Raw genomic sequence first — 115343 nt, 5'->3', positions numbered from 1 at the left:
TGATCGTTTTCGGCCAGCAAGTGATAGAACGGTTGGCCTTTTTCCGGGCGAATATCCTCGGGAATGGCTTCGTACCATTCGTCCGTATTGGAAAATTCCGGATCCACATCAAAAACAACGCCTCGAAAGGGGTACTTTCGGTGACGGACAACCTGTCCAAGATGATATCTAGCGCGTGTTTTCAACATAACTTGCAGCCCCTACCTCCCAAAGTTAGACCTTTCAAGGGGTCTTTGTCCAACTTTTGCCGCAATTTGCAAGGAAACAGTCTGTGAACCTTACAGTGACAGTCCTAGAAATCGTTTCGCCTGTGTTTCTTTTGGCGGCCATTGGCTTTGTCTGGGTTAAAGCAGGTTTCGAGTACAGGATCGAGTTCGTCACGCGCCTGGCCATGACAATGGCGGTTCCTTGCCTGGTCTTCACATCATTAATGAAAACCGAGGTTGATCTGTCGACCCTTGGAACCCTGACAATGGCTGCTTTCGCGTCTTACATGGCTGTCGGAGTGGTTGGTGCGGTTCTTTTGGCAGTGTTCGGATTGGGCCAGAGAACTTATCTGGCACCCTTCATATTTGGAAATACCGGAAACCTCGGACTGCCACTTACTCTGTTTGCATTTGGTCAAGAAGGGCTTGAGCGTGGAGTCGTTTTGCTGGCAACGACCTCAATTCTTTCCTTTACAGTTGGCATCTGGCTGGTGGCCGGACGCGGGTCTTTCTTTAAGATCATCAAAGAGCCAATGATTGGTGCAACACTCCTTGGGGCGCTGTTTTTATGGCGCGGATGGGAAACACCAACGTTTCTGACCAATACACTTGATCTGATTGGGCAAATGGCGATTCCTTTGATGCTGATCACTTTGGGGGTTGCGGTGGCGCGACTAACGCCGGGACGCGTTGGCGTTGCAATCTTACTGTCTCTTCTCAAGCTGGGTGTTTGTGTCGCTGTGGCCTGGGGGATCGGGCGCGCCTTTGCGCTGGATGACATTTCTTTTGGCGTTCTGGTGCTTCAGATTGCGACCCCGGTTGCCGTAACCGCCTATCTGTTGGCCGAAAAATTTGGCGCCGACAGCAGCTCGGTCGCGGGATTTGTCGTGGTTTCCACCCTGATTTCCGTTGCCGGTCTGCCGCTTTTGCTGACCCTCCTGCTTTAGGCCTCTCGAATGTGATTTCCCTCAGCGTCCCCAATGCGCTAGACTATCCACAAAACAAGAAAATATGAGCGAGAGGCAGATGAGCAGATTCTTTCGCGCGGTTTTGATTATTGCACTGGTCGCATCCTGCGGTGGTGGCGGATACAATACCCCCCCTCGCAATCTGAATGATGCCTGTTCAATTTTGAAACAGCGCCCGCAGTTTATAAAAGCGTTCAAGGCCACCAAACGTAAGTGGGGTGTTCCGGTACATGTGCAGATGGCGATCCTGTATCAGGAAAGCAAATTCGACGCGGATGCGCGCACGCCCTACAAATACGTTTTGGGTGTTTTGCCCATGGGCCGCCAAAGCAGCGCCTATGGGTATGCACAGGCACTGGATGCGACCTGGGACCAGTATCGCAAAGAAACCAGAAGCCGGGGTGCTAAGCGCGACAACATTCGTGATGCCACCGATTTCATGGGCTGGTACATGACCGAAACCAAAGAACGCAACGGCATCGCCTTGTCTGATGCCCGTAATCAGTATCTTGCCTATCACGAAGGCCACACGGGTTACGCGCGCGGCACCTATAAGCGCAAATCATGGTTGATGCGGGTCTCACAAGAGGTTGCGGATCGGGCTGACATGTACAAGTGGCAGGTCGAGAAATGCGCGCGGATCAGATGACCTGATCCTGCGCTGATTATTGTGTGCGTTGCAGATACAGCTCGATGTTGAACAGCGCGTTTTTGAGAGGCACCCCTGTTTCCATCTCGCCCAATATCACCGTTGTCTGCCCACCGGATCCGTCATTGATGATCCACTGGCGCAACTCGGTTGGCTCGGCCGTAAACATCAGTTGAATGTTGCCATATTCCGGGTGTTCAGGATCCTGCGCCGTGACCATTGTGGCCGTGCCATCATAGTCATGCCCGACAACCATGTTGGCCTTGGCAAGGTTCACGTTACGCGCGAGGATCACTGACAATGGCGTGCGTTTTAACGGGTAAGTTTCGGGCGGTTGGTTTGACCGGCCATCAAAGATCGCAACCGTATTGGCGCTGGCCAGAACCATCGCTTTTTCGGGCGGATCATATTCAAACCGCACACGGCCTGGACGTTTGATGTACACGCGCCCGGTAGAGACCGAGCCGTCATCATTGATCTGAGTAAACGCAGATTTGGCGGTTTTCATATCATTGAGATAGGCCGACAAAGCATTCAACGAAAGCTTGTCCGCCATGGCGGGCATCGACATCGCCACAAAGATGGCGGGCGCGGTCAGAAAACGTAATACTCTCATAGCTTAAACCTAATTGTTCACAGACCGGGTTTCACCCCGGTCCTGTTCACATTTTTGCGCGTCGGCCCGTTGTCGCTCAAATACGCTATTGCTCAGGAACAAGGATTTCCCGCTTGCCGACATGGTTGGCCGCACTGACCAGCCCCTGATCCTCCATCTGCTCCACCAGACGCGCGGCCTTGTTATAGCCGATCGCAAGCTTTCGCTGGATATAGGACGTGGAGCATTTGCGGTCTTTGATGACAATCGCAACGGCCGTATCATACAGCGCATCTTCGCCATCCGTGTTTCCACCAAGACCCAATACCGCATCTATGCTGCCTGCGTTTTCATCGGCAGGACCTTCGACCACACCGCTGACGTAATCAGGTGTCCCGAAGCTCTTAAGGTGATTGACGATTTCTTCGACTTCTTCATCGCTCACAAACGGTCCATGGCAACGGGTGATTTTGGCACCACCAGCCATGTACAACATGTCGCCCATGCCCAAGAGTTGCTCTGCACCCATTTCACCCAAAATGGTCCGACTGTCGATTTTCGACGTGACCTGGAAAGAAATCCGGGTGGGGAAGTTGGCCTTAATCGTGCCCGTGATAACGTCCACCGAAGGACGTTGCGTCGCCATGATGATGTGGATACCGGAAGCCCGCGCCATTTGGGCAAGACGTTGAATGCAGGCTTCGATTTCTTTGCCTGCGACCATCATCAAGTCGGCCATCTCATCGACGATCACCACAATGTAGGGCATTTTTTCCGGCGCAAATTCTTCGGTTTCAAACACCGGTTCACCGGTGTCATCATCAAAGCCGGTCTGAACCGTGCGGGAGAACATTTCGTTTTTGGACTGAGCGTCTTTTACGCGACCATTGTAGCCATCAATGTTGCGCACGCCCATTTTGGACATCTTGCGATAGCGTTCTTCCATCTCGCCCACGACCCATTTCAGCGCGACAACTGCCTTTTTGGGATCGGTCACAACAGGCGACAAAAGATGCGGGATTCCGTCATAGACGGACAGTTCGAGCATTTTGGGATCGATCATAATCATCCGGCATTCGTCTGGCGTCAGGCGATACAACAGCGACAGGATCATGGTGTTGATGGCCACCGATTTACCTGACCCGGTGGTCCCGGCGATCAGCAAGTGGGGCATCTTGGCAAGGTTCGCAACGATGGGGTCACCGCCAATATCTTTGCCCAATGCCAGCGGCAGTTTCATATTCGTATCGCCAAAGTCGCGTGCGCCCAGAATTTCGCGCAAGACAACTTTTTCGCGGTTTTCATTGGGCAGTTCGATCCCGATCACAGAGCGCCCCGGCACGGTAGAAACCCGCGCGGACAAAGCTGCCATGGACCGGGCAATATCATCTGCAAGGCCAATCACACGACTGGCCTTAAGACCCGGCGCAGGCTCAAGTTCGTACATGGTGACCACGGGGCCCGGACGAACCGAAACAATCTCACCTTTGACACCATAGTCGTCCAGAACCACCTCAAGCATACGGGCGTTTTCTTCCAGTGCGTCATCGCTCAGGTGGTGGCGCTGAATGTCCATTGGATTGGCCAAAAGACCCAAAGGTGGCAATTCAAATTCGGTTTTGTTGTCCTCAAAGGCCAAAGACGGTTGCGCTTCGGCTTTGGCACGCACGGATGGCTGAACGGCCTTGTTCTGACGCGGCTGTACCACTTTGCGCGGTTGCGCCGTCGGAATGGTCGGCGTTGCAGCAGCGGCTTGGGGCTGAAGCGGCAAGGCATCGTCTTCAGAAACGTCCACGAGATCCTCAGTCTGGCCCGATCTCGCGACAGGCGCCGAGGTAAGAGGTGGCTCGGGCGGAAGCCCATCAAAAGGTGAGGCATCAAGAATAAGAGGCTCCGGGCCGCGACCACGGCCACGGGTCAATGGTGCAAGCTCCTCAATCGGCTCGGCTTCTACATTCAAAGCGTCCTGTTTGCGGCTCCGGACAATATCCGCGATTTTCTCACGAATGCGGTCTTCTCCCGGTACATCTTCCAGCTCATCAACAAAGAAGTTTTCGACAAGCTCGGGTTCGGGCATCGGGTCAACCCGTTTGATCAATGCGGGCATGCGAGCCAGCAATCCGGTTTTGGCAACAGGCTGTTCTTCGCGAGCATCTGTCTGCAAAGCTGGTTCGGCTTTAAGCACAACTTCGTCGTACCCAGCCTGCGCTGCTGCAGCCATTTCGACTTCGGCTTGTGCTTTGCGTTCCTGACGACGGGACTGCGCATTTTGTGCAGCAAGCGCGGCCCCTCCTACGCCTTTGCCCAAGACATTCATGATACCGGCATAGGTCAGGATCACGCCCACGACCAAAAACCGGAACACTTTTTTCAGTTCGGGGCGGGTACATCCCAACACAAACAGAGACAGCCCGACAAATACCAGCCCAACCAGAAACGAAATGATCTTGAGACCCGTTGCAGCACCAATCGGCAGGATCGTCAAAACGGCACCCAGAATGGTATCGCCAAACAACCCCCCAAGACCAAAGCTATTGGTCCAGCTGCCACCGGGCAGCAGAGTCGAGGCATAGATTGAGGCCAAGGCCACCATTATCGGAGCAAAAATCACCCGGCTCAGACCACGCTCTTCGCCAACATGCAGGACAAAACGAACGCCCCAAGTGATCAGGATCAGCGGCAAAGCCCAACTTCCCCAGCCCACGATCATGAACAGCGGCGCAGCAATTGACGCTCCGATCCGGCCCATGAGGTTCTGAACCGGCGCATCAGTCGCCGAAATCCAGCTTGGGTCACTGGGATTGTAAGACACAATCATCAATGCGGCCATGCAGCCAAGAACGATCAGGGCAATGCCGATCAATTCCTTACCGCGTTTTTCAATCGCGGCTTGCGTGGTGCTGTCCAAGAGCGGGTCTCGGCCCCGTGCCTGATATGCCATACTCGTTCCCTCGTTTTTATCCGTAGAGACAGTCGCGCAGCGTGATAAGCGCGCTCTGTACCTCGGTTTTTGGGGCCACTAATGCGACCCGAATAAATTTCTTGCCGGGATTTCCGGCCTTTGTATCGCGGCTAAGATAGGCACCGGGCAGAACCCGAACCCCTGTCTCGGTCCACAGTTTCAGTGCGGCGGCTTCGCCATCTTCAACGGGAAGCCACAAAAAGAACCCGGCGTCTGGACTGGTGTATCCCGCAACATCCCGAAACACGTCATCCGCCACATCAAACTTTTCCGCATAGAGCCGACGGTTTTCGACCACATGAGCCTCGTCCGCCCAGACCTTCTCGGCGGCACGCTGCAGGGGCATCGGCAAAGGTGAGCCGGAGTATGCGCGCAATTGGCGGATACGCCGCATGCATTCTGGCCCAGCCGCCACAAAACCGGATCGCAACCCCGGAAGGTTGCTACGTTTGGAAAGCGAATGAAACACCACCACACGCTCTGGATCAGCGCCCATTTCACCGGCCACCTCGAGGGCGCCCACCGGCGGTGTGGTTCGGTAAATCTCGGAATAGCATTCATCGGCGAAAATCTTGAAGTCGTGCTTGTCCGCCAAAGCAATCAGATCACGCCAGTACGCGCGACTTGCCACGGCCCCCTGCGGATTGGCAGGCGAGCAGATATAGGCGATTGCCACGCGATCCAGCACATCTTTGGGCAGGCCTGCATAGTTCGGCAAAAATCCGGTTTCCGCCTCGGCGTTCACGAACACCGGCTCGGCCCCGACGGACACAGCAGCAACCGCGTAAACCTGATAAAACGGGTTTGGTGTCAAAATAACAGGTTGTTTGCCGCCTTTGGTTTCCGGACACAGCGCCATGGCCGCATTGTAAAGCCCTTCGCGGGTACCATTCAGTGCCATGATTTGATCCACGGGCATGGTCACGCCGTATCGACGCGTAATCCAGCCCGAAATGGCTTGGAGCAATTCAAGCGTGCCTTCGTTCGACGGATATCTGTTAAACTCTTGAGAATATTCAGCAATCACATCTGAAACCCACGCCGGAAAGGCGTGTTTGGGCTCACCAATGGTCATATGCACAACATCACCACCGGGCTGATGGTGATCCAACAGCGCGCGCAAACGCGGAAACGCATAGGCCGGAAGGTTCGAAAACCGCTCGGGAAACATATTCAACTGCCTCAAGGTACGGGATCATTGCGCCCCGTTTGACCCCAAATTACCCAAGAGCCGCCCGTTCGTCCAGAAAAATGGCGTCTAATCCAGCAGTTGTGGCATTTGAGTCAGCCTATTTATGTGCGCAACACGGCTTCAACCGCAGCAGCAACGCGCAACAACCGCTCTTCACCCATCGGCGCGCCCAACATCATCAGCCCGCAACTGGGCACTCCGGTTGGCAATGACATCCCGCACACACCCATCAAATTGCCAATTCGCGTGTTGCGCAGCGCCAACAGGTTTTCGGTGACATAGTAGTCCTGATCGGTCATCAGCCGGTCGGCATCAGGTGGCAGAATCGGAGATGTCGGAAGCAGCACAGCGTCATAGCCGGCGACCCGCGCATGCCATTTGGCGCGAAACACGTCGAGATCTTTCCATGCTGCAACATATGTGGGGCCATCGAACGTTGCCCCGGCTCTGAACCGATCCAAAACCTGATCGAACATCAAGTCAGAGTTGGCCTCGATCACATCGCGCCATTGGCCATATGCCTCGGCTGTGAACAGCGGGCCAGACAATGCCAAAGCACCCGAAACCTCTGGCGCTTCGAGGATTTCAATCTCGGCGCCCATATCGCGAAGGCGTGTTACCGCGAGCTCGAACCCTGCCATGGGAGCTTCGCGCACATCCTCCAAGGCTTCGGTTACAAGAACGGCGAACCGCTTGCCCTGAAGGCTGGCACCTTTGAGGTCCGGCGTGCTTGCGCCTTCCAGTACCCCCAACATCAACGCCGCATCTTCGACCGTTCGACACAATGGCCCTACCGTGTCGAATTTTTCGCAAAGCGGGACCACGCCTTTGGCTGAAACACGACCCGCAGTGGTTTTTAATCCAACAAGATCATTCCAAGCGGACGGAATGCGCACCGACCCACCCGTGTCGGACCCCACACCCACCGCAGCCAATCCAAAAGCAACCGACGCCGCAGCCCCGGAAGAGGACCCACCGGGAACAGCCTTGGGATCATTGATACAAGGTGGTGTTGCTGTCATTGGATTGAGACCCAGCCCCGAAAAGGCCAGTTCCGACATGTGGGTTTTTCCAAGACACACGAGCCCCAACGCCGTTGCATTCTGCATAACCTCGGCGTCGCCCGCCGGAACGCGATCTTTGAGCAGCCGCGAGCCTGCTTCTGTGGCCACACCGGCACTATCAAACAGATCTTTCCAGCTGATCGGCACGCCATCGAGAGGCGACAACCGATATCCGGCCCGCGCCCGTTCTGCAGCTGCTTCGGCCTCGGCCAGAGCGCGATCATAGGTCACCACCGAATAAATCCGGTCCTTTGCATCATGGCTGTCGATCGCCCCAAGAAAGGCTTGTGTCAATGCAACAGGATCAATCGCTCCTTCACCAATGCCGCGCCCCAGGTCTGCCGCGCTTTTTTCCAGCCAGTCGAACATGATGACTCCCCCGATCATATTTCTCAAAAATAACGGTAGCGGCCTTGGGTAGCATGGACAATCCCACAGACGCACGCATATTGAGACTTATGAAATACGACTGCGATATCCTGATTGCCGGAGGCGGCCTGAATGGCCCCGCACTTGCGCTGGGGCTGGCACAGGCAGGGTTTTCCGTGACTATGGTTGACGCCCGCCCTGAAACCGCGCGCGCCGAAGATAATTTTGACGGTCGCGGCTATGCCCTGGCGCTGGCGTCAAAACGCCTGTTGAACGCGCTTGGTGTTTGGCAAAGGGTTGCGGCGGATGCCCAGCCTATGAAGGAAATCAAGGTGTCGGATGGGCGTGCAGGCGAAGGACCGTCCCCGTTTTTTCTGCATTTCGATCACACTGAGATCGAAGAAGGCCCGATGGGGTTCATGCTGGAGGATCGTTTCCTGTACCGAGCCTTTTTGAACGCGCTGGCCGAAGAAGAGCGGATCAACAAGGTAACAGAAGACAGCGTTGTCGCGCAGGACGTAGACACCGCTGGTGTCACGGTCACTTTGGCTTCGGGTAAAATTTTGCGATGTCGTTTGCTTGTTGGCTGTGATGGGCGCCAAAGCGGTGTTGCAAAACGCGCTGGCATCAAGCGCACCGGCTGGGAATACGGCCAAACCGCGTTGGTCTGTGCCATCGCGCATGAAAGGCCCCACAACGGGATTGCGCATCAGTTTTTCATGCCCCCCGGACCTCTGGCGATATTGCCGTTGCCGGGCAACATGTCGTCCATCGTCTGGAGCGAAACTGACGAAAATGCCGAACGTGTCAATGCGTTGTCGGATGATGACTATATTGCAATGCTGCGCCCCCGGTTTGGAGATTTCCTTGGCGAAATCGAACTGGCAGGTGGTCGGTTCAGTTATCCGCTGAACTTGACCGTCGCGAATGAATTCGTCGCTGATCACGTGGCTTTGGTTGGGGATGCAGCACACGGGATGCACCCGATTGCAGGCCAGGGATTGAATGCCGGATTGCGCGACGTCGGTGCTTTGGTTCAAATTCTCAGCGAAGCCCAGCGCCGAGGTGAAGATATCGCCGCCATCAATGTGCTTGAGCGCTATCAGGAATGGCGCCGCTTTGACACACACACACTCGTGGCCGCGACGGACATTACCAACAAACTGTTTTCAAACGACAACCCTCTGCTCCGGCTTGGGCGTGACATCGGAATGGGGTTGGTGAATGCGTCGCCGGCCTTGCGCCGCACCTTCATGCGCGAAGCCGCCGGGCTGACGGGCGAGCTACCCGAACTCATGCGTTAAAGCGGTCTTTGGATTGGCCGTTAGCTGATGTCGCGGGCTTCATCGACCAGCATGACCGGAATTCCATTGCGGATCGGAAACGCCAACTTAGCGCCTGTAGAAATCAATTCCTGCGCTTCGGCATCGTATTTCAGGACGCTCCGTGTCTGAGGGCAAATCAGCGCCTCAAGCATACGGCGGTCAAACTGGGAAACAGTGTCAGTCATTGTAATTTGTCCTCTTTAACGCCGCCCAGCAGCGCAAATTCGATCAACGTGATAAGCGTTTCCCGACGGGTTGCCAAGCTTGGCGCCTCCAAAAGCGCCTGTTTGTCTTCGTTAGAAAGATCCAGAAGCATCGACAAGGAATTCACCAGCAATTCGTCTTCTGCCTGCTTGAGCGTGTCCCAATCCGTCGAAAGATTCATAGAGGCAAAATATCTCTCCAGCAGCTCCATGAACTGAGGGCGATTGTAGGACTTGTCATGTTCTGCAAGCCCCAAATCACGGTCAAATCCCTCCCAACTGACCTCGCAACGGCGATAGGGTTGAAATCCATCCACTTCTTTCAATACGCGAAACCGCGAGATCCCCGTCAAAGTGATCATATAGCGATGATCTTCGGTTTCAGAAAACTGCGTCACCCGCCCGGCACAGCCAATCGCATGGAGCCCGGTTCCCGAGCGACCCGGTACTTCGTTGGGCTGCACCATGCCAATCAAACGGCCCGGTATTTTTAACGCATCATCAAGCATAGCAAGGTAACGCGGCTCAAAAATATGAAGCGGCAAACGGGAGCGAGGCAGTAAAAGCGCTCCGGGCAAAGGAAACACGGCCACCGTTTGGGGGAGATCGACAGCTTTGAACATGACTAAAAGACTAGCGTGAATTTGCTATCAAGCAAATATCATCGAACTCAGCTTGCGGCGACCATTCAACACAATCGGGTCATTGGGCTTCAAAGCTTCAAAGATTGTGAACAGCTGTGTCTTGGCCGCACCGTCGTTCCATTCGCGATCGCGGCGGAACAATTCCAGCAATTGGTCAACCGCGGCTTCGGCCTCGCCAGCTGCATGCATTGCCTGTGCCAGTTCAAAGCGCGCCTGATGATTGGCCGGATCAGCGTCCACGGCGGCGTTCAACTCAGCCAGCGGGCCTGCATTCTCGGCCTGGCGGGCGAGTTCCAGTTGCGCACGTGCCGCCTCAACTTCGGGCGCGTCCGACAAATCGGCCGGAACACCGTTCAACACGGCTTCGGCCTGCTCCAATGCCCCCATTGCAATATTGGCCCGGGCCAAGCCAGCAAACGAGGCGACATTTTCCTGATCCTGTTCAAGGATGGCAGCAAAGGTTTCGCCAGCAGATTGCGCATCGCCAGCCGCCAGCATTTCTTCTGCTGCCTCGACCGCTTCTTCCAGCCCGCCGCCAGCGGCTTCGCCACCGGATGCCTCTATAACTTTTTGGACAAAGGCGTCGATCTCACTGGGCGGTAATGCCCCCTGAAACCCATCAATCGGCTGGCCCTTCCAAAACGCATAGACCGTTGGAATGGATTGCACCTGCAACTGGCCTGCGATGGCCTGATTTTCATCGACATTGACTTTGGCCATCTTCACCGCACCACCGGCAGCAGTCACAGCCGCCTCGAGTGCGGGCCCAAGGGTTTTGCAGGGGCCACACCACGGCGCCCAGAAATCCACAATCACCGGCACGTTTTGCGAGGCGTCCACCACCTCATCCATAAAGGTCGCCTCGCTGACGTCTTTGATCAGATCACCGGCAGGGGCGCTACCTTGTCCAAGTTCCAGCATGGTTCGTATCCTCAAAAAATCTGTTGGGCCTTATATGACGATCTTCGTCACAGTTTCAAAGGGCCAAAACCAGATTTCAGCCCTGGGGCGTGTCCTCTGGTGCATCACAAGCCAGCCCAAACCGCTGACCATTGAATGTATGCGTGCAACAGGGGCAGGCAGGGCGCATCGTTTCGGCCTCCAAAGTCGCGTCCACTTTGGACAATTGCCCGGCGTCATCCACAAAAAGACCACTATAGTATGAGGACTCACCGGCGCGAATGATCGGCTCCGCTTCCAATTCTGAGTGCGCCACAATATGCCAGATCGGCGCCTCTTCGGGCAGACGCGTCAAAGCCTCTGAGAACACCTCATCCCAAGGCTTGCCGACCCGCGACAACAGAAACTTGTACAAAGGTGTGTAATCAAGACCATGACGCAATCCCTGCCGCATACCCTGTCCTGCTTCACCGTCTCGCATCTGCAATCGACCGCACCCGTGATGCACCCCATGGGTGCGGGTGTTCACTTTTCGATACAGAGGCTTTTTGCGATCAGGTCGCATCAAAGATCGAATGATGCGAACACCGGCGCATGGTCACTGGGTTTTTCCCATCCACGCGCGGCGCGCAACACACGGCTGCCGTGACCTGCGTTGGAAATATCGGGCGTCGCCCAAACGTGATCCAATCGCCGCCCTTTATCGGCAACATCCCAATCGCGCGCACGGTATGACCACCAACTGTACAGCTTGCCCTCGGGCACATCCTGCCGGGTAATATCCACCCAGCCTCCGGACTCTTGCGTTTCTGCCAGTTTTTCGACTTCGATCGGTGTGTGTGACACCACTTTCAAAAGCTTTTTGTGATCCCAGACATCATCTTCACGAGGGGCAATATTCAAATCGCCCACAAGGATGGATTTCTCGGGCTTTTCGGCATGGAACCAATCGCGCATCTCGGTCAGGTAATCGAGCTTTTGGCCAAATTTCTCGTTCACTTCACGGTCAGGCTTATCGCCCCCGGCAGGCACATAGAAATTGTGCACGGTCACGCCGTTCTCTAACCGTCCCGCAATGTGGCGCGCATGGTTCAATGAGGCGAAATCTTCGCTGGCGGCTTCGACCATTGGAATCTTTGACAGGATTGCGACGCCGTTGTACCCCTTTTGACCGCGCGCCACCATGTGCGTGTAGCCAAGGGCCGCAAAGCCTTCGGTAGGAATCTTTTCAACCGGGCTTTTACACTCTTGCAAGCACAAGACGTCCGGCGCTTCTTCTTCAAGCAATTTCAACACGATAGGTTCGCGCAAGCGAACTGAATTGATATTCCACGTGGCAAGGGTAAAGGACATTGGCGCGCTCCAGAGTCAAACAGATACCCACCACCCTAACCGCTCGTGGCGCAGGGTGCCACGGACAAAATCCGCGGCTTCCAAATGGATGAAAACATCCCCGCCGGAGGCTCCGACAGCCCGGTAGATTACCCGATCAAACCTTCTTTGCGGAACATCGCCTTAACGTCCGCTTCGGGACGTGCGCCATAGTGGCTGATCACTTCGGTAGCAGCGATACAGCCCATGCGTCCGGACACGTCCAGAGATTGGCCTGTGGCCACCCCATAAAGGAACCCGGCGGCAAATTGATCACCCGCGCCAGTGGCATCCACCGGCACCACCTCGTTGACCGGCACTACGGCTTCTTCTTCGCCGCGTAGCAGAACCACGTCGTGACCCGACCGGGTACAGACCACCATGCCTGCATCTTCGGACGCCTGCTCAAGAGCCGCGGACAAATCTGTCTGATACAGAGACTGCCATTCGTGTTCGTTACCGATCACAAAATCGAGTTCTTTCACAAGGCGGCGGAAATCGTCCCGGTGACGTTCCACACAGAACGGATCTGACAGCGCAATACCGGCCATGCCGCCACCCTGACGACACAGGCGCGCCGCTGTTTCAAAGGCTTCTTTGCCCTTGGGCTTGTCGTAGAGATACCCCTCAAGGAACAACAGCTGCGCGTCCCCGGCCACATCATCCGCAACGTCTTCGGGGCCAAGTTCAGCAGAAATTCCCAGATAGGTGTTCATCGACCGTTCGCCGTCTGGCGACACAAAAATCATTGAACGTGAGGTCGGCAATTCCCCCCCTGCTACGGGTGGGTTCACAAAGTCGGTGCCATCAGCCTGCATTTCGGCGGCATAAAACTTGCCCAGCGCATCATCATGCACACGTCCGATAAAGCCTGTCTTCAATCCCAGAGACCCCAAACCGGCAACTGTGTTGGCCACAGATCCGCCCGGAGCCTGCGTGCGGTTGGTCATGCCCGCATAAAGCATCTCGCCTCGTTCTTTTTCGACCAATTGCATGACACCCTTCTGGATGCCCATCAGGTCCAGAAATGAATCATCCGACTGGGAAATCACATCCACAATAGCGTTGCCGATGCCGACAATCTGATAGGTCTTGCTCATAAGTTTTTGTCCTCAAACATACAAAGGTCCCGGATCAGGCAATTGCCGCACATGGGCTTGCGCGCCTTACAGACATAGCGTCCGTGCAGGATCATCCAGTGATGGGCGTGGTGTTGAAAATCCACAGGAATATTGTCTTCGATGGCGCGTTCGACCGCAACCACGTCTTTGCCAGGGCACACGCCCGAGCGATTGCCAAAACGATAGATATGCGTGTCCACAGCTTGCGCCGGATAGGACCACCACATGTTCAAAACAACATTGGCGGTCTTACGACCCACGCCGGGCAGGCTTTCCAAAGCGGCACGAGAATTTGGCACTTCGCCACCATATTCTTCAGCAAGTATTCTGGAGAGCTTGATGACGTTCTTGGCCTTGTTGCGATAAAGGCCGATGGTTTTGATGTGCTCGATCAATGCTTCTTCGCCCAGATCAAGCATCTTTTGCGGCGTATCGGCAATTTTGAACAGCTTTTCGGTGGCGCGGTTCACCCCGACGTCCGTCGCCTGTGCAGACAGGGCCACAGCCACCACCAGCGTATAGGCGTTCACGTGATTCAGCTCGCCTTTGGGTTCGGCCTCGGCCGCCTGAAAACGCGTGAAAATCTCGCGAATGGTATGATAGTCAAGTTGCTTGGCCATGGCGCTTTATCCCCGCTTCACGAACGATCTGCAAGTCAGTCAAAGGTGTTCGATTGTTTCGCGCGTAAAGGCAGCATAACCGTCTTGCTCATGCAACAAATCCTGTTGAATGAGGCGATTGAGTTCAGGCAGCTGATAGAACGGAACCGAGGGAAACACATGATGCTCGGTGTGGTAGGGCATGTTCCACGCAAGAAACCGCACAACTGCATTGGTATAGGTGGTGCGCGAGTTGTCCAGCATGTTGGCCACCTGCGGGCAACGCCCATGCTCAGCCATCAAATAGAGCCGCAGAAATGGTTGCCCCAACAGCAGCGGAACGATCCAGACCCACAATAGCACCGGGGTCCAGATCAGACTTATCAGAGCCAAAACGTAGATCGCCAGAACCCAACGTGCTTCCCGTTCGATGCGGGGTTTGGCACGTTCCGGCAGGTAGCCTGCATCAGCCCGGCCCGCCGCATTCACAAGAACCTGTCGCAACATAGAGCCCCAATACGGCACCCCCGATACGTGCCAAAGAAATGGACCCCACGCGTCATAGTGGCTTTGATCTCCCGCCAATTCCGGGTCTTTGTCCGCAATGTTCGTAAAACGATGGTGTGCCAGATGGAAATAGCGAAACCATTCAAACGGCAGAACGATCAGCAATCCGCAACTGCGCCCGACCCATTCGTTTAGTGTCTCGTTGGCAAAGGGCGTTTTGTGGGTCGCTTCATGCTCAAGAGTAAACAAGAAAACAATCGTCACCCCCTGCACAACCAACATGACCCACCACAATGGCCAACCTGCGGCAATCCACATTCCAATGACCAGTATCACCGCGACATGGCCCAGCAGGTGGCGCAAGCCCCGCCTGTCGCTACGTTTGGTCAGGCGTTCGGTCTGTTCTGCGCTCAGAGTTTTCAAAAAGGTTTTGTGGTCCATCCGCTCAGTAACCCCAGAACCAGAGAACAGGTCAAAACGTTTCTACACGCGATCATTTTAAACTGTATTGGACGGTTTCCCGTGACCACCCATCCACGAGGCATTTTGTTCGAATGTACACGGTGGTTATGCCTTCGGGAATGCTCATACCTGAAAGTGACCGGGTAAACGGCTGTTCGGTTTCATGCGGATGGGCCAACAGGCGTGTGCCAAGCACGTCTCCGGTCTCAGTTTCAACCTGCCAGCCATCTGCGTAGTGCTCCCAGCCTGTATCCGGATGCGAAACGGTCACGTCAAATCGCCACCCAGACCCGGATTGCGCGGCCTGAACAGCTTCAACGACAGGAGGTTCGGCCAAAGCGGGGGTGGCAGCAAACAAAAGAACGAAACAATATCTCATGGTGCCAGCCTAGCATTTACAGAGATGTATCAAAATCACAGATTCGTCAGAACATTTCCTGAAATTGCGCAACTTCCGGGTCGCCGAGAAGGCCAACGCGACGTAGTTATAGATCAAGCACAAAGGAGAACGCCCATGACTGACATGACCGAAGGCTATCATTATCACGTCATGCGCCGCGCAATCGAATTGATCGATGGCAGCGACGACGCTTTGTCTCTTGAAGAATTGGCGGCTGCCATGGGTATGAGCCCGGCCCATTTTCAACGCTTGTTTACCAAGTGGACCGGTGTTTCACCCAAGAAATTGCAACAATACCTGACCCTCGGCCATGCCAAAGCCTTGCTGCGGGACCACTTTACGACTCTGGACACATCAAACGCCGTGGGCCTGTCTGGGTCGGGTCGCCTGCATGATCTGTTTCTGCGGTGGGAGGCCATGAGCCCTGGCGAATACGCCCGCCGCGGAGAGGGGTTGGAGATTTTCTGGGGCTGGTTCGACAGCCCCTATGGCTTGGCATTGGTCATGGGCACAGAAAAGGGCATCTGCGGCATTGGCTTTGCTGCGGAAACCGGCACAGAAGACGCCATGGAAGACCTTGTGTCGCGCTGGCCCAAAGCCCGTTTTGTCGAAGACCCCATGTTTCTGCGACCTTGGGTTCTAGCGGCTTTTGACGAACAAAGCGGTGATCTTGGAAAAACACCGGTCTACATGATGGGCTCCCCCCTTCAAATCAAAGTCTGGGAAGCCTTGATGCGTATCCCGTCAGGGCAGGTTTCGACCTATTCGGAAATTGCCCAATCCATCGGCATGCCGCGCGCGGTCCGAGCTGTGGGCACCGCCGTGGGGCGAAACCCGGTCAGCTGGCTAATTCCCTGCCATCGGGCTCTTCGGAAATCGGGTGCATTAGGGGGCTATCACTGGGGCTTGCCGGTCAAACGGGCGCTCTTGGCCCGCGAGGCCGCCCGCTCAGAGAGTGAAACACCGGAAAAAAGGCCGGAATTCGCCGAAAAATCCGGTTGAAGCGTTTGGGTCTTGGCCGCGAATACCTTATATTGTCTCACAAGGTCGAAAAAAGGCCACGAAGAACCAGAGGCAGCAGTTATGAGACGTTTTACAATTCCCCTAGTCATTTTGTCCGTGGCGACACTTGGTGCGTGTACCGATCCCGCCTATGTCACAGGCGATCAAGAAGCCCGTGACGAATATCGCAATACCAAAGGCGGAGCGATCATTGGCGGCCTTGTCGGCGCGGGTGTCGGTAAAGCCACTGGCGGCAACGTTCTGGCAGGCGCTGCGATTGGCGCAGGTGTCGGTGCAATCATTGGCCATGACCTCGACCAACAGGCCCAGGAGATACGGGACGATGTTGGCAACAATGGCGTGACCGTCGAAAATGCCGGTGACCGGCTGATCGTGACCTTGCCGCAGGATCTTGTTTTCGAATCCGATAGCTATGTTGTGCGCCCTGATCTGGTGAACGACATTGGCGCGGTTGCCGACAGCCTGAAAAAATACCCCGATTCAGTGGTGCAGGTGATTGGCCACACTGACAGCAGCGGCTCTGCCGAACACAATCAGACATTGTCCGAGCGCCGCGCCAATGCCGTGGCCGACAAGCTCATGGATGCCGGTATTGCATTCGAGCGGATTGAAACCGTTGGCAAAGGTGAAAACGAACCTGTCGCGTCGAACCTGAACGAAGAAGGCAAGGCCAAGAACCGCCGCGTCGAAATCGTTATTTTGCCGAACGCTTAGGCCTTCATGTCTGATCTATGCAACTCTATGCAACGCCGCGCAGGGTCTGTGCGGCGTTTCGCATTGTCCCAGCGATCTGAGGGGCTAGGGTCCTCCTAAGCACAAGGAGACGTCGATGGTGAACTATACTCTTTTGGGATTGTCGGGCTCATTGCGTCAGACATCAGCCAACAGCAAACTGCTGCTTGAAGCCGCCCGCCTTTCGGGGGGACAATTCGTGCAGGCGGACTTGAGACTGCCCCTTTACGACAATGATATTGAAGACGCCCATGGTTTGCCTGACGAGGTTCAAAAGCTTGTGCGCCAGGTTTCTCAGGCAGATGCTGTGGCTATTTCCACTCCGGAATACAATTCTGGTGTCTCCGGGGTGCTGAAAAACGCACTTGATTGGATCAGCCGGGCAGACGTCAAACCCTGGACAGACAAACCGGTTGTGTTGATGTCCGCTGCTGCGGGCAGGTCTGGAGGCGCACGCGCGCTGACAATGCTACGTTCGTGCATGGTGCCATTTCGCGCGCAGGTGATTTCGGGCCCCGAGGTGGCTGTGGCAGATTGCAACAATCAGTTTGATGAGAGCGGCCGACTGTCTCCGCGCTACGAAAAGTCTCTTGCCGAATTGATGAAGGGTCTCGCCAGCGAAGCCGCCCGTTAATGGTGGTTACTGATTTCCAGCAAGTTGCCATCCGGATCACGCAAATAGATCGACATAATCGGCCCGGTGGCGCCTGTGCGCCTGACTGGTCCGTCTTCAATCGCCACATTGCAGGCGCTCAGATGTGCCTGCCAATCCGCGACTGGAACATCGCTTAGAAAACAAAGGTCTGCTGAGCCGGGCATGACGCACGCCGCCTTTGGTTCAAATTCGCCCCCTGAAGGGTGCAGGTTGATCTTTTGTGATCCAAAACTCAGTGCCCATCGCACACTCCCGTCCACAGGTTCGAATTTCTCGGGCATCATGCCCAAAACCTTGCCATAAAAAGCAATTGTTTCATCTACATTTGTAACCGTCAGAACAAGATGATCCAGCGTTGATAGTTTGGGTGTCATATGGACTTGCTCCGGGGTTTAGCCGGCCCTAGTTTTGGCCACATGCAAGATGCCCTTTCAGACAGCCACAGTCAAAGTGATGCAATGGATCCAGCGCGCGCAACAGCTTGTCTGACGACTCTGTCCCTACCTGCGACCGTTGCCAGCGGCGATCCCTTGCCGCCATTTTTTCATCAACTTTATTTTTGGGAGGCTCAGCCACCCGCCGATCTGGGCCGCGACGGACACCCAAAGGTTGGCGGTGGGATCCCAGACATGGACCTGCCACGCCGCATGTGGGCGGGTGGGCAACTGGAATTCCACGAGCAATTGCGCGCAGGCATCACGGCAAGCAAGACCACAACTGTGGTTTCCGCGGCGCACAAAGACGGACGTTCAGGTCCGCTTGGTTTCGTAAAACTGCGGCATGATTTTACGCAAGGCGGCAATCTTTGCGTCACCGAATTTCAGGACCTTGTCTATCGCGAAGACCCGGATCCGAAGGCCCTAAAACCTGTCGTACCCCAAGCCCGAACAAACGAAATCTGCTCAGAAACCCACTGCTTCAACAGTACACTCTTGTTTCGTTATTCGGCGCTTACATTCAATGGTCACCGCATTCATTATGACATCGACTATGCCAAAGACGTCGAAGGCTACGGCGGCCTTGTCGTGCATGGGCCATTGCTGGCCCAACTACTGATGTTGAAGGCTGAGCGTGAACTTGGCAGCCTAAAACGGTTTTCGTTTCGCGCCACATCACCGCTGATGCATTTTGAAGAAGCCAAATTGTGCTGGGGCGGCGATGGCACACTTTGGGTCCGCGGCCCGGATGGCCGTCAAAACATGATCGCCGATGCCAGCTAGGCCCGCGTTTTACTTTTTTCCCAAAGACTCCCGCCGGAGGCATCCCATATTCACAGCGACGCCCCCGGTTTGAAATCTTCGGGAATGCCATCAACACCGTCCAACAGCAGTTCAGCCATGACTTGCCCCACTTTGGGCGCCATCCCAAAGCCAATTTTGAACCCGCCGTTGGCGATAAATTCGCCATCCCGCGTTGGGTGATCTCCAAGCATCGGCGCGCGGCTTTTGGCGCGAGGACGTACACCAGCCCAACGTTCGATCACTTTGGCATCTTTCAGCACAGGGACCACAGCATAGGCGCGCTCCAGAACCGCGTCCAACTGGGCGTCGGTCGAGGTGGGATCGTCAAATTCCCGTTCGCTGGTAGACCCGATAGCCACGGTGCCATCAGCATGAGGCACCACATGCACCGTATCAGCAAACAGTTGCGGCAGGTCCGCGCGATCCAATTGAAGCAATGCCGATTGCCCTTTGACGCCATTGCCAACCATGCGGCCCATTTCTTGGGACAAATCCAGCAGCCCCTGCCAACCCGTGGCCCAGACGATTTTGCCTTCCGCTGCGCCCTCATGCACAATTTCACCGCCCCGGGCCAGGACCGCTGCTGTCAATGCAGCCCCGGCACCGCGCGGACTCATCCTCGCAGTTAACGTGTCTTGGATCAGATACCCTGTAGGCGTCACAGGCACCCATTCACCAGCTTCATCCGCACTAATCACCTGCCACAGGGCTTTCCCGCGCCATAGATCTTTGGCAGTTTCCGAGCGAGCCTGTGCCAATTCCAAACCACGATCATTCATCACCGGCTGCAAACGGCCCGTGCGCGCATACCCCGGGGAGACTCCTCCGGTCGCTTCAACGTCAGCCCAAAACTCTTTGGCCATAATGAGGCTTTGAAACTGGAACTCTTTCTTGTCGTTCCAATTTTCCGGGGTGTGTGGAGCAAGCGCGCCCACCAAACCGCCAGACGACCCTGCGCCTACGCCGCCCGGATCGACCACCCGAACTTTGGCACCCTTGGCAGCGCAGGCCCACGCCACGGCCAGACCAAAGGCCCCTGCCCCCATCACTGTTACATCCACCATTGCCAAATCACCCGCCTTGCACCAATGCTCGTTCCAATAAGTTTCTAAGGCATCCCGACATGAGCGACCAGCACGCAAATCTGGAGTGGCGCGACGGCGTTGTACCGGTGTCGACCCAGTTCGATGACCCGTATTTCAGCCTTGAAAACGGGCTGGCTGAAACGCATCATGTGTTCCTGCAAGGCAACGACCTGCCCCAGCGTTTTGTTCCCGGTTTCCACATTGCCGAGTTAGGGTTCGGCACGGGGCTTAACCTGTTGACCACATGGGCTGCATGGGACGCCAGCGGCCAGACCGGACCTTTGAAATTCACCAGTTTTGAGGCCTTTCCAATGCACGCTCAGGAAATGGAACGTGCATTAGAGGCCTTTCCAGCTCTTGCCGCTTATGCGGCGCGCCTTGTGAAAGCATGGGACGAAGACAATACGTTGGCGACCCTTGACGGGATTACGGCCGAAGTTGTGATCGGAGATGCACGCGAAACACTGAAGGCCAAAACCTTTTTTGCAGATGCGTGGTTTCTGGATGGGTTTTCGCCAGCCAAGAACCCAGAACTCTGGAACGCCGATTTGATGCAAGCCGTCGGGGATCACACCAAGCCGGGCGGCACAGCCGCGACCTATACAGCCGCAGGCTTTGTACGCCGCAATCTGACGGAAGCAGGCTTTGAAGTAACCCGTGTTCCCGGATACGGGCGCAAACGTCACATGACCGTGGCAGGGAGGCTTTCATGAGTGATAACAACACCCGCCTTGGCATCCTGTTGATGTGCAGCGCGACCTTCGTGTTTGCCGCTCAGGACGGTCTGTCGCGCCATCTGGCAAGCGAATACAGTGTCTATCTGATCGTCATGATCCGATATTGGTTTTTTGCCGCCTTCGTGGTGGCCTTGTCTGCGCGCCGACCCGGTGGTTTACGCAAGGCCATCGCGACCAAGCACCTGTTCCTGCAGTGTTTTCGCGGTGTATTGCTGGCGATGGAAATTGTTGTGACGGTGGTTGCCTTCACCTTGCTTGGCCTTACGGAAACGCATGCAATCTTTATCTGTTATCCGTTGATTATTGCAGCCTTATCCGGCCCTATTCTGGGCGAGACCGTCGGCTGGCGGAGGTGGAGTGCGATTGGCGTGGGGATGGTCGGTGTCCTTATCGTTCTGAAACCAAGTGCGGGCGTTTTTTCACCCGCAGCAGTCATTCCATTGGTCGGCGCGTTGATGTTCGCAGTCTACGGCCTGCTGACCCGATATGTGGCGCGCGATGATGGATCAGCTGTCAGTTTCTTTTACACCGGCACCGTCGGCATGGTGGTGATGACCGCCATTGGGATTTGGTATTGGGAACCGATCAGCAGTGCCAACTGGATCTGGATGGGTATGCTTTGCTTTACAGGCGTGTTGGGGCACTGGTTGTTGATCAAAACATATGACCACGCCGAGGCCAGCGCGGTGCAACCCTTTGCCTATCTTCAACTGCCTTTTGCCGCCGGATTCGGCATGTTGTTGTTTGGGGAAACCCTGCGCACAAACGTAGCCATTGGGGCCGCGATCGTCGTTTGCGCGGGTCTGTTCACACTGTGGAGAGAACGTCGCCGCGCCTGATCATCGGGTTGGTTTCACCGAGCTTCCAACCAATTCTTTGCTAAACGGGATCGGCAATGCCTTTTTGCCCAATCGCGCGCGGTACACCGGCAGGCTTTCTGAGACACGCATCACATAGTTCCGGGTCTCGTTGAAGGGGATGTGTTCGATCCAGTCGACAATATCCATGCCCCCGCGTCGTGGATCTCCACGGTCTTTCATCCAGCGCACAGGGCGCCCCGGACCGGCATTGTATCCGGCAGAAACCATAATCACATTGCCATCAAACTGATCGCCAAGCCCCGCCAGATAAGCCGAACCCAGTTTGATATTGTATTCAGGTTTCCCGGTGAGCCACGCATGGCTGTAAACCTCACCAATGGCAGCAGCGACCTGCCTTGCGGTGGCGGGCATCACTTGCATCAGGCCGCGCGCACCAGCACCAGAAACAACCACTGGGTCAAACTCGCTTTCACGACGGGCAATCGCCAATGACATTTCAGTTGGGACAGGCAGTTTGGTGTCAATCATCGGGTGCAAGGGGTAATATGGCCCCGGCAACACGATCCCGCGTCGGACCATCTTTTTACCAAGCATCACCGCGATGTGCGGCGCGCCGAGGTCCTGCACCATGGTGCCCATCTGGCCCAATGTCTGGCGATCCTGGGTTTCCGATTGATGGACCCAGAACCGTTCGGCCAAAGACAATTCACCAGCCTGCAACAGCAGCAAAGCCGCGTGATGCACCGATGACTTGGTGAAACTCGCTGCGCGCCAATCGGGGAATTTTTCGCTTCCACTCAGGGCTGCATCAACCGGCAGCCCTGCCTTTTCCGCCGCCAAAAGTCCGTAGAAACTTGTCTGATGCGCACCGCCTTCGGTATAAGCGCGTTTTGCGGCTTCGGTGTCGCCCATTGCTTCATGAGCGCGACCTCGCCAATAGCCGCCGCGACCCAAAGAAATCGGTGTTTCGACCGGCGCTTCGAACCGTTTGAAATGGCCCAATGCGACGCCCGGCTTGTTCAGGAACCGCAACGCCACATAGCCCGCGATCCATTCGCAATCAGAGTAGGCATAACCGTCCTCCGGTGTCAGGCCGTGATGGGCCGCGATCTTGTACGCGGTGTCATAGTTGCCTGCACGCATTTGCTTGCGCGCCAGATCGCGACGACGAAGCGACCAGTCTTTGGCCTGACCAAGGTCACCCGAGATGCTGCGTGCCAGCAGAATTTCAATGGCACCGTCATCACGCCCTTTGCGTGCGCGCCACACGAACCGCTCATACGCCATTCCGGGATCAGATTGCAGCGCTGGCGGTACAGCCGCGATCAGCCCATCCACCCCTTTGGACCGCGCCCGCAACCCCAGACGGGCGTCAGCCAACCTGTCCCAGCCCTCATTGACCAAGGGTTTCATGCGTTTGGTGTTGCTCTCCCAGTTTTTCCACAACACCATGTCCATACGCGCCGTGTGGTGGGGTTTGAGCAACTTTCCATAGCGGTCAAGAAATCTCTGATGGGTCTGCGGTCCAATTGCCATGGTCTTCCACGCATTCACCGCAAGTGCCTGCGCCTGCTCTGGTTGGCCCAGCTTTTCCAAAGCGCGCGCCTGAATCAGCACCCCCTGAGGGCCTTGTGCATCTCCGTAGGCAAAGAATGCACTGATCTGGCGACGGGTGGCATCGCCAAAAGCCTGTTCGGATTGTTTTCGCAGATACGGCAAGCCGGGCCAGTCCGGGCGACGTTCAAGAAAGGTCAAAACTTCGGATGCGGACCCGAGGCCCGAACGCAATCGATGCCATTCCACAATGTCGCGAGCCACACGCCCTTCGCCGCGCACCTCGGCAGCGGCCGAGTCCCAGTTCTTCGAGCGCACCGCTTCCATGGCACGCGACACAGGCGTTTCAGCCTGTGCCAATCCGGCACTAATTACGAAAAACCCAGTAAGAACGGTCAAGATGGCACGCAACATGTCTTGCAATTTCCAATGCGACAAAGGATAGAAACCCACAGTAGTGGCGTGCGAGCCTGCCGACAATTCACAAACTTGGCAAGGCGACGAACCCGGTAGGGTTTTGCACGTAAATCTGCTGAAACGGGCGTTTCGCCCAGCTACGCAATGAAAAGGAGCGTGTTATGTTTACTGGGTCTCTACCCGCACTCGTCACGCCGTTCACGAACGGCGAGCTGGATTTAGAAACGCTTAAGAAGCTGGTCGAGTGGCATATCGGCGAAGGTTCGAACGGCTTTGTACCGGTTGGCACCACTGGCGAAAGCCCAACACTGACTCATACAGAACATGACGCAGTTGTGGAAACCGTTGTGAAAACAGCCGCGGGCCGCGTGCCTGTGATTGCCGGTGCAGGGTCCAACAATACGTTGGAGTCAATTCGCCTGGCTCAGGCCGCGGAAAAGGCAGGCGCCGATGCGGTTCTCGTGGTCACACCCTATTATAACAAACCGACGCAGCGCGGGTTGATTGCCCATTTCACCGCGATCCACGATTGCTGCAATCTGCCAATCATTATCTACAATATTCCGGGCCGTTCGGTTGTGGACATGTCTCCTGAAACCATGGGCGAGCTGGCAAAACTTCCGCGCATTGCTGGCGTCAAGGATGCCACCGGTGATCTGAGCCGCGTCCCTCAGCAGCGCATCACCTGTGGCGCGGACTTTGTGCAACTGTCTGGTGAAGACGCGACCGCACTAGGTTTCAATGCCCACGGTGGCGTTGGCTGTATCTCGGTCACAGCAAATGTCGCGCCCAGACTTTGCGCCGAGTTTCAGGCAGCCACACTTGATGGCAACTACGCCAAAGCACTGGAATATCTGGATCGTCTGATGCCTTTGCACATGGCGATTTTTGCAGAGCCTGGTCTGGTTGGCGCGAAATATGCGATGTCAAAACTGGACCTTTGCAACGAAGAGGTGCGCTTGCCTTTGACAGGCCTTAGCGATGACGTCAAAGCGCAGATTGATGCGGCGATGGCATCAGCTGGCTTGCTCTGATCTACACGGCTATTCAATGCAAAAGCCCCGGTCCAAACCGGGGCTTTTTATTTGTGTCAGCACTAGACGCAGATTATTAGCTCAAGATCAGGATCGCCGCGGCGATGGCGGCCCCGATACAAGCCCCCCCAAGTCCGGTTGACAAAACCAACGCCCAATTCCGGCGGGTGACTTCTTCGACGGGTGTTGCCTGACGGATCAACGCGCCCTCGACCAACCCCGGAAGTCTGGGGCCAAACCGCGCCAGTACACGGGCGGTTCTCATCAGATCACGGCCAAGCGCTTTGGGGCCAATGCTTTGTTTGATGTAATCTTCCACCACTGGCTGCGCGACATCCCAGATGTTGACCTCGGGATCAAGCGAGCGGGCCACGCCTTCGACGACGACCATGGTGCGCTGCAACAAGATCAACTCGGTCCGGGTTTCCATTCCAAAGCGTTCAGTCACTTCGAACAGATAGCTTAGCAAACGTCCCATCGAAATGCGTGTCGCATCCATGCCAAAAATCGGCTCTCCGACCGCCCGCAGAGCTCGGGCAAACTCGTCTACATCCTGATTGGCCGGGACATACCCCGCTTCAAAATGAACTTCGGCGACACGTTGGTAATCACGTTTGATAAAGCCAAACAGAATTTCGGCATAAACCCGGCGGGTGTATTCGTCGATATGCCCCATGATGCCAAAGTCGTAGGCAATGATGTCGCCATTCGCCGCGACCTTGAGGTTGCCCTGATGCATGTCAGCGTGGAAATACCCGTCGCGCAGAGCGTGGCTCAGAAACAGCGCCAACACCCGGTTGCCCAAAGCGTGGCGATCGTGTCCGGCGGCATCCAAGGCGTCATTGTCGCCCAAAGGCTCACCTTCGGCCCAGCCCAAGGTCATAACCCGACGGCCGGAAAACTCCCAACGAACTGTGGGAACCTGAAAGCCCTGATCTTTCGCCGTGTTGGCGGCAAATTCACTGGCTGAAGCCGCTTCAAGCCGCAAGTCCAGCTCTCCGGTGACCACTCCGTCGAAATGTTCGATGACATCTCGGGGGCGCAATCGGCGCGACGCCGGGGACAAGAATTCGATGGTATCGGCAGCAAAATAGAAGGCATCAACATCCTTGCGGAATGCCTTTTCGATGCCGGGGCGCAGAACTTTGACGGCAACTTCTTCGCCGGTTTCTGCAATGCACGCCTTGTGGACTTGAGCGATTGACGCCGCAGCCACCGGTTCGGAAAATTCCGAGAAAACATCGGCGACCGGGTGACCCAGTTCATCCTCGACAGAACGCTTGGCCACTTCCAACGAGAACGGCGGCAGCTTATCCTGCAACACACGCAATTCGGTGGCCAGATCAGGCCCGACAACATCCGGTCGCGTTGACAACACCTGTCCGAACTTGATGTAGGCAGGCCCCAGCGCGTTCAGGGCGCGGACCACCGGCGGCATCGTGGGATCACCCTTAATGCCAAGCCAGCGAAACGGCCAGACAACTGTGCGTGCAACAATGCGCAGCGCATGCGGCGCGTCCATCGCATCCATCACCACACTCATGGCGCCGGTCCGCTCCATCGTGGCACCGGTTCGGATCAGTCGCCAGATGTTATGCGGGCCTCTCAAATCTTCCACCCTGAATGAAGCGCCGCAATCCCCAATGACAAGTTGCGGTACTTAGCATTCTCAAACCCAGCGGTCTTCACCATGTCCAGAAACGTGTCCTGGTCCGGGAATTTGCGGATCGATTCGACAAGATACTGATAGCTGTCGCGGTCACCCGCAATCATCTGGCCCATACGAGGAATGATGTTGAACGAATAAAGGTCATAGGCCTTTTGCATCATGTCGTTGGGAATTTGGCTGAATTCCAGCACCATCAGACGACCGCCCGGTTTCAGCACGCGGTAAGCTTCGTTCAGCGCCTCTTGGGGGCGGGTCACGTTACGGATACCAAACGAAATGGTGTAAACATCAAAGGTGTTGTCCTCAAACGGCAACGCCATCGCATCGCCAACAACCCAGTTGAGGCTTTCCACCATCGCCGAGGCCTCAGCACGTTTGCGCCCCTCAACCAACATTGGTTCCGTGAGGTCTAGTACAGTGGCATGCCCATGCCCTGCGCGATCCAGAAAGCGGAAAGAAATGTCGCCGGTGCCGCCAGCCACATCCAGTAAACGCTGGCCGGGGCGTGGTGCCAGCCAGTCCATCATTGCGTCTTTCCAGACACGGTGGATGCCCATGCTCATCACATCATTCATCACGTCATATTTCGACGCGACCGAATTGAATACGCCCTGCACTTTGCCAGCCTTTTCAGCCTCGGGAACGGTGGTAAATCCGAAATGGGTGGTATTTTGATTGCTATCGCTCATGGCTCTGACCGCAAATTAAACTGGGCTCTTCTTATAGGGCCGTCGGGCAGCATACAATGCGCTGAATTTGTTCCTGTCACTCAGAGTTATGGTTCATTGAGATGCCGCAACAGGCTATTCTTTTGAGCCCGCCCAAACCGAAAGCCAGATCATGCCTGAACTTCCCGAAGTTGAAACCGTACGACGTGGCCTTTTGCCTTCTATGGAACACGCCCGATTTTCTGATGTGGCGGTGAATCGCCCCAATTTGCGCTGGCCGTTTCCCGAACGTATGGCAGAGCGCCTGACCGGCGCGCGGGTGAACGCACTTCGGCGGCGGTCAAAGTACATTCTGGTGGAATTGGATACCGATGAAACGCTGTTGATCCATCTTGGTATGTCTGGGCGCATGACCGTATCAGGTGATCCTTTGGGGCAGTTCGTGCACACCCATCCACAGGCCGAAAAACATGACCACGTGGTGTTCGATATGGATAACGGAGCACGTGTGACATTCAACGACCCGCGCCGGTTTGGGGCGATGGACCTTTTGACAACGGCCACGGTCGACGCGCATCCGTTGCTGGCGAAACTTGGCCCGGAACCTTTGGGCAACGGTTTTGACGAAGACTATCTTGTGAAATCTCTGGAGAATCGAAACACCCCGGTCAAATCCGCGCTTCTGGACCAGCGAATTGTCGCGGGATTGGGCAACATTTATGTCTGTGAAGCCCTGTACCGGGCAGGCATATCGCCACGTCGCAAAGCGGGAAAGATTGCTGCGGAACGCACTGCGAGCCTGGTGCCAATCATCCGCCGGGTGCTGTCTGACGCGATTGATGCGGGGGGATCTTCGCTCAAGGATTTCCGCCAAGCTGATGGAGAACTTGGATATTTTCAACATAGTTTCGATGTGTACGGTCGGGAAGGCGAGGCCTGTCATACATCCGGATGTGATGGGGTGATTGCGCGAATCACTCAATCGGGACGCTCATCCTTCTATTGTCCGCAATGCCAAAGATAGCTTGATCCGCCCCTGAACAATGGTAAGAAATCGTTCCTGACCGGAACAAGAGAAAGCACCACTCATGGCTTTTGAGACGATCATCGTCGAAATCGAGGACCACGTGGCCCTCGTCAAACTGAACCGCCCCGATGCACTGAACGCGCTGAACCAACAGCTTTTGGGAGAGCTGATGCAGGCTCTGGAAGAAGCCGATGCCAATGACAAGGTGCGCTGCATCTTGCTGACAGGCTCGGAAAAAGCTTTTGCCGCCGGGGCAGACATCAAGGAAATGTCGTCGATGAGTTTTGTCGACGTCAACGCATCCAATCTGTTTGCCGCATTTGGGGATGGCATTCAGCGGATCCGCAAACCCGTGATTGCAGCCGTTTCTGGCTATGCGTTGGGGGGCGGTTGCGAACTGGCAATGGCCTGCGACTTTATCATTGCGTCAGACACCGCCAAATTCGGCCAGCCTGAAATCAATCTGGGTGTTATTGCCGGTATGGGCGGCAGCCAACGTTTGACGCGTGCCGTGGGCAAATCCAAATCGATGGATATGAACCTGACCGGACGCTTTATGGATGCCGAAGAGGCCGAGCGCGCCGGACTTGTCAGCCGCGTCGTGCCAGCCAAAAAGATGATGGAAGAGGCGATGGGCGCAGCCCTGAAGATTGTCGAGAAATCGCTGATCACGGCGCGCACAGCCAAAGAGGCCGTGAACCGCAGCTTTGAAAGCACCCTGACCGAAGGTCTGTTGTTTGAACGCCGCGTGTTCCACGCCCTGTTCGCGACCGAGGACCAAAAAGAGGGCATGGCCGCGTTTATGGAAAAGCGTCAGGCCCAGTTCCGCGACAAGTAACTTTGGCTCGACACATTTCAGAATCGGGGCGGCATATAGGCCGCCCCTTTTTTCTTTGGTGGTTTTTGGGTTGCATCCCTTCCAAAAATCATTAGTAAGCGCCCTCAATACATGCGCGTGCAGCCCGCTCTGGCTTGAATCGATTCCCTAAACGGGACGGTCCCTTTCGGGCAGTGGCACGTGTGATAACTGAACGAAGTATAATTCAAGGACCTGAGATTCATGGCAAACTCACCTCAAGCGAAGAAACGCGCCCGTCAGAACGAAGCCCGCTTTGCAGTCAACAAAGCCCGTCGTTCGCGCATCCGTACGCAACTGCGCAAAGTTGAAGAAGCTATCGCTTCTGGCGACAAAGATGCCGCAACGGCAGCTTTGCGCACAGCTCAGCCTGAGCTGATGCGCGGTGTGACCAAGGGCGTTTACCACAAGAACACAGCGTCGCGCAAAATGTCGCGCCTGTCGGCACGTGTGAAGGCTCTGGGCTAAGCCCAAACCTACAAGCTATTGAAGAGAAAGGCGTCACCAGCGGTGGCGCCTTTGTCGTTTTCGGTGCCAATTTCGAGCCCGAGAGATTCTTTTTTACAAAACCCCGAGTCAAGTTCGAAGATCGGTTGCCCGGGGCGCATCGGTGTTGCTAGTTTCAATCCAGCGATTCACATCGCCCGTCGGGGGGACAGACACCAGCGTTATATGACTTTCGGGTCGTATTTCACAGAGAATGCCGCAGGGATTTCTGCGGACGTCTACTGTGTCTGGCCGATGAAGCTTTTTGGCTTTCGGTCTGTCCTTCAAACTGCGCAACCAGCGCGCCATTGAACTAAAAGTCTGTCAAAGCAGGGGCTTTGATTGACGGGGCATTTTACGTTCAGAGGCACTGCAAAGTTGGAAAAACGCAGGGTCCGATGGGTTGCGATTTGAAAAGCGACTCATGAATTTTGGGCACTGTTAAGCCCGTAGATGCACGGCACGAAGGTTAGAAACGGGGACACATGATACAAGAACAATGGGGCACGTTGAAACAGGATCTGCTAAAGACTGTTGGGCAGAATAATTTCAAGACCTGGATTGAGCCTCTGGAATTTGCGGACTTGACCGAAGGTGCTGTGACCTTTCATGTCCCGACCAATTTTTTCGGCAACTATGTCTCTCAAAATTTTGGCGACCTGATTCTGCACAAACTAACGTCCAACGGGCAACGCGTTCAGCGCGTGCACTTCAAGGTATCGGCGAATTCTTTGGACCGTCCTGCACCGCGCCCTGTCGCCGAGAAAACGGATTTTGTCTCTCCGTCCGTCACCAAAGACAGCCTTCCAGGCGCCCCGCTGGATGCGCGTTTCACATTTGACAGCTTCGTTGTCGGTAAACCCAACGAATTGGCCAATGCAGCCGCACGTCGTGTTGCCGAAGGTGGTCCAGTGACCTTTAATCCGTTATTTCTTTACGGCGGCGTTGGCCTTGGCAAAACCCACCTGATGCATGCGATTGCCTGGGACCTGCAACAGCGCCGGCCGGACCTGAACGTGGTGTATCTGTCGGCAGAACAATTCATGTACCGTTTTGTACAAGCCTTGCGTGATCGCAAAATGATGGATTTCAAACAACTGTTCCGCTCGGTCGATGTACTGATGGTAGACGACGTGCAATTCATTGCCGGCAAGGACAGCACGCAGGAAGAGTTCTTTCACACCTTCAATGCTCTGGTCGATCAGAACAAACAGATCATTATTTCTGCAGACCGAGCACCGGGAGAGATCAAAGATCTTGAAGATCGGATCAAATCCCGCCTGCAGTGTGGCCTTGTGGTTGATCTGCACCCAACGGACTATGAATTGCGCCTTGGCATTCTTCAGACCAAAGTTGAGCAATACCGCGAACAATATCCGGGATTGCAGCTCGCTGATGGGGTGCTTGAATTTCTGGCCCACCGCATTTCCACCAATGTGCGTGTGCTTGAGGGCGCATTGACAAGATTGTTTGCCTTTGCGTCGCTGGTGGGCCGTGAAATCACAATGGAACTGACTCAGGACTGCCTGTCTGACGTTCTTCGGGCCTCCGAGCGCAAAATCACTGTTGAAGAAATCCAACGCCGGGTCGCGGAACACTACAACATCCGTCTGAGCGACATGATTGGCCCCAAGCGGGTGCGCACCTTGGCTCGCCCTCGTCAGGTGGCGATGTATCTGAGCAAACAACTGACCAGCCGCAGCCTGCCCGAAATTGGCCGTCGGTTTGGTGGCCGCGACCATACGACCGTGATGCATGGCGTAAGACGCATCGAAGAGTTGCGTGTTCAGGATGGTCAGATCGCAGAGGACCTCGAGTTGTTGCGCCGCGCACTCGAAGCTTGATCAAAATATATAGAAAAAAAGTGGCCGTGCCTTTGGGTGCGGCCTTTTCTTTTGTTATCGCCCACGGATGGCACAAATCATCGCGCTTGACGTGCATCCGGGTTGACGCCCCATTGGTTTAGGTCGACAAAAGCAAAAAGGCTTGCGCCGAAGGGGGAAACCGATAGTGTGCCCCTCCCGGCAGACGGAGGAAATTGGTATGAAGATCAGTATTGAACGCGGTAATCTGCTCAAAGCAGTCTCGCAGGCACAATCCGTTGTCGAACGCCGTAACACTATTCCAATCCTTGCCAATGTGCTGATCGAAGCCGAAGGCGACACGGTTCAGTTCCGCGCCACAGACCTTGATATCGAAGTGGTCGACAAAACCCCGGCAATGGTTGAACGCGCCGGCGCCACAACAGTATCCGCCACGACCCTGCACGAAATTGTTCGTAAGCTACCGGATGGTGCACTGGTTACGCTGACAGACGACGGCGCTTCGGGTCGCCTGACCGTCGAAGCTGGCCGGTCAAACTTTTCACTGGCCACGCTGCCGCGCGAAGATTTTCCGGTGATGGCATCTTCCGAATACCAATCGAATTTCTCGGCCCCGGCTGCCATGCTGCGCCGCCTGTTTGACAAATCCAAGTTTGCCATTTCGACCGAAGAAACCCGCTATTATCTGAATGGCGTCTATATGCATGTGTCAGACGGCGAAGGCGGCAAGGTTTTACGTTGCGTGGCAACCGATGGCCACCGTCTGGCCCGTATTGATGCTGACCTTCCACAAGATGCTGCGGATATGCCCGGCGTCATTGTGCCCCGTAAAACGGTTGGCGAACTGCGCAAATTGCTAGACGACGACGAGATGCAGATCGCGGTTTCGGTATCTGAAACCAAAGTGCGCTTTGCCACACCCGAGATCACTCTGACATCCAAAGTGATCGATGGCACGTTCCCGGATTACACACGCGTTATTCCGCAAGGCAACACCCGCAAGCTGGAAGTCGATGCGTCGGAGTTTGCGCAAGCCGTGGACCGTGTCGCCACCGTGTCTTCTGAGCGTTCTCGCGCGGTGAAGCTGCAGTTGGACGAAGACAAGCTTGTACTGTCCGTAAACGCTCCAGACAGCGGTGCGGCGGAAGAAGAGCTGGTAGTTGCCTATAATGACGAGCGCCTTGAGATCGGATTTAACGCCAAGTACCTCCTGGAGATCGCCAGTCAGGTTGACCGCGAAAACGCTGTCTTCATGTTTAACTCGGCAGGTGACCCGACCCTGATGCGCGAAGGCAATGACACCAGCGCCGTTTATGTTGTCATGCCGATGCGGGTGTGATCGGCTAACGCCGATGCCCGCAGTGCGAGTGTTCTTTCAAGAAAGAAGATAGCGGCATGACCGCGCTTTATCTGAACAAACTCTCGCTGTCCCATTTTCGTTCCCACAAAAAGGGCGCCATCGACTGCGATGCGCGTCCCGTAGCGATTTATGGGCCCAATGGCGCGGGCAAGACCAACATTCTTGAAGCCGTATCTCTGATGTCACCTGGACGCGGTCTAAGGCGGTCAAGTGCCGAGGCCATGACACGTCGCCCCGAGGCTCTGGGGTGGAAAGTTTCAGGTCATTTGCAATCGCTCGGACAGTTGCACGAGATTGAGATCTGGTCAGAGGGTGGCAATGCGCGGCAACTAAAGCTCGATGGTAAATCTGCGCCACAAACCGCGCTTGGTCGCGTTGCGCGGGTGTTATGGTTGATCCCTGCCATGGATCGTTTGTGGATCGAAGGCGCCGACGGCCGACGACGTTTTCTGGATCGCATGGCATTGTCTTTCTTTCCGGGTCACGCCGAAGCATCTCTGACCTATGAAAAGTCGATGCGAGAACGAAACCGGCTGCTGAAAGATCAGGTGCGGGATGCTGCCTGGTATGGCGCGCTTGAGGCTCAGATGGCCGACGCAGGTGCAATCATTCATGCCAACCGGGTTTCGGCGCTTTCGAATTTGGATGTGGCGCAAGCCAATGCGGAAACCGCCTTCCCAATCGCTGAACTGACCCTCACGCAGGCCGAAGGCACCCTACCTTCTGCGGCGGCTGACCTGCGGGAGGCCTTTTCAGAAAGCCGCCCACGTGACCTGATGGCGGGCCGCACGCTGGTGGGACCCCATCGCAGTGATCTGGACGCTGTCTATGCGGCCAAGGGTGTTCCCGCCAAAGATTGCTCCACCGGAGAGCAAAAGGCGTTGCTGATCTCGCTGATCCTTGCCAATGGTCGTGCCTTATCTGACGGTTTTGGCGCACCTCCGATCCTTTTGCTAGATGAGGTCGCCGCCCATCTTGATGCGGGCCGCCGGGCTGCGCTTTATGAAGAGATTTGCGCGCTTGGCGCCCAAGCCTGGATGACCGGAACCGGGCCGGAATTATTCTCGGATCTTGGCGCACGTGCGCAATATCTGGAGGTAACGGATATGAATGGCCTCTCTCAGATCGAAGGTCGTGATTCTTAAGGGTCAATCAACGAACCCATCTTGAAAAATCTTACGTCTATTGCGTGACATTCCCGGTCTGACCCCCTATTTTAGGTGGACTGATAAAGGGAAATATCACATGTCCGACGAGGCGCAGAACACACCGGAATACGGCGCGGATTCCATCAAGGTTCTCAAAGGCTTAGAAGCTGTCCGCAAACGCCCCGGCATGTACATCGGGGATACTGATGATGGGTCGGGCCTGCACCACATGGTCTATGAGGTCGTGGACAACGGCATTGACGAGGCGCTGGCGAAGCACGCGGACCATGTAAAGGTCAAAATCCACGCCGATAGCTCAGTCTCGGTTTATGATAACGGGCGTGGGATTCCGGTTGGGATTCACGAGGAAGAGGGCGTTTCAGCCGCCGAAGTTATCATGACCCAGCTGCATGCGGGCGGCAAGTTCGACTCAAATTCCTACAAGGTGTCGGGGGGTCTGCACGGTGTTGGCGTATCGGTTGTGAATGCGCTTTCGGACTGGCTTGAACTGCGCATCTGGCGCGAAGGCAAAGAGCATATTGCCCGGTTTGAACATGGCGATACCGTCAAACATCTTGAAGTGGTTGGCGAGGCAGAAACCACCGGCACCGAAGTGCGGTTTATGGCGTCGCTTGATACGTTTTCAAACCGGGATTTTGTGTTTGAGACCCTGGAAAAACGTCTGCGCGAGCTGGCCTTTTTGAATTCGGGTGTGCGGATTATCCTCGAAGACCTGCGCCCGGCAGAGCCGCTCAAAACCGAGTTATTCTACGAAGGTGGCGTCAAAGAATTTGTCAAATATGTTGACCGTCACAAGACAGCGATGATGCCCGAGCCGATCTATGTCATTGGCGAAAAGGACGACATCGGCGTTGAGGTGGCGATGTGGTGGAACGACAGCTATCACGAAAACGTCCTGCCGTTTACCAACAACATCCCGCAACGCGATGGTGGCACCCATATGGCGGGGTTTCGTGGCGCGCTGACCCGCACCATTAACAATTATGCCCAATCAACCGGTATTGCCCGCAAGGAAAAGGTCAGCTTTACCGGAGATGACGCGCGCGAAGGTCTGACCTGTGTGCTGTCGGTCAAAGTGCCCGACCCCAAGTTCAGCTCGCAAACCAAAGACAAGCTGGTCAGCTCGGAAGTGCGCCCGGCGGTTGAGGGACTGGTCAATGAAAAGCTGGCTGAGTGGTTCGAAGAGAACCCCGCCGAAGCCAAAATCATTGTCGGCAAAATCATCGAGGCCGCTCACGCCCGTGAAGCCGCCCGCAAAGCCCGCGACCTGACCCGCCGCAAGACCGCGATGGACGTGAATTTTCTGGCGGGCAAGCTGAAGGATTGTTCGGAGAAAGACCCGTCCAAAACCGAAGTCTTCCTGGTGGAGGGGGATTCTGCGGGTGGATCAGCGCAGACAGGACGTGACCGCCAAACACAGGCCATTCTGCCGCTCAAAGGTAAGATTTTGAACGTCGAACGCGCCCGGTTTGATCGTATGCTGGGAAGTCAGGAAATTGGCAATCTGGTTATGGCGCTTGGCACCGGCATTGGCCGCGACGAGTTCAACCTCGACAAACTGCGCTACCACAAGATTGTCATTATGACCGATGCTGATGTCGATGGTGCCCACATCCGAACTTTGTTGCTGACGTTCTTCTACCGGCAGATGCCTGAGTTGATTGAAAACGGGCATTTGTATATCGCCCAGCCACCGCTTTACAAAGTGTCGCGCGGCAAATCCGAAGTTTACCTCAAGGATCAGGCCGCCATGGACGACTATTTGGTCGACCAGGGGATCGATGGTGCCGTTCTGCGACTGGGCAATGGATTTGATATCAATGGTCAGGACCTTTTGCGTGTAGTGTCCGAAGCCCGTCAGTTGAAACGTGTTTTAGATGCATTTCCGACCCATTATCCACGCCATATTCTGGAACAGGCCGCGATCGCAGGGGCCTTTGTTCCCGGCGCCGTAGACGCCGACCTGCAAGGCGTGGCCGACAAAGTTGCTACGCGGCTTGATCTGATTGCCTTGGAGTACGAGCGCGGTTGGCAAGGGCGGATTACGCAGGACCATGGCATCAAATTGGCCCGCATCTTGCGTGGCGTCGAAGAGGTGCGCACGTTGGATGGTCCGATGCTGCGATCTGGTGAAGCACGTAAGACCGGCAGCTTTACCGAAAGCTTGCAGGAGATTTACAACACGCCTGCGACATTGATGCGCAAAGACCGTAGCCAGATGATTTATGGCCCACTGGATTTGCTGCATGCGATCCTGTCCGAAGGTGAAAAGGGCCTATCCCTGCAGCGCTACAAGGGCTTGGGTGAAATGAACCCGGACCAACTCTGGGAGACAACACTTGATCCGGATGCCCGCACACTGTTGCAGGTTAAGGTCGAGGATATGGCCGAGGCAGACGACCTGTTCACCAAATTGATGGGCGATGTGGTGGAACCACGTCGCGAGTTCATTCAGAAAAATGCGCTGAGTGTTGAAAATCTGGATTTCTGATTCCTTGTAGGAATGCGCATAGCGCTTCGCGAAACCCAAAAATTTTCGCATAATGCCCAAAGTGCTTCGTATAAGCACTTTGGGCATTATGAAGTCTGATATGAAATGCTGAATTTTTCTTTCAATCTATCAACTGTTGAGCGCCACTTTGGGATCTTGGGTTGCAAACCGAATTTTGATTCCCGATGTAGGTTCAGGCACAATTTTGCACTCTGACATGAACGCCTGGAGAACGAGGGTCTGTGGCAAACCCAGATTAGTGGAAATTGCAAACGCAGCACTCGCGAGTATGGGCGGATTGTGGTGAAAAACTCCAGTTTTGTCGAAAATCGGTGAAAGAAATGCTTTTTGAGAGGCGGTCGAAAATTTTGCCCAGGGGGTCGGCCAAAACTTCAGCTGTGCAGCGTGGGCGACTGTCACGGTTACTCCGGGCAAGAGGCATCAACGATATTAGCGCGACGGAAATTGGCAGAAAAAGCTGAAACGATTACTGATCGGGTAAAACAAGATCAGAGTAACCAAACAGACTGGAAGAGCCGCCTGTGTGCAGAAAGAGGATCCGTTGATCCGAAGTAAATGTTCCGCTCTTTATCGCGTCAATGAGCCAGGCCATTGCTTTCGATGTGTAGACCGGGTCGATCAAAATCCATTCCACCTGGGCCAACATACGTAAGGCCTCGAGGCCTGCCGGTGTCGGTAACCCGTAGGCTTCGCCAATAAAGCTGTCTGAGATTGCCAAGGACAATGGAGAAGATAGAGTGTCAGGTGAAAACAATTCGGCGGTTTGGTGAACAAGGCTCTGAACAATTGGTGCCATCGCGGCAGCGTCATACTTCACGGAAACGCCATGGATGGGCAGATTGACCCCAAGTGCCGAAAATCCAACGATCAAAACCGCCTGCGTACCGCCGCTGCCAGTGGCGTGTACTAGGCATCAAACTCGATACCTTCCTGCGTCGCTTGGCTGGCAATTTCTGCTGCAGCACTGACATAGCCCAGTGCACCTTGGGCGCTCGATCCGCCCAATGGCATAATATAGGTGCAATCTGCATATCGCTGCTGTGCAACAAACGCAGGCCGCATAATCAAACAAACCAGATGAGCCAAACTCTCTCTTAGTTTACGTAGCCATTGGTTCCAAAAACCCTGACGACGGACAGTTTGATGATCTTGTCGGTAGTATTCAACATTGTGGTTTCCTCGTTTTGTGGTTGGTGTGCATCACCATCAAAACGGACAACCATCATCTCCTTCAAGAGATGTGCCGTCCCCATTTCAGCTTGCTGGGAAGGGGACGGTGTCAGATCACATTGAGACTAATTCAAGTTTACCGTTGCTTCTAAGATCGCAAGATGTTGATCAATGCCCCTACGTCGTGGTTTCCAAACCCCTTCTTGATGGCCTTATCGAAGAGCTTGCGCATGAATTCGGATATCTCCGGGCTGTATCCTGCCTCGACTGCAAATTCCGTCATGTAGTCAGAAGTGCCCGCCCAAACCTCCACGGTGGCTTCCGCCGTCTCAAGGTCGCCAGATGCAATCTTTTTCAAACTCTTAATCAAGGCATCACTGTCTTGATCCGCGTCCTTCGTAATGTTTTTGTAAAACTGGTCCAAAGGTATGTTGGCCGCTTCGCAAATCGCGGCACCGTTAAGTGTTCCGATGATCCGGCCAAGACTTGCGGACAAAGTCGCCAAATTTAGCGCGGAAGCTTTGCTCGGGTCGCTGCCGAGATACTCGATTTCAGGTGCAAACGCGCGTAACAGCGGAGCCGCTGTAACCAGGGCTTTCTCGTCGCCGGAAACAAGTATGCGAGCCGCATCGCTGCCAATATCGGATGGGTAGGCAATAATCTCACCGTCAAGGTAGAAGATGCCCTGTTGTAGCGCCCAGTCATGCGTTGCCTTGGCGGTTCGTGGCGTGGCGGTCGTCAATTGAACCAAAACGCGTCCTTCCAGAGCTTCGGCGCAACCCACTTGTCTCAGAATTTCGTCAGCGGCTTCGTAGTCGTAGACACAAACCACTATGACGGGGCTCGTCAGAATGGCCTCCTTTGGGCCAGCCGCAACGATCAGTCCCAGTTCCTGAAGCGGCTTGGCTTTGTCGGCTGTTCTGTTCCAAACGACTGTATCAAAGCCAGCTTTTGCGGCCGTCTTCGCCAGAACCAAGCCCATGTTCCCTAACCCTATAAAGGCAATGTCGGCCATTGGCTTCTCCCCTTTTCTTGAATGAGGCTATTGCAGCCGAAGGCCATTGAAAATGGCCTGGCTGAAGTTAATGCTGTTACTTTTGAATCTTGTGGCCCTCCTATTGGGCAGGCGTTAAGGCCATCTTGCCTCCACCACATTGAAAAATGTCACGACAAAAAACAGCGCGCTTCATTTCTGAATACATGCTCAGGGTGTTTGCCTAAAGAACTGAGGTACCTGCCCGCAGGCACTTCTTCGCATCACGATGAATTTCTTCAACGATATCAGATACGGGCATGACTTCGCGAACCAAAGACACGCCTTGACCTGACCAGAGCGACATCGCCTCCACATTGCCGACAGTTTGGGGTTGCGGTGTGTAGCTTTGGTAGCGCTCAACTGGCTCACCTGCGGAATCTTGACCAATCATTTCTTTTTCATTTGGTCTTTCACCAGGAGCGGGGCTTCCAGCTTCTGCCCAGGTTCTTGATGTCGAGTTGATCAGTGTACGGTGAGGTGCATCTGGCCAATCAACATCGTATAGATCGTGGGCCCATTGGGTATCGGCCTCGGATGCCTGCAGGATACGGGATCGGTATTCTTTATGGATCGTCGCCTCGGGGCTCGCCAATAGACGTGTTCCAATCCAAACACCTGATGCTCCAAGCATCAATGCGGCAGCCATTCCACGCCCGTCTGAAATCCCGCCTGCGGCCACGACTGGGAGATCAACCGCATCAGCCACTGCCGGAATGAGTGCCATAGTCGAAACCTGCCCCCACACATGTCCACCTGCCTCCCAGCCTTGAGCTACGATGACATCCGCACCAGCATCTGCAGCAATTCTGGCCTCGTTCGCATTTCCGACGCTTGCTAAAACAACCAGGCCTCCAGCTTTTGCGCGTGCTATGGCTTTCGGTTCCACTCCCCAGAAAAGAGAAACGCCATGAACGCCTTTATTAATGCAGGTTTCCAACTGTTTTTCGTAAGGAAATGACATATTCAGAATAACAGCGAAGTTCCTGTCGGTCAGTTCTCTCAGTTCGTCAATTTTTGCACCTACATCTTCTTCGGGTATTTCCCACAGCGGCACGACCCCATAGCCCCCGGCATTGCAAACTGCAGCCACAAGTTCGGGGCCAACGGCTCCAGCCATCGGTGCGGATAAGATGGGTTTTTCAGTTTCCAAAACTTCCAAAAGGCGAGGTTTCACAGGTCATCTCCAATTAAATTGGCTGGCTACGTGTTATAGTGTTACGCATCCAAATTGTCAGTGTTTGCTTTGAGGCCCGCCTTTGTAGGCTCACGCAGCAACTACTCAGTCTTCTGGTTTCCAATCTGGCTGGGTCTTGAATGAAACGACATCCTTACCAAGCCGGTCCCAGTGCGGTTTATCTTGCTCAAAAATCACGACTTGGACTTCCAGTCCGGTCGTATCATCCATTGTACCAAGCGTCAGCGTCAGATGATCAGGCGTCCTGGTATTCGTTCCATAGATGTGACTTCCGCAGTTCGAACAAAACCCTTTTGTGACTTTCGAACCCTTGCTGGACGAATAGCTAAACTCGTTTGGGTCCCCACTTAAGGAGACGGCGTTCGACCTGAACATGACTCCTACAGAATGGCCAGTTCCGCTAAGTCGACGGCACTCTTCACAATGACATTGTGCAACAACGACTGGCAGTCCATCGGCGACGTATGACACCTCGCCACACAAGCACTTTCCAGTATACGATTTGTTCATTCGCAAGAGACTACTGGACCACGCAGTTCTCGCAACGCCAAAGTTAACTTCTGTTTCAGGCAAAAAGGCCGGAAGCTGAAAATCGCAAAAATAAAGAAGAAGATGTGATTTAAAAAAAATGCCAATTTCTTAACTGAAATCGTGAAATTCGATCTGCAAAATGCTAAAGATTTGTCACTCCGACAACATCTTCTTATTAAAAAGGGGGGTAAGAAGTGGGTTCGTTTGGAAAAAATAAAAACATGTTTATTCAAATAGTTGCGACGAATTCTTTGGAGTTCTGTTTCTGATTTTTTCCTTTAACTTGGGCGATGTTCGCGAACGGGTTCGCGGAGTCCTACATTCCAAAAGAAATCCGACAACAGATTTGTGCGATAACGCCGACAAAGTTCACTCTGCCGGTCTTTGCGCCTCTGAGGTCCCTGTTTACAGATGCATAAGATAGGATTGATGCCCCTCGACAACTTTCACGCCGTCTTGGTTGTGAATGCTGATATCCACTGTCAGCACGCCGGTCGTTGTGTTTTTCTTTAACTCGGACACGACAAAGCTCGGGTACAGGGTATCACCGCAGTAAACAGGGGCCAGAAACTTAGAGGATTGCTCCAAAAACCCGATCAGCGCTTCGCCCATTTCATGTGCCAGAGGGCTTGCTCCAATCGCAGCTTGAATCAAGGTCTGATAGCCATGGGCCATCAAGTCACGATGCCCCAGACGTTGAAGATAGGCGCGGTCGTAGTGAATGGGGTGGTTGTCACCACTGGCGGCCTGAAACGCTGCAAAAACACCTTCTGTCATGGTGCGCGATGGGGCGCGAAACACTTCTCCAACTCGAAATTCGTGGAATTTCCGTGTGGCATGGGTTTGATGATCTACGGGGCTAAATGTCATGCCCAATTGAGACACGGCCAGCCCGTTGCTGTCAATTCGACAGAAGTGCAATTAAGGGTCTTGCGCTTGTTCTCATCATTGGCTAAACCCGCGCCACTCGGGTCGTTAGCTCAGTTGGTAGAGCGCTTCGTTTACACCGAAGATGTCGGGAGTTCGAGCCTCTCACGACCCACCACTCCCCCAGAGTATGAACTGATGCAGCTGCTGGGCCTGCGCGTCTTGGCGCATCATGAGAAACAAGCACATTCCCATTTTCTGACGTCGGTATAATCCTCGCAATCCATCATTCACTTCCCCCATTGGGACCTATATGAAAACCCAAGGTTATGAACTGTAATGTGTTGGCATCGACTTTCAGATACGCCGAATGAGCTTTTGTTGAGGTTTTCCGCGATTTCATCTCGATTTCTTCCGTTGAAAAGCTCCTGAAACTGACCAAATGTGAACGAAGTCAACCACACGCCCATTGACCCGGAACTTTACCGGAGAGAAGGAAGACCAGTATGAAGAAAGCATTAATCACCGGCATCACAGGCCAGGATGGGTCGTATTTGGCCGAGTTTCTGCTGGAAAAGGGCTATGAGGTGCATGGCATCAAACGCCGCGCGTCTTCGTTCAACACTCAGCGCGTGGATCATATATACGAGGATCCGCACACGGATCAGGCACGCTTTAAACTGCATTACGGAGACCTGACGGATTCGTCGAATCTCACCCGTATCCTTCAGGAAGTACAGCCTGACGAAGTGTATAACCTTGGGGCGCAATCCCATGTTGCTGTCAGCTTTGAGGCACCGGAGTATACCGCCGATGTAGACGCCATGGGCACTTTGCGATTGCTTGAGGCCATTCGTTTTCTTGGGATGGAAAAGAAGACCCGCTTTTATCAGGCCTCGACGTCTGAGCTTTACGGTCTGGTGCAGGAAACACCGCAAACCGAGACCACCCCTTTCCACCCGCGTAGCCCCTATGCCGTGGCCAAGATGTACGCCTATTGGATCACCGTGAACTACCGCGAAGCTTACGGAATGTATGCCTGCAACGGCATCCTGTTTAATCACGAAAGCCCGCGCCGGGGTGAGACCTTTGTGACACGCAAAATTACACGTGGACTGGCCAATATTGCCCAAGGTCTGGAAGATTGCCTCTATATGGGCAACATCGATGCCCTGCGCGATTGGGGCCATGCCAAAGACTATGTGCGAATGCAGTGGATGATGCTGCAGCAGGGCTCGCCAGAAGATTTTGTGATCGCCACCGGGGTGCAGTACTCTGTGCGTCAATTCATTGAATGGTCCGCAAGTGAACTGGGGATTAAGCTGGCCTTTGTAGGCACAGGCCTTGATGAAGTTGCCACGGTATCTGCAATCACAGGTGACAATGCGCCGGGGCTGAAGGTTGGCGATGTTGTCATGCGCATTGATCCGCGTTACTTCCGCCCTGCTGAAGTGGAAACCCTGTTGGGCGATCCCGCCAAGGCCAAGGATAAACTGGGTTGGGTGCCGGAGATCACGGTTCAGGAGATGTGTGCTGAAATGGTGGCCGAGGACCTAAAGGCCTCGCAACGCTATGCCCTGTTGAAAGAACACGGCATGGACGTGCCTGTGTCGATCGAAGGATAGATCCATGAAGATTTTTGTTGCAGGCCACCGGGGTATGGTGGGCGGCGCGATCCTGCGACAGTTGCAGGCCCGCAAGAACGCCGGAGCAAACATTGAAATCATTACACGTACCAGCACGGAACTGGACCTGACCGATCAGGCCGACGTGCGGGAGTTCATGCAATCTGTGCTTCCCAATCAGGTGATTCTGGCGGCGGCCAAGGTTGGCGGAATTGTCGCCAACAACAACTATCCGGCGCAATTTATCTACGAAAACCTGATGATGGAATGCAACGTCATCCATCAGGCCTATGAGGCAGGCGTGCAAAATCTGCTGCAACTGGGGTCCAGCTGTATCTACCCAAAAATGGCCGAACAGCCGATGCGCGAAGATGCGCTGCTGACGGGCGAACTTGAGCCCACCAACGAGCCCTACGCGGTGGCCAAGATTGCCGGGATCAAACTGTGTGAAAGCTATAATCGTCAGTATGGCGTTGATTATCGTTCGGTGATGCCAACCAATCTTTATGGGCCCGGCGATAACTTCCACCCTGAAAACAGCCACGTTCTGCCTGCCCTGATCCGCCGTTTCCACGAAGCCGCGCAAACCAGTGCAGACGAGGTCGTGATCTGGGGCACCGGCACACCGATGCGCGAATTCCTGCACGTGGACGATATGGCCGCGGCTTCGCTGTTTGTGATGGATCTCGATCCGGACACTTACAAACGCGAAACCCAGGAGATGCTCAGCCACATCAATGTCGGTTCTGGCACCGACGTGACCATTCGCGAATTGGCGGAAACCGTCGCAAAAGTGACCGGCTTTGAAGGGAAACTGTCGTTTGATTCAACCAAGCCCGACGGCGCGCCACGCAAACTGATGGACGTCAGTCGACTGGCCCGATTGGGATGGACCTACTCGACGGAACTTGAAGAGGGAATTCGTGGAACCTACGAGTGGTTTCTCGCGCAGGGACCCAATAATCTACGCTCAAAGTAACAGGTCAACCAAGGTAAGCCTTTAGCGCAGGCGGTGGGTTATCCAGCAATGCGCCAGTCTCGGTCGGTGCGTACGCGACTCCGTCAGCCACAAGCACCGTCATCGGCGCGATGCGGCGCGCGTCTTGCGGATCGTGTGACACCATCAACAGCGCTGCACCAGTTTCCTCAAGCACTTCCGCTACCAAATCCAGCATTTCGATCTTGAGTGCAGGGCCCAGCGCTGCAAAGGGTTCGTCCAGCAGAACCAACGGCTTATCTTGCACCAAAATACGCGCCAGCGCGACGCGGCTTTGTTGACCACCTGAAAGCTGTGCAGGCTTGCGATCTTCAAGACCGGATAGCCCAACCCGCTCAATCGCATTGGCAACAAGGGACTTCTGCACCTGATTTAAACGTAGATCGGGACGTACGCCCAAGCCGACATTTTGCGCGACGCTGAGATGCGGAAACAGGTTGTTGTCCTGAAACAGCATGGCAAGCGGGCGCTTACCGGGCGCGGCCTTGGTCATATTCTGACCATCGAACAAGACGCTGCCCTCTTCAGGCGGAAAGAACCCCGCAATCAAACTTAACAGGGTCGACTTTCCGGCCCCGGAACGCCCGATAACAGCGACACGTTGCCCAGCCTGAATGGTGAAGTCCGCTCGGAGCGAGAAATCTCCTTGCCGTATCGCTACATTTTCAAGTGTCAGCACGTCCACGTCCTCCTTTGTCGAACAGCCAGAACAGGCCAAAACTCAGACATAACAACAACAACCCAGCCCCTGATGCGGCATCAATCCTGTAGGCGCCCATCAGGCGGTACATTTGCAACGGCAACGTCGCAGTTTCCGGATCCGCGAACAAGGCAATCACCCCAAGGTCCCCCATCGACAATGCTGCCGTCAAACCACAGGCAAAACCCAAAACAGATCGAATGCGCGGCAGAAGTATCAGCAGCAGCCAGTGCCGTCCGGTTACATTCAAGGAATGGCTAAGGTGGCCATAATTTTGGATCACATCTCGCACCGGACCGACCAATATGCGCAGCGCAAAGGGCAGCGCCATCACGGCATTCACCAGCGCTGTCACAGGGAACGCTACGGCGAATGGATCAGCGATCGGAAAAATCACAATGAACAGTCCCGTCCCGATCACCAGCGGAGACGCCGCAACACCCAAGAGGCCCACCATCTCTATCCAGCTTTGCCGACCGCCGGCCGCAATGGCGATCGGAAGAGCAAACCCAAGCATCAAAAGGGTCGAGGCCAAGGCCACCACCAATGAAACGCCAGCAGCTTTCCAGACCTGAGCCGGCATTTGTAAAACACCAAACATCCCGTCCCAGACCACCATCGACAATGGAAGGATCAGGAATATTGTAGCACCACAGATCGCAAAGGAATCAAGAGCAATCCGGGTCAATCCGCCGGCGTCCCAACGTTTGACAACCCGATCCAGCCCGGTGCCAAAACTATCCGTGCCTGACAAGCGCAAGGCCACAAAAGCAGCCGTCCCAACCAGCAAAAGTTGCACACAAGACAGCAGCGCAGCGCGACCAAGGTCAAAGTCAAACCGGAACGCCTGATAGATGGCCAGTTCAACGGTTGTCGCCCGTGGTCCGCCACCAACAGTCAGCGCCACAGCGAAGCTGGACAGACAAATGGCAAAAATCACCGCAAGCGCCGACGGCACAACACGCCGCAATAATGGCGCCTCGATTACCCGCCACATTTCGCGGGGGCCAAAATCAAGCTGAGCCGCCAGACGGAAACGTTCGGACGGCACTTGTTGCCACCCCATCAGGATCAGCCGCGTGGCCAAGGGAAGATTGAAGAAAACATGGGCCAGAACCACGCCGTGCAGGCCATAGATTTGCACTTCGGGAAGACCAAGCCACCGTAAGATTTCATTCAGAACACCACTGCGCCCGAACACAGCCAGCAGGCCCAACACCGCGACAATAACCGGGAGAATGAATGGTGCACCCAGCAGTGTGACCAACAAATGCCGCCCCGGAAACTGTCTTCGGGACAATGCGCGGGCCACAGGAATGGCAAGAGCGACGCTCAAGGTCGCTGACAGAACAGCCTGCCAAAAAGTAAAGCGAATGGCCGCCCATTCGGACGGCCCGAGGCCACGCCCTGCTTCTGCGCGCAGGGCGACCGCCAGCAATGTGCCCAGAATGAGTGCGGCGACAATCGCCGCCGCAACCATTCCGGGCCATTTTTTTACTGGGATAGCGCGTCGAGCCATTCGGCCAATGCTTCATCACGGATAGCCTGAACCTGATCAGACGCCACCAGCAGTCCTTTGTCCGGCACCACCAGAGTTTCAAACCCCTTTGGCAATCCGTCGGCAGGTGTCACCGCAGGATACATCCAGTTGGTCGTTGGAATGATCGACTGAAACGCATCCGAGACCATAAAGGCCAGGAACTGATCCGCCAGTGCATCCTGATCGGTGGACTTCAACTTGCCCGCCACTTCAATCTGCATGTAGTGGCCTTCGGTGAATTTCACCGCATCTTTGCTGGCGTCTTCTTCCGCAATCAGGTGATAAGCAGGCGACGTGGTGTAGCTCAGCACCATGTCGGCTTCGCCTTCGATGAACATACCGTAAGCTTCGGACCAACCCTTGGTCACAGTCACGATATTGTCGGACAGACCTTCCCAAACCGCTTTGGACTCGTCTCCATAGGCTGTTTTCACCCACATCAACAAGCCAAGACCGGGAGTCGAAGATCGGGGATCTTGAATCACAATCTTGAGATCAGAAGCGCCCAGGGCTTTGAAGTCGGTCGGGGCGTCCAAATCGGCATTCTTTACAAACGCGAAGATCCCCCAGTCAAACGGCACAAACTGTGCGTCGTTCCAACCGATAGGAAAGGCATAGGAAGCTTCAATCGCGTGATCCGCAAACAGATCTGTTTCGCGGGCAGCCGCCGTCAGGTTGGTATCCAGACCCAATACGATATCCGCATCGGTGCGCGCCCCTTCAAGTTTGACACGGGCCAACAAGGCTGCGCCATCTCCAGCGCCGACGAATTTGAGATCACAACCACAGGTCTCTTCAAACGCGGCTTCAACCGCAGGGCCGGGGCCCCAATCTGAGACAAAGCTGTCATAGGTATACACTGTGAGAACGGGCGTCTCTGCCACCGCCATGGTGGCCGCCATCATTCCCGCGGCAAACGTTAGATACTTCATGGTATCCTCCAAAATGCGACGGGCGGAGCAAGTCTGGAAGAATTCCATAACCTTCCCTCCGCCGGTCTTAACCGGTTCAGGTTCAACGGGTCCGCAATTTTTGCATCTCAGCCAGCACAATGCGCACAGGCCCCCCGAGGTAGGCGCGAACTTAGTGAGGCCAACAAAGGAAGACAAGCAATATTGATGAGTCCAAATACGTGCCGCTCAACGTTGCCTCGCCCATTTGTATGGGCCATTTTTGGCCTACCGAACCCTCTGTGAAGGAACCTTTGCGGGGCTAAGCAACGGCAATACGTTTGGATTTCCAAAGCTTAGATGCAAGTTGAGGATGCACAGCCACACACCCGGAAATAATCCTTTCGTTTGATGAGCTTAACTTGACTTTGTGCTATAATTGCGCCACTTGCTGGAGGACTATTGTTATGTTTACAAAATCACTTCTTGTTGGCGGTGCCCTTGCAATTGCAGCATCAGGTGCAAGCGCCTTTGAATTCAAATCTTCGGAAATTCACTTTGGGTGGGATCGGATAGATTCCAGCGCAGGTGACGCGGATGGCTTCAATCTTGGATTGGATGCCTCAGCCATGGCGTCCGACACTATCGAGTTGGATTTCGGGCTGGGCTACGCCTCACCCGACAACATCAGCGGTAGCGGATTGGATAATCTGTTCCGGTTATCCTTGGCCGGAAATTACCTTTTCTCACAGGGGCTCTATGCAGGGCTGTTCTGGGACGGTACACATTTTGACAGTTCGGGCACATTTTCGGGCTGGGCCCATGTGTATGGTCTGCAGGGCGGATATAAAAATGGCCCGGTCGATGTTGTGGCGTTTTATGGCGTCGGCGATTACTCGGACATTGGTGCGCCTTCTGACTCGGACAGTTTCGGTATCGACTTCACATATACGCTGCAAAACGGTCTGGATTTTGGTGCCTACTATCTTTCCGAAGACCTTACCACGAGTTCGATCGACCAGTATGGCGTGACTGTTGGCTATCTGGTGCCTTCCAGCCAGCTCAGCAGTGTCCCGGTATATATTGTCGGTTCGTTTGGCCGCATGAAAGGAGCCACCCAATCCTTTGACCAATTCGCTCTTGGGGTAAGCTTCCCATTGTCGGGTGATGTTAAGAAAGGTCGCAAATCCTTCCACGGAAGGTCTGCCTTTCACAACGCCTTTGGGATTGCTGGCACACTCTTCTAATCTATTCGACGTCACAAAAAGACCCAGGGTCGCCCTGTCAGGGCGGCCTTTTCTGAGTTCGCGCCTTCCACAGACAACCCAATCCAGCTAAAGGTGCTTTGAAACAGGAGCCTATCTCATGTCGATGAACAGCTTTGGACATCTTTTTCGTGTCACCACCTGGGGTGAAAGCCATGGACCAGCATTAGGAGCCACCGTTGACGGCTGCCCTCCGGGTGTGCCGGTGGACGAATCCATGCTGCAACACTGGCTCGACAAACGTCGTCCGGGTCAGAACAAAAACATGACCCAACGAAACGAACCTGATGCGGTAAAAATTCTATCCGGCGTATTCGAAGGCCAAACCACGGGTACATCCATTCAGTTGATGATCGAAAACACCGATCAGCGGTCAAAGGACTACGGCGATATCTCGGAAACCTTCCGCCCCGGTCACGCCGATATCACCTATTGGCAGAAATACGGCATCCGCGATTATCGCGGTGGTGGTCGGTCTTCGGCGCGTGAAACTGCGGCCCGTGTGGCTGCAGGTGGCATCGCACGCGAAGCGATTAAGGCACTGGCCCCCGGCGTTGCGATCAAAGGCTATATGACGGCGATGGGCGCTTTGGACATCGACCGATCCAAATTCGATTGGGACGCTGTAGACCAGAACCAGTTCTGGATTCCCCAAGGGCCGGACATCGCTCAGGAATGGGAAGACTATCTCCAGACTATCCGCAAAGAGCACAACTCGGTCGGCGCCATTGTCGAAGTGGTCGCACGCGGTGTGCCAGCAGGCCTTGGTGCGCCGGTATATGGCAAGCTGGACACGGATTTATCCGCCGCGATGATGTCGATCAACGCCGTCAAAGGCGTTGAAATCGGCGAGGGCATGAATGCAGCTCGGTTAATGGGCACAGACAACGCTGACGAGATCACCATGGGCTCTGATGGACCGGAATATTCATCAAACCACGCAGGCGGCATTCTTGGGGGCATCTCTACCGGGCAAGATTTGGTCGTGCGGTTTGCTGTCAAACCGACCTCATCAATCCTGAGCCCTCGCAAATCGATCCGCAAAGATGGCACTCCGATCGAAGTGGTCACGAAGGGCCGCCATGATCCTTGTGTCGGCATTCGCGCAGTGCCGGTGGGCGAAGCCATGATGGCCTGTGTTATCCTCGATCATCTGCTCTTGCATCGCGGTCAGGTTGGCGAAAATCGCGGTAAGATCGGTTAATGGACGCTTTGCGCACTAAGTTGCGCCGCATTATCGCAAAAGAGATGACCCAGGATCCGGCGCATGACATAGCGCATCTGGACCGGGTCTGGGCCAATGCACACCGCATTGCCCGCGACGAAGGAAACGCCGACCTGCGCGTTCTTCTTGCGGCAGCCTATTTGCATGACCTTGTAAACTTACCCAAAGATGCACCAAACCGGTCTGCAGCATCACGCTTGTCGGCAAATGCTGCGGAACCCCTGCTCCGGTCGCTGGACTACTCAGACAACGAGATCACCGCCACTCAACATACAATCGAAGCACATAGTTTTTCGGCGCAAATTCCGCCGCAATCAGCGGAAGCCTTTATTCTGAGAGACGCGGATCGATTGGATGCCCTTGGGGCAATTGGCATTGCCCGGACCTTTATGGTGGCTGGCAACATGGGTCGTGCGTTGTGCGATCCTTTGGACCCTTTCGCTGCCAACCGCGCCTTGGACGAACAGACCTGGTCGATTGACCACTGGCACTTAAAACTGCTGAAATTGCCGGGGGAAATGGTCACCGCCAAAGGCCGCAAGATCGCCAACAAACGCGCACGTTTGATGCTGGCTTATCTCACGCAACTGTCCAAAGAGATGGATACGGTGTTGCCCGAATACTGGTTCGAATTGCTGGAACAATGAGCATCCTGACCATCATCTTTCCAATCTACGCAGCCATTGCCATTGGCTACATCGTGGTCCGCAAGGGGTGGTTTTCACCGGCTGACATGCGCAGTTTCGGCAAGTATGTTATGAACATTGCGCTGCCAGCCTTGCTGTTCAACGCGGTTGCCTCACGTGACATCGCAGACGTTTTTCATCCCGGCTATCTGGCCAGCTACACAATTGGCGGCCTTGCAACCATTGCAGTCGCTTTTGTCTGGTTCAGCGTAACCGCACGTGACAAATCCCGGCGTGCGGTCGCGGTATTGGGCAGTACCTGTCCAAATTCGGGTTTTATTGGATACCCTTTAATGCTGCTGACTTTCCCCGAGATTGCAGGAATGGTGCTGGCGCTGAATTTTCTGGTCGAACTGGTGGTTCTTATACCGATTGGTCTGATGTTGATGGACAGTGCGCGCGACGGCGATCATGACACGGTTTTGCAACAGGTCGTTTCAAATCTGGCAAGTGTTCTGCGTCGTCCGATGTTTATCGGGCTAATGTTGGGGCTGGTCGTTTCGGCATTTGGGGTTCCAATTCCCGGCGCTCTCGATCACCTTGTGCGCATCGTCGCTGCGTCGGCCTCGGCTTTGTCGCTGATTGTGATTGGGGGATCGCTTGTTGATCTACCACTTAAGGGAAATCGCCTGTTTGCAGCCCAGATTACTGCGGCCAAACTGCTTTTGCATCCGACAATGGTTTTCCTGGCGGTCTTGGTTCTGCCACTTCTGGGCCTGGCGCCAATGTCGCATGACCTGTTTGCAGCTTTGATCTTAAGTGCGGCAATCTCAATGTTCGGCGTCTACCCGGTCCTGGCACAAGAAAGCGGGCTTGAAGGGCTGGCATCCATTGCGATGCTTATGGCCACCAGCGCCGCCTTTTTCACCCTGTCTGGCTTGTTGCTGCTTTTGACCTGACTACCACGCCACGGGCATGGACAGAGGCCCTCGAAAGGCCCGGCCACCAAAGGGCACATCTCCGGCCAAACGCAGGTCTGGCAGGCGCTCAAAAATCATCGGCAAGGCCACATCCGCTATCAATGAACGCGCGGCCCATGCCCCGGCACAGAAATGCGGGCCCGCGCCAAAGGCGATCGAAGGACCCACATCCCGAGTGACATCAAACACATCCGGGTGTTTGAAGTGCGCCGCATCGCGATTGCCTGAGCCAAACATGAAAAACACCCGATCTTCGCGATCAAAAGTGATGCCGTGGGTGGCGTATGTCTTTGCAACCCGGCGCGGTGACATCCCAATCGGAGACATCCAGCGAGTATATTCTTCGAACGCCTGCAACCAGGTGACTTTACCATCCAGCACACCGCGCAACTGTTCAGGGTGCGTGAGTAACGCCCAGATCACCCCGGCAATCGCGTCACGGGGTTCGTTCTGACCGCCACTGATGGCCAGCTTGATATTTGCCCGGATCGCGGCCTCTGGCATTTCTGCCTGCATCTGCACTGACAAAAGCGAGTGATTGGGGGTCGCCTTGAGCAGGGGCGTCATCTCATCAATATGACGGTCGATTGAACCAGTGCAGTCGTGGCACTGTGCCTCAACCTCCGGATCGCCGGCATAATTGGAACAGCCATCAATCATGCCTTGGCTGACACGGTCCATTTCGGCCCAGGACATATTGGTCAAACCAGTGATGGATTTGAGTGCCTCTCCGGATATCCGCATCGCGATATCGCCAACCATATCGGCCCTGCTCAAAGGAGCTACTTCGTCCAAAATTTGTTGTGTTGCGGCCTGAAACTGGGCCAGCCAGACATTTTTCACTGTTTTCGGGGAAATCGTTGGGAAAATCGCGCGGCGTTCTGCCATATGCGCATCGCCATCTTTGCGCATCATGTTTTGTCCCATCAAGACCGTCATCAACCCGTCAGGCTGGTCCGACGAAAACACGTCGATCTTCTTTTCATTTTCAAAAATATCATCGCGCCGGGTGAACAGAGTGGCATTCAACTGGGGCACATAGGCAATCGGAGCCTGTGCGCGCATTTGCTTCAACGCAGGATAAGGGTCGCGCCAAAAGGCTTTTGGATCAATCTCAAAAACTGGTGCGTCTGACATGAGGCATCCTTTCTAAGGTGCCTCACTGTTTCATTGCATTCAACGCAGCGCAACACTGCCATTCCCTATTGTCAAACACTTCCGTCGGTGGTGCCTGTCCGCTGGGCTCAAGCGAACAAGGTCGAATACTCTTCGCGCAGCGCCTTTTTCTGCACCTTGCCCATCGTGTTGCGGGGCAACTCTGGCAGAATAATCACCTTTTTGGGTTGCTTGAACTTGGCCAGTTGATCGGCAAGGGCATCGATTATGCCTTGCGCCTGCAGGTCTTCGCCATCTGGCACGACAACCGCCACAACGGCCTCGCCAAAATCGGGATGCGGCACACCAATGACAGCACTTTCCAAAACACCGGGAATGTCGTCAATCAGCGATTCCACCTCTTTGGGATAGACATTAAAACCGCCTGTGATCACCAAATCCTTAGAGCGGCCGACGATGGTGACATATCCATCCTGATCCACCCGAGCCAAATCGCCAGTAATGAACCATCCGTCCGCCTGCAATTCTTCGGCGGTTTTCTTGGGCATTTGCCAATACCCCTTAAATACGTTGTCACCGCGCACTTCCAGCACACCGATCTCACCATCCGGCACTTCAATACCATCCTTCAGGATGCGTGCCTGGACGCCCGGCAAAGGGAAACCTACCGTGCCTGCGCGGCGTTCACCGTCATAGGGATTGGACGTGTTCATATTGGTCTCGGTCATACCGTATCTTTCAAGAATCCGGTGGCCGGTGCGCTGCTCCCAGCTTTCATGTGTGTCCACCAAAAGCGGTGCTGATCCTGAGATGAACAACCGCATGTTGACCGCCTGCTTGCGGGTCAGACGCGGATCACCCAAAAGCCGGGTGTAAAAGGTTGGCACGCCCATAAGCGCTGTTGCCTGTGGCATCGCATCAAGGATCAGGTCAGGGTCATACCGGGCCAGAAACACAACTGATGCGCCCGCCAGCAAGGCCACATTGGTCGCCACGAACAGCCCATGCGTGTGAAAAATCGGCAATGCATGGATCAGAACATCAGCGCTGGTGAACCGCCAGTAGTCACGCAAGGTTTCTGAATTTGAAGCCAGGTTTTTGTGACTCAGCATCGCTCCCTTCGAGCGTCCAGTTGTACCGGAAGTATAAAGGATCGCCGCCAGATCATCTGCGCTGCGGTCAATCGGCACAAAGCCTGACATTTGTGCCGCAGCATCGCTCATTGAGCCTTGACCAGCCGCGTCCAAAGTCACGACATGGACGCCGTTGGAAATCTCAACAATGGCAACTTCTTTGGCGGGATCGCAGACCACCACTCGCGGGGTCGCATCTCCCAGAAAATAGGCGACCTCGGGCGTGGTGTAGGCCGTATTGAGAGGCAGAAACACTCCGCCCGCCATCACCGTACCAAGATACAACTGAATCGCTTCGATGGTCTTTTCGACCTGAACGGCCACCCGATCTCCGGGCACCACCCCCATCTGCACCAAAGCCGCCGCCATGCGTTCTGCACCACCCCACAGATCGGCATGAGACATCGACGTGCGGCTCGGAATTGTCGCAAAGGTACGCGCGTCGTCGTCGACGGACGCTGCACGTAAACGAGTTATCAGGTAATTCTGATCGTACATGGAAAAGGCCTTTGTCTGGTTTTTACGAGGTTGTCCCCTGCTCCCGCACCAATTTCAAGCCCTTGCTCATGTCATTCCTGCGCAATTCTTCCTGGGATCGGAGCCTTCATCACCACATTACGCCATCGCATTGAGGCTGAATTCGATCTTGGTGTTTGCGATTGTGAACACATTCGCCCCAGGCGAGGACCAAGTAGATCATTGCCACAGGGTTACGCGATGATCACGTCAATCACACGACCATCGCGATACTCGCAAACCGCAACAATGCGGCCATCGGATTGTGTCCGAGGAGCTTTCCCGCATTCACGCTGAGCCTGTGCGCATAAGTCTTCGATAGATACGACAGGCAAGCCTGCGTGAAGGGCGGCTTTGGTAAGGTCCGGGCGAGAGGGGTGAATGGCCATACCGGCCTCGGTCACGACGGCACCGATGGTGTCACCTGGCGTGGTCAGGCAAGTCAATTCAGACACTAACTTGGGAAATCCACCTGCTTTGAGCGTCGTGGTGACAATTGGAAGCTTGGCGCCGGCAGCCGTGTCCGAATGACCACCAGAGCCGCCAATGATGCGCCCATCGCTGGCCTGTGTGACATTGACATTAAAGGATTGGTCCACTTCGGCAGCACCAAGGATCATCACGTCAAGCCGATTGGCAATCGCGTCAGCACGTGCTGGGCTGGCATAGAGTGCGGCGGACATTGGATGATGCGCTGCATCGGACGCAAAAGACCGAACAGCCTCAAGGTCAAAAGCCTGCACATCCCACAACTCGCGAAACAGGCCGTTGTGGTGCATGTTGACCAAGGGGCCGGTCATGCCGCCAGCGGCAAAACCACCAGTGATGCCCCTTTCGGTCATAACCGGGGTCAAAGCACTTGCCACCGCAAGAGACGTGGCCCCTGCACCTGTTTGAAAGCTAAAACCGTTTTGCAGCAACCCAGACGCCGCAATGAGCCGCGCGGTCAGGTTGGCAATGATCTTGCCCTTTGGCGAGACCGGGCGACCCGTGGTGCCCGAGACGATTCTGGCGGCGGCACCGATTGAGTGCACATTGACGACCTGATCCACCTGCGCAGCAGGGATGCAGATTCGTGGCAGAGATTCGGCAACGTGATCTGTCACCGCAATGACATGGGCGGCATGGGCGGCATCGACCATAGCATAGCCCAAGGGTCCGCAAGCCTCGGGACCGATGGCGCCAGTGAGATTACCAGACCGATCGACCGCAGGGGCCGCAACAAAGGCGACGTCGATCCCAAGACGCCCACTTTCGATGGCATGGGCCCGACCACCATGGGTTTGCAGGACAGCTGGGTTGCGTAACTTACCTGCCTTCACTGCATCCGCAAGGGGGCCATTCATGTAGGCAGTGGTAATACGGGTCACCGTGCCGTCTGCAAGGAATGGAATCAGGCTCGCGTGGCACGGAAACAGGGAGGAGGGCGCGATATGAAGGTCGCAGATACCCAGCGTCTGGCAGATCGCCAGTACCTGGCGCATCACGTCATCGCCATTACGCAAATGGTGATGGAACGAAATCGTAGAGCCACTGGCAAGGCCCGCATTGCCAATAGCTTCAGCCAAGGTTGCGGTGAACACTGTGTTGACTGCCGGGCGGGGCGGATTAGGCGATGTCAGAGACAATTCGGCCCCGGCAAATGCATGCACGGGGCCGTAACCATCTATGTAATCTGGCAACGCGGCCACGCGACTTACTCGCGGACCAGACGCTCGTAGCTTTCGGCGATGTCGCGGGTCATATCGCCGACTTCAAACGTATAGTCACCGATCTGACCAACCGGAGTCACCTCGGCGGCGGTACCAGTCAACCAGCACTGTTCAAATTCGGCCATCTCTTCTGGCTTGATCCGGCGCTCATGCACTGTGATGCCTTTGTCCTTCAGCATCTGAATCACGGTCTGACGCGTGATGCCATTCAGAAAGCAGTCTGCCTTTGGTGTGTGAACTTCGCCGTCTTTGACAAAGAACACGTTGGCGCCCGTCGCTTCCGCGACATAGCCACGCCAATCCATGAACAAAGCGTCCGAGCAGCCTTTGGCCTCGGCTTTGTGTTTGGAAATGGTGCAGATCATGTAAAGACCGGCGGCCTTGGCGTGCACGGGAATGGTTTCCGGGCTGGGCCGCTTCCATTCCGCGATGTCCAGCTTGGCGCCTTGCATTTTAGCATCGCCATAATAGGCGCCCCAGCCCCAAACAGCGACTGCCATGCGCACTGGGTTAAGGGCCGAAGCCACACCCATGTCTTCGCCAGAGCCGCGCCAAACCAAAACTCGAACATACGCGTCGGTCAAACCGCTGGCTTTGAGGGTTTCTTCTTTGGCGGCTTCGATCTCGTCAATCGAATAGGGCATTGGCATATCCAGGGCCTCGGCCGACGCGATCAAACGCTCGGAGTGTTCACGGCTTTTGAAAATCTTGCCATTGTAGGCGCGCTCGCCCTCAAACACCGAACTTGCATAGTGCATCGCATGGGTCAGAATGTGGACATTGGCGTCACGCCATTCGACCAATTTGCCATCCATCCAGATTTTGCCGTCGCGATCATCATAAGAACCTGCCATAGCTCATCCTCCAGCTTAGGGTTTTGCATTAGTTGCGCAAATTACGTCCGAAGCGGACATATTCTTGCGCAAAATCTGAGAATCGCTATCAGTTCACGCTTGGAGTGTCAACAAAGCTGACGTATTGTGGCGCTTAAACAGGCAAAAAAGAATGGTGGTCGCCTATGCCAGAACATTCGAGTGGCAACAGCCTATTGTACCTCACCGACGAGCAGCTGCGGCAGGGCATCGAAGCAATGTATTTTGCCTATCGCGGCTTTACCGCCGATCCGGATCGCATTCTGGGGACCATGGCATATGGACGCGCGCATCACAGGGCCATCCACTTTATCAAACGTGCACCGGGCACAACCGTGACGAACCTTTTGGCTATCCTGGGAGTGACCAAACAATCTCTGAACCGAGTTCTGCGGGCTTTGATCGAGGACGGGTTGGTTGAAAGTCAGGTTGGCTCATCCGATCGCCGCGAGCGCAATTTGTTTCTAACAGAAGCAGGTGAAGCTTTGGAGAACCGGTTGTCGGAAGCCCAGCGCACCCGCATGCGCGCCGCCTTTCGCGATGCGGGTCCCGAAGCCGTTGCTGGGTTTCGCAAGGTGCTGGAGTCGATGATGGATGGCGACATGAAGCGTCGATATGCCAGCCTGAGGGAGAATGGCCAATGAGCGAAATCGATCCCCACCTTCTGATTGTCGACGATGACGAACGCATTCGGGAATTGCTCAAGAAATTTCTGATGCGCAACGGATTTCTGGTGACCTCTGCCCGCGATGCAGCCCACGCGCGCCGCATCTTGTCGGGGTTGGATTTCGACATGATCGTAATGGACGTGATGATGCCCGGAGAAGACGGTATGTCCCTGACCCGTGCCATTCGCGAAACTTCCATGACGCCAATCTTGCTGCTGACCGCAAAAGGCGAAACCGAAGATCGCATTCAAGGGCTCGAAGCAGGTGCAGACGACTACCTGCCAAAGCCATTTGAACCCAAAGAATTGTTGCTTCGGATCAACGCCATTCTGAGACGGATGCCAGAAGTAAAGGAAGCAGACACCGTGCCCAAAGTGCTGCACCTTGGCGCGATCCGTTATGACATAGATCGCGGAGAGATGTGGCAGGGTGAAGATATCGTACGCCTCACCGCCACCGAAAATCAGTTGATGAAGATATTCGCCGCCACCCCTGGCGAGCCGGTTAGCCGCAACAAGTTGGTCGAGGATTTGGGGCGGGATCGTGATCAGGCGCAGGAACGTGCAGTGGACGTACAAATCACCCGCTTGCGCCGGAAAATCGAGGCCGACCCCAAGCAACCAAGGTATTTGCAGACAGTTCGCGGCGCCGGGTATATGTTGGCTCCTGACTAAACCTGTTGTGATAACTCGTCCTTTTGTTGTGAGAGATTTCGAACTGAAACTTTGTTTCGGATAGGATTGAACAAGGAGAACTCCATGATACTCAAAAATTTACTGCCATTGCATTTGCCGGACTGCTCCCTTTTTCTGCCGCCGCACAACAGCTTGAGGCATGGGGAACAGCCGGAGGTTGGGATGTGATGATTGATCCGTCCCTTGGAGATGGTTGTCTGATTCAGGCTGCCTATTCCGACGGATCTGTTATTCGCATTGGCTTTGACCGCAACCGAGGCGAGGGGTATGTCACCGCCTTTAACGAGGCTTGGGGCGATATCGAACAAGGCCAAACCCATGGCATTCTGTTTGATCTGGATGGTCAAGAGTATGACGCGATGGCCACCGGACTGTATTTGAATGATGTGCCGGGTGCCGACATCTATTTTGACAACCCTGATTTCCTTTTTGACATCGCCGCCAAATACACGATGAACATTTACAACGAGAATGGCTATGTCACTGCGATCGACTTGGGCGGCACGATGATAGGCCTGGAAGCAGCTATCGAACGTCAGGAAGAGATGGGCTGAGGTTCTCTAATTCGCTGGCAACCTGACGGGCCGCCGATTACTTTCGCCGCGAGCGGACAAAAGGCGGGGTACGTTCCCCTTTTATTGCCTTCGGTGAAAGTATTTTGAAACGAAGAAACAGGGGCCTCAATGACCACCGCATTTTACACTCATTCCGATTGTCTGGAACACCGCACGCCCCCGGGCCATCCCGAGCAGGTCGCGCGATTGCAGTATATCAATGACGCATTGTCGTCCGAAGCCTTTGACAAATTGGACCGACGCAAAGCACCTTTGTGTAACGATGACGATATTCTGTTGTGCCATCCCCAAAGCCATCTGGACACGATCTTTGCCGCAGAACCATTCAAGGGAAGCAGGGCTTTAGATGCGGACACACATATGTCCGTTGGATCGGTTCAGGCGGCACGGCGAGCGGTTGGCGCCAATATCGCGGCCGTTGATGCAGTTTTGGACCGTGAAGTGCAAAACGCATTTGTCGCGTGCCGCCCTCCGGGCCATCATGCCGAACAAAGCACACCGATGGGGTTTTGCCTGTTCGGAAATGCCGCCATCGCCGCGCGCCACGCCATTGAGCGCCATGGGTTGGAACGCGTGGCTATTGTTGATTTCGATGTTCACCACGGCAACGGCACGCAAGCATTGTTGTGGAACGAAACGCGTGCGTTATTTGTATCGAGCCATCAGAACCCACTTTGGCCGGGGACTGGTATGGCTGAGGAAACCGGTGGACATGGCCATATTCACAATTTGCCGTTGCCTCCACACAGCGATGGTCGGCTGATGCGCGCCACATATGACGCTCAGGTCTGGCCAGTGATCGATCGCTATGAGCCTCAGTTGATCATAGTGTCAGCGGGATTTGACGCACACGAAGCTGACCCGTTGGCGCAGCTTAATTGGAGCACCGAGGATTTCGCTTGGTTGACGCAGAAAATTTGTGGTCTGGCGGCGGATCATTGCGAGGGCCGCGTTGTCTCGACTCTGGAAGGCGGATATGATCTTTCGGCACTGGCGGCAGCGACCGCCGCACATGTGAGCGTATTGATGGAGAATGGCGCATGACGGACACGTCCGTAAGCGAATTGAGCTTTGAACAGGCCATGGCCGAGCTGGAAAAAGTTGTTGGCCAGTTGGAACGCGGCGACGTGGCGCTTGAGGAATCAATCGCGCTGTATGAGCGCGGAGCCGAGTTGAAAAAGCGTTGTGAAGCCAAGCTGAAAGAGGCCGAAGAAAAGGTTGCGGCGATTACCCTTGATGGTGACGGAAACGCCACTGGCCTAAAGCCTGCCGAAGGTCTCTGAGTGTTTCAATCCCGCCTTATGGATGCTGCGGCACAGGTGCAGGCGCATCTGGATGCCACAATGGGATCATTGGGCAATCTGCCCGTGATCCACGCCATGCGCTATGCGAGCGCGGGTGGCAAACGGTTGCGCGCCTTTTTAGTTTTGGAAAGTGCGCGATTACATGGTGTGTCACCGGATCACGCGATTTGGCCTGCCGCTGCTATTGAGGCTATCCATGCTTATTCGCTGGTGCATGATGATCTGCCCTGCATGGACGATGATGCCCTGCGCAGGGGGCAGCCAACCGTACATGTCAAATGGGATGACGCGACCGCAGTGTTGGCGGGTGATGCACTGCAGACGTTCGGGTTTGAATGCGTGAGCCGGCCTGAGTGCCATCCTGACCCTCTTGTACGCGCCGATCTGACATTGACCTTAGCCCGCGCCGCTGGTGCGCAAGGTATGGTTTTGGGACAAGCGCTTGATATTGCAGCCGAAACCGCAAAAACACCTTTGACTTTGAAGGAAATCACCACCCTTCAGGCTGGAAAGACCGGGGCGTTGATTGCGTGGTCGGCAATGGCAGGTGCAGTCATGGCCCGGTCTGACACAGCCCCATTGCAACGCTATGCCACCGACCTTGGACTCGCCTTTCAGATTGCCGATGATATCCTGGATATCGAAGGCGATGCCGATAAGGTCGGCAAAGCCGTTGGCAAGGATGCGGATGCGGGCAAAGCCACTTTCGTGTCTTTGCTCGGGCTTGACGGGGCAAAAGCGCGCGCGCGCGAACTCGTGAATGACGCTTGCGACGCTTTGGATATATACGGGAATGAGGCCACGACCTTGCGGGAAGCCGCACGTTTCGTTATTTCGCGCGATAGCTAAGACAGAAAGGCATCCTGTGATGTCAGCCAGACCCGACACACCGCTTTTGGATAAAGTGGACCGCCCGGCAGATTTGAAGCAGTTCTCGGATTCCGAGCTGGCTCAGATAGCGCATGAATTGCGCGCCGAGACTGTGTCTGCAGTATCAGAAACCGGCGGACATCTGGGCGCAGGCCTGGGCGTGGTTGAGCTGACCGTAGCGTTGCATGCGGTGTTTGATACACCACGTGACAAGATTATCTGGGATGTGGGGCACCAATGTTATCCGCATAAAATCCTGACTGGGCGGCGCGACCGTATCCGAACCTTGCGCCAGAAAGATGGCCTTTCGGGCTTCACCAAACGCAGCGAAAGCGTTTACGACCCCTTTGGTGCCGCACATTCATCGACTTCGATCTCGGCGGCTTTGGGATTCGCTGTCGCGCGCGATCTGGGTGGCCAATGCGAAGGTGGTCTTGGTGATGCCGTCGCGGTGATTGGCGATGGATCCATCTCGGCGGGTATGGCTTTTGAAGCGATGAATAACGCGGGCCACTTGGACAAGCGTCTGTTTGTGGTGCTGAACGACAACGACATGTCGATTGCGCCACCTGTCGGGGCCATGTCATCCTATCTGTCACGCCTCTATGCAGGAGAGCCTTTTCAAGAGCTGCGCGCTGCCGCTAAGGGTGCTGTGTCGCTGCTGCCGGAACCCTTCCGTGAAGGCGCCAAACGCGCCAAGGAAATGATCAAGGGCATGGCCGTTGGTGGGACCTTGTTCGAAGAACTTGGGTTTTCCTACGTCGGCCCGATTGACGGCCACGACATGGACCAGTTGATGCCGGTACTACGGACCATTCACCAGCGCGCGACGGGCCCGGTGATGCTGCACATCATCACCAAAAAGGGCAAAGGCTATGCCCCCGCAGAGGCCGCACGTGACAAGGGTCACGCCACTGCGAAATTCGACGTTCTGACAGGCAAGCAGCACAAAGCGCCTTCCAACGCGCCGTCTTACACAACTGTATTTGGCAACGCATTGGTGGATGAAGCCGCCCGCGACGACAAAATCTGCGCGGTGACGGCTGCGATGCCTGATGGTACCGGTCTTAACCTGTTTGCCGAACGCTATCCCAGCCGGTGCTTTGACGTCGCCATTGCCGAACAGCATGGTGTGACATTCTCGGCCGCTTTAGCAGCAGGCGGCATGAAACCGTTCTGCACGATGTATTCGACCTTTCTTCAGCGCGGTTATGACCAGGTTGTGCACGACGTGGCGATCCAACGTTTGCCCGTGCGCTTTGCCATCGACCGTGCCGGTCTGGTGGGCGCAGATGGCGCCACCCATGCAGGCAGTTTTGACATCGCCTTTATGGCCAATCTTCCAGGCATGGTCGTGATGGCCGCCGCGGATGAGGCAGAACTGGTGCACATGGTGGCCACGGCCGCAGCCCATGATGAGGGACCAATTGCTTTCCGTTACCCACGTGGTGAAGGCGTTGGCGTCGAAATGCCTGAGCGCGGGGAGCCATTGGAAATCGGCAAAGGCCGGATGATCCAAAAAGGCAAACGTGTTGCATTGTTGTCCTTAGGAACCCGTCTCGACGAAGTAAGAAAAGCCGCCGAGGCCCTTTCGGCCAAAGGCATCACGCCGACCATTGCGGACGCCCGATTTGCCAAACCTCTGGACGAGGCACTGATTCTGGACCTCGCACATGGCCACGAGGCACTGATCACCATCGAAGAAGGTGCTATTGGAGGCTTTGGCTCTCATGTGGCACAGCTTTTGGCAGAAAACGGCGTGTTTGATGACGGGTTGAAATTTCGCTCTATGGTTTTGCCGGACATCTTTATCGATCAGGCAAATCCGCGTGACATGTATGATGTGGCTGCTATGAATGCCGAACAGATCGAAGCCAAAGTACTCAGTGCATTGGGCATTGCCCAAATAGGCACCAAACGCGCCTGAGAGCTTCATCTTGCCACAAATACACTGGGGAGTGGGGGTAATAGCCCCACCGCTTAGCTCTGCTCGACCTCAAGCATGGCCCGCAACGCCGCCCGATAGGTCGGATGCTTCAGCACAATACCCAACTCATTTTTGATCCGGTCATTGCGCACACGTTTGCTGTCGGAATAAAAACTCCGCGCCATCGGGCTCATCTCTGCGTCTTCGAACCGCACCGCAGGGGGCGGTGCCATCCCCAATAACTCGGCCGCATATTCAATCACATCCTGTGGTGGGGCGGGATCATCGTCACAGACATTGTAGATCCCTCCAGGATTCGGCGCGGCAATAGATGCCTCCAGAACTTGCGCAATATCCTCGATATGCGCGCGGCTAAACACCTGATTTTTCTTGATAACTCTCTGCGCTACACCTTTGCGCAGCTTGGCAAAAGGCCCCCTGCCCGGACCATAAATTCCAGCAAGTCGAAACACATGCACTGGCAGGCCCGGCGTATTCAACCACTCGCGTTCGGCCAGAACTCTGCGTTGACCACGGATCGTGGCAGGATCTGTAGGCGAGTCTTCGTCGACCCAACCGCCATCGTGATCTCCGTAGACACCAGTTGTCGACAGATATCCAACCCATTCAAGTTGAGGCGCCGCCGCCTCAATAGCGGCCCGGTGATGACGCATAATCGGATCGCCATCGCTGTCCGGTGCTACCGACGTCAAAAGATGCGTCACACCCTGAAGTGCTTGTTCAAGATCACAAGGCCACAAAAGCGGCTCGACCTCTTCGGCTTCAAACGCAGCAAAGTTCTCAATCTTGCGGGTAGTGCCAATCACGCGCCATCCCTGTGGCACCAACTGGCGACCCAATTCGCGCGCGGAAAACCCATGTCCCAGTGAAAGTAGTGTTTTGGTCATGGGCGCAAATTGCATTTCCTCTGCCCTATTCGCAAGAGAAACCCTTGCGTGAGACATTGTCACGCGCTTCACTGCACATATGACAGACAAAGACACCGAAAACCCAAGCCTCGATGGGGCCTATGCTCTGGAAACCCCCGAGGATTCGCGCCGCCTTTATGCCAATTGGGCGGAAACCTATGATCAGACCTTTGCCCAGGCGCATGATTACCTTTTGCCGCTACTTGTGGCACAGGCCTACAAGGATGAGGGAGGAACAGGCCTTGTGTTGGATGTGGGCGCCGGAACCGGGCTTTGTGGACAAGAGCTCATCGCGCTGAATATCGGACCGGTTGATGCCACGGACATTTCACAAGAAATGCTGAACGTTGCTGCGACCAAGTCGATCTATCGAACCCTTTTCGCTGGAGATCTGACTGCACGCCTAGCCGTCGAAGACGACACTTATGCGGGCGTTGTCAGTTCTGGCACCTTCACGAACGGGCATGTTGGTCCCGAGGCATTTGACGAATTGCTGCGCATCACCCAACCCGGTGGTCTGTTGGCGCTTTCGATCAACACCGTCCATTATGACGCGAAGGGGTTCAAAGCCAAATTGCAAGACCTCGACGGCCAAATCACAGATCTGCACCTGCCAGAAGTCCGGATTTACGGAGAAAGCGCAACAGACGGCCACAAGGATGACACCGTCTATATCGCGCTTTTCCGCAAAGCCTGAGACTGATTACTTGCCTTTCCAGACGGGATCGCGCTTTTCAGCAAAGGCGCGCGCGCCCTCAAGCTGGTCATCGCTCGAATAAAGCACATCGATCGACCGCAGCTGACGCTGAGTAATGTGGTTCATCGCGTCCTGGAATTTCAAATTTTCTGCGTCTCGCACCACTTCCTTGATGGCGGCATATACCAGCGGCGGACCGCTTGCCAAAAGGCGGGCCTGCTCCCAGGCGCGATCCATCAGCTTATCGGCTGGTACAATCTCGTTCACCAGCCCCCAACGATTGGCTTCTTCAACATCAAACCAGCGACCAGTCAGCAAGAGATCCATGGCGATATGGTATGGAATTCGTTTGGGCAGCTTGATGCTGGCCGCATCCGCCACGGTGCCCGATCTGATTTCCGGTAAAGCAAAACTCGCGTGCTCTGCGGCAATGATAATGTCTGCTGAAATCATCAATTCCAGGCCACCACCACAGGCAATGCCGTTTACTGCAGCAATCACCGGCTTGTTCATGTCACGCAGTTCCTGAAGGCCACCAAATCCACCGACGCCATAGTTCCCGTCAACTTCGTCACCGTCAGCCGCAGCCTTCAAATCCCAACCGGGGCAAAAGAACTTTTCGCCACCACCTGTCAGAATCGCAACGCGCAATTCGGGGTCATCGCGAAAATCACGGAAAACCTCGCCCATGATTCTGCTGGTCGCAAGGTCAATCGCGTTGGCCTTTGGGCGGTCTAGTGTGATCTCGAGAATAGCACCTTCGCGGCGCGTTTTTACAGGTGAGTCGCTCATGAATTAGTCCTTCCGTCGCATCAGGGCGTCTGCTGCAATCGCGTCATCGGCGGTACACAGCAGGGGGTTGATTTCAATTTCTTCAAGTCCTTCGGCATTGGCAAGGACATATGCTTCGACCGCACGAATTGCTTTCAGGATCGCCGCACGGTCCGCCGCCGGTGCACCGCGAAATCCATCCAACAACCCAGCCACACGCAGGCCGTTCAGGGCAGTTTCAATCGCGGCACCTGGAGCAGGCAAAAGCAGGCTGGCGCTGTCCTCCAGTATTTCAGTCAACGTGCCGCCCGCCGCCAGTGTCATAACAAAGCCATGTGCCGGGTCTTTGACAACGCCGATCAACAACTCAGCGACAGTTCCGGTGATCATTTCCTCCACCAGAAAGTGATCCGTTGGCATGCATTGCGCCGCTTGGATGACGGCATCGCCATCCGTCAAATTCAGTGCAACAGCCCCGGCCTCGGTTTTATGCGCGACACCCTCGCCTTTGAGAACAACCGGGTAGCCAGTCATTTCCGCTGCAACGCCAGTCCCGGCCGCGCTGTCACACCTCGTTGCTCTTGGAATGCGTAACCCATAGGCCGCCAGACGTGCTTTCGCCTCTGCTTCCGGGACAAGATCAGGTGAAACAGTCTTTGTCGGCAGGCAAATCGGCAATATCTCATCTGGTATCTGAATCGCAGCCGCTTCGCAGGCGGAAATTGCCTCGCTTAGCCCTGCAAGTGGTACAACCCCAGCCTCAATCAGGACATCTGAAATGTCCTCGGTGATAAGTTCCGGCAACGTTGCGACCAAGGCCACATTGGCGTTGCGCATATTCTTAGCACCAATCGCTGCTTTCACTGCGCAGTCCCAATCACGTGGGTCACATCGATCCGGACGCGGGAAATCCACGATCAGCATGGTCAACGCCAACGAGGGGTCCATCATTGCACCCCAGGCCTTGGTCATCGCCTCGGCGTCACGCCAGATATAGGTGTGGTAATCCAGTGGGTTGGCCAAGGCGACCATAGGGCCCAAGGCGTCGCGCAGATCCGTCTTTTGCTGGGCATTCAATGGTGGGAAAAACACATCCCGCCCGTGAGCGGTGTCGGCGGCAAGACTGGCTTCACCGCCCGAGCAGCTGATTGAGGCGACTCGCGTGGACGGCAGCCGCCCAACCACATGCAACAACTTCAAAGTTTCTAAAAAGTCCGGGATGGAATTCAACCGGGCGATTCCTAAACGCGCTAGAACCGCAGCGCCCCCAGCATCCCCGCCCGCCAGCGAGGCCGTATGAGATACGGTCGCAGCCTGCGCCTGGTCCGATTTTCCAACTTTCAGGGCAACAATCGGCTTGCCCAAATCGTTGGCCTTTTTGGCAAGAGATTCAAATGCTCTCAGGTCCCCAAAACCTTCGATGTGAAGACCCAAAGCCGTCACCCGTGGATCGTCCAATAGTGCCTCACCAATATGCGCAACGCCAGACTGAGCCTGATTACCAGCCGTTACGACATAGGCCACCGGCAGCCCACGCATCTGCATGGTCATGTTGATCGCGATGTTTGAGCTTTGGGTGACAATCGCCACCCCGGTGTCGCAGGCAACGCCGCCATGTTGATCGGGCCACAAAAGTGCGCCGTCCAGATAGTTTACAAAGCCATAGCAGTTTGGCCCAAGAAACGGCATGTCTTCGGCGGCTTCCAGCAATCTTTGCTGCAAGTCTGCACCTTCGGCATCCTCGGCCTGAGCCTCAAGAAACCCGCTAGCGAAGCACACTGCACCACCTGCGCCACGCGCCGACAATGCGGCCACAATCTCAATCGTCAGAAAGCGATTCACGCCGATAAAGGTCGCATCCGGCGCCTCTGGCAGAGCAGCCACATCTTTGTATACGGGCAACCCACCCACAGTGTCCGCCTTGGGATGCACTGGCCAGATTTCCCCGTCAAATCCCATTTTGTGGCACTGTTCAATCACCAGTGCACACCAGGCACCGCCGCCAACTACAGCAATGGTTTTAGGGCGAAATAGTCTCGAAAGATCGCGTTTCAATGGAAACCTCGCAAGAGTGGAAAATGCCGGAGCCTCTGGCGGGGATATTGACCACCATTTGGAAGCAACGACTGAATGGCTTCCAAATGGCCCAAGTATCCCCGCCGGAGGCTTAAATCCTTAAGCGCCAAGCGCACGGAGCATTTCGCGGCTGATGATGTGGCGCTGAATTTCACTGGTGCCTTCCCAGATGCGTTCAACCCGGGCATCGCGCCAGATGCGTTCCAGCGGCAGCTCGTCCATCAGGCCCATGCCGCCGTGAATCTGGATCGCCTCGTCCGCTACGAATGCCAACATTTCGGTGGCCTTCAGCTTGGCCATCGACATGTCGGTCTCGGTCACTGTGCCCTGATCGAATTTCCAACCGGCTTCCCATGTCAGCAGGTTAGCGGCTTTCAGCTCCAGCGCCATATCGGCCAGCTTGAACGAGACCCCTTGGAATTTGCCGATCAGCTGACCGAACTGCTTACGCTCGGCGGCGTATTCGGTGGCGTGTTGCAATGCGCGTTCGGCGCGGCCCAGACAGGTGGCAGCAACTTGCAGACGGGTGGCGCCCAGCCATGTGTTGGCCACGTCAAAGCCTTTGTCGACCTCACCCAGAATGGCAGAGGACGGCAGGCGGCAATCGTCGAATTCCAGCACGGCGTTGGTGTAGCCGCGGTGCGACACATTGCGATAACCTTCGCGGATGGTGAAGCCGGGCGTGCCCTTGTCGACAAAAAACGCGGTGATCTTTTTCTTTGGCCCGCGCGGCGTGTCTTCTTCGCCCGAAGCCATGAACACGATCGAAAAGTCGGCAATGTCGGCGTGGCTGATGAAGTGTTTGGTGCCGTTCAGGATCCAGTCATCGCCATCCTGACGCGCCGAGGCTTTCATGCCGCGCAGGTCCGATCCGGCGCCCGGCTCGGTCATCGCCAGACAGTCCCATTTCTCACCCTTCATACAAGGGTAGAGGTATTTTTCTTTCTGCTCTTCCGTACCTGCGAGCAGGATGTTCGACGGGCGCGCAACACCGGTCCAGTGCAGCGCATAGTTGGCGCGGCCCAGTTCTTTTTCATAAAGAAGCCAGCTCAGTGTATCGAGACCCGCGCCACCCACTTCTTCGGGCATGTTGGCCGCATAAAGGCCAGCCTCCATCGCTTTTTTCTGGATGTCACGGATCAGGTCCATGTCCAGATGGCCGGTGCGCTCAACTTCCAGCTCGTGCGGGTAGAGTTCATTTTCCACAAAAGCCCGAGTCGTATCGACGATCATGGCCTGTTCTTCGGTCATTCCAAAATGCATGGCGCGCTTCCTTTTCGATTTCACACAGGATTACGACTCTTGACGGGTTATATCATGCGGAATTAGAGGTAAATCATGCGAATATGGTCGAAAACTTCCGCTGCTGTGCAGCATATCGGGGTCCTGTTGTTTGACGGGTTTTCGAACCATTGTCTGGCCAATACGGTCGAACCGCTGCGCGCAGCCAACACGCTTTCGGGCAGGCCCCTTTATGACTGGCAGTTCCTGACGTTGAGTGGACGCAATGCCGAAAGCTCGAGTGGATTACAGGTGGCCCCGCACAGCCGCCTGAATGATGCATCCGGTGATCTTTTGGCGGTGATGCCGTCTTACGGGTTTCAGCAATACGCGGGCTGGACCACGCAGGCCGCCCTGCGCGCCTCGGCGAAACGGTTCACCGCGCTGGCCGGGCTGGACACCGGCAGCTGGCTGCTGGCCGAGGCCGGTTTGCTGGACGGGCACCGCGCCACCATCCACTGGGAAGAGCTGACCAGTTTCGAGGAACGTTTCCCCGAGGTTGACACCGCGCGTGAACGTTTTGTTATCGACCGTGACCGGGTGACCTGTTCCGGTGCAATGGCGGCCTTTGATCTGGTGCTGCATATGATCGGGCGTGACCACGGGCAGGCACTCGCGCTTGAGGTGTCGCATCTGTTCATGACTCGCGATTCTGCGCGCAGCCATGCCGGTGGGGCAGGGTCCGCCAGCCGTGTGGTCAACCGCGCGCTGGCGGTGATGCAGGAACATCTGGAAGAGCCACTACCGATCGCCGAAGTGGCCCGCCGGTCGGGCCGCACCCAAAAGGCGCTTGAGGCGCGAATGATGGCTGACCTTGGCGCCACCCCGCAACAGGTCTATCGCCGCCTTCGGCTCAATCTCTCACGCAAACTGGTGACAGAAACCGACCTGACCGTGGCCGAAATTGCATTGCGGTCTGGCTATGAAAACCCCGCCGCCATGACCCGTGCTTTCAAGCAGGAGTTTGGCACCACCCCACGCGAATTACGCCGTGATAGTCACTGATATCAGCCTTTGCTGTACATGCGTTTCTTGCGTGCGCGGGTTTCGTCCGTGGCGTCGGTCGATCCATCATGGAAGGTGCCAAACCAACGATCCCAGGGCATTTCCTGATTGCCGTAGTTACACTCGTAATAGCGGTGATGCAGCTGGTGATAAAACGTCCCCAATGCTAGCCGCCGTTTGTCCCGTATCAAGAGATCTTCATAGCCGGTGTGGGTCATCGCAGCACCCGGCCCCTGAAACACGATATGAAAGAACAGGTGGATCGGGTGGCTCGCCACCACCCAGTGGATGCACAGTGTGGTCAGATAGATAAAGTGCTCAACGGGATGCATCGAGAATCCGGACCAAGGGCCGATGTTGACGTCGCGGTGGTGCAAGGCATGCACGCGTTTGTACAAAAACGGCTGATGCAACAGCCGGTGCACCCAGTAAAAATGAAACGCCGACCACATCGGCAGGATCATCAGAAAGGCGATGAACCAGACCGGGGCCTCGGCAAAGGTGATGACGGGGGTATAGCCATTGGCCATCAACCACATGGTCACCACCTGAAAGCCGGTCAGTTGCAAAACGCCAGAGCCCAGCGACCAGAACATATTGTCTTTCACCTGATCGCTGAAATCCCACAGCTTGTTGTTTTTGCCTTGATCACGGCGTTCAAACTTCAGCTTTTTGCCCTGACCCTTGCGCATGTAAAAGAACCAGTGCAGCCCGCCCGCGCTGGCAAAGATCAACAGTAAATTTGCCACCCAGACCTGCGCAATCCAGCCCAAGGCAAAGCTCTGCGCCGTCTCCAGTGACGGGTAGACGAACAGCCATAGCAACACGGCGAGCCCAACCATCATCACCCGTTCACTAAGGGTCAGCCAGTTGCGCCCAACCCAGCGCAGCAAATGGCCGGGCCGGGGTGGCCAGTGAAAGATCGACGAATCCCGCAGAGGGAGCTCGGGGTGGTAGTTCCACTCCCGGCTCATGTCCTGCATTGCGTCCTTATCGCTCATATCCAATCCTCCCCTATTGGATAAAAACAGTCTCTGGACCGGCTTAGCTCGCGTAGTTCGATCCCTCTTCGTCCAGGATCGCTTTCAGCTCTGCCAGATGGCGCACGTCCTGCTCGGGGTAATCCTCAAGCTCTTGTGCTGTCTTCTCGGCAACCTCATGGCTCAACACGCGCAGCGGCTGGCCGGTTTGCAGCGCACGAATATAGGTCTCGGCGGCGCGCTCAAAGTAGTAGAGCCGGTTGAACGTCTCGGCCACCGTGTCACCCAGCACCAAAACGCCATGGTTGCCCATGATGACGGTTTTCTTCTTGGGGTCGGTCAACAATTTGGCCAGACGTTCGCCTTCGTTCTCAAAAGCCAGACCCTGCATCTCTTCGTCGATCACATACCGGTTATAGAATGTCGCGGTATTCTGATCGATCGGTTGGATATTGGAATCGGCCAGGCTGGCAAGAACTGTGGAATGCATCGAATGCACATGCATAGCGCAACGCGCGTGCGGGCAGAACCGGTGCAGGCTGCCATGCACACCCCAGGCGGTTGGGTCCGGCGCGCCGGGCATGTTCAATGTGTCCGGGTCATTGGCGTCCAGCAGCAACAGATCGCTGGCCTTGATGCGGCTAAAGTGCACCTGGTTCGGGTTCATCAGGAACTTGGTGCCATCGTCGTTCACCGACAGTGAGAAATGGTTGGCCACGGCTTCGTGCAGGTTCAGCCGGGCGGTCCAGCGAAATGCGGCGGCCATGTCGACGCGTTCTTGCCAGAAATCGAGGTTGGGACGAAGTTCAGTCACGCTCATTTGGGAATCTCCTTGTTCTGTTCATTACCTGCCGCGCGCGGCACACCTTTACCAACGAAAAAAACACAGGTATCTCATAAGTAAAACTAATGCGTGGATTATGCATATGCAGAATGCCCTGCCTCCGCTGAACTGGTTGCGTGCTTTTGAGGCCGCAGCGCGGCACTTGTCGTTTACCGATGCCGCCGCCGAGCTGCACATGACCCAAAGCGCCGTCAGCCAGCAGATCAAATCGCTGGAAGGGCATCTGGGCACGCCGCTGTTTCACCGTCGCCCGCGTTCGCTTGAACTCACATCAACCGGGCTATTGTACCTGCCCGTGGTGCGCGAAGCGTTTCGTACGCTTCTGCGCGGCACCCGTGCCATGTTGGGGCCGCAGTCGCAGGTGTTGCAAATCCAAAGCAACATCACCTTTGCCATTCACTGGCTGGCGCCGCGCCTGGGTCGCTTTCACGCGCTCTACCCGGACGTCCGGCTGAATATCCGCACAGAGTTGTGGGAGCCGCGCGACATGGCCGAAGGCGCTGATATCGAAATCCGCTACACGCTCAGCCCGCCACCTGATCTCGAGGCGCGCCTGATCCGGCAGGATCATTACTATCCGGTCACCGCGCCCGGTTACTCGGTGGGCCTTGACGATCTTGCGACCCATCCGCTCTATGATTGTGCCAAGCTGATGTGCAACTGGCCCTCCTGGGCCGAGGATCAGGCGCTGGACTGGCCAAACCCACATGTCACCTATTGCACAACTTATTCCGTTAGCATGGCCGTGGCGGCAGCAGGCGGTGGCGTGGCACTGGCCCACGATACCATTGCATCCGGCCTCATTGCAGATGGAAAACTGGTTGCCCCCTTTGAGCATCGCGTCGCCATGCAGGAAGCCTACTATCTGATGATCGCCCCCCATGCCCGCGACATTCCTGCGGCCCATGCTTTTTCAGACTGGCTGATCGGGGAAATCGCCGCCGAAGACAACCTACCCCCTGGGCTTCACCTTTTCACAAATACTCCGGGGTGAACCGGCCTACCCGGGCAGGGAGGGGCAGCGTCCCTTTTTTAGTTTAGCAAACCAAGCCCTACAATGGCCTCGAAGGCACCCAGGCATAACCGTTGGGGCACAACAAATACGCCTCGCGCAAACCATGAGGCTTGTCCGCCGGCGCCTGCAACACATGCATACCGGCCGCGTCGGCCCGCGCAACCGCTGCCTCCGGATCACTATCATAAAGACGGATTTCTATACCCGCGCCACGTGCCCCGGCTTCGGGGAGCAACCCCAGCAACGGGTTGGAGTGATAGGTGCCATCACTGTGCAGCTGAAACACCTGATCACCATATGTCACGATGGCAAAATCTGCGGTGACCTGATGCGGCTTCATGCCAAACACAGCCTCCAGCATGACACACATCGCTTGCACATCGCGCACCAGCAGGTTCAGCCCGATCCCCCGCAATGAGGCCCCGAACTCTTCGGCTCCAACCGTCTCAAAATCCATCGCCGGCCCCTTTCACAAAACCTTCACGACCCCGAGCTTGATCCCCGCCCTTGCACATGTCAACGTGCGCTATGGAGCAAACCACATTCAAAACCTGGGCCGAATGTGCCCCCCGTCTCGTCGCTGTGGCCGCAGGTCGCGCACCCGCTGACCTCGTGATCCGCAAAGGCCAATGGGTCAATGTGCACACGCGTGAGATCCTGCCGGATCATGACATCGCCATCGCCGAAGGTCGGATTGCCTATGTCGGATTGGATGCCAGCCATTGCACCGGCCCGGACACTGAGATTATCGAAGCAAATGGCCGCTTTATGATCCCCGGGCTCTGCGATGCCCATATGCATATCGAAAGCGGCATGTTGACTCCGGCAGAGTTCGCCCGCGCCGTGATCCCGCATGGCACCACGTCGATGTTCACCGATCCGCATGAAATTGCCAATGTCCTTGGGCTTGAGGGCGTGCGCATGATGCATGACGAAGCCTTGATGCAACCCGTGAATATTTTCACGCAAATGCCGTCCTGTGCACCCTCGGCCCCGGGATTAGAAACAACTGGCTTTGAGATTTCAGCCGAAGATGTTGCCGAAGCCATGACATGGCCCGGTATCATCGGCCTTGGGGAAATGATGAATTTTCCCGGTGTGATCAGTGCTGACCCACAAATGCTGGCAGAAATTGCCGCCACGCAAAATGCCGGCAAAACCGTTGGTGGGCATTATGCATCCCCTGATCTTGGACCCAACTTTGCGGCCTATGTGGCCGGTGGTCCGGCGGATGATCACGAAGGCACATGCGAGGCGGACGCGATAGCGCGGGTGCGTCAGGGCATGCGGTCAATGATGCGGCTGGGCTCGGCCTGGTATGATGTGGAAACGCAGATTTCCGCTGTGACGGAAAAGGGGCTGGATCCGCGCAGCTTCATTCTCTGCACTGACGACAGCCATTCCGGCACTCTGGTGCACGAAGGCCATATGAACCGTGTGGTGCGCCATGCCATTGCCTGCGGTTGCGATCCGGTAGTGGCCCTACAAATGGCGACATTGAACACTGCCTGCCACTTTGGTCTTGAGCGGGATATCGGCTCTATTACACCGGGACGGCGCGCGGACGTGATCCTGACCAGTGATCTGACAACCCTGCCCATCGAACACGTGATTGCACGTGGCGTGACCATCGCAAACGGCGGCGCATGTCTTGTAGACTGTCCACACTACAACTGGCCAGATCACGCTCGAAACACTGTCCATATGGGCAAGACGCTGGATGCAAAGCACTTTGAGATTGCAGCACCCGAGGGCGCCAACACAGTCACGGCCAACGTGATTGGTGTGGTAGAAAATCAGGCGCCGACAAAGGCCCTGAAGGCGGATCTAACTGTGCGCAATGGGGTCGTTGAGGGCAATATAGAGGCTGATGTTGCCCAAATCGCGCTAGTGGAACGGCATCGCGCAACCGGTAATGTGACCAATGGGTTTGTTTCGGGGTTCGGTTACAAGGGCAATATGGCGATGGCCAGTACAGTAGCCCATGACAGCCATCATATGATTGTGATTGGAACAAGCCGCGAAGATATGGCGTTAGCCTCCAATCGGTTGGGTGAAGTTGGCGGTGGTGTCACTGTATTTCAGGACGGCAAAGAAATCGCCTTGGTCGAGCTGCCAATTGCGGGCCTGATGTCCGACAGTCCAGCCACCGATGTTGCCGACAAAGCGCAAGCGATGGTGGACGCAATGGAGACCTGTGGTTGCACCCTCAACAATGCCTACATGCAGCATTCTTTGTTGGCTCTTGTGGTGATTCCTGAACTACGCATTTCAGACCTTGGGCTGGTGGATGTCCGCAAGTTCGAACGCATCGACCTGTTGGAGACTTCGCAATGACACCTCACACCGACAATCGCATCATTACCCCAACTGTGCCCCATGCCGAGGCCTTCACAGATCCCAAGGCTGCTGTGGATCGTCTGGAGCAGCTTTATAATGCAGCAACAGATTTCTTGTGTGAAAAGTTTCGCCTGGTTCTGGAGAGCGGCCCCAAAGCGAAACGCTTTCGTGCTTTTTATCCCGAGATTCGTATTACCACGACCAGTTTTGCCCAGGTCGACTCGCGACTGAGCTTTGGCCACGTGGCTGAACCCGGCACCCATGTGGCCACAATCACTCGCCCTGATCTGTTCCGAAACTATTTGGAGCAACAGATAGATTTGCTGATTTGTAACCACAGTGCACCGGTGATGATCGGCCCGTCGACAACGCCAATTCCGGTGCATTTTGCGGTGTCAGGAGATACCAACCTGACGGTCCCGCAAGAAGGCGCCACAGCATTCACTCTACGCGATGTGTTTGACGTTCCGGTCTTGTCGACAACCAATGATGACATCGTTAACGGAACCTTTGTGCCAGAAGATGGCAGCGCCCCGCTGGCTCCATTTACCGCCCAGCGCGTCGACTATTCTTTGGCCCGGCTAAGTCACTATACCGCCACGGACGCCGAGCATTTCCAAAACCACGTACTGTTTACCAACTATCAATTCTATGTCTCAGAGTTTGAAGCCTTTGCGCGCCAGCAACTGAACGATCCTGCCAGTGGGTATTCTTCGTTTGTCAGCACCGGCAATTGCGAGATTACTGATGGGGATACACCGATTCCTACTGTGGCAAAACAACCGCAAATGCCGACTTACCATCTTAAGCGACCAGATGGATCCGGTATCACACTGGTGAACATCGGCGTTGGCCCTTCGAACGCTAAAACGGCCACGGATCACATCGCGGTGCTGCGCCCACATGCCTGGGTGATGGTGGGGCACTGCGCGGGCCTGCGCAATTCGCAAAGCCTTGGCGATTTTGTCCTGGCACATGCCTATTTGCGCGAAGACCACGTTCTGGATGATGATTTGCCCGTCTGGGTACCGATCCCGGCACTGGCCGAAGTGCAGATTGCGCTGGAACAGGCGGTGGCCGATGTCACTGACCTCAAGGGATATGATCTGAAACGCGTGATGCGAACCGGCACGGTGGCCACAATCGACAATCGCAACTGGGAACTGCGTGATCAGTCCGGTCCTGTCCAGCGCCTGAGCCAATCGCGTGCAATTGCGCTTGATATGGAAAGTGCCACGATTGCAGCTAATGGGTTTCGGTTCAGGGTGCCCTATGGAACGCTTTTATGTGTATCGGACAAACCGCTTCATGGGGAATTAAAGCTGCCCGGAATGGCGTCGGACTTTTACCAAACACAGGTGGCACGTCACCTGATGATCGGAATTCGCGCCATGGAAACCCTTCGTGAAATGCCCCTGGAAAGACTGCACTCACGGAAGCTGCGAAGCTTTGATGAAACCGCTTTCCTTTAGGGAAGGCTTGGAAAAGGCGCTTTTAGGGGATTTACTCAGGAAACCCACAGTTTTGCGGCATTTCGGCAGGTTTTTGCTCATCTTCCGCAAATGAGCATTCTGAAATGCACTATTTGGTCAAAAATCGAAAGAAAACCGCAAAAAATAAGGGTTTCAACACCACAATTCGTTGTGTTCGACCACTATATCCCGTTAAATGCCCCGCACGAGGCCCTACAAATCGGGCAGACTAATGGAGACCTGAAATGGCAAAACCGATGACCAAGACCCAACTCGTTGCTGCACTGGCCGAAGATATGGGCACAGACAAGAAATCTGCAGGCGCAGCTTTGGAAGCCGTATGTGCTTTGATCACCCGCGAAGTTTCGGCCGGTGGCGCCGTAACTCTGCCGGGCGTTGGCAAAATTTATTGCCGCGAGCGCCCTGAGCGTATGGTTCGCAACCCTGCCACCGGTGAGCAAATCAAAAAAGACGCCGACAAAGTGGTCAAAATGACCATCGCCAAAGCGCTGAAAGATAGCGTAAACGGCTAAGTCTTTTTTCAAGACACGTTGAAAGGGTCGCCAGATGGCGGCCCTTTTTCATTTCAGGAAGGTCTGAATTTCGATCACATATCCATTGGGATCGGTACAAAAGAAACTGTAGATGCCAAATTGGTCGAGTTCTTGAGGTGCCTTTCCCAGAGCCACTCCCCGCGCTTTTAGTTGGGCAAACCGATCATCAACCTGATCTTTGGTGTCGACAAGAAAGGTGATCATGCCGCCCTCGGGCTCAACTGTTCGATCTCCGAAAACTTCGCAGACCCCAACAAAGGCATTAGGAGTTGTTTCAAAAATCACCGCCGTACCAGCATCACGAGACACCGGTAGTCTAAGCATATCACGGTAGAATCCAGCACTGGTTTCCAAGTCATGTGTGTAGACCCAGGTGATCTGCCCTTGAATGCCCTGCATATCAGATCCTTGCTCTGACTTCAGAAGTTATAGGAGGAGGAAGATCCTGCGCCGACCTGCGAATCCCCCAGAGCAACAAGCCGGTGGTCGCAACAAAGAATAATCCGATCGCCACATACTGTCCTTCAATACCAAACCCGAGATCGATCAGGACACCGGTCAAGCCCGGTCCAATTGCTGAGCCGAACACCATAACTGCTGTCGCCATGGCCTTTATCGCGCCGATGTGCGCGGTACCGTAAAAATCCGCCCAGAACGCGCTGGGCAAGGTGGCATTAGCACCCGCGGACAACCCGAGAAAAAACAACCCCAGGAACAAACTATACGCGCTGCTGCCGCCCGCAAAAATCAGGAAGGCCACAATCATCGGCACCTGATAAAAGGGCATCAACCGCGCGGTGCCATATTTGTCCAACGCCCAGCCCGCCAGCATCAGCGCTCCGATTGAGATCAGTGTGTAGGCCGGGAAAAAGGACACTAGATAGACATGGTTCCAACCTTTGACATCGGCGAAATGGACCTGGTGAAAAAAGAACGCCGTGTTAAAGGCCGATTGTCCAAGAATCGACGGCACCAACACCCAGAACAACGGGTGCATCAACGCCTCTTTGCGCTTCCAGTGTTTGCCCTGCATGCCAAGGCTACTGTTGATTGCGGCCAAGGCTCCGGGGGTGCGCTCTTTACCCAATAACCAGCCCAGAATGGGAATACCCATAATGCTGATCATTGCCGCAGCAACCCACAGGAACCGCCAGTCGATCATTGTCATCAAGGCCACAAACAAAAGCGGAAGGACCGCCTCGCCAACCGAAAACCCAAGCGAGGCGATCGACAAGGCCCGGCCCCGCGTGGCCACAAACCAGCGCGCCATAGCCACAACGGCAATGTGACTGCTCATGCCTTGCCCAAAAAACCGCAAGGCAAATATCACCACCGGCAAGGCCCAAACCCATCGGTTCGTCGCCATCGCCACACAAGCGCAGGCCAGTCCTAACAGGATCACAGGCCCCAAAACTTTGACCCGCATTTTATCTGTCAGCGCGCCGGCCCAAACCATCACCACCGCCGAAGCCGTGGTGCCAAGCATATAGATTCCGCCCCACTCGCCGTGACTTAGGCCAAAGGTTCCACGGATTTCTCCGGCGAAGATCGAGATAAAAAACGTCTGCCCAAAACCAGACATGAACGTCAGTAACGCTCCGGCGGCCAAAAATGGCGCATTCTGTCTAAGGAAACCGTCTGCTCTCATGGAATCCGCTGTGCACGGCCACGATCATCTTCGCAAGCATTATCTCAGGGCAGAGCCGTTGCGCAGGTCCAGTGAATGCGGTTACATCCGCCCAAAGGTTAACATGTGAGGCAAGGTAAATGGATTTCCGCGCGTTGGGCATGGGCCTTTTATTTGCCTTGATCTGGTCATCGGCCTTTACCTCGGCGCGGATCATCGTGGCGGACGCACCACCGCTTGCGATCTCTGCAATCCGGTTCGCTATTTCGGGTGTTCTCGGAGTTCTAATTGCCCGATCGTTGGGCCAATCCTGGCACCTGAACCGGGATCAGTGGCGGACGATTCTTGTCTTTGGACTGTGTCAGAATGGGCTGTATCTGGGTCTCAACTTTATGGCTATGACCACCGTCGAAGCCTCGGTTGCCTCAATTATTGCCTCGACCATGCCGCTGATGGTGGCGTTCGCGGGTTGGGCCGTCTTGCGCGAACGGCTGTCCCCGATGGCATCCCTTGGGTTGGCTTTGGGGTTTACCGGTGTCGCTGTCATCATGAGTTCACGGATTGGCGCCGGCGTGGACATGTTCGGGATGGGCTTGTGCTTTGTGGCCGCCGCAGCGCTGACGATTGCCACCCTGGCCATGCGCGGCGCATCATCTGGCGGCAATCTGATGATGGTTGTGGGACTTCAGATGTTCGTTGGTGCCGCCGTTTTGTTTGTGGCTTCGTTGGTACTGGAAACCTGGGAATTCAACTGGAATCCCCGCATGCTCAGCGCGCTAACCTATACCATCTTGGCACCGGGTCTGCTGGCCACTTGGGTTTGGTTCGCATTGGTCAATCGAATAGGGGCGGTTCGCGCCGCCACATTTCATTTTCTCAACCCATTTTTTGGTGTCGCGATTGCGGCAATACTGCTGGGGGAAACTCTTGGCTGGCTTGATATCGTAGGGGTTGCGATCATCACGATCGGTATTCTGGCCGTGCAGCTTTCGAAACAAACCCACACGCCCAAGTGATCGTTTGTCAGACGCCGTAGTGCTGACATCACATGTAAAACGCGGCAGATAAGAAGCATGGAGCTTTTGTTTGCGTATACTGCCGGTCTGCTGACCTTGATTAATCCCTGCGTTTTGCCGGTGTTGCCGATTGTTTTGGCGACCGCATTACAAGCCAGCCGCCATGGCCCTCTCGCGCTTGCCGCGGGGATGAGCCTGTCGTTTGTGCTGCTTGGGGTGGCGGTGACGACTTTTGGATATGCAGTTGGCCTGCGCGAAGAAGACATTGCTCGCGGCGGCGCGGTGTTGATGATTGGCTTTGGTCTGATCCTGCTGGTTCCCCGTTTTTCTGCCGCCTTTTCCACAGCCACCGCCGGGGTAGCCGCAAGCGCGGATGCAGGCATGGACCAAATTGACCGCAACACTTTGCGTGGCCAGTTTCTGGGTGGCATCCTGCTTGGGGCAGTTTGGAGCCCTTGCGTTGGCCCAACGCTGGGCGGGGCAATCTCGCTGGCCAGTCAGGGCAAAAGTCTGGGCTGGGCGGCTGCCATCATGATCTTTTTCGCCTTGGGCGTGTCGACCATCATTCTGGCGCTTGGCCATGGCGCGCGCTCAGCCCTGATGAAACATCAGGCTTTGATGCGCCGTATTGCGGCTTCGGCACGACCCGTGATGGGAATTGTCTTTGTCGCAGTCGGCCTGATGCTATTTTTCAACATTCACCACATGATTGAAGCCTGGTTGATTTCCCTCATGCCCGGCTGGCTTCTTGATCTTTCCGTATCTGTTTAACCTCTGGAGAACTTCTTATGAACCGTCGCGATTTCCTGTTTTTTTCCGCCGCTGCATCGACCTTTCCCAGCCTGGCTTTTGCCGCAATGGATTATAAACCCGGCCTTGTACAAAAGCATCTGGATGCGGGTGATACCGTCTTTCTGGACTTTAAAGCCGATTGGTGCAGCACCTGTGCGGCCCAAGAGCGCGTCATCAATGCCCTGAAAGGCGAGAACCCTGATTACGAAAAGAACATCGTGTTTGTGAATGTCGACTGGGACACTTACTCAAAAGATGCTCTGACAATGTTCCTGAACATCCCGCGCCGCTCAACGCTGGTTGTCCTAAAAGGTGAAGATGAGTTGGGGCGTATTGTGGCCGGCACCTCAAGGGGCGACATCAAGGCGTTGATGGATACGGCGTTGAAGGCGGCTATGTCCTAGTCAAACAGAAAGGCCGGGGCCTAGCTCCGGTTCGCAAAGCATTTCCGAAAAGTGAAATTAGTGTATTTGCTGCAATTCGCACGGCCTTATCACGCCTTTGAAAGCTGTTTGAAATAATGCTTTGAAACTCGTGCGCGTACCCCATCTAGTGTAAGACTTAGACAAAAGGGGAAACGCGCATGACATCCTATTCAAAAAATCCAGACGCCATTGCCGCGCTGACGGACGAGCAGTTCTGGGTGACGCAGGAAAGCGGGACAGAGCGACCCGGATCAGGCCGGTTGTTGAACAATAAGGAACCCGGCATCTACGTTGATGTTGTGTCAGGGGAGCCCCTGTTTGCCAGTTCGGACAAGTATGAATCCGGTTGTGGATGGCCCAGCTTCACCAAACCAATCGAGCCTGCCCACGTGGCCGAGTTGCAAGACACTACACATGGAATGGTGCGAACCGAAGTGAGGTCAACACATGGTGACAGTCATCTGGGCCATGTGTTCACTGACGGCCCGGCAGATCAAGGCGGACTTCGGTATTGTATCAATTCAGCCAGCTTGCGATTTATTCATCGCACTGACATGCAAGACGAAGGCTATGGGGCTTATCTGGATCAAGTGGAGGACGTGACATGAGCGAACGTGCGGTACTCGCAGGCGGGTGTTTTTGGGGCATGCAGGACCTGATCCGCAAAATGGACGGCGTGATTTCAACGCAGGTTGGCTATACCGGAGGTAATGTAGATAACGCCACCTACCGCGACCATGGTACCCATGCGGAAGGGATCGAAATCATATATGATCCCGCGAAAATCAGCTTTCGTAAGCTGCTCGAATTTTTCTTTCAGATTCATGACCCAACCACCCCCAACCGTCAGGGCAATGATCTGGGAACAGCCTATCGGTCTGCTATTTACTACACCGATGAAACTCAAAAGAACGAAGCCCTGAATACGATTGCGGATGTCGACGCATCAGGTCTATGGCCGGGCAAAGTTGTGACCGAGGTTGAACCTGTCGGTGCCTTCTGGACAGCCGAAGAGCACCACCAGGATTATCTGGAGAAAAATCGCGGCGGGTATACCTGTCACTTTGCCCGTCCTGATTGGGTGCTCCCACGGCAAAAATAGAGACTAATCCGCCGCAATTCGGGGTCGCCCCGATGCTTCGACACTCAGCAGGCCTTGGATAAATATCTCACGGCCTTCTGCTGGGGCGGTGCGGATATCGCGTGTTACGGTGACACGGATACCTTCTGCCCCGGCTGCAATCGCCTCTTTCTGCGCTGTTTCGGACAGGTGTTTCTCCAACGCACCCAAAGCTTCTTCGCAATCCGTGAAATCCAGTGGCCCGCTTTCCAGATGCACACGGTAACGGCCTTCAGCAGGCGCGCTCACTTCTCCCGAGCGCCGAATTGTCACCCGTCCGACAACTGCACCAATAGCGTTGGCCACACCGGCATGGGTGGGTAATTCCATCTGACAGCCGAGACGCTCGCCGACGGCTGGATAATAGGTCGAAGCCGAAGCGCCCAGCCCAATAACGGGACGGTTCAGTCCGGCATCAAGACGGAGCAACCCACGATGCCCGTCCAAACCCCGTTTTATCAGAACATGCCGCGCCAACTGTTCTGCGGGAAGGCCGAATACGTCGACCTCTTCCGAAAAAGCAGTCTCTAATAGAGCCAATACGGTCTGATCGGTAAGTTGCTTAACGATTATTTCCGCCATGTCCGCGGGGTTCGGAGCAAGCATGTTGCCGCTTCCGGTTCGGCGGCGACCAAACAGAGCAATCGCCTTTTCAGCAGCCTCGCGATCCCAGGACGAAAGGTTGCCCAATACATGGCTGGCATCCGAAGGAGTGACCCCGGCAATCTGCACAATCCCGCGCTCAACCAAACGACGTAGCGCCTTCATCTCTATCCGGTTTCGAAGCACTTTAGCCAATGGTTGGACCTGATCCGCTATCCGAGCGAGCAGTGTCTCCTCACGCAGCTCTAGCCCCTCGCGCGGAATACCAGCAAGGGTTCGCACAAAGCGGCCGTCGTGCTCACCCGGCGCGGCGTTGCGCAGTTGTTCATCCAGTGCAGCGTGCACGACATCAGGGGCCTCTAATGCGATCAGCGAAACCGGCAATAGGCGTCGGGGCCCCAGCGAGACACCACCTTTCAGGCCTTCACCAAGGAAATGCACCTCGCTGTCACCACCCAGACCTGAGGTGCGCATTGCAACCGCTTCGACCATGGTGCGATAGGGCCCTACCCTCGCGCCGTCTGGATCAATACTTGGGCGTCCGTCTCGCAGGACGGCAACATCGGTCGTGGTCCCACCAATATCGCTGACCAAAGCTTCCTGCGCACCAGTCATCCACCGGGCGCCAACAATGGACGCGGCAGGGCCACTTAGGATCGTTTCAATGGGCCGTTCACGGGCAAATTCGGCCGAAATCAATGCGCCGTCCCCACGCACCACCATCAAAGGGGCGGTGACGCCCAATTCGTTCAAACGTTCTTCGGCGCGATTGATCAGACGATCAATCATGCCGATCAACCGTGCATTCAACACGGCCGTCATCGCCCGCTTTGGGCCATTCAGCTTGGATGATAGGTGATGTGAACAGCTGACTGGCCGGCCCGTCATTTCCTGTACCATAGCTGACACGCGCTGCTCATGCGCCGGGTTTCGCGTGGCAAACTGCGCTGCAACGGCATAACCAGATACTTCGCGGCCATGCTCTTTCAGCCATTCGCGCAATCCGTCCTCATCCAGCGGCTGCTTCTGATCACCTGCGTGATTGTGACCACCTGCCAGCAACAAAGCTGGGTCACCAGCCAAAGCGCCGGTCAGACCATGCCGGCCCAGATCACCATCACGAAACCCAATCAGAATGAGCGCGACACGACCGCCTTGCCCTTCGACCAAGGCATTGGTGGCCAGAGTCGTCGACAAGGATGCAAGTGCAATATCGCCAGGATCAACCGAGGCCTGCTCCAGAACCGCGCTGACCGCGCCGCCGATCCCCTCGGCCAGATCATGTCGTGTGGTCAGCGCTTTGGCTGACGCGATCACGTCCTTTTCGTCACGGATCAGAACCGCATCTGTATAGGTTCCACCAGTATCCACACCCAGTGACAATGCCATGTGATTTTCCCCTTGTTCGCGAGAGCCTGAGTGCCACGTAAAACGGCCCTAAACCTGCCTGTTTGCGACCTGTTTTAGCTGCTCTTCCGCCCAATGAGCAGCATCAACGACAGTTTCATCCGGGTCTGTCTGTAGTGCCCGGACCTTTGGCAGCAAATTAATGTCGTCACTGTTGCCAATGGCGTAAAGCACATTGCGAATGAACCTGTTGCGCCCGATGCGCTTGATCGGGCTACCAGAAAAATACGTGCGAAAAGATGCATCGTCCAATTCTACCAAACTGCTGAGTTTTGGAGCCATCAAGTCATCGCGTGCATGGTACCTCATCTCGCGGGCTTCTACAGCAAACTTATTCCACGGGCAGGCTGCCAGACAGTCATCACAGCCATAGATACGATTGCCCAACAACGGGCGAAACTGCAGATCTACAGGCCCGTGATGTTCAATCGTCAAATAGGAAATGCATCGACGCGCATCAATCTGATTAGGCGCCGGAAATGCATCTGTTGGACAGGCATCCAGACAGGCCCGACACGACCCGCAATGATCGATTTCGGCGTAATCAGTCTCTAATTCTACCGTTGTGAACACCGATCCAATGAAAAACCACGACCCCAATTCTCTGCTCACGAGATTGGTGTGTTTGCCTTGCCATCCCAATCCTGCCGCCTGACCCAGTGGCTTTTCCGGAACCGGCGCCGTGTCAACAAACACCTTCACTTGGGTTTCATCACCGACCTCGGCAATCAACCAACGCGCCAACCGTTTGAGCCGCTTTTTGACAATCTCGTGGTAGTCTTTGTTTTGGGCGTAAACCGAAATGGCAGCGCGATCTGGCATCTCAAGAACTGCCGTAGGATCATGCTCAGGAGAATAGCTTTCCCCCAGCATGATCACTGATTTTGCCTCCGGCCAAAGGACTGATGGATTTCCGCGCCAATGCGTGCGCTCGGCCAGCCATCCCATCTGCCCATGATGTCCCTTTGCCAAATAGGCGGACAGGCCTTCGGGTACATGGCCAACTGCATCAGGACGGCAAATGCGGCACGAATCGAACCCCATCTCCTGCGCTTCAGCCACTAGTTTTGATTTCAGGTCATCAGCCATGTTCAGACATCGGCGTCACAGTATCAAAAGTCCAGATCTGAATAATGTTGCGGCGGTACAAAGCCAGGGATTTGATCCGCCAGAATTGAGCGAAACGCCGGGCGTGATTTTATCTTGGCGTACCAGTCCTTGACGGTCTCTGATCGATTCCAGTCCACATCCGAAATATAGTCCAGCGCAGACAGATGCGAGGCCGCCGCGAAATCAGCCAATGTCATCACATCTCCCGCCAACCAGCGACGATGCTCCAAAAGCCAGTTCATATAATCCAGATGGTATTTGATGGCGCGCGCACCCGCTTTGACGTTGGTGCTGTCTGGATACCCCTGTCCGGTGACCTTCTTGTTCACACGCTCATACAAAAGTTTGGATGTCACTTCGTGGTGGAATTTATCATCAAACCACGCCACAAGGCGGCGCACTTCGTACCGGCCGTCTGCATCCCGCGGCATCAGACTTGGATCGGGATACTTTTCTTCAAGGTATTCGCAGATGGCACCGCTTTCGGCCATCATTTTTCCGTTCATCTTGAGAACCGGAACCTTGGCTGCCGGGTTGCGACGCAGGAAATCAGGATCTTGTTCCCAATATCGTTCCTCTACCAACTCGACCTCAATCCGTTTTTCGGCCAAAGACAGGCGAACCTTGCGACAAAAGGGAGAAAGAGGGACATGGAAAAGACGATTCATCTGAACATCACGCTAGAATAAGAGTACGCCACCTCAATGCCCTGAGATCGCAAATTTTTCAATCCTCGAAACAAGCTGATCGACCGTCTTGGCGGATGGTTTCTGCCCCATCCATGATCGCTGCTGCTTTTTGGCGGACCCTTGCCGATGGTTTTGCGGCAGATCGCTTTTTTGGTGAAGGAAGAACAGCCGCAAGCCGGGCGGCCTGAACCGCGCTCAGCGCCTCTGGCCCAACTCCAAAATAATGGCGCGCGGCAGCTTCGACGCCAAAGACACCTTCATCAAACTCGGCAATGTTTATGTAAATCTCAAGAATTCGCCGTTTGCTCCATGCAATTTCGGCGACTGGAGTGATCAAGGCCTCAAGTGCCTTACGTGCCCAGCTTCGGCCTTGCCATAGATAGACATTTTTGACCGTCTGCTGGCTAATTGTTGACGCCCCCCGAGTAGCACCCCCATCCATAGCTGCACGGATCGCTTTGATATCAAAACCCCAGTGCTGACAGAAATTGGCATCCTCTGCGGCCACAACGGATCGCAGGAAAACCGGGGCAACTTCTTCGATTGCCACCCATTCACGATCTATCTGACCTAACTTGCGTTTCTCACCAACCATAGTCCATGTGATCGGCGGGTTAATGACCGCGTAGAGCAACACTAGCAAAACGGTAAAAGACACAGCCCACATCAATGATCGGCGCAACCAGTGACGCACGCGCAACCATTGCCGCCGAGCGAGGCTTGGTTCTTGCTTCTTTTTCGTCTTCTTCTTTGCCATCATCTCGGACCTGCTCTGCCCCTAGGCCCTAATCCAGCACCGCCTGTCAGGCAAGTGTTTGCGACAAGGAAAAGCCCCACAGACTTGGTCTGCGGGGCTCAACTCTTGTACTTTTAACACATTATTCAGCGGGAACGGCCGTCTCTTCTTCGCTGAGTGGTGCCGGGATATGCACCAGCATCTCTTTTGGGCAGACCTGCAAGAAGTTGGCCTTCTCAAACTCCCAATGTTGCAAAATATCCGCGCCTTTGCGGCTACCTGTTTCGGCAACATGGCGTTCGATCATGGATTTCAGCTGATCTTCCCAATGGGCAACCGTGACCGGACAGGTCACCAACGTTTCCATGTTCATGACATCCGGGGCTTTGCCCTCTGGATCGTACAGATAGGCCATACCTCCGGTCATGCCTGCGCCAAAGTTGGCGCCGATGTCTCCAAGGATCACGGCCAGACCACCGGTCATGTATTCGCAGCCACAGGCACCACAACCTTCGACCACCACTTTGGCACCCGAGTTGCGCACAGCAAAACGCTCGCCCGCGCGGCCTGCGGCTAACAGATAACCGTCTGTGGCCCCGTAAAGAACCGTATTGCCGATGATGGTGTTTTCCGAAGCCATCAGTGGTGACGCCATTGACGGGCGAACTACGATCATGCCCCCGGATAGGCCCTTGCCAACGTAGTCGTTGGCATCGCCAGATACTTCGATCTTGAGACCCGGAGCCGCAAAAGCCCCCAGTGATTGTCCGGCAGATCCGGTCAATTTCACCGTCAAGTGATCCTCTTGCAGCGCATTGCGCATTCCAAAATTGCGGACGATATGCGACGAGGTGCGCGTTCCGACAGTACGATGGGTGTTTTGCACCGCATAAGACAGCTGCATCTTTTCGCCATCCTCAAGGAAACGGCTAGCATCGCGAACAATCTCGGCGTCCAGAGTATCCGGCACCGCGTTGCGGTCTTTGTCACGGTTATAGACGATGTTCTTTGCACCATCGACCGTGATTAACAGCGGATTGAGGTCCAGATCATCAAGATGTGCCGACCCGCGCGAAACCTGCGCCAAAAGGTCAGCGCGGCCAATCACTTCATCCAAAGAGCGCGCCCCGATAGAAGCTAGAATTTCGCGGACTTCGGTCGCATAAAAGGTGATCAGGTTCACAACCTTATCCGCCGAGCCCGAATACTTGGCCCGCAACTCAGGGTCCTGCGTACAGACACCTACCGGGCAGGTATTCGATTGGCACTGTCGCACCATGATACAGCCCATCGCAATCAACGCGGCGGTTCCGATGCCGTATTCCTCGGCGCCAAGCATTGCGGCCATGACAATGTCACGCCCAGTGCGCAAACCGCCATCGGTCCGCAGGGTCACGCGTTCACGCAGGTTGTTCATCGCCAGAACCTGATGCGCCTCGGTCAGACCCATCTCCCACGGAAGACCAGCATATTTGATCGAGGTCGCAGGCGATGCCCCGGTGCCACCGTTGTGACCCGAGATCAGGATGATGTCGGCCTTAGCCTTGGCCACACCAGCGGCAATTGTGCCAACCCCCGAAGAGGCCACCAGTTTCACGGTGACTTTGCAACGCGGATTGATCTGTTTCAGATCGTAGATCAGCTGTGCGAGGTCCTCGATCGAATAGATATCGTGGTGCGGCGGCGGTGAAATCAGGGTGACGCCCTTGGTCGAGTGACGCAGGCGCGCGATCAGGTCGGTCACTTTCATGCCCGGCAGCTGGCCACCTTCACCGGGCTTTGCGCCCTGTGCCACCTTGATCTCAAGTTCTTCACACTGGTTCAGATATTCCGCCGTGACACCAAAGCGGCCCGATGCCACCTGTTTGATCTTGGCCGACGGATTGTCGCCATTGGGTTCCGGTACAAAGTGTGCCGGGTCTTCGCCGCCTTCACCGCTGTCCGATTTGGCACCAATGCGGTTCATCGCAACGTTCAGGGTTTTATGGGCTTCGGGGCTAAGCGCGCCCAAAGACATGCCCGGAGTCACAAACCGTTTGCGGATCGACGTGATGCTTTCGACTTCTTCTATCGGCACAGGTTTTCCGATTGCCTTGATGTCCAAGAGATCACGCAAGTGGATTGGTGGATTGGCGCGCATCGCAGCGGAATACTGTTTCCACAGCTCATATGAGGCTCTGTTACAGGCCGATTGCAACATATGCATGGTCTGAGCACCCCAGGCGTGAGTCTCGCCAGATTTGCGAGCCTTGTAAAAACCACCAATTGGCAGAACGTCCTGACCAGTGCGAAATCCTTTGTGGTGAATTTCGACAGCTTTGGTCTGGATGCCGCTGATCCCGATGCCTGAAATCCGGCTAAGCATGCCGGGGAAATACTCAGCGCACATCGCGCGCGACAGACCAACCGCTTCAAAGTTGAGCCCACCACGATAGGATGAGATGACCGAGATACCCATCTTGGCCATAATCTTGAGAAGGCCCTGATCGATGGCTTCGCGATAACGCGCCATCGCGGTGTTAAGGTCGCAATCAAGCAAGTTCCGTTCAATACGATCAGCCAGCGAATCTTCGGCCAGATAAGCGTTGACCACAGTGGCCCCTGCGCCAATCAGAACCGCAAAATAGTGCGGATCGATGCATTCGGCAGAACGCACATTCAGCGAACAGAACGTCCGCAACCCTTTGCGCACCAAATGGCTGTGAACCGCGCTTGTCGCGAGGATCATTGGCATCGCAACCCGGTCAAGCCCCTGCCCTTCATCGCTCAGAACGATATGCCCGGCCCCAGACCGAACGGCATCTTCTGCCTCGGCGCGAATACGCTCCAGTCCGGCTTGCAGCGCACCTTTGCCGTCATCCGCTCCAAAGGAGCAGTCAATACGCGCGACAGTGTCATCAAACGCTTCGAGAAGTTTTTCAAACTGAGTGTTGGCCACAAAAGGGCTTTCCAGCATGACAATCTCTGTTTGTGAGCCGTCTTCGTCCAACACGTTTTTGAGGTTCCCAAACCGTGTCTTCAAAGACATCACTCGGAATTCACGCAAGCTGTCGATCGGCGGGTTTGTGACCTGAGAAAAATTCTGGCGGAAGAAATGGCTCAGGGGGCGGTACTTGTTCGACAGAACCGCACTTGGTGTATCGTCGCCCATTGAAGCCAGTGTTTCTTTACCATCTTCTGCCATTGGCGAAAGGATTTGCTCTAACTCTTCCATGGTGTAACCGGCTGCGATCTGACGCTGACGCAGGTCTTCGCCAGTGAAAATGGCTGTTTCAGGCACACATTTCAGATCGGTCGCCAGATCACGAATTTTGCCAACCCATTCACCGTAGGGTCGGGCAGTCGCGAGCTTATCTTTAAGTTCGGTATCGTGGTACAATTTGCCTTCGCCCATATCGACAGCGATCATCTGCCCAGGGCCCAGCGCGCCTTTCTCGACCAGATTTGCCTCGTCAATCGGCACCATGCCTGCCTCGGATCCAGCGATCAGCAAGCCGTCTCCGGTCACCACATAGCGCATCGGACGCAGGCCGCTGCGGTCTAGCCCGGCGGACACCCAGCGACCATCGGTCATTGCCAGCGCGGCAGGGCCATCCCATGGCTCCATAACCGAGTTGCAATAAGAATACATATCACGCCATGCATCAGGCAATTCAACAGCCTGCTGCGACCAGGATTCCGGGATCAGCATCGTTTTGGCCATCGGGGCCGAGCGCCCAGCACGCACCATAACTTCAAACACCGAATCCAAAGCGGCCGAGTCAGAAGACCCACTTTGAACAATAGGTTTGATGTCTTCTGCCAGTTCACCGAAAAAGGAAGAAGCCATCCGAATTTCGTGGCTCTTCATCCAGTTAAGGTTGCCCTTCAGCGTGTTAATTTCGCCATTGTGCGCCAGCATGCGGAAAGGTTGCGCCAGCCACCACTGCGGGAAAGTGTTGGTTGAATAGCGCTGGTGGTACAGGGCAAAAGCGCTTTCAAAGCGTTCGTCTTCCAGATCAGGATAAAACACGGCAACTTGTTCAGCCAGCATCATGCCTTTGTAGATGATCGACCGGCAGGACAGCGACGCAAGATACAACTCGGTAATGTTTGCAGTCGCTGCTGCCTTTTCGATGCGGCGGCGGATCACGTAAAGCTCGCGTTCGAATGTGTCTTCATCTACGCCTTTGGAGTTCGAAATCAGAATCTGTTCGATCTCGGGACGTGTCGCGTTTGCTTTCTCACCAAGACAGGTCACATCCACAGGTACATGACGCCACCCATAGATGTTGTAACCCATCTTCAGAACTTCGGTTTCGACAATCGTCCGACAGGCTTCCTGTGCACCAAAGTTGGTGCGTGGCAGAAACACCTGACCGACCGCCATTAATTCGTCCATACGGGGTTCATGACCTGTACGGCGGATTTGGTCGTAAAAGAACATGACGGGGATCTGCACATGGATGCCCGCGCCATCGCCGGTTTTACCATCGGCATCCACCGCGCCACGGTGCCAGATTGCTTTCAGCGCCGTAATGCCTGCTTCGACAACTTTACGGCTGGGTTTACCGTCAATCGATACGACAAGGCCAACACCACAAGAGGAATGCTCTTCTTCTTCCTTGTAGAGACCATTTTCAGCCATCCATGTGCGCTTGGCCTCTTCGGCACGAACCCAGTTTTCGTCATATTTTATCATTGCGGCTCTCCTTCTTCCGAGGGGGCGAACAATGCGATCACCTCAGCCTCGGTCATTTGAATTCTGTCTGCTGGAAACTCATAGGCTCCAGTCTGGCGGTCCACGTAAAACTCGCGCGCCAGTTTCATTTCGTCTGTGTCATCCAACAGTCCAACGCCAATGCTGACTCCGCTGGCGTATGGCCCTTCGGTCACGCGGTACCAAATGTTTGATCCGCATTTTTTGCAGAATGCTCGTTCAGCCCAATCCGAGCTTTTAAACGTGGCTATTTCCTCGGCGCCGGACAGCTGAAGATCCTGCATTTCGATGTGAACACCTATCCAACGCCCACCGGACCAGCGTCTGCACATATCGCAGTGGCAAAGTCCAAAATTTTTGGGCACATTGCGCGCGGAAAACGACACCGCCCCGCACAGGCACTTTCCAGTCTTTTCACAGCTCATTGTGTCACCCATCACACCCAACAAGCGACGTAGTCACGCCAAAGCCTATTTCTCCGGGTAAAGCAATTTTACGGGGGGTCCATTCCAAACGGTTTTTTGAACCAAACTGATCGACCTCTGCCACACCTTCAATCAACAAGGAGGCGTCTGGCGTTGCGTAAACCGTAAAATCATACTGAGATGTTACGCCGTTTTTCTTGACTGTCATTTTGCGAGAAAGTGTTCCGGTCACAAAAGTCTGACCACTTATAACGATTTCTTCTTTACTCATAAGCAACGTAGACTCCATGTGAAGCACGTTGCCCTTTAGAACACCTGTTGAGAACGTCAAATCGCGTTCACCAAGGCTTTCGCCTGTTGCCAGAGCGCTTGAAAGCGACGCCTCAGGTGCGCTGCCTTCGACCACTCTAACATCTGTGCGTCCACCGTCCGCCATATACGCTACGAGATCCCAATCCGGCCCGAAGATATGCGTATCGGTCAGCTCACCCCGCAGAAAGGAATGCACTTCTGTAAGATCTCCACACTGCACGTAGTTCGACACAATACAACTGTCTCGGTGCACAGAGGCTTTCACTTCGCAGTTTTCGGGAACTGGCATGGTTTCAGAGGCAGACGTCAAGCCGGCGACCATGGACAGTGCCGCTGCCAATACTACAGTTTTTCTCATATCAGTACTCCCGTTTAGTGGGTGGCTCATATGGTGTGGCAACGCGCCTGACGAAGTTAGCAGACAGGCAGCCAACCTTTACTCTGCGGCAACCGATGCCGACGCGCTAAACCTTTCGACAATGGCATCTGCGCTATCGCGACCATCCTTAATGGCCCAAACTACCAGTGACGCACCACGGACAATGTCGCCGATTGCATAAACACCGTCGATGTCTGTCTCGCCTGTCGTGAATTGCGCTTTGACTGTACCCCAACGGGTCACTGCCAATTCCGGCTCGTTCCAAAGAGCGGGCAAATCTTCTGGCTCAAAGCCCAATGCTTTGATCACCAGATCGGCGTCTTCCATATAGTCCGCACCCTCGATCACTTCCGGGCTTTGGCGTCCCGAAGCATCGGGTTGCCCAAGACGCATGCGCTGAACCATCACTCCGGTCACAGGATCTCCTGCAAATCCTTTAGGAGCGGCCAGCCATTCGAACACCACGCCTTCTTCCTCGGCATTCTGGGTTTCACGTTGCGATCCGGGCATATTAGCGCGGTCACGGCGATACAGACATTTAACACTTTCGGCGCCTTGCCGCACTGCAGTGCGTACACAGTCCATAGCCGTATCACCGCCGCCAATTACGACAATTTTCTTGTCTTTGGCATCCAACTCACCGCTATCGAATTCTGCAACACTGTCTCCAAAGCTCAAGCGATTTGAACAAGTCAGGTAATCGATTGCATTCACGATGCCCTTGGCACCCGCACCGGGGCCTTGCAGATCACGGGTCTTGTATACGCCGGTGGCGATAATCACGGCGTCATGGGCCTCGCGAATGTCCGCGAAAGTAATGTCCTTGCCGATTTCACAGTTCAAACGGAAGGTCACGCCGCCCGCCTCAAGCTGCGCGTTACGGCGCATCACGATATCTTTTTCCAGCTTAAAGCCCGGAATGCCGTAGGTCAGCAATCCGCCTGCACGATCATGACGATCATAGACAGTCACCTGAACACCTGCTCGGCGCAAACGGTCCGCAGCCGCCAGACCACCGGGGCCTGCGCCAATGATGCCGACACTTTCAGCCCGCTCTTGTGCAGGGATGATCGGCTTGACCCAACCCTTTTCCCAAGCAGTGTCTGTGATGTATTTCTCAACCGCGCCAATGGTCACCGTCTCGTGGCCAGATTGTTCGATCACACAGTTGCCTTCACACAGGCGGTCCTGAGGGCAGATACGCCCACAAATTTCCGGAAACGTATTGGTGGCCTGACTGATGGCATAGGCCTCTTCAAGACGCCCGGTCGCTGTCATGTTCAGCCAATCAGGAATGTTGTTGTGCAGCGGGCAATGTGCCTGACAATAGGGCACGCCACATTGCGAGCAGCGGCTGGATTGCTCTGCAGCCTTGGTGTCGGCAAATTCCGAATAGATTTCATTGAAATCCTTGTTCCGCATTTCTGCGTCGCGTTTTTCGGGCATATCCCGATTGACGGTTACGAATTTCAGCATCGGTTGCTTGGCCACGGTTGCTGCCTCCTAATTTCCTTGGTCACGCGTGTGTAAGCAAGTTTGAAAAGATATAAAAGTCAATTTCACTGACCTATTAGTGATTTTTTTCGAGCCTTCTGGTAGCGCATCAAGGGAAATGGCATAAAATTAACTCCGAATCGGACCTAAATACACTCTTTCCTTCTATTTCCAATACCTTATAGGCTAACCCCATAGGACAAAGGATCATGGGCGGATGAGCTTCTTTCATATTCTATTGGTCGCGATCATTCAGGGACTGACAGAATTCCTACCTGTCAGCTCTTCAGGCCACTTGATTCTATTGCCGAATCTCACGAGCCTTGAGGATCAGGGACAGGCCATAGACGTCGCCGTGCACCTGGGCACGCTCGCGGCGGTGGTGGTGTATTTCTGGTCAGATGTGCGATTGGCGGTTGGCGGCCTCCCCCGGCTGGTGACTGGCCGTGTGGACACCGAAGGCAGCAAACTGGCATTTCTTCTGATCATGGCCACTATTCCGGTTGTCGTCCTGGGGTTTATCCTAAGCGTCACCGGACTAAGCGACGCCATGCGTTCAATCACAGTCATTGGCTGGACCATGCTGGGCTTTGGCATACTGCTTTGGTGGATGGATCAAAAAGGTAGTTCGGACAAATCTTCGGGTGACTGGAATTTGCGCGACGCGATGATCATGGGGTTTTGGCAGGCCGTGGCTTTGATCCCCGGCACGTCCCGGTCTGGCATTACAATCACCGGCGCCCGCGCGCTGGGGTATGAACGCAGCGACGCGGCGCGCCTTTCAATGCTGATGTCGATCCCCACTATCATTGCCAGCGGCGTGTTGCTGGGCGCCAAAGTCGCAGGTAACGCTGATCTGCAAACAGCCCGCGATGGGGCCATTGCTGCTGGGTTTTCCTTTGTCGCGGCCTTGCTGGCGCTGGGCCTTATGATGCGCCTGTTGCGATCAGTTAGCTTTACGCCTTATGTGATCTATCGCATTGCCCTTGGCTCCGTACTTTTGGTCATCGCATATAGTTAGGGCGGACCCCGCAGGGCCCGCTCCAAAACTTTCGAGTTCTCAATCCGTCAGACTTTCAGGTTCTTAGCCGAATCCTTGATGTCGTCATACTGACCCGACGGACGATACCGCCACAGATACGTCGGCAATACAGTGCTTGTACTGGTCGGCTTGATGCCCAGATCTTCGAGAGTACGCGCATCTTCAGCGACAACATTGTCTTCACGCAGCAGTTTCACCTGATCACGAGTCAGAACCTTGTTTTCGATCAGACCCATCAGGATTTTTTGAGTAAGATCGCAACCCAACGCCATTAGGTGCGCCACCCAGAACGGAAGGTTCACAATCACCCGGCGACGATTGACCAGATCCAGAGTTTCCTGTGCGAAATCGCGCAGCGTTCCAACATCTGGCCCGCCCAGTTCGTATAGTCCTGAGGCTTTGCCTAAAATTCCCTGAACTGCCGCAGCCGCAACATCATCCACGAACACGGGTTGGAACCGTGTGTCAGCCCCAACAACAGTAAGGAAAGGCCCGAACCGCGACAGGAAACCAAAACGGTTAAAGAACCCGTCTTCCTGCCCGAAAATCACCGAAGGGCGCAGGATCATGGCATCAGGTAGATGGGCCAGCACGGCAGCTTCGCCTGCGGCTTTGGACTGCGCGTATTCGCTTTCCGAGTCAGCGTCTGCTCCGATGGCAGACACATGCACCATGGTCGAGATACCGATTGCAGCGGCCAGCCTTGCGATTCTCTCGACGCCTTCGACTTGAACGGAATCAAAAGTGTTCTTGCGATGTTCGCCCAGAATACCAACACAGTTCACAACCGCGTCGGCCCCTTGCATAGCTGCTGCAACCGACGTGTCGTCGCGTATGTTGCAGGGGAAAGGTTCAACCTGACCAACAGTGCCATATGGTTTAACGTGCAAAGCTTCGTTTGGACGGCGCACGGCCACCCGTACACGCCAGCCTTCTTTGGCCATGCGGCGCGCAATGTAGCGACCAACAAAGCCAGAGCCGCCGTAGATCGTAACCAGTTTAGACATGGGAACCCTCCGCTGTCTGAATTCCTTAAGCTGGAATACTCTCACGAGCGTTTCGGAACAAGACGCAAAGCCACCCCCGCGACAAGAATACCCTTGCTTGGAGGCCAAGTCCTTCCGGATCGGCTTACAGAAGCCCGGCACTCTTAGGAAATTTTGGCAATTCCACAGAATCGACGTTGACACCACCTTGCCCGAGGTCTAAATGCCAGCCTCACCAACCCGTGCCCAGATGGCGGAATTGGTAGACGCGCTAGCTTCAGGTGCTAGTGTCCGCAAGGACGTGGAGGTTCGAGTCCTCTTCTGGGCACCAAATCTTCTTGGCATTTTCGCTATAAGTTACTGAGTTTAGTGAATTTTCTGAAGCTTTGAGCCAATCTGTTCCGAAAAATGTTGCACATTTTGTAGCACATTTCCGGTTTCGCAGCTGTTGCCAAAACCTCACGCGGCAAGCGCAAAATTGGCAGCGCGAGTGCTTGTTGTGGGCGTCTCTGGATCACGAATCCAAGAAGTTGCTCCTCTTCCTGATCTACCAATTTCTCTAGGACGTCTCGGCCGATTGTCCGTCAGGCCAAAAGAAAAGCCGCCAACAAAATGCTAGCGACAAATCCAAAACTCGGCTTCTGAATGATTGTGTGAAATTTTCTAAGGAATTCTCTTAGCTCATTTGCGCGATAGCCGCGATCCTAGACTTAGTGTCCACCCGAAGATGACGCTCTTCGATTTCCCGTTCCAGGCGCTCAAAAATGGGGATGTACAATTCACCGTCAGATCGGCTTTGTATCGCCTTGGCGATGTACTTTTGATATAGCACTAATTCTTCAATAGTTACCTGCATGGGCTTTGCCTCTTTTATTGTCTGCCCAACTTTTAGCCCACTGAGATTAAGCAAATATTTAAGAATTCATGCATTTGACCATAGCTAGGTAAATGATTTCATATCACCAGCAGACTTCTCTGCCGGCTTTCTGATTCGAACCCGATCATCAGATCAGATGTGCCTGGTGGGCCAATTCCATCATGACCAAACTGACGTGAATGACGACACTAATATCGTGCAGCCCATGCCAACCTTTTACGAACAGCTTCTTCATGACGTCTCTCCTTATGGTGTGCATAATGTGTATAATGTGCCGTATGATTCGTAAAGCACATTTGACACATAATGTGTGCCACACTAAAGTTGTGTGACAGGAGAAACACATGCCCCCGAGACGAACTGACAAGAAAGCCACTCGTATCCACGTCATGCTTGATGAGGACGAGCTGGTTGAGGTGGACGAATACTTCCACGACGCCCGCCTCAAAAACCGTTCGGAAGCGATCAGAACTCTTCTCAAATATGGACTGGAAGTGCACAGATCACGGCGACCAATGGGAAAAGAAAAGCCGGAACCAATGTAATTTTCACGCTAATTCAGGTATTTTTCTATGTTTCGTAAAATTCTTTTCGCTGTGGAAATTGGTTACTAATCCGCACGTATTTGGTTTCTTTTGTATGAAGTAACGGGGACAGCTGCTTAGTCACGAAATCTGTACATTCCTACTGGTTGTAATTTTACACCCATAAACATCTTTCAAACCTTCTAATTTCTTCAAACTTTAATGAGTTTGAAAAGGGTTTTGCCGCATCTCTTGTTTGCCGACAGGATTTGCGTTCCATCAATTTTGATCGAACTGACTTGCAACCCTCGACGCATTTAACTGGCGTCGGAGGTGTGGGGCTCATTTAGCCCAAATTTTCAAATTCTTCCTTCGACCAAAACTGAAGGAATTGAGATTTGAAAAATCAGAACGCGGCTCGAGTCCGTGAACAGAAGAGGTTTGCCCAAAGCAGACGAAGCCACAAAAACCGCAAACAGGCAAAAAAAGCAGTCAAAGAACTGAACGGTCACGAGATCATCTCGACCAAAGGCACGCTGCAAAAAGTCGGAAAGAAAGTTGAATACAAAGACGGCTTCCGTTTTGGCGTTGGCTCCACAAACATTCGAGAGATGTCGGCTGTTGTAGCGGAGATGGGAGAACAGATTGGGCAAAGCTTCCGCCGCCCTGGAAAGAAGAAAACGGCACAGCTTTTGTTGGGCCTGCCAGACGGCGAATACCTAGGGTTTTGTTACTCGGCATACAAACATGACAAGCGTCTCCCGTCAGTTGCGATGGTCGATGCAACACAGACTGCCGCCAATATTACCTACCATTATGAAAGCAAGATATATGGGCAGGCACAGCTGGCAGCCCTGACATTTCCCGCTCTTGACGAACGCATCACAGTTGAGAATTACGAGGCTGGTGTCGATCTCGCCTTCAAGCGATTTAATAAACTTAAAAACGCATTCAAGAAGTCTGAATTAGGTGAATTCATCTATGCTCAATTAGAGGCGCCGTATGATCCTATAACAGAAACCTTCTACCTGCATTTCCATGTGTTTTTGGAAATCGGATTTGGCGATGTTAGCCGTCGGGACGCCTTATCATTCCTGAAGACAAATACTCCCTGGCTGGAGAGCCATGCTGGATTACATTTAAAGCGTATCGCCCATAAAGATGTTGCCCGAGCTATTCGATACGGAACCAAACCCTGCGCCACAGCCTATGAAATCGCGGCAGCAGGCAATGAGAGCGTTTTTGAAGCCTATCTAGGCCAATCCAGGCGAAAGAGGTTCACAAGAACAGAAGCCCCTCTGAAAACAACTCTAAAAGAGCTGAAAGACCAAGGGCGCCGAACCACTTTCCATCGCTGTGAAACAACTGGCCGAATGTCCGTCTGTCTTGTTGATAAGCGCTCAAAAACGAATTCAAAAAAGGACGACACTTCAGAATCGTCGGAAGCAGAGAAACCAGACCCCGAAAGGGTTCCCCAAAACCCGGATCGTCCAAAAACCGAAAACATCTATTGTGGCTGCGGTAATCCCGTTGCGTCGCCTGAAGGCCGGCTATTGGCGTTTGGTCTTGTTCAGAATTTTGAAGAAGACAGTTTAGAAAACTTGCTGGTGTCCGGTGGTCCAGGTAGCTTTTATGAAGCCAACAAAGTGGCGAGATATGCCTGGGAAGCAAATACAGGTCGACGCTTCAATCTTAAAGAATTCCTTAACCCGATTGCCGAGGACATTCTGAAGCTTCTAAGGGCTTCTGAGGTACAGAGTTACACGGTAATCGTCAGTCCAAATGTTTTGAAAACTCTTCTGGAGATCGAAAAAGAACGAAAACCGAAGAACCGAAAAATCAAGGAATCCCCTGATCCTAAATATGGTTGGCTTACTCTTTTGGAATCCCCAATTTCCAGACTGAAAATCTATTCGCTGAATCTTTTTGGAAATGAATTCTGGTCAAAAGTGAATTCCTTCATATCCAGATTGAAACATTAGAATCATCATTTTGTTGAAATTGACCTTTTGGCCTCATATGTCATTGGTATGAATAGAAACTGGAATCCCCTGCATTCGATATGAACAGCATTTTTGCTGATCGATAATTATTGAATGCGGACAACGGTTTTCTAGAAATTTCCCAATAGAAATCTCTGTCTGCGAAACATCTTGGAAGGTGTTTGCATGCCTAAAATTGTTCCCTTATTGACTGATCTGAAGCTGTTTGAAACAGATGATGAAGATATTGAGAAGCGATTGAAAAGCCATCTTGAGGATCTAAGGTTTACTCAAAACAAAACCAAGAAAACCCAAGATCCAATCTATCTGAGTTGGGACGACAGAAAAAAGATCAACCAACGAGCTGCAAAGATTGTGCGAGCTCGCCGAAAGTACAGCCAAGGCCAGCATCTTACTCGTGCTGAAAAGAAGATGTTGAAACCGGCATTGAATGGGGTCTCCATTGAAGGCCCTGAAACTGTACATCAAGTTGATGAAATCGCATCTCAACTGTTTGAAGAAATGCCCTGGATGCAGGAGCCAATCAACGAGATCTGGTTGGATATGCGTCATCATGTTTCCGAACATGGAGCCGGTTTGAAGCTGCGCCCAACATTATTGGTTGGCGGTGCTGGTCTGGGAAAGACACATCTCGTACGTCGGATTGCTGAACTTACCAGTTTACCCGTTGTTCATATTGATGGAGGCGCTGGATCTGAAGGTTTCCCAGTCGCTGGTTTGGCCAGAGGTTGGGGAGGTGCGGAATGTGGTCGTCCTGTAAAAACCATGTTGGCAAACAAGATTGCAAACCCTGTCGTCGTGATTGATGAAATCGACAAAGCTGGAATTGCCACAGGAACGAGTGGCCATAGTACTTCGCTTCATTCAGCGTTGTTGGGTCTGCTGGAGCCGGTATCAGCCGTTAATTGGCATTGTCCGTATTTCCAGACAGGGTTCGACATGAGCCGGATCAATTGGTTGATGACTGCGAATGATGTCAGTCGACTTCCTGCTCTTTTGCGCTCCCGCCTTCGGTCAATTCATATTGAACCACCGAACCAGGTTCAGATGAATACATTCCTCGAAAAAGAAGTGAAGCGGCGGAATCTGCCAGATGATTGCTTAGAGGAAATCATGGGGGTGCTTCAGGCATCGCACAAATATCAATCCGCCAGTGTTCGGCTTGCGGTCAAGCTTTTGGATGAATTGCAGAGGTTGGAAACTTTGCCGATGAAGCATTAGCACTGAAATGCGACCTTGCCTAAATCGCTTTTCTTTTCCTACCATTTTCGACCATTCCACAAGGATCACATCGCTGTATACGGCGCGGGGAACGAACTGCGTCTGACTGGATCTCACGAGACGGCGTCAATTGACGATTTCAGTTTTGGCGCCAGCAACCGCGGTGCATCGATCCGAATTCCACTCTACACCACTACACATGATTGGAAGGGCTATCTCGAAGACCGTCGTCCGGCATCAGATGCAGATCCTTACCAAATTGTGCATAGGATTATGGCTACTGTAAAAATTGCACATGAACAGGCCACGAAACAATAGACAAAACGTCCCCTCGACATTGTTTGTGGAGGGGACAATCCGGCGTAGAATGATCCAACGACATTGGCGGACTTCAAGATTGTTCCGCCAAGAAGCTGGAGGTCAGCACGTGGCACATGAATAATGTTCCCTTGCCAAACACTAGCTATGCGGTTCGCCACACACTAAATCAGCTTGTCGACCACCTTACGTAAATGCATTTCAGTCATTGCTTCAAATTCATCAATTTCCGCGAACATGTGAAAAGCGCCAATGTAAGATCCATCTTCGCCAATCAGCCACCTATCCACATAGCTTTGCAACTTTTTGATCTGATCCAATCTGTCCAAAACAGCCGCTTCATCTGCCAACGACAGAGAAGGAGCACCAGATTTGCGGTAAAGCAACATCTCTGGCTTTCCATTCTGACGAAATCCATCAAGCGCATCCTCGAATTCAAAAGCGGTGCCAGAATCGTATCTCGTTCCGTCTGGCCGTAGAATCGAGTCCGGTAATGGCGAACCGATGCGTGACCACAATATTCCCACATAAACATCCGTATCATGGGGGGGATGAATCTGAGCCTGAAAGGTATCGGACGCAAGAAGCGGTTCTTCTTCCCACAATATTGGGATGATGTATGCGGATCCAAAAAACTCTTCATTCAGCCGACCAATGACTTCTTTCAAGATTTTACGCTCAGGAATGACGTCGCCAGGTGAAGAAATAAAAACGCGAATTTTCTTAGAGACATTCTGACGAAGTCGAACTTTTTCCAAGCATGCGCTAATGCGAGCATTCAGAAGAACAGGATTGAATGGTTTGAAAATGTAGTCATCCGCACCCTGTAATACGCATTGTACCATTGTGTTCATATCGTCAGCGGCGGTTAGCATAATCACCGGGACAGTGCGTAGCCTTTGATCCGCCTTCAGAATCTCAAGCGTTTCCAGACCAGATAACCCAGGCATCATCAGATCAAGAAGAACAAGATCGGCACGGCTCTTGGCTAGCGTGTCCAATGCCTCTTGCCCGGAAGCGACTACAGAGGATGTATATCCACTTCGAGCCAATCTTCTTTGAAGCATCTCTCGGTTCACAGGATCATCATCGACGACCAGAATATGACCACCTACACCGACAAGCGCGGATTCTTCGATTGCCGGATTGCTAGGGGCTGTTTGTGGCCCCGAAACTTTGGCAGATTTTTCGGTTGAGTCTTTTTCATTCAGGTCAATTTTTTCGACCAGCGAAACAATCACCTTTTCAGCGTGGATGATTTTGTCCAGGTCGGAGACGAGCTCTTGATTCTGGTCATCCACGCCCTCCTCTCGAAGCATCTCCGCATATCCGGATATGTGATTGAGCTGTACCCGCAACTGGTACTGTGCGTCATGGAGTGAAATTTGGTCGGGTGACGTTTTTGCTGCGTTAAAGTGGTCGTCAATCAGTGCTAGGATCCGCTGTCCAGCGTTCTGAATTGCCTGCAAATCTTGGGCGAATGTGTTGGCCTCATCCTCATCCAATTCCTCCTCGATCATCTCTGAGTACCCGATGATGTGACCTACTGGCGTTCTGAGGTCATGTCGGATGCCTGAAAGCATTTCTGCGAAGGATGTTGGACTAGCTTCTGTCATGTTTATCCTGCCGTTGGTGGTTCATGTTCGCGATGGTAACGATGAACTGTCCATTGCAAAGCCTCCGCAAATGAGCTGTCCGCAAGATCGGTAATAATGGCACGTTGACAGGTCTCCCCCTGCAACTCGTTCAATCGGCGTAAAGCGTTCGTGAACATCTGAGCTTGATTGGAGTACTGCCAAGCCAGCTCCCTGATAGCCATTTTACTCTGGTACAGCTCCCAAAGAGCCAACCAGAGGGGAAGCAAACCCATAAGGAAAACTAGGAGAGTCTTGCCGTCAAATCCTGCAAGTTTCAAATGATAGAGATCTTTCTTGAAAAAGATCAGAGCCAGCGTCCCAATGAACGACCCAAAAAACAAAAGCTTCTTTATCGTCTCAAGTCTTTCATGCTCAGCGTGCAGGTGATGAACCTTCTTTTCAAAGTACTTCGACTGATCTTCAACCCAGCGCCTCGTTGTTTCCATCACGCCACGACTGTTCTGTTTAAGACTTGGCAGAGTTTCGGTGCATCGCGCAGCATCTACAATCCATTCTAGCCCTTTGAAACGGTTCACTTTCATAAGCTTCAAACGACCGCTGGTATCCACTGCGTCACCGCATCCGGACAGTTCCAGAAAATACCGAATGCGGATTGTCTCTGCAAAAGCCCTGTATCCTAAGTGCTTGCTGAACCAGGCACGCTTGTGACCGACTTTGAAAAGTACATATCCCGCTGCAAACAAAACCAGATAAGCAACTAGAAAGATCTTCATCGATGCTAGCTTTGCATAGACCAGAAACAGAAGACCCATTGCCCCGGCCATCAATCCAAAACCTTTGAACAGCATGTCAGATCGCTTTTGATTTTGGATGGCTAGTTGATCCGCTCTGATGAATTCTTCATTCAGCAGATTAGCGGCGGCAACAAGATCAGGGTCATTTTCTGAAAACAAATCATAGGAAACTATTGATTCACCATTTGTTGAAAATCTCTCAGCGGCATAGGAGTTAAAATTTTTCCATCGGTCGAAAATAGTCTTGGGGAAATCGATTAGACTTGCCAAACACCCTTCAGCGCCTTCGCTCACCAGATATTCAAAGCCAACCTCACCATCGGCATACTCACTCCAAACACGCGGTGTGGAAATCGAAATCACTAGATTACCATCATCTCCGCTATTTGAAGATCGGGATAGCTTTTGAAGATTGGGACTATTTGTTTCTATGCCAAGATAGGACAGCACTACATCCGAAGTACCGCCGGCAAGCCCCGTTACCTCCCCATCCCAAAGCGCAATCAGTAGATTAGATCTGCGTACAAGATAGTCCTTCAGGAGAACGTACTGATGATCTCGATCCAGGTTTTCTGAATCTAGAACGGGGAGTTCTGTAACACTGACTCTTTCATCTACCAACAACGTGCGGAAACGTTCTAGATCTTCTCCATCAAAGTCCGCTTCATACATCTCTGCCGGCATAGGTAAAACCGCAGTGACCTTCATTCCCAGCGCCAACGCCTGTTCCGCCACAAGTGTGTCCGCGCCTGCTGCTAGCCCGCTCACGATCTCTATGGGTAACGACGAAAACATTTCTGAAATCGACCTGAGTTGGGCAGCCACGTTCTCTTCCACAAGCTGACAAAGCTGCTTGGGGATGTCTCTGTGGCCTGTTACTCCCACGACAAATGACAGAATGCTTGCTTCACTCATGTTTGCGTCCCTTTTCACAGTATTCTGCGATTAGATTAGTTTCTTGTTTCGCTCAGAACCGCCTCAATTTGAGCGAAAGCGCTTTGCTCACGTTCATCCGGCAACCCTCGAACGCCAAACAAACCTTTGGCAAAATGGCGAACAACCGCTTCACCGCCCTTAACCCTTTTGGCCTCTCTTAGTTCCTTCAGAACAAGGCCGGATTTTTCTCTGTCGGTCTGATCTACTAACTGAGAACAATAGCTGTCAAACAGGTCCAAACCATGCGTCAGCTCAACATGTTTCAGCAAATCAGCATGTCGAAGGGCTTCTCTGAAATAGTCTCTCTCGACTTCGTCAGGAGTTCCGCGGGATACGGCCAGGTGGGCTGCCGTAGCTGCCAGCCCTTCCAGAAGCTCTTCGTTTCGAACTCGTTTGGAGAAATGATCCAACAAATGGTGCAGGGCTGGTTTGTTAACCATTTCGTCTATACCGCTGCGGATGCTGTTAAGAGAAGAGTGCCGTTCCCGATGATGTGCAGCGATGCGAATTTGGAACAGCTCGTCTTTACGCCGTTGACGGCGATCATTGTCGAATGAAGCCTCAGATTCAGAAAGAAGCTTTTTCACATTTTCGGACTCTCGGAGAATATTTGTAATTGTTTCGTCATTAAATCGTACTGCAACCGAGTACTCGTCGGCCCGAGCTGCTAGCAAGCGTTTTTGCTCTCCGAAGACCGTTTCCAAACCAAAGAATTCGCCGGGCTCGACGTTCTGGACCTCTAGGTCGTGTAGCCCCTCATCGTCAAGAATATCGACACGACCTTCTAGCAGAAGAAAGGCGCCGTCTGCCAACTCCCCTTTTTGGTAGAAACAGGATGGCGGGCTTAGATCGACAGTTTCGTATCCATCGCAGAGTATTTTTAACCCTTCGTCCGAAAGCTTGCCGAAAACCGGATGGGATTTCAAAAGATCCAGCACGGCATCCGGCGCCGCAGTAGCGAAATTTTTTTCGTCGATGAACTCCCATTCCGAGTTTGGTGAACCCTGAAGCATTCTGTTCATGGCGATGCGCAATCCATGCTTGCGGGCAGCGCCCCATATGGCCATGCACATTTCATTTTGGGCATCCCACCATGGGTCATCACCTTCAAAATGATACCGGACACGATAGTCGATACCTCGCTCACTGTAGCCGAGAATGTTGAAGTTTGGCGCTGGAGTCCGGTAAACATACTTCGAGTGCTTAAGCTCATCCGCAATGACCCGAATGACCTTTTCGGGTGGCGCTGAAAGCTCCGCCGAGAATGTGATGTAGTAGCGAAATACATCTTGTGGTTCGCTAAAGTTCAGGATTTTCGTTTCAGCAACGGCGCTGTTTGGGAAAATGTAGAGCGAGTCAGTGTGAGGGTTGTGAACAGAGACGCTGCGCCAATTGATGTCATGTACCTGCCCATAGACGTCGTCTATCTCGACGTAGTCGCCAATTCGCAACGCCTTGGTCGTGTTAAGTGCAACTCCAGAAAACACTTCGCGGATTGTCGACTGCGCACCAAATCCAATAACAATGGCGGCTGCCCCAGAGGTCGCAAGCACTGGGCCGATTGGTTCGCCATAAACATAGTGAAGGACAAACATCACTGCGACGGAGTAAATTATCAGCCCAATGCCATCGGTGATTAGCTTGGGGATGCGTCGTTCACCATGGATCGAAAGGACACCATCCCACACAAATCGTTCCAGCGCTGTATTCGCCAAAAACGCTAATGAGACAGTCCAAAGGAACAAAACTCCTTTTTGGAAATCAGCGGCAAGATTTTCCATCCCAAGGAAGCGCAATGCTGGACTATTGAGAAAGTAGATTATCGCAAAAAGCGCCACGAGCTCCATTGCCAGCCGTAAACGATGTCGTCGTCCTTTTGCCACCGCAATGGCTGTTCGTACAAACAGGAGCGTTATACTGGCCAGAAAAAGAAAAAATATAACTGCTTCTGTAACGGATGAAGTTTCACTCATAGATTTCCCCCAAGAAATCAGCTTCGACGAGCAATAGTGTTAGCAAGGATGGACAGCAACAGGCCGAGAGTAAAATACCCTATTACAACTTCGCTGATGACTAACATTTCTCCGATAAGAGAATTGGCTGTAACGTCTCCGTATCCGAGTGTCGTGTAAGTAACCAAGGAATAGTAAAATGGCGTGAACCATGTTTGGGCAGAATTGGAGTAGTCCATCATTTCCCAGCCAAAAGACATATCAGCCAGATAGACGAGGCCGTAAATTGTAGCCAGTATCACGGCATAAAGGCTGACTTTAGCCAAACTGCGCCCGTGATCGATTAATCCCCAAGCCCTGAACATCAAGAGTTCTAGCGACTTTTTGAAACCATTGGGCAACGCCTCGATAGATTGCTTGAATGTATCAATATAGTCTTGGTCTTTCACATCACGAACAAAGACAGCATTTCCATAGCAGCTCTCGATACCTCTGATTCCGGTAAACTTTCCAGTCATCGTGCTGTATCCGCCAAAGCTAGATAACGTCAAATCCACTTTCTCAAAGGTGGAATGTCTGCAATCGATTCCATCTAACACAGCTGCTCGAAAAGATGCGTTGGTCAGATTTGCTGACACAAACCGAGCATTTTTCAGATTGGCGCCTTCAAAGTTAGTATTGGTCAAGTTGGCTCCGCGGAAATCAGCGTTTTCACAATCGCTGTGCGACAGGTCGGCCTGACTCAAATCACTTTCCTGAAAAATCGTTCCTCTCAGATTGCATTTGTATAGCGAAGCCTTCGTTAGCTTGGCGCTTCCAAAATCTGCACCACCAAGATCGCACATTTTTAGATTTGCTTGCGCCAGGCTCGCCGAAAAGAAATCCGCCCTAGATAAATCGCGGTCAGCGAGATCGGCTGCATCCAGATCCGCCTCGCTGAAATCTAGTGCGTCATCTTTTTGTCCCGCTGCGGAGAGACGATACTCGGCCCATTCAGCCTTTCCGATCAGAAGTTTTTCGATCAGCGTTGATCCATTGGTATCAGAGTTCACGGATTCGGGCCCCGATCTTTATTAAACTGCCCACCAAGTGCAGACCTAACCTCAGCCATAATGCTCTCGATTGATTGACCAGATTTGGCAACAACCTGATCTACACTCCCCGACAACTTCGCCCTGTCAGTTGCATCCAAATCCTTGGCCGTTATCACGACCACTGGCGAGCGGGACGAGCGACAATCCGGCGACCGAACGGATTGCAAAAATTCAAATCCATCCATAACCGGCATCATCAAATCCAGTAGGATAAGTTGGTACTCAGTTGACTGAGCCTTTTCCAATCCGACGGCGCCATTTTCTGCCTCTGTAACCCGCCATTTTTCCTTTTCCAGAATAGACTTGAGATTGGAGCGGGCTGCTGGATCATCTTCAACGATCAGCACATTTTTGTTTTTGCTATGTGCATAGGTTTCGACAAATTTTCTTAGCTTATTCCGATCAACCGGCTTTTGAAGCGCGTCTACAGCACCGAGTTCATAACTCATGCCTCGGTCACCTATCATCGACACCATAAGGACCGGAATATCTCTGAGAGCTTCATCAGATTTGAGCGAGCGCAACACAGCCCAGCCGTCCATTCCGGGCATCATAACATCCAATGTAATCAGATTCGGTTTGTACTTGGCTGCTTGTCTAAGCCCCTCTCGCCCATCATTTGCCAGGATGACTTTGCATCCTTGCTGCTCCAGCGCTCTTTGTAGCAATCGTCGTGCGTTTTGTTCATCATCAATCACAAGGACCAAGGAATCATGTTCCGATACTTCTGCTAATTGTTCGACCACTTCCTCCGGCGATGTAATTGGATCGTGATCTTCAATGCTTGCTTCGGCTTCAAGGCCTTCGTGCCGTTTTTCAACTTCCATAGGTAACTCAATAATGAACTGAGACCCTTCGCCTTCAATGCTTTCCACTTTAATACGTCCGCCCATCATTTCGGCGAAGCGACGAGTAAGCGAAAGCCCTAACCCTGTCCCGCCATAGTTTCGTGTCGTGGACTCGTCGGCCTGAGAGAACTCTTGAAAAATCTTGTCCAGTTTGGACGCCGGAATGCCTATTCCAGTGTCCGCCACAGTCATACGCAGCCATTCCTCACCCCGATTTTGATAGCTTTCGCCAATCAGCGTAATAGTGCCATCCGTGGTGAATTTGGCAGCATTGGAAATCAGATTGAAAAGCATTTGCCGCGTTTTCGTTAGATCGCCGGAAACTTTGTTCAGATTTTCGTCAATTTGGACTGCAAGGGAATTTCCATTTTTATCTGCTAGACTCTGAGCAGTAACAACAACCTCTGCGGCGAGATCTGAGAAGCTGAATTCTTCAATAAACAGCTCCATTTTTCCGGCTTCGATCTTGGATAGGTCAAGAACATCATTGATGAGAGAAAGCAGGTGCTTGCCGGCCGTCGTAATCTTGTTCAAATCTGCGAGTACGTCTTCATCGCCATCGTCTTCGGCATCTTCCGCAAGCATTTCAGAATACCCGATAATGGCGTTCATTGGCGTCCGCAACTCGTGGCTCATATTGGCCAAGAAGGCACTTTTGGCTGCGTTGGCAGCAATGGCCTCCTCACGAGCTCGGTTCACTTCCTCTTCCATTTGCAGTTGAATGGTAATGTCACGGACAGTTCCTATGTAGAGCGTTTCGGCTCCTTCAAATTCAATAGCTTCAACTCTCAGTTCCATTTTAAACTTCGTGCCATCTTTGCGGAGTGCATCTACAACTCGGACGCCCCCAACAATCGAAGAACTTTTCCCAACGGTGTAGCGTTCGAGATAATAATCATGCTCCAGAGCAACCTCTTTTGGCATCAGGATCTTGACGTTCCGTCCGATCACTTCTTCGGCAAAATAGCCAAAAATGCGTTCTGCGGAATTGCTAAATGATTGAACGATACCGCTGCGATCAATCGTAATGATCCCATCCGGACTTGATTGAATAATCTTCGAGATACGCTGTTCACTATCTTTTAGGTCACCCTGAACTTTCAGCATCTCTTCGTTTTGATGGAGGAGGTGGTCTTCTTTTTCTTTCAGGTCGCTGATGTCGGAAGTAACAACGATGACAGATCCGCTTTCCAGAAACGAAAATTGGGCGTTGATAGTTTTCCCGTTAGGCAATTTTCGCTCAATCCGCTGATTAGTTTTGGATCTGAATTCATCGATTACCGACAAAATCACCTCTTCGCTTTCCCGATCACCAAAATCACCTCTATGAGCATGAAACTTTAGAACGTCTCTAATATTTGTGCCAACTTGAACAACTCCTTCCGGGACTTCGTATTGTTCCAAAAACCGTTGATTAAACAGGACAAAATTTAACTCTTCATCTAGCATGTAAATGCCGCTGGACATGCTAGCTAATGCCGAGTTCAGCTGGCTAGAAGTCTCTCTAAGTTCTTCAGTTTGGCGCTTAACTTCGCACTCCAGCTCATCTTTTTGTATTTCGACACGCTCGAAAGACTCCCGTAGGGCCAGCTGCATTTTTTGGAATTCGTCGGCTAGCTCTCCAATTTCATCACCAGTTTGAACATCTACGATAGCATCAAGATTTCCACCGGTTAGTTCCTTTGCAGACATAGCCAAGGCTCTGATTGGACGTGACAAAGACAAAGAGAAGAAATAGCCAAAAAAGACCGTCGCAGCCAAAACAACGGATGCAATCAGGATCAGTTTGTCTTGAAGTTTTTGAAATGCCGCCAAAGCTTCCGCTTTGTCGATTTCGCTCATTATCACCCAACTTGTGTCAGGGATGTTTAAGGGGCGAAAAGAAGACAAAACGTCAACGCCGCGATAGTCAGGAAAAATTCTGGTATCAATCTCACCCTTCAGCGCTGTTCGAGTCCCGACAGTGTCGACCTTTTGCAACCCTATAGAATTGTTTTGCGAGGCAATTAGTTGAACTGTTTCTTCTGGCGTTCCTATTTCGCGGATCATTTGTAGATACTGATCACGATCTTCAATCAAAAACCTAGACTGGCTACGTAGCAAAAAGTCGTCGCCAACTAGATAGGTTTCTCCGGACGCACCCAGACCAACTTCGCTCCAGGATTGGTGTGAAGTCATCATGTCATTCATTTTGGTGATCGGGATTTCAAATGCAACAGCCCCCAACTTCACATCGCCTTTGAAAATAGGTGACGCCATGAAACCGGTAGGGCGGCCCATTGCTGGAATATATGACTCAAAATCGACGAAGACGGCTTCACCTTTTTTGAGTGTGAGCGCTTGTTTAACCGCCTCAGCCAAATTGCTTTCGTGATGCGGACCTTTTGTCAAAGAAGTGCCAATCTCCATCCCCCTTTGTGTCGAGTAAACGACGCGAGCATCTTGTTCCAATGCGAAATAGACAGATGGGAAACCAAACCGTTGTGAAAACTCAACAAATTGAGCGTCGAGGTCGGTCTTTTTGTCCAAATAGTATTGCCAGTAAGTCGGTAAAGTGTCGACGGTTTCCAAACTTTGAGAAACAAGAATAGCATTTTGAAAGTACAAGGCTATCGGGTCTTGGGGAACCAGCGCACTAAGCATTTCCTGAGTCAAACCAGGAATGCGAGATTCCTTCAAAGATGTGAAAATATTCTTCGAGTAAAAACTGGAAACAGCCGCCAGATTGGCCGATTTTGTTTTCTCAGAAATGCTTGGCAAGCTGTAAGTTGTGAAGCCAATCGCGTCCAATGTGTCAATATTGGATTGATCCAATGCAACCTGTGCTACTTGATGACCCACTTGCAAAAAATAGTCTTCGATTTGTTGGGCTTTGAGTTCTCTAACAGCCGTCAACCGTTCGAATGCGGCCTCTTCAAGGGCGTTTCGCGAAGAGATGCCAGAAACCACCGCTGTAAAAAGGACAGCAAACATCGTTATCGGAATTGTCACAAAAACAATCTTTTGTCCGATACTAAGTTTCGATCTCATGTCATTTTCCCCGCTCAGGAATTTGACGTAACTGGTGTCACGCCTTCTGTTTCCTGTCGAATTCCGTGCTCGCTAAGATTGAGCCCCATTAACTCGTGCTCTTCGCTCACTCTAAATGGCAGAACCCGGTCGACCAGAGAGAACAAGACATAAGACACTCCAAAGGCCCAAGCCCCATAAACAAAAACGCCTATGAGCTGGATGCCAACTTGTTCAAGCCGCGATAGCCCAGTTCCCAAAATATCCAAATTTCCATAAAGGCCAGTTGCCACTGTCCCCCAGATACCGGCAGCCAGATGCACGGGTATCGCCCCGACGGCATCGTCCAGTTCCAAACGCTCCAGCAACTTTTCAGCGAAGACGACAATCATGCCGCCGACGATCCCAATCAGTGCTGCTACAGGTGTCGTGACCGCAAAACAATTGGCCGTTACTGCGACCAGACCGCCGAGAGTGCCGTTCATGAACTGAGTTACGTTCAAATTATTATTTACAGCATATCCTAACCCACCAGCTGCGAGAGCGCCCGCTGAACCGGCAATAACCGTGTTTACGAGGATGGATGGGACGTCTTCGTTCATTGCCAACGTGCTGCCCCCATTGAAGCCCAGCCACCCGACAAAAAGTAACAGGACCCCAAGTGTCGCTATTGGCAGGTTCGACCCGGCCGTCATTATGCTGCCGTCAAAGCGACCCAAGCGGGGCCCCACAATTATTAGAAGGGCTAAGGCCGACCACCCCCCCACACTGTGAACTACTGAAGACCCTGCGAAGTCCACGAACCCATATCTCGCCAGAAAACCCGGTTCGCCGCCGTTCAGTGAAGACCAAGCCCAGTGTCCAGCGACCGGATAAACCAACCCAGAGACCAATAGTGCAACAATTAGATAGCCACCGAACTGCAACCTTTCTGCGACCGCTCCAGAAATTATTGTCACGGTCGCTCCGCAAAACATGACTTGGAAAAGAAAAAAGGTGGTTTCCTGTGCTGAAATCTCCGAAAAATCAGGAAACACCAAACCCCTTCCCCACACACCTAGTTGAGAAGTGCCGAACATTAGCGAGTAGCCGACGGCCCAAAACACAATTGTGGTAAGGCAAAAATCGGCCAGGTTTTTTATGGCAACGTTGATGCTGTTCTTCGTCCTAGTGAGGCCGCTCTCTAAACACAAGAATCCGGCCTGCATCAGAAAAACCAGTGCGCAGCAAATGACGACCCAGAGTATGTCCAGACTATTCATTGCTGTCTCCGCTTTCCGCGCTTATGCCCCAACAAACTCATGGATTTTGCTCAGAAGCCGTTTGAAATCCACGGGCTTTGTATCGTAATCGTTACAACCCGCTTCCAAGGCTTTTTCCTTGTCACCAGCCATTGCATGGGCAGTAAGAGCGATTATTGGGATGGCTTTTGTGGCGTCTTGGCCTTTCAAAACACCAGCGGCATCCCAACCATCCATGACTGGCAAACTCATATCAAGAAGAATGATGTCAGGCGTTTCGCTCAAAGCCATGTTGACGCCTTGCTGACCGTCAAAAGCCATAACGACATCAAAACCCTTTTTCATTAATCGTCGGGACAGCATGTCCCGGTTCATTTCATTGTCTTCAACAAGCAAAATTTTTGGCATTTGTTCTCTCAGCATTCCCCATCAAGGCCTCAGGCTGGCTAATACAAAAAGAAAAGTTGAGTGATCTTTCCCAAGCCGTGATTGCCTTAAGGCGCCTTTACCCACCAAACTGCATTACAAAGAGCAAATGCACAAGGTTTCTCAAGAAAAACAATAGAATGCCTAACTGCTGTAAAGCTTGCCAGCATTCACGTAGGGGAAATGGAATGTTTAAGTTTCAAGGCGTTATTGTCAAGAGTTGCATCTAAGGCAATTGACGTTCGGCGCATTCTACCACGTTGCCGCAGTACACTTCCTAAACCTGAACACTCTACTTTTGGTTCCATCCAAATCTCAGCTGGTTTTTACCATGAGCGCTCCTAGTTGACCGACACTAGAATTACAGATTTCGACTTTTGAACTAGAGCCGATCCATCTGAGCACTACGCCCATCTGGAAGAACAAGCCGAACATGCTGGGGGCGTAGGTCTCTGGGTTCTAAGACACCGGTTGAGTGCGCAATGACCTCCACCTCGTGAATTATCTCTTTCGCATAACAAAAGACCCGCTCAATCTTGTGCCCTACATCCAAACCCTGCTGCAATCGAACATCGTGTGTCGTGATCCCCGTTGGGCAGGTGTTCTTGTTGCACTTCAATGCCTGAATACATCCCAATGCAAACATAAATCCGCGAGCAGAGGTTACAAAGTCAGCGCCTGCGGCCAATGCCCATGCAACATCACCAGGGTTAACCAGTTTGCCCGATGCAATCAGTCGAATGCGATCTTGCAATCCAAATTCTTCTCGAACGCCAACAACCAAAGGCAGTGCTTCGCGGATAGAAACACCTACCAAATCAATCAAGGGCATCGGGGCTGCTCCGGTTCCACCCTCCCCGCCATCCAGTGTGATGAAATCTGGAACCATCTCAGATGCTGTATTCGCAAAAGTTTCAAACATCTGGCGAACATCGGCTTCTGAACCGACGACGATTTTAATACCTACGGGTTTGCCGGTCACTTCTCGAATATGGGCAATCACCTTGCCCAAATCACAATAGGATTTGATTTCGCGGTGTCGGTTCGGAGACAAACTCGCCTGGCCGATTGGAATCCCACGTATTTTCGCAATTTCTTCTGACACCTTTTCAGCTGGCAGAATGCCCCCTTTTCCCGGCTTTGCACCTTGCGCCAATTTGAGTTCGAACATGCGAACCGATTTGTGGGACCCAACTTCTTTAAGCTTTTTGTCATCCAGTTCGCCTTTGTCATTGCAGACACCGTACTTGGCGGTTCCGATTTGAAAGACGATGTCGCAGCCCCCTTCAAGGTGAAAAGGGCTTAACCCTCCTTCGCCCGTGTTCAGCCAAATGCCAGCCTTTTGCGCACCAGCGCTAAGGGCCCGAACAGCGGGGGCGGAAATTGCGCCATAGCTCATTCCCGAAATGTTGAAAAATGATGGAGCTTCAAAGGGAAACTTGGCCGATTGGCCGATAATTAAGGGGCCCGGAATCGTGTGTTGTTCCTCTAGGGGCGGAAAGGGTGCATTAACAAAAATAGGTGTACCCACTACGGCGAGGTTGCGGGTAGATCCGAATGCAACGGTGTTAATGTGCCCTTCCGCTGCTCGATTAACCCATTCCCTTTGGGCGCGATTGAATGGCATTTCTTCGCGATCCATCGCGAAAAAATACTGTCGGAAGAATTCACCTAGGGAGGAAAAAAGCCGCCGAAACCGTCCAATCACCGGATAATTCCGCCGAATTGCGTCCCTGCGTTGAGTTCTGTCTACAACAAACAAGACAATTCCAGAGACAACGACCATGACAATTATGGCTGCTGTTCCAAAGACCATAACTTCGAGTATTTTTAACGCATAGTCCATGATGGCACCATTTTAGAAACGAACTTTGATTGCTAAGCTCCAACTCTCCAAAATAGTGCCATTCAATTGCACAAGAGGACAAGCCTATCTGTTATCCCTGTGGCTTGCCGGGCGGAAACCTTCGTCAGTCAAGATGTCATCCATTTCATTGAAGATGTCTTCAGCCTTTCTCGGTTTCCAATCAGATGCTTCGAATGAAACCAGCTCTGCATAAAGTGCGCGAATTCTCAAATCTGGTTCATCCCCATATACTTCTCGCCCTCTAATGGTTTTCATAGAATGCCCCATCATGTAGCCTCGCTCCTCGTTGGTGAGGCCGGCTCGGCGCATTCTGGACTCAAAGCTGTGACGTAAACTGCTCACATGGTGTCTGGCAGTTGGGAACATGTTATGTTCCTCAAAGTACTTAGACACTGTGGCACTGAAACCTTCTTTGCCGCGATACCTTGGAAAACCCTTTGGGTTTCGTTTCATGGCCGCTAGAGCCATTCCAACAAGTGGCACTGGACGACGGGAGGCTTTGTTTTTGATTTCCCGCCTGTGTTCGCCGTCTTCCACGCTAATCAAAATGTGAGGTACACTTGCATCTAGCTTGATAGCTGACTGGGGCAGATCGTAGATTTCAGTTTGTCGGCACCCCGTTTCAGCACACACAATCAAGATGTCCCGTGCTTCATCATTTAGGCCATCAAGCTTAGCACCGCTTGCAATGTTCTGTTGAATCCAGTTGGGTGAAAATTCGGCCTTTCTGACTGGATCTTTTGCCTTTTCCCAATTCGCTTCACCCTTAATGCGAACATTAACGAAAGGGTTCGAGTATTCATCAATCTTTAGGTTGTCATAATACGTATCGACCATCACCCGAAGATAGCCGAAATGCTTGTTGGCATACTGAGTAGTGACTTCTTGATTGGTTACCCTCTTCTCAAATGAGCGCCGATAATTTGATGCGTCACCAACTGTAATATTGGCGATGGGCATACTACCCGCGAGTGCTGAAAAGGTTGCGGCTGCTCGCTTATAGCGATTGTGCCACATTCTCCTTTGCCGGTTATTTTTCCGAGCAACCTTGTCTGGACAGAGTTCAGCCATTTGCTCTGCAATCTCGTTCAGGGTGGTATCGGGCAATTCAAATCCACCCAAATTTGCCGCAAAAAGCGGAGAATTTGCAGAGGGATCTTTTTGAATCAATTCCTCAACCCGAGACACAATTTCTTCCAGTGCCACATCTGCCAAACTAGGCGCCGCAATCGGAGAAATATCATTGTCGTTGGCCAGTTTGATAGTAGCCTTGTGTCCGTCGGCAGAGTTTTTGGGCCCAAGAGCGGCCTAAACTAAGAGAGTGTTTGGCTCATCTTGTTGATGGTATTATGCGGCGTGTTTGCGATG

At 53.9% G+C, this 115343-nt stretch carries 104 protein-coding genes, 2 tRNA genes and 1 riboswitch (1 of these 107 running past the window's edge); of the genes, 47 read left to right on the top strand and 59 right to left on the bottom strand.

Going from position 1 to position 115343, the window contains the following annotated elements:
- Window positions 1–188, bottom strand: partial view of a heat shock protein HspQ gene (gene hspQ, locus BUC32_RS00540; protein ID WP_073248316.1) — the 5' portion only. The gene continues 139 nt to the left of window position 1, outside the view; only the first 188 of its 327 coding nucleotides appear in the window; the start codon lies at window positions 186–188; the stop codon falls past the left edge of the window.
- 83 nt (window positions 189–271) lie between these two features.
- Between hspQ and BUC32_RS00535 the strand changes: the two genes are divergently transcribed.
- Together BUC32_RS00535 and BUC32_RS00530 are read left to right on the top strand one after the other, a co-directional pair.
- Entirely contained in the window at window positions 272–1153 is an 882-nt protein-coding gene (locus BUC32_RS00535) for an AEC family transporter (protein ID WP_073248314.1), read from the top strand.
- Between the two features lie 79 nt (window positions 1154–1232).
- Entirely contained in the window at window positions 1233–1823 is a 591-nt protein-coding gene (locus BUC32_RS00530) for a transglycosylase SLT domain-containing protein (RefSeq protein WP_073248312.1), read from the top strand.
- Between the two features lie 16 nt (window positions 1824–1839).
- Here BUC32_RS00530 and BUC32_RS00525 read toward each other — a convergent pair whose 3' ends face one another.
- The 4 genes from BUC32_RS00525 to BUC32_RS00510 form a co-directional block, all read right to left on the bottom strand.
- Window positions 1840–2439, bottom strand: a complete 600-nt coding sequence (locus BUC32_RS00525; RefSeq protein ID WP_073248310.1) for a LolA family protein — start codon at window positions 2437–2439, stop codon at window positions 1840–1842.
- A gap of 85 nt (window positions 2440–2524) precedes the next feature.
- The gene (locus BUC32_RS00520; RefSeq protein ID WP_073248308.1) at window positions 2525–5359 is read right to left on the bottom strand and encodes a DNA translocase FtsK; all 2835 of its coding nucleotides are present in this window, start codon (window positions 5357–5359) and stop codon (window positions 2525–2527) included.
- Window positions 5360–5375: 16 nt separating this feature from the next.
- Window positions 5376–6551, bottom strand: coding sequence for an aminotransferase class I/II-fold pyridoxal phosphate-dependent enzyme (locus BUC32_RS00515; RefSeq protein ID WP_073248306.1), 1176 nt, complete (start codon window positions 6549–6551; stop codon window positions 5376–5378).
- Window positions 6552–6673: 122 nt separating this feature from the next.
- On the bottom strand, window positions 6674–8005 hold the full coding sequence (locus BUC32_RS00510) for an amidase (protein ID WP_073248678.1): 1332 nt from the start codon (window positions 8003–8005) through the stop codon (window positions 6674–6676).
- Between the two features lie 53 nt (window positions 8006–8058).
- Between BUC32_RS00510 and BUC32_RS00505 the strand changes: the two genes are divergently transcribed.
- Window positions 8059–9309, top strand: a complete 1251-nt coding sequence (locus BUC32_RS00505; RefSeq protein WP_175556867.1) for an FAD-dependent monooxygenase — start codon at window positions 8059–8061, stop codon at window positions 9307–9309.
- Window positions 9310–9329: 20 nt separating this feature from the next.
- Here the strand turns inward: BUC32_RS00505 and BUC32_RS00500 are convergent, their stop codons facing one another.
- From BUC32_RS00500 to BUC32_RS00460, 9 genes are all read right to left on the bottom strand, one after another.
- The gene (locus BUC32_RS00500; RefSeq protein ID WP_073248302.1) at window positions 9330–9515 is read right to left on the bottom strand and encodes a Trm112 family protein; all 186 of its coding nucleotides are present in this window, start codon (window positions 9513–9515) and stop codon (window positions 9330–9332) included.
- A complete protein-coding gene (locus tag BUC32_RS00495) occupies window positions 9512–10156 on the bottom strand; it encodes an LON peptidase substrate-binding domain-containing protein (RefSeq protein ID WP_073248300.1) in 645 nt (214 codons plus the stop codon). Before BUC32_RS00495 ends, BUC32_RS00500 begins: the two co-directional genes overlap by 4 nt.
- Before the next feature lie 27 nt (window positions 10157–10183).
- Entirely contained in the window at window positions 10184–11098 is a 915-nt protein-coding gene (locus BUC32_RS00490) for a thioredoxin family protein (protein ID WP_073248298.1), read from the bottom strand.
- A 76-nt stretch (window positions 11099–11174) separates the two neighbouring features.
- Window positions 11175–11642, bottom strand: coding sequence for a hypothetical protein (locus BUC32_RS00485; RefSeq protein ID WP_073248296.1), 468 nt, complete (start codon window positions 11640–11642; stop codon window positions 11175–11177).
- Window positions 11642–12430 carry an exodeoxyribonuclease III gene (locus tag BUC32_RS00480; protein ID WP_073248294.1) on the bottom strand — a complete coding sequence of 263 codons (789 nt, stop codon included), beginning with the start codon at window positions 12428–12430 and terminating at the stop codon, window positions 11642–11644. The genes BUC32_RS00485 and BUC32_RS00480 overlap by 1 nt, the downstream gene beginning before the upstream one ends.
- A 128-nt stretch (window positions 12431–12558) precedes the next feature.
- Window positions 12559–13548: an adenosine kinase gene (locus BUC32_RS00475; RefSeq protein WP_073248293.1), complete on the bottom strand. Its 990-nt coding sequence runs from the start codon at window positions 13546–13548 to the stop codon at window positions 12559–12561.
- Window positions 13545–14189: an endonuclease III gene (nth, locus tag BUC32_RS00470; RefSeq protein ID WP_073248290.1), complete on the bottom strand. Its 645-nt coding sequence runs from the start codon at window positions 14187–14189 to the stop codon at window positions 13545–13547. The genes BUC32_RS00475 and nth overlap by 4 nt, the downstream gene beginning before the upstream one ends.
- A 39-nt stretch (window positions 14190–14228) precedes the next feature.
- Entirely contained in the window at window positions 14229–15116 is an 888-nt protein-coding gene (locus BUC32_RS00465; RefSeq protein ID WP_073248288.1) for a fatty acid desaturase, read from the bottom strand.
- Between the two features lie 52 nt (window positions 15117–15168).
- Window positions 15169–15516 carry a hypothetical protein gene (locus tag BUC32_RS00460; RefSeq protein WP_073248286.1) on the bottom strand — a complete coding sequence of 116 codons (348 nt, stop codon included), beginning with the start codon at window positions 15514–15516 and terminating at the stop codon, window positions 15169–15171.
- Window positions 15517–15651: 135 nt separating this feature from the next.
- Between BUC32_RS00460 and BUC32_RS00455 the strand changes: the two genes are divergently transcribed.
- The 3 genes from BUC32_RS00455 (at window position 15652) to BUC32_RS00445 (ending at window position 17926) form a co-directional block, all read left to right on the top strand.
- Complete coding sequence (locus BUC32_RS00455) at window positions 15652–16539, top strand: methylated-DNA--[protein]-cysteine S-methyltransferase (protein WP_073248284.1); 888 nt, start codon at window positions 15652–15654, stop codon at window positions 16537–16539.
- Window positions 16540–16620: 81 nt separating this feature from the next.
- Complete coding sequence (locus BUC32_RS00450) at window positions 16621–17274, top strand: OmpA family protein (protein WP_073248676.1); 654 nt, start codon at window positions 16621–16623, stop codon at window positions 17272–17274.
- Between the two features lie 115 nt (window positions 17275–17389).
- The gene (locus tag BUC32_RS00445) at window positions 17390–17926 is read left to right on the top strand and encodes an NADPH-dependent FMN reductase (RefSeq protein WP_073248282.1); all 537 of its coding nucleotides are present in this window, start codon (window positions 17390–17392) and stop codon (window positions 17924–17926) included.
- On the opposite strand, the gene BUC32_RS00440 is transcribed toward BUC32_RS00445, so the two are convergent.
- Complete coding sequence (locus tag BUC32_RS00440; protein WP_073248280.1) at window positions 17923–18321, bottom strand: VOC family protein; 399 nt, start codon at window positions 18319–18321, stop codon at window positions 17923–17925. The two genes, BUC32_RS00445 and BUC32_RS00440, sit on opposite strands and share 4 nt — an antisense overlap.
- Before the next feature lie 42 nt (window positions 18322–18363).
- Here BUC32_RS00440 and BUC32_RS00435 point away from each other — a divergent pair, with 42 nt between their 5' ends.
- On the top strand, window positions 18364–19167 hold the full coding sequence (locus BUC32_RS00435) for an FAS1-like dehydratase domain-containing protein (RefSeq protein ID WP_073248278.1): 804 nt from the start codon (window positions 18364–18366) through the stop codon (window positions 19165–19167).
- 50 nt (window positions 19168–19217) lie between these two features.
- Here BUC32_RS00435 and BUC32_RS00430 read toward each other — a convergent pair whose 3' ends face one another.
- The gene (locus BUC32_RS00430) at window positions 19218–20252 is read right to left on the bottom strand and encodes an NAD(P)/FAD-dependent oxidoreductase (protein WP_073248276.1); all 1035 of its coding nucleotides are present in this window, start codon (window positions 20250–20252) and stop codon (window positions 19218–19220) included.
- A gap of 59 nt (window positions 20253–20311) precedes the next feature.
- Between BUC32_RS00430 and mnmD the strand changes: the two genes are divergently transcribed.
- Both mnmD and BUC32_RS00420 read left to right on the top strand, forming a co-directional pair.
- The gene (gene mnmD / locus BUC32_RS00425; RefSeq protein WP_073248274.1) at window positions 20312–20986 is read left to right on the top strand and encodes a tRNA (5-methylaminomethyl-2-thiouridine)(34)-methyltransferase MnmD; all 675 of its coding nucleotides are present in this window, start codon (window positions 20312–20314) and stop codon (window positions 20984–20986) included.
- The gene (locus BUC32_RS00420; protein ID WP_073248271.1) at window positions 20983–21849 is read left to right on the top strand and encodes a DMT family transporter; all 867 of its coding nucleotides are present in this window, start codon (window positions 20983–20985) and stop codon (window positions 21847–21849) included. The genes mnmD and BUC32_RS00420 overlap by 4 nt, the downstream gene beginning before the upstream one ends.
- Here the strand turns inward: BUC32_RS00420 and BUC32_RS00415 are convergent, their stop codons facing one another.
- Window positions 21850–23799, bottom strand: coding sequence for a lytic transglycosylase domain-containing protein (locus tag BUC32_RS00415; protein ID WP_073248674.1), 1950 nt, complete (start codon window positions 23797–23799; stop codon window positions 21850–21852). It lies immediately after the preceding gene.
- A gap of 164 nt (window positions 23800–23963) precedes the next feature.
- Here BUC32_RS00415 and dapA point away from each other — a divergent pair, with 164 nt between their 5' ends.
- Window positions 23964–24836, top strand: a complete 873-nt coding sequence (gene dapA, locus BUC32_RS00410) for a 4-hydroxy-tetrahydrodipicolinate synthase (RefSeq protein ID WP_073248268.1) — start codon at window positions 23964–23966, stop codon at window positions 24834–24836.
- A gap of 76 nt (window positions 24837–24912) precedes the next feature.
- Here dapA and ubiB read toward each other — a convergent pair whose 3' ends face one another.
- Complete coding sequence (gene ubiB / locus BUC32_RS00405; RefSeq protein WP_073248672.1) at window positions 24913–26445, bottom strand: 2-polyprenylphenol 6-hydroxylase; 1533 nt, start codon at window positions 26443–26445, stop codon at window positions 24913–24915.
- On the bottom strand, window positions 26442–27194 hold the full coding sequence (gene ubiE / locus BUC32_RS00400) for a bifunctional demethylmenaquinone methyltransferase/2-methoxy-6-polyprenyl-1,4-benzoquinol methylase UbiE (RefSeq protein ID WP_073248266.1): 753 nt from the start codon (window positions 27192–27194) through the stop codon (window positions 26442–26444). The genes ubiB and ubiE overlap by 4 nt, the downstream gene beginning before the upstream one ends.
- A gap of 151 nt (window positions 27195–27345) precedes the next feature.
- Here ubiE and mutM point away from each other — a divergent pair, with 151 nt between their 5' ends.
- From mutM to gyrB, 7 genes are all read left to right on the top strand, one after another.
- On the top strand, window positions 27346–28197 hold the full coding sequence (mutM, locus tag BUC32_RS00395; RefSeq protein WP_073248264.1) for a bifunctional DNA-formamidopyrimidine glycosylase/DNA-(apurinic or apyrimidinic site) lyase: 852 nt from the start codon (window positions 27346–27348) through the stop codon (window positions 28195–28197).
- A 64-nt stretch (window positions 28198–28261) separates the two neighbouring features.
- Complete coding sequence (locus BUC32_RS00390) at window positions 28262–29038, top strand: enoyl-CoA hydratase (protein WP_073248262.1); 777 nt, start codon at window positions 28262–28264, stop codon at window positions 29036–29038.
- 222 nt (window positions 29039–29260) lie between these two features.
- The gene (gene rpsT / locus BUC32_RS00385) at window positions 29261–29524 is read left to right on the top strand and encodes a 30S ribosomal protein S20 (RefSeq protein WP_073248260.1); all 264 of its coding nucleotides are present in this window, start codon (window positions 29261–29263) and stop codon (window positions 29522–29524) included.
- Between the two features lie 503 nt (window positions 29525–30027).
- A complete protein-coding gene (gene dnaA / locus BUC32_RS00380; protein WP_073248258.1) occupies window positions 30028–31386 on the top strand; it encodes a chromosomal replication initiator protein DnaA in 1359 nt (452 codons plus the stop codon).
- 199 nt (window positions 31387–31585) lie between these two features.
- Entirely contained in the window at window positions 31586–32704 is a 1119-nt protein-coding gene (gene dnaN / locus BUC32_RS00375) for a DNA polymerase III subunit beta (protein ID WP_073248256.1), read from the top strand.
- A gap of 56 nt (window positions 32705–32760) precedes the next feature.
- Window positions 32761–33870 carry a DNA replication/repair protein RecF gene (gene recF, locus BUC32_RS00370; protein WP_073248254.1) on the top strand — a complete coding sequence of 370 codons (1110 nt, stop codon included), beginning with the start codon at window positions 32761–32763 and terminating at the stop codon, window positions 33868–33870.
- Window positions 33871–33970: 100 nt separating this feature from the next.
- Window positions 33971–36385, top strand: coding sequence for a DNA topoisomerase (ATP-hydrolyzing) subunit B (gyrB, locus tag BUC32_RS00365; protein ID WP_073248252.1), 2415 nt, complete (start codon window positions 33971–33973; stop codon window positions 36383–36385).
- 487 nt (window positions 36386–36872) lie between these two features.
- On the opposite strand, the gene BUC32_RS00355 is transcribed toward gyrB, so the two are convergent.
- The 6 genes from BUC32_RS00355 to BUC32_RS00335 form a co-directional block, all read right to left on the bottom strand.
- Entirely contained in the window at window positions 36873–37277 is a 405-nt protein-coding gene (locus tag BUC32_RS00355; protein WP_073248248.1) for a pyridoxal-phosphate dependent enzyme, read from the bottom strand.
- 35 nt (window positions 37278–37312) lie between these two features.
- Entirely contained in the window at window positions 37313–37492 is a 180-nt protein-coding gene (locus tag BUC32_RS20345) for a hypothetical protein (RefSeq protein ID WP_139280600.1), read from the bottom strand.
- A 232-nt stretch (window positions 37493–37724) separates the two neighbouring features.
- Window positions 37725–38591, bottom strand: a complete 867-nt coding sequence (locus tag BUC32_RS00350) for an NAD(P)-dependent oxidoreductase (protein WP_083599183.1) — start codon at window positions 38589–38591, stop codon at window positions 37725–37727.
- Window positions 38592–38793: 202 nt separating this feature from the next.
- The gene (locus tag BUC32_RS00345; RefSeq protein WP_073248244.1) at window positions 38794–39786 is read right to left on the bottom strand and encodes an NAD(P)H-dependent flavin oxidoreductase; all 993 of its coding nucleotides are present in this window, start codon (window positions 39784–39786) and stop codon (window positions 38794–38796) included.
- 105 nt (window positions 39787–39891) lie between these two features.
- Window positions 39892–40317 carry a GFA family protein gene (locus tag BUC32_RS21190; RefSeq protein WP_083599182.1) on the bottom strand — a complete coding sequence of 142 codons (426 nt, stop codon included), beginning with the start codon at window positions 40315–40317 and terminating at the stop codon, window positions 39892–39894.
- Window positions 40318–40743: 426 nt separating this feature from the next.
- A complete protein-coding gene (locus tag BUC32_RS00335) occupies window positions 40744–41208 on the bottom strand; it encodes a MaoC family dehydratase (RefSeq protein WP_073248242.1) in 465 nt (154 codons plus the stop codon).
- A 99-nt stretch (window positions 41209–41307) separates the two neighbouring features.
- On the opposite strand from BUC32_RS00335, the gene BUC32_RS00330 reads away from it, so the two are divergent.
- The 3 genes from BUC32_RS00330 to fcl all read left to right on the top strand — a co-directional run bounded on the left by BUC32_RS00330 (window position 41308) and on the right by fcl (window position 43809).
- Window positions 41308–41383 (top strand) — tRNA-Val (locus BUC32_RS00330).
- 328 nt (window positions 41384–41711) lie between these two features.
- Window positions 41712–42830 carry a GDP-mannose 4,6-dehydratase gene (gene gmd, locus BUC32_RS00325; protein WP_073248240.1) on the top strand — a complete coding sequence of 373 codons (1119 nt, stop codon included), beginning with the start codon at window positions 41712–41714 and terminating at the stop codon, window positions 42828–42830.
- Window positions 42831–42834: 4 nt separating this feature from the next.
- On the top strand, window positions 42835–43809 hold the full coding sequence (fcl, locus tag BUC32_RS00320) for a GDP-L-fucose synthase (RefSeq protein WP_073248238.1): 975 nt from the start codon (window positions 42835–42837) through the stop codon (window positions 43807–43809).
- 4 nt (window positions 43810–43813) lie between these two features.
- On the opposite strand, the gene thiQ is transcribed toward fcl, so the two are convergent.
- From thiQ to thiB, 3 genes are read right to left on the bottom strand one after another with little or no spacing between them, the layout of a single operon-like run.
- Window positions 43814–44506 (bottom strand): thiamine ABC transporter ATP-binding protein, encoded by a 693-nt coding sequence (gene thiQ / locus BUC32_RS00315; protein WP_073248670.1) that lies wholly within the window; start codon window positions 44504–44506, stop codon window positions 43814–43816.
- On the bottom strand, window positions 44493–46046 hold the full coding sequence (locus BUC32_RS00310) for a thiamine/thiamine pyrophosphate ABC transporter permease ThiP (RefSeq protein WP_073248236.1): 1554 nt from the start codon (window positions 46044–46046) through the stop codon (window positions 44493–44495). The genes thiQ and BUC32_RS00310 overlap by 14 nt, the downstream gene beginning before the upstream one ends.
- The gene (gene thiB / locus BUC32_RS00305; RefSeq protein WP_073248668.1) at window positions 46022–46999 is read right to left on the bottom strand and encodes a thiamine ABC transporter substrate binding subunit; all 978 of its coding nucleotides are present in this window, start codon (window positions 46997–46999) and stop codon (window positions 46022–46024) included. Before thiB ends, BUC32_RS00310 begins: the two co-directional genes overlap by 25 nt.
- A 36-nt stretch (window positions 47000–47035) precedes the next feature.
- A riboswitch (TPP riboswitch) is annotated at window positions 47036–47146 on the bottom strand.
- A 278-nt stretch (window positions 47147–47424) separates the two neighbouring features.
- On the opposite strand from thiB, the gene BUC32_RS00300 reads away from it, so the two are divergent.
- The 4 genes from BUC32_RS00300 (at window position 47425) to BUC32_RS00285 (ending at window position 51032) form a co-directional block, all read left to right on the top strand.
- The gene (locus BUC32_RS00300) at window positions 47425–48204 is read left to right on the top strand and encodes a hypothetical protein (RefSeq protein ID WP_073248234.1); all 780 of its coding nucleotides are present in this window, start codon (window positions 47425–47427) and stop codon (window positions 48202–48204) included.
- A 118-nt stretch (window positions 48205–48322) separates the two neighbouring features.
- Window positions 48323–49426 (top strand): chorismate synthase, encoded by a 1104-nt coding sequence (gene aroC / locus BUC32_RS00295; protein WP_073248232.1) that lies wholly within the window; start codon window positions 48323–48325, stop codon window positions 49424–49426.
- Window positions 49426–50094 carry an HD domain-containing protein gene (locus tag BUC32_RS00290; protein WP_073248230.1) on the top strand — a complete coding sequence of 223 codons (669 nt, stop codon included), beginning with the start codon at window positions 49426–49428 and terminating at the stop codon, window positions 50092–50094. The genes aroC and BUC32_RS00290 overlap by 1 nt, the downstream gene beginning before the upstream one ends.
- Window positions 50091–51032 carry an AEC family transporter gene (locus BUC32_RS00285; RefSeq protein ID WP_073248228.1) on the top strand — a complete coding sequence of 314 codons (942 nt, stop codon included), beginning with the start codon at window positions 50091–50093 and terminating at the stop codon, window positions 51030–51032. Before BUC32_RS00290 ends, BUC32_RS00285 begins: the two co-directional genes overlap by 4 nt.
- On the opposite strand, the gene BUC32_RS00280 is transcribed toward BUC32_RS00285, so the two are convergent.
- The 4 genes from BUC32_RS00280 to BUC32_RS00265 form a co-directional block, all read right to left on the bottom strand.
- Window positions 51033–52190 carry a cytochrome P450 gene (locus BUC32_RS00280; protein WP_073248226.1) on the bottom strand — a complete coding sequence of 386 codons (1158 nt, stop codon included), beginning with the start codon at window positions 52188–52190 and terminating at the stop codon, window positions 51033–51035.
- A 107-nt stretch (window positions 52191–52297) separates the two neighbouring features.
- Complete coding sequence (locus tag BUC32_RS00275; RefSeq protein ID WP_073248224.1) at window positions 52298–53800, bottom strand: malonate--CoA ligase; 1503 nt, start codon at window positions 53798–53800, stop codon at window positions 52298–52300.
- Between the two features lie 212 nt (window positions 53801–54012).
- Entirely contained in the window at window positions 54013–55509 is a 1497-nt protein-coding gene (locus BUC32_RS00270; RefSeq protein ID WP_073248221.1) for a citrate lyase subunit alpha, read from the bottom strand.
- A 5-nt stretch (window positions 55510–55514) separates the two neighbouring features.
- A complete protein-coding gene (locus tag BUC32_RS00265) occupies window positions 55515–56384 on the bottom strand; it encodes a branched-chain amino acid aminotransferase (protein ID WP_073248219.1) in 870 nt (289 codons plus the stop codon).
- A gap of 164 nt (window positions 56385–56548) precedes the next feature.
- Between BUC32_RS00265 and BUC32_RS00260 the strand changes: the two genes are divergently transcribed.
- The 7 genes from BUC32_RS00260 to dxs all read left to right on the top strand — a co-directional run bounded on the left by BUC32_RS00260 (window position 56549) and on the right by dxs (window position 62441).
- Entirely contained in the window at window positions 56549–57046 is a 498-nt protein-coding gene (locus BUC32_RS00260) for a MarR family winged helix-turn-helix transcriptional regulator (protein ID WP_073248218.1), read from the top strand.
- Window positions 57043–57744 carry a response regulator gene (locus BUC32_RS00255; RefSeq protein WP_073248216.1) on the top strand — a complete coding sequence of 234 codons (702 nt, stop codon included), beginning with the start codon at window positions 57043–57045 and terminating at the stop codon, window positions 57742–57744. Before BUC32_RS00260 ends, BUC32_RS00255 begins: the two co-directional genes overlap by 4 nt.
- A gap of 188 nt (window positions 57745–57932) precedes the next feature.
- Entirely contained in the window at window positions 57933–58319 is a 387-nt protein-coding gene (locus BUC32_RS00250) for a hypothetical protein (RefSeq protein ID WP_245815103.1), read from the top strand.
- Window positions 58320–58448: 129 nt separating this feature from the next.
- Window positions 58449–59384, top strand: coding sequence for a histone deacetylase family protein (locus BUC32_RS00245; RefSeq protein WP_073248212.1), 936 nt, complete (start codon window positions 58449–58451; stop codon window positions 59382–59384).
- Window positions 59381–59623, top strand: coding sequence for an exodeoxyribonuclease VII small subunit (locus BUC32_RS00240; protein ID WP_073248210.1), 243 nt, complete (start codon window positions 59381–59383; stop codon window positions 59621–59623). Before BUC32_RS00245 ends, BUC32_RS00240 begins: the two co-directional genes overlap by 4 nt.
- 18 nt (window positions 59624–59641) lie before the next feature.
- Entirely contained in the window at window positions 59642–60493 is an 852-nt protein-coding gene (locus BUC32_RS00235; protein ID WP_139280606.1) for a polyprenyl synthetase family protein, read from the top strand.
- A gap of 19 nt (window positions 60494–60512) precedes the next feature.
- Window positions 60513–62441, top strand: coding sequence for a 1-deoxy-D-xylulose-5-phosphate synthase (gene dxs, locus BUC32_RS00230; protein WP_073248206.1), 1929 nt, complete (start codon window positions 60513–60515; stop codon window positions 62439–62441).
- 53 nt (window positions 62442–62494) lie between these two features.
- On the opposite strand, the gene BUC32_RS00225 is transcribed toward dxs, so the two are convergent.
- Window positions 62495–63349, bottom strand: a complete 855-nt coding sequence (locus BUC32_RS00225; protein ID WP_073248666.1) for an SDR family oxidoreductase — start codon at window positions 63347–63349, stop codon at window positions 62495–62497.
- A gap of 79 nt (window positions 63350–63428) precedes the next feature.
- On the opposite strand from BUC32_RS00225, the gene BUC32_RS00220 reads away from it, so the two are divergent.
- Complete coding sequence (locus BUC32_RS00220; RefSeq protein WP_073248204.1) at window positions 63429–64067, top strand: class I SAM-dependent DNA methyltransferase; 639 nt, start codon at window positions 63429–63431, stop codon at window positions 64065–64067.
- A gap of 6 nt (window positions 64068–64073) precedes the next feature.
- Here the strand turns inward: BUC32_RS00220 and BUC32_RS00215 are convergent, their stop codons facing one another.
- From BUC32_RS00215 to BUC32_RS00205, 3 genes are all read right to left on the bottom strand, one after another.
- Window positions 64074–64859, bottom strand: coding sequence for a carnitinyl-CoA dehydratase (locus BUC32_RS00215; protein WP_073248201.1), 786 nt, complete (start codon window positions 64857–64859; stop codon window positions 64074–64076).
- 3 nt (window positions 64860–64862) lie between these two features.
- Complete coding sequence (locus BUC32_RS00210) at window positions 64863–66893, bottom strand: acetate--CoA ligase family protein (RefSeq protein ID WP_073248199.1); 2031 nt, start codon at window positions 66891–66893, stop codon at window positions 64863–64865.
- Window positions 66894–67013: 120 nt separating this feature from the next.
- On the bottom strand, window positions 67014–68177 hold the full coding sequence (locus BUC32_RS00205; protein WP_073248197.1) for an acyl-CoA dehydrogenase family protein: 1164 nt from the start codon (window positions 68175–68177) through the stop codon (window positions 67014–67016).
- Between the two features lie 75 nt (window positions 68178–68252).
- On the opposite strand from BUC32_RS00205, the gene BUC32_RS00200 reads away from it, so the two are divergent.
- Window positions 68253–69200, top strand: a complete 948-nt coding sequence (locus tag BUC32_RS00200; RefSeq protein ID WP_073248195.1) for a GlxA family transcriptional regulator — start codon at window positions 68253–68255, stop codon at window positions 69198–69200.
- Between the two features lie 2 nt (window positions 69201–69202).
- Here the strand turns inward: BUC32_RS00200 and BUC32_RS00195 are convergent, their stop codons facing one another.
- Window positions 69203–70201, bottom strand: a complete 999-nt coding sequence (locus tag BUC32_RS00195) for a sterol desaturase family protein (protein ID WP_245815102.1) — start codon at window positions 70199–70201, stop codon at window positions 69203–69205.
- 43 nt (window positions 70202–70244) lie between these two features.
- Window positions 70245–71000, bottom strand: coding sequence for a class II aldolase and adducin N-terminal domain-containing protein (locus tag BUC32_RS00190; protein ID WP_073248193.1), 756 nt, complete (start codon window positions 70998–71000; stop codon window positions 70245–70247).
- 106 nt (window positions 71001–71106) lie between these two features.
- On the opposite strand from BUC32_RS00190, the gene BUC32_RS00185 reads away from it, so the two are divergent.
- Entirely contained in the window at window positions 71107–72018 is a 912-nt protein-coding gene (locus BUC32_RS00185; RefSeq protein ID WP_073248191.1) for a LysR substrate-binding domain-containing protein, read from the top strand.
- Window positions 72019–72076: 58 nt separating this feature from the next.
- Here the strand turns inward: BUC32_RS00185 and BUC32_RS00180 are convergent, their stop codons facing one another.
- Window positions 72077–72496 carry a VOC family protein gene (locus tag BUC32_RS00180; RefSeq protein ID WP_073248189.1) on the bottom strand — a complete coding sequence of 140 codons (420 nt, stop codon included), beginning with the start codon at window positions 72494–72496 and terminating at the stop codon, window positions 72077–72079.
- 71 nt (window positions 72497–72567) lie between these two features.
- Here BUC32_RS00180 and ade point away from each other — a divergent pair, with 71 nt between their 5' ends.
- From ade to BUC32_RS00165, 3 genes are all read left to right on the top strand, one after another.
- Window positions 72568–74376, top strand: a complete 1809-nt coding sequence (ade, locus tag BUC32_RS00175) for an adenine deaminase (protein WP_073248186.1) — start codon at window positions 72568–72570, stop codon at window positions 74374–74376.
- Window positions 74373–75851: an AMP nucleosidase gene (locus BUC32_RS00170; RefSeq protein ID WP_073248184.1), complete on the top strand. Its 1479-nt coding sequence runs from the start codon at window positions 74373–74375 to the stop codon at window positions 75849–75851. The genes ade and BUC32_RS00170 overlap by 4 nt, the downstream gene beginning before the upstream one ends.
- Before the next feature lie 245 nt (window positions 75852–76096).
- On the top strand, window positions 76097–76384 hold the full coding sequence (locus tag BUC32_RS00165) for an HU family DNA-binding protein (RefSeq protein WP_073248182.1): 288 nt from the start codon (window positions 76097–76099) through the stop codon (window positions 76382–76384).
- Window positions 76385–76432: 48 nt separating this feature from the next.
- On the opposite strand, the gene BUC32_RS00160 is transcribed toward BUC32_RS00165, so the two are convergent.
- Entirely contained in the window at window positions 76433–76804 is a 372-nt protein-coding gene (locus BUC32_RS00160) for a VOC family protein (protein WP_073248180.1), read from the bottom strand.
- Window position 76805: 1 nt separating this feature from the next.
- Window positions 76806–78053, bottom strand: a complete 1248-nt coding sequence (locus tag BUC32_RS00155; RefSeq protein WP_073248178.1) for an MFS transporter — start codon at window positions 78051–78053, stop codon at window positions 76806–76808.
- A 119-nt stretch (window positions 78054–78172) separates the two neighbouring features.
- Between BUC32_RS00155 and BUC32_RS00150 the strand changes: the two genes are divergently transcribed.
- The 5 genes from BUC32_RS00150 (at window position 78173) to msrA (ending at window position 81367) form a co-directional block, all read left to right on the top strand.
- The gene (locus tag BUC32_RS00150; RefSeq protein ID WP_073248176.1) at window positions 78173–79048 is read left to right on the top strand and encodes a DMT family transporter; all 876 of its coding nucleotides are present in this window, start codon (window positions 78173–78175) and stop codon (window positions 79046–79048) included.
- A 57-nt stretch (window positions 79049–79105) separates the two neighbouring features.
- Window positions 79106–79819 carry a cytochrome c biogenesis CcdA family protein gene (locus BUC32_RS00145; protein ID WP_073248174.1) on the top strand — a complete coding sequence of 238 codons (714 nt, stop codon included), beginning with the start codon at window positions 79106–79108 and terminating at the stop codon, window positions 79817–79819.
- Window positions 79820–79836: 17 nt separating this feature from the next.
- Complete coding sequence (locus tag BUC32_RS00140) at window positions 79837–80244, top strand: thioredoxin family protein (protein WP_073248172.1); 408 nt, start codon at window positions 79837–79839, stop codon at window positions 80242–80244.
- A 179-nt stretch (window positions 80245–80423) separates the two neighbouring features.
- Window positions 80424–80873: a peptide-methionine (R)-S-oxide reductase MsrB gene (gene msrB, locus BUC32_RS00135; protein ID WP_073248170.1), complete on the top strand. Its 450-nt coding sequence runs from the start codon at window positions 80424–80426 to the stop codon at window positions 80871–80873.
- Window positions 80870–81367, top strand: a complete 498-nt coding sequence (msrA, locus tag BUC32_RS00130; protein WP_073248168.1) for a peptide-methionine (S)-S-oxide reductase MsrA — start codon at window positions 80870–80872, stop codon at window positions 81365–81367. Before msrB ends, msrA begins: the two co-directional genes overlap by 4 nt.
- A gap of 3 nt (window positions 81368–81370) precedes the next feature.
- On the opposite strand, the gene BUC32_RS00125 is transcribed toward msrA, so the two are convergent.
- From BUC32_RS00125 to BUC32_RS00090, 8 genes are all read right to left on the bottom strand, one after another.
- A complete protein-coding gene (locus BUC32_RS00125; protein ID WP_073248166.1) occupies window positions 81371–83377 on the bottom strand; it encodes a hydantoinase/oxoprolinase N-terminal domain-containing protein in 2007 nt (668 codons plus the stop codon).
- A 48-nt stretch (window positions 83378–83425) separates the two neighbouring features.
- Window positions 83426–84484: a tRNA epoxyqueuosine(34) reductase QueG gene (gene queG, locus BUC32_RS00120; RefSeq protein WP_073248164.1), complete on the bottom strand. Its 1059-nt coding sequence runs from the start codon at window positions 84482–84484 to the stop codon at window positions 83426–83428.
- Window positions 84485–84507: 23 nt separating this feature from the next.
- Window positions 84508–85173, bottom strand: coding sequence for an FtsZ-binding protein FzlA (fzlA, locus tag BUC32_RS00115; protein ID WP_073248162.1), 666 nt, complete (start codon window positions 85171–85173; stop codon window positions 84508–84510).
- Between the two features lie 58 nt (window positions 85174–85231).
- Entirely contained in the window at window positions 85232–85954 is a 723-nt protein-coding gene (gene mtgA, locus BUC32_RS00110; protein WP_083599180.1) for a monofunctional biosynthetic peptidoglycan transglycosylase, read from the bottom strand.
- A gap of 118 nt (window positions 85955–86072) precedes the next feature.
- On the bottom strand, window positions 86073–90611 hold the full coding sequence (gene gltB, locus BUC32_RS00105) for a glutamate synthase large subunit (protein ID WP_073248160.1): 4539 nt from the start codon (window positions 90609–90611) through the stop codon (window positions 86073–86075).
- On the bottom strand, window positions 90608–91054 hold the full coding sequence (locus tag BUC32_RS00100; protein WP_073248660.1) for a GFA family protein: 447 nt from the start codon (window positions 91052–91054) through the stop codon (window positions 90608–90610). The genes gltB and BUC32_RS00100 overlap by 4 nt, the downstream gene beginning before the upstream one ends.
- 4 nt (window positions 91055–91058) lie before the next feature.
- Window positions 91059–91724: a hypothetical protein gene (locus BUC32_RS00095; RefSeq protein ID WP_139280599.1), complete on the bottom strand. Its 666-nt coding sequence runs from the start codon at window positions 91722–91724 to the stop codon at window positions 91059–91061.
- 78 nt (window positions 91725–91802) lie between these two features.
- Window positions 91803–93236: an NAD(P)-dependent oxidoreductase gene (locus tag BUC32_RS00090; RefSeq protein ID WP_073248155.1), complete on the bottom strand. Its 1434-nt coding sequence runs from the start codon at window positions 93234–93236 to the stop codon at window positions 91803–91805.
- Between the two features lie 220 nt (window positions 93237–93456).
- On the opposite strand from BUC32_RS00090, the gene BUC32_RS00085 reads away from it, so the two are divergent.
- Entirely contained in the window at window positions 93457–94260 is an 804-nt protein-coding gene (locus BUC32_RS00085) for an undecaprenyl-diphosphate phosphatase (protein WP_073248153.1), read from the top strand.
- A 47-nt stretch (window positions 94261–94307) separates the two neighbouring features.
- Here BUC32_RS00085 and BUC32_RS00080 read toward each other — a convergent pair whose 3' ends face one another.
- Window positions 94308–95288, bottom strand: a complete 981-nt coding sequence (locus BUC32_RS00080) for a complex I NDUFA9 subunit family protein (RefSeq protein WP_073248151.1) — start codon at window positions 95286–95288, stop codon at window positions 94308–94310.
- A gap of 223 nt (window positions 95289–95511) precedes the next feature.
- On the opposite strand from BUC32_RS00080, the gene BUC32_RS00075 reads away from it, so the two are divergent.
- From BUC32_RS00075 to BUC32_RS00055, 4 genes are all read left to right on the top strand, one after another.
- Window positions 95512–95598: transfer RNA gene (locus BUC32_RS00075), tRNA-Leu, on the top strand.
- Window positions 95599–96488: 890 nt separating this feature from the next.
- Window positions 96489–96689: a ribbon-helix-helix domain-containing protein gene (locus BUC32_RS00065; RefSeq protein ID WP_073248148.1), complete on the top strand. Its 201-nt coding sequence runs from the start codon at window positions 96489–96491 to the stop codon at window positions 96687–96689.
- 377 nt (window positions 96690–97066) lie between these two features.
- Window positions 97067–98650: a hypothetical protein gene (locus tag BUC32_RS00060; protein ID WP_073248146.1), complete on the top strand. Its 1584-nt coding sequence runs from the start codon at window positions 97067–97069 to the stop codon at window positions 98648–98650.
- A 186-nt stretch (window positions 98651–98836) separates the two neighbouring features.
- Entirely contained in the window at window positions 98837–99892 is a 1056-nt protein-coding gene (locus tag BUC32_RS00055; protein ID WP_073248144.1) for an AAA family ATPase, read from the top strand.
- A gap of 482 nt (window positions 99893–100374) precedes the next feature.
- On the opposite strand, the gene BUC32_RS00045 is transcribed toward BUC32_RS00055, so the two are convergent.
- The 9 genes from BUC32_RS00045 to BUC32_RS00005 form a co-directional block, all read right to left on the bottom strand.
- Entirely contained in the window at window positions 100375–101826 is a 1452-nt protein-coding gene (locus BUC32_RS00045) for a response regulator (RefSeq protein WP_073248142.1), read from the bottom strand.
- Between the two features lie 2 nt (window positions 101827–101828).
- A complete protein-coding gene (locus BUC32_RS00040) occupies window positions 101829–103517 on the bottom strand; it encodes a hypothetical protein (RefSeq protein ID WP_073248140.1) in 1689 nt (562 codons plus the stop codon).
- A 35-nt stretch (window positions 103518–103552) separates the two neighbouring features.
- A complete protein-coding gene (locus BUC32_RS00035; protein ID WP_073248138.1) occupies window positions 103553–105511 on the bottom strand; it encodes a mechanosensitive ion channel family protein in 1959 nt (652 codons plus the stop codon).
- A 17-nt stretch (window positions 105512–105528) separates the two neighbouring features.
- Entirely contained in the window at window positions 105529–106542 is a 1014-nt protein-coding gene (locus BUC32_RS00030) for a pentapeptide repeat-containing protein (RefSeq protein ID WP_073248136.1), read from the bottom strand.
- On the bottom strand, window positions 106539–110462 hold the full coding sequence (locus tag BUC32_RS00025) for a response regulator (RefSeq protein WP_083599178.1): 3924 nt from the start codon (window positions 110460–110462) through the stop codon (window positions 106539–106541). The genes BUC32_RS00030 and BUC32_RS00025 overlap by 4 nt, the downstream gene beginning before the upstream one ends.
- 14 nt (window positions 110463–110476) lie before the next feature.
- A complete protein-coding gene (locus BUC32_RS00020; RefSeq protein WP_073248132.1) occupies window positions 110477–111703 on the bottom strand; it encodes an ammonium transporter in 1227 nt (408 codons plus the stop codon).
- 21 nt (window positions 111704–111724) lie between these two features.
- Window positions 111725–112090 carry a response regulator gene (locus tag BUC32_RS00015; RefSeq protein ID WP_073248658.1) on the bottom strand — a complete coding sequence of 122 codons (366 nt, stop codon included), beginning with the start codon at window positions 112088–112090 and terminating at the stop codon, window positions 111725–111727.
- A 400-nt stretch (window positions 112091–112490) separates the two neighbouring features.
- On the bottom strand, window positions 112491–113954 hold the full coding sequence (locus tag BUC32_RS00010) for an FMN-binding glutamate synthase family protein (RefSeq protein WP_073248130.1): 1464 nt from the start codon (window positions 113952–113954) through the stop codon (window positions 112491–112493).
- An 84-nt stretch (window positions 113955–114038) separates the two neighbouring features.
- On the bottom strand, window positions 114039–115190 hold the full coding sequence (locus tag BUC32_RS00005; RefSeq protein ID WP_139280598.1) for a site-specific integrase: 1152 nt from the start codon (window positions 115188–115190) through the stop codon (window positions 114039–114041).
- Between the last annotated feature and the right edge of the window lie 153 nt (window positions 115191–115343).

This window comes from Shimia gijangensis (assembly GCF_900142085.1).
Classification (GTDB): Bacteria; Pseudomonadota; Alphaproteobacteria; order Rhodobacterales; family Rhodobacteraceae; genus Shimia; species Shimia gijangensis.
The sequence above is the reverse complement of the archived record's forward strand: the minus strand, read 5'-3'. Positions and strand labels throughout refer to the sequence as shown.

Coding starts and splice junctions, on each gene's coding strand:
- BUC32_RS00260 (WP_073248218.1), top strand. CDS start 56,549: ATGCCAGAACATTCGAGTGGCAACAGCCTATTGTACCTCACCGACGAG.
- BUC32_RS21190 (WP_083599182.1), bottom strand. CDS start 40,317: ATGAACAAATCGTATACTGGAAAGTGCTTGTGTGGCGAGGTGTCATAC.
- BUC32_RS00045 (WP_073248142.1), bottom strand. CDS start 101,826: ATGACAGAAGCTAGTCCAACATCCTTCGCAGAAATGCTTTCAGGCATC.
- BUC32_RS00145 (WP_073248174.1), top strand. CDS start 79,106: ATGGAGCTTTTGTTTGCGTATACTGCCGGTCTGCTGACCTTGATTAAT.
- BUC32_RS00505 (WP_175556867.1), top strand. CDS start 8,059: ATGGACAATCCCACAGACGCACGCATATTGAGACTTATGAAATACGAC.
- gyrB (WP_073248252.1), top strand. CDS start 33,971: ATGTCCGACGAGGCGCAGAACACACCGGAATACGGCGCGGATTCCATC.
- BUC32_RS00190 (WP_073248193.1), bottom strand. CDS start 71,000: ATGAGCGTGACTGAACTTCGTCCCAACCTCGATTTCTGGCAAGAACGC.
- dnaA (WP_073248258.1), top strand. CDS start 30,028: ATGATACAAGAACAATGGGGCACGTTGAAACAGGATCTGCTAAAGACT.
- BUC32_RS00155 (WP_073248178.1), bottom strand. CDS start 78,053: ATGAGAGCAGACGGTTTCCTTAGACAGAATGCGCCATTTTTGGCCGCC.
- BUC32_RS00510 (WP_073248678.1), bottom strand. CDS start 8,005: ATGTTCGACTGGCTGGAAAAAAGCGCGGCAGACCTGGGGCGCGGCATT.
- BUC32_RS00225 (WP_073248666.1), bottom strand. CDS start 63,349: ATGACCAAAACACTACTTTCACTGGGACATGGGTTTTCCGCGCGCGAA.
- BUC32_RS00500 (WP_073248302.1), bottom strand. CDS start 9,515: ATGACTGACACTGTTTCCCAGTTTGACCGCCGTATGCTTGAGGCGCTG.
- BUC32_RS00265 (WP_073248219.1), bottom strand. CDS start 56,384: ATGGCAGGTTCTTATGATGATCGCGACGGCAAAATCTGGATGGATGGC.
- BUC32_RS00085 (WP_073248153.1), top strand. CDS start 93,457: ATGAGCTTCTTTCATATTCTATTGGTCGCGATCATTCAGGGACTGACA.
- BUC32_RS00025 (WP_083599178.1), bottom strand. CDS start 110,462: ATGAGATCGAAACTTAGTATCGGACAAAAGATTGTTTTTGTGACAATT.
- dapA (WP_073248268.1), top strand. CDS start 23,964: ATGTTTACTGGGTCTCTACCCGCACTCGTCACGCCGTTCACGAACGGC.
- BUC32_RS00245 (WP_073248212.1), top strand. CDS start 58,449: ATGACCACCGCATTTTACACTCATTCCGATTGTCTGGAACACCGCACG.
- BUC32_RS00200 (WP_073248195.1), top strand. CDS start 68,253: ATGCGAATATGGTCGAAAACTTCCGCTGCTGTGCAGCATATCGGGGTC.
- BUC32_RS00515 (WP_073248306.1), bottom strand. CDS start 6,551: ATGTTTCCCGAGCGGTTTTCGAACCTTCCGGCCTATGCGTTTCCGCGT.
- recF (WP_073248254.1), top strand. CDS start 32,761: ATGACCGCGCTTTATCTGAACAAACTCTCGCTGTCCCATTTTCGTTCC.
- msrB (WP_073248170.1), top strand. CDS start 80,424: ATGACATCCTATTCAAAAAATCCAGACGCCATTGCCGCGCTGACGGAC.
- BUC32_RS00140 (WP_073248172.1), top strand. CDS start 79,837: ATGAACCGTCGCGATTTCCTGTTTTTTTCCGCCGCTGCATCGACCTTT.
- msrA (WP_073248168.1), top strand. CDS start 80,870: ATGAGCGAACGTGCGGTACTCGCAGGCGGGTGTTTTTGGGGCATGCAG.
- BUC32_RS00290 (WP_073248230.1), top strand. CDS start 49,426: ATGGACGCTTTGCGCACTAAGTTGCGCCGCATTATCGCAAAAGAGATG.
- BUC32_RS00250 (WP_245815103.1), top strand. CDS start 57,933: ATGATTGATCCGTCCCTTGGAGATGGTTGTCTGATTCAGGCTGCCTAT.
- BUC32_RS00280 (WP_073248226.1), bottom strand. CDS start 52,190: ATGTCAGACGCACCAGTTTTTGAGATTGATCCAAAAGCCTTTTGGCGC.
- BUC32_RS00310 (WP_073248236.1), bottom strand. CDS start 46,046: ATGGCTCGACGCGCTATCCCAGTAAAAAAATGGCCCGGAATGGTTGCG.
- gmd (WP_073248240.1), top strand. CDS start 41,712: ATGAAGAAAGCATTAATCACCGGCATCACAGGCCAGGATGGGTCGTAT.
- BUC32_RS00450 (WP_073248676.1), top strand. CDS start 16,621: ATGAGACGTTTTACAATTCCCCTAGTCATTTTGTCCGTGGCGACACTT.
- BUC32_RS00485 (WP_073248296.1), bottom strand. CDS start 11,642: ATGCGACCTGATCGCAAAAAGCCTCTGTATCGAAAAGTGAACACCCGC.
- BUC32_RS00205 (WP_073248197.1), bottom strand. CDS start 68,177: ATGCATTTTGGAATGACCGAAGAACAGGCCATGATCGTCGATACGACT.
- BUC32_RS00275 (WP_073248224.1), bottom strand. CDS start 53,800: ATGTACGATCAGAATTACCTGATAACTCGTTTACGTGCAGCGTCCGTC.
- BUC32_RS00040 (WP_073248140.1), bottom strand. CDS start 103,517: ATGAGTGAAGCAAGCATTCTGTCATTTGTCGTGGGAGTAACAGGCCAC.
- queG (WP_073248164.1), bottom strand. CDS start 84,484: ATGGCTGATGACCTGAAATCAAAACTAGTGGCTGAAGCGCAGGAGATG.
- BUC32_RS00390 (WP_073248262.1), top strand. CDS start 28,262: ATGGCTTTTGAGACGATCATCGTCGAAATCGAGGACCACGTGGCCCTC.
- BUC32_RS00460 (WP_073248286.1), bottom strand. CDS start 15,516: ATGAGATATTGTTTCGTTCTTTTGTTTGCTGCCACCCCCGCTTTGGCC.
- BUC32_RS00170 (WP_073248184.1), top strand. CDS start 74,373: ATGACACCTCACACCGACAATCGCATCATTACCCCAACTGTGCCCCAT.
- fzlA (WP_073248162.1), bottom strand. CDS start 85,173: ATGAATCGTCTTTTCCATGTCCCTCTTTCTCCCTTTTGTCGCAAGGTT.
- nth (WP_073248290.1), bottom strand. CDS start 14,189: ATGGCCAAGCAACTTGACTATCATACCATTCGCGAGATTTTCACGCGT.
- rpsT (WP_073248260.1), top strand. CDS start 29,261: ATGGCAAACTCACCTCAAGCGAAGAAACGCGCCCGTCAGAACGAAGCC.
- BUC32_RS00010 (WP_073248130.1), bottom strand. CDS start 113,954: ATGGACTATGCGTTAAAAATACTCGAAGTTATGGTCTTTGGAACAGCA.
- BUC32_RS00435 (WP_073248278.1), top strand. CDS start 18,364: ATGCAAGATGCCCTTTCAGACAGCCACAGTCAAAGTGATGCAATGGAT.
- dxs (WP_073248206.1), top strand. CDS start 60,513: ATGTCAGCCAGACCCGACACACCGCTTTTGGATAAAGTGGACCGCCCG.
- BUC32_RS00035 (WP_073248138.1), bottom strand. CDS start 105,511: ATGAGTGAAACTTCATCCGTTACAGAAGCAGTTATATTTTTTCTTTTT.
- BUC32_RS00195 (WP_245815102.1), bottom strand. CDS start 70,201: ATGAGCGATAAGGACGCAATGCAGGACATGAGCCGGGAGTGGAACTAC.
- BUC32_RS00440 (WP_073248280.1), bottom strand. CDS start 18,321: ATGACACCCAAACTATCAACGCTGGATCATCTTGTTCTGACGGTTACA.
- BUC32_RS00185 (WP_073248191.1), top strand. CDS start 71,107: ATGCAGAATGCCCTGCCTCCGCTGAACTGGTTGCGTGCTTTTGAGGCC.
- BUC32_RS00015 (WP_073248658.1), bottom strand. CDS start 112,090: ATGCCAAAAATTTTGCTTGTTGAAGACAATGAAATGAACCGGGACATG.
- BUC32_RS00530 (WP_073248312.1), top strand. CDS start 1,233: ATGAGCAGATTCTTTCGCGCGGTTTTGATTATTGCACTGGTCGCATCC.
- BUC32_RS00180 (WP_073248189.1), bottom strand. CDS start 72,496: ATGGATTTTGAGACGGTTGGAGCCGAAGAGTTCGGGGCCTCATTGCGG.
- BUC32_RS00445 (WP_073248282.1), top strand. CDS start 17,390: ATGGTGAACTATACTCTTTTGGGATTGTCGGGCTCATTGCGTCAGACA.
- BUC32_RS00020 (WP_073248132.1), bottom strand. CDS start 111,703: ATGAATAGTCTGGACATACTCTGGGTCGTCATTTGCTGCGCACTGGTT.
- BUC32_RS00455 (WP_073248284.1), top strand. CDS start 15,652: ATGACTGACATGACCGAAGGCTATCATTATCACGTCATGCGCCGCGCA.
- dnaN (WP_073248256.1), top strand. CDS start 31,586: ATGAAGATCAGTATTGAACGCGGTAATCTGCTCAAAGCAGTCTCGCAG.
- BUC32_RS00480 (WP_073248294.1), bottom strand. CDS start 12,430: ATGTCCTTTACCCTTGCCACGTGGAATATCAATTCAGTTCGCTTGCGC.
- thiB (WP_073248668.1), bottom strand. CDS start 46,999: ATGAAGTATCTAACGTTTGCCGCGGGAATGATGGCGGCCACCATGGCG.
- mnmD (WP_073248274.1), top strand. CDS start 20,312: ATGAGCGACCAGCACGCAAATCTGGAGTGGCGCGACGGCGTTGTACCG.
- BUC32_RS00335 (WP_073248242.1), bottom strand. CDS start 41,208: ATGACATTTAGCCCCGTAGATCATCAAACCCATGCCACACGGAAATTC.
- BUC32_RS00235 (WP_139280606.1), top strand. CDS start 59,642: ATGGATGCTGCGGCACAGGTGCAGGCGCATCTGGATGCCACAATGGGA.
- BUC32_RS00520 (WP_073248308.1), bottom strand. CDS start 5,359: ATGGCATATCAGGCACGGGGCCGAGACCCGCTCTTGGACAGCACCACG.
- BUC32_RS00125 (WP_073248166.1), bottom strand. CDS start 83,377: ATGGCATTGTCACTGGGTGTGGATACTGGTGGAACCTATACAGATGCG.
- BUC32_RS00080 (WP_073248151.1), bottom strand. CDS start 95,288: ATGTCTAAACTGGTTACGATCTACGGCGGCTCTGGCTTTGTTGGTCGC.
- BUC32_RS00350 (WP_083599183.1), bottom strand. CDS start 38,591: ATGGCCGACATTGCCTTTATAGGGTTAGGGAACATGGGCTTGGTTCTG.
- gltB (WP_073248160.1), bottom strand. CDS start 90,611: ATGATAAAATATGACGAAAACTGGGTTCGTGCCGAAGAGGCCAAGCGC.
- BUC32_RS00465 (WP_073248288.1), bottom strand. CDS start 15,116: ATGGACCACAAAACCTTTTTGAAAACTCTGAGCGCAGAACAGACCGAA.
- BUC32_RS00430 (WP_073248276.1), bottom strand. CDS start 20,252: ATGGTGGATGTAACAGTGATGGGGGCAGGGGCCTTTGGTCTGGCCGTG.
- BUC32_RS00300 (WP_073248234.1), top strand. CDS start 47,425: ATGTTTACAAAATCACTTCTTGTTGGCGGTGCCCTTGCAATTGCAGCA.
- BUC32_RS00160 (WP_073248180.1), bottom strand. CDS start 76,804: ATGCAGGGCATTCAAGGGCAGATCACCTGGGTCTACACACATGACTTG.
- ade (WP_073248186.1), top strand. CDS start 72,568: ATGGAGCAAACCACATTCAAAACCTGGGCCGAATGTGCCCCCCGTCTC.
- BUC32_RS00240 (WP_073248210.1), top strand. CDS start 59,381: ATGACGGACACGTCCGTAAGCGAATTGAGCTTTGAACAGGCCATGGCC.
- mutM (WP_073248264.1), top strand. CDS start 27,346: ATGCCTGAACTTCCCGAAGTTGAAACCGTACGACGTGGCCTTTTGCCT.
- BUC32_RS00475 (WP_073248293.1), bottom strand. CDS start 13,548: ATGAGCAAGACCTATCAGATTGTCGGCATCGGCAACGCTATTGTGGAT.
- BUC32_RS00525 (WP_073248310.1), bottom strand. CDS start 2,439: ATGAGAGTATTACGTTTTCTGACCGCGCCCGCCATCTTTGTGGCGATG.
- fcl (WP_073248238.1), top strand. CDS start 42,835: ATGAAGATTTTTGTTGCAGGCCACCGGGGTATGGTGGGCGGCGCGATC.
- BUC32_RS00100 (WP_073248660.1), bottom strand. CDS start 91,054: ATGAGCTGTGAAAAGACTGGAAAGTGCCTGTGCGGGGCGGTGTCGTTT.
- BUC32_RS00420 (WP_073248271.1), top strand. CDS start 20,983: ATGAGTGATAACAACACCCGCCTTGGCATCCTGTTGATGTGCAGCGCG.
- BUC32_RS00055 (WP_073248144.1), top strand. CDS start 98,837: ATGCCTAAAATTGTTCCCTTATTGACTGATCTGAAGCTGTTTGAAACA.
- BUC32_RS00095 (WP_139280599.1), bottom strand. CDS start 91,724: ATGAGAAAAACTGTAGTATTGGCAGCGGCACTGTCCATGGTCGCCGGC.
- BUC32_RS00415 (WP_073248674.1), bottom strand. CDS start 23,799: ATGTTGCGTGCCATCTTGACCGTTCTTACTGGGTTTTTCGTAATTAGT.
- BUC32_RS00495 (WP_073248300.1), bottom strand. CDS start 10,156: ATGTTCAAAGCTGTCGATCTCCCCCAAACGGTGGCCGTGTTTCCTTTG.
- BUC32_RS00215 (WP_073248201.1), bottom strand. CDS start 64,859: ATGAGCGACTCACCTGTAAAAACGCGCCGCGAAGGTGCTATTCTCGAG.
- aroC (WP_073248232.1), top strand. CDS start 48,323: ATGTCGATGAACAGCTTTGGACATCTTTTTCGTGTCACCACCTGGGGT.
- BUC32_RS00065 (WP_073248148.1), top strand. CDS start 96,489: ATGCCCCCGAGACGAACTGACAAGAAAGCCACTCGTATCCACGTCATG.
- mtgA (WP_083599180.1), bottom strand. CDS start 85,954: ATGATGGCAAAGAAGAAGACGAAAAAGAAGCAAGAACCAAGCCTCGCT.
- BUC32_RS00490 (WP_073248298.1), bottom strand. CDS start 11,098: ATGCTGGAACTTGGACAAGGTAGCGCCCCTGCCGGTGATCTGATCAAA.
- BUC32_RS00165 (WP_073248182.1), top strand. CDS start 76,097: ATGGCAAAACCGATGACCAAGACCCAACTCGTTGCTGCACTGGCCGAA.
- BUC32_RS00285 (WP_073248228.1), top strand. CDS start 50,091: ATGAGCATCCTGACCATCATCTTTCCAATCTACGCAGCCATTGCCATT.
- BUC32_RS00150 (WP_073248176.1), top strand. CDS start 78,173: ATGGATTTCCGCGCGTTGGGCATGGGCCTTTTATTTGCCTTGATCTGG.
- BUC32_RS00255 (WP_073248216.1), top strand. CDS start 57,043: ATGAGCGAAATCGATCCCCACCTTCTGATTGTCGACGATGACGAACGC.
- BUC32_RS00220 (WP_073248204.1), top strand. CDS start 63,429: ATGACAGACAAAGACACCGAAAACCCAAGCCTCGATGGGGCCTATGCT.
- ubiE (WP_073248266.1), bottom strand. CDS start 27,194: ATGAGCGATAGCAATCAAAATACCACCCATTTCGGATTTACCACCGTT.